Origin of the sequence: Ruegeria sp. HKCCA0235A (assembly GCF_013033235.1) — a bacterium.
GTDB lineage: Bacteria > Pseudomonadota > Alphaproteobacteria > Rhodobacterales > Rhodobacteraceae > Ruegeria.
Genome location: NZ_WQDQ01000010.1, coordinates 56829 through 172171, shown reverse-complemented (window position 1 = coordinate 172171; position 115343 = coordinate 56829). Strand labels below are relative to the sequence as shown.

The window sequence follows — 115343 nt, the reverse complement described above, 5'->3', positions numbered from 1 at the left end:
CGAGGTAATGACAATACCTTTGATCTCGTCGTCGCTCAGGGCCTGATCAATCAGTTGGCTGACTTCTTGAAAAGCCTCGCGGGTCAGCACGTTCATGGATTTTCCCTGGGCGTCCCAGGTCACAAAGGCGACGCCGTCCGCGTCTTTGGTCAGAGTGAAATCAGTCATTGTCATCTCCAATCTGGTCAGCCGTCAGCGGGCTGCCGTCTTTCCGGGTGAAAGAGAATCCGTTTTCATCATCCTTCACCATCATGTCTATGTCGCTGTAATAGCCGGTCTCGGTCGGGGTCCGTGTGCCCACCACCAGAAAGGTCGCGGGCGCATCGGTCTTGTTCACAAGGTGGTGGCCATTGGCCTCACCAGCGGGCCAAGCGGCGCAGTCACCGGGCAGCATCTCATGCTCACCATCGTCATCGATCAGCACGCATTTGCCGCTGAGCATGATGGCAAACTCGTCCTGCTCCATATGGTAGTGGCGCAGCGACGAGAGGCCCTGAGGCTCCAGCCGCACGATGTTGACCCCGTACTGGGTCAGCCCGCCCGCATCCCCGACGCGCTGCACGAAACGACCAGCGGTCGCCTCGGCCAGCTTGCCCGGATAGGACGAGCCCCCCTTGAACGGGATCTGAGAGAGATCCAGCTTGGGCATCAGACCCGCTCGATAATCGTTGCCGCACCCATGCCGGACGCAATGCAAAGCGTGGCCAGACCGGTTTCCTTGTCCTGACGCTCCAGTTCATCCAGCAAGGTGCCGATGATGATCGCACCGGTTGCGCCCAGCGGGTGACCCATCGCGATCGATCCGCCGTTGACGTTGACCAGCGCCGGATCGACGTCAAAGGCCTGCTGGAACCGCAGCACGACCGAAGCAAAGGCTTCGTTGACTTCGAACAGGTCCAGATCGCTGATCTTCATGCCGTTGTCGGCCAGGATCTTCTCGGTCACAGGAACCGGGCCGGTCAGCATGATGGTCGGGTCGGTACCGATCTTGGCGGTGGCCTTGATGCGGGCGCGGGGTTTCAGGCCGTATTTTTCACCAAATTCCTTGTTGCCGATCAGCACGGCCGCAGCCCCATCCACGATGCCCGAGCTGTTGCCCGCATGATGGATGTGATTGATCCGCTCAAGATGTGGGTATTTCAGCATCGCCACCTTGTCGAAACCGGGCATCTGCTCGCCCATCATCTGGAAGGACGGGTTCAACGCGCCAAGGCTTTGCATGTCGGTGCCCGGCCGCATGTACTCGTCGCGGTCCAGAATGGGCAGGCCGTTCTGGTCTTTGACCGTGATGATCGACTTTTCGAACCGGTTTTCCGCCCAGGCTTCCGCCGCGCGCTTTTGGGATTCAACTGCCAGAGCGTCCGCGTCATCGCGGCTGAACCCGTATTCCGTGGCAATGATGTCGGCCGAGATGCCCTGCGGCACAAAGTAGGTCTCCATCGCCAGAGAGGGGTCAACAGCAATCGCCGCCCCGTCGCTGCCCATGGGAACACGGCCCATCATCTCAACGCCACCTGCGATGTAAGCGTCGCCCGCGCCGCCCTTGACCTGGTTTGCGGCCAGGTTCACGGCTTCCATCCCGCTCGCGCAGAAGCGGTTGATCGCCAGGCCGGGGATCGACTGGTCCAGGTTCGAGGCCAGAACAGCCGAGCGCGCCAGACAGCCGCCTTGTTCCATCACCTGCGTGACGTTGCCCCAGATCACGTCTTCGACGGCGTGGCCTTCGAGGTTGTTGCGTTCTTTCATCGCGTTCAGGGTCAGGGCGGACAGGCGCACCGAGGTTACCTCGTGCAGGCTGCCATCCTTGCGGCCCTTGCCGCGCGGGGTGCGCAGAGCGTCATAAATATAAGCTTCGGTCATGGGTCTTCTCCTCAAGCTCGATCCGACGGGTTGCCGGGCATCAGGTCATATGGGTGTTTCCAGCCGGGCTGTTCGGACAGGCGAGTCAGCCAGGCGTCGATATGGGGCCAGTCGGCGCGGTCAAAGCCGAATGGTTCAGGGTAATACAGATAGCCGCAGCAGCTGAGATCGGCGTTGGTCACGCCGTCGCCGACGATCCAGTCGCGGCCTTCCAGATGCGCGTTCAGCACCTGATAGGCGGCCTTCAGGCGGCCCTGGTTGAAGGCGATCACATCCGGGTTGCGATGCTGTTCGGGCAGAAAGTTGATCAGGAACCGGGTCAGGCCCGCCATCGAGCTGAGCTTGTGATTGTCCCACAGCACCCAGCGCAGGATGTCATAGTTATCTTCCCGATTTTTGCCGCCGAACTTTCCTGATTTTTCAGTCACATAGGCCTGAATGGCACCGGATTGGGAGGTTTGGAAATCACCATCGACCATGAGGGGCGCTTCGCCCATCACGTTGATTTCCGAACGGAACTCGGGGCTTCGGGTGACGCCGTTGAAGAAATCGACAAAGACCGGTTCCCAATCGAGGCCAGACATTTCCAACGCCAGAGCGGCCTTGTAGGAATTGCCGCTTTCTCCGAAGCAGTGCAGTTTAATGGTCATGCAATCGCCCCTCCCGTGGCGTTTTGTGCGTCTTTTACCCTAGCTTGGCGGTTTTGGTGCCTAGCGCTTGCGCGCCTCCAACTCGGAATTGAAAAGACGCAATCGATGGGTAAGGTTGTCTTCATCAATGACGCTGTTGAAATTTTCGAACAGAAAAGACAGCGCTTCGCCTTCATCTAATCCTGCCTCACGGGCAAAAGCCCTGAGCTTTCGATAGCCGTCCTCGGTCATGGCGACCGGGAATCGGCGGGTCAGGCGAAATCGTTTTGGCATTGTATCTCCTCCGAAAACCGGCTCCGGGGCGGGACCCCGGAACCGGAGAAAGATCAGAAGTTTGCAGCTTCCAGCGCCATGACGGTATCCGCGCCGGTTTGAATGCGCGACAGATGCAACGCCGTGGCCGGCAGACGGCGGGCCATGTAGAAGCGGCCGGTGTTGATCTTGGTCTCGTAGAACTCTTTGTCCGACGTGCCACTGTCCAGCGCTTCTTGTGCGGCCTTGGCCATACGCGCCCACATCAGGCCCAGGCAGACATGACCGAACATGTGCATGAAATCGTAGGAACCGGACAGCGCGTTGTTCGGATTTTTCATGCCTTCCTGCATGAAATACATACCAGCCGCCTGCAAATCCTTGGACGCAGCCTTCAGCGGTTCGATGAAGGCTTTGTCATAAGCCTCGTTCTGGCCTGCGTTTTCCTTGCAGAAGGTTTTGACCATATCGAAGAAGGCCATGACGTGCTTACCGCCATCCTGCGCCAGTTTGCGGCCAACAAGGTCCAACGCCTGAACGCCGTTGGCGCCTTCATAGATCATGGCGATCCGGGCATCGCGGGTGTATTGCGACATGCCCCATTCTTCGATGTAGCCGTGCCCACCATAGACCTGCTGCGCCTGAACGGTCATGTCGTAACCTTCATCCGTCAGGAAGCCCTTGATGACCGGGGTCAGAAGCGAGATCAGCCCGTCCGCGTCTTTGTCACCCGATCGGTGGGCTTTATCGATCATGGTCGCGCCCCAAAGGATGAACGCGCGTGCGCCTTCGGTGAAGCTTTTCTGATCCATCAGATTGCGACGGATGTCAGGGTGAACGATCAGCGGATCAGCCGGGCCATCGGGGTTCTTTACACCGGTTACATCGCGGCCCTGCAGCCGGTCTTTGGCGTATTCCAGAGCGTTCTGATACGCCGCTTCGGCCTGCGACAGGCCTTGCATGCCCACACCCAGACGCGCTTCGTTCATCATGGTGAACATCGCACGCATACCTTTGTGCTCTTCGCCCAGCAGCCAGCCGGTGGCCTCGTCATAGTTCATGACGCAGGTCGAGTTGCCGTGGATGCCCATCTTTTCTTCGATCTTGCCGACCGAGACGCCGTTGCGTTCGCCCAGCGAACCGTCCTCGTTCACGATGAACTTGGGCACGATGAACAGCGAAACGCCCTTGATGCCTTCGGGTCCGCCGGGGATTTTGGCCAGCACCAGGTGGATGATGTTGTCGGCCATGTCGTGATCGCCAGCCGAGATAAAGATCTTCTGGCCCGAGATTTTATAGCTGCCGTCGCCCTGCGGTTCCGCTTTGGTGCGCATCAGGCCCAGATCGGTGCCGCAATGCGGTTCGGTCAGGTTCATGGTACCGGTCCATTCACAGCTGACCATTTTGGGCAGGTACTTGTTCTTCTGCTCGTCCGTTCCGTGCGCCAGAATCGCCGAGGCCGCGCCGTGCGTCAGGCCCTGGTACATGGTGAAAGCCTGGTTTGAGCCCGAGAACATCTCACCCACAGCAGTGCCCAACACATAGGGCATGTTTTGGCCGCCATACTCTTCCGGCATGTCGAGGCCAGTCCAGCCGCCTTCCTTCATCTGCTCGAAGGCTTCCTTGAACCCGGTCGGGGTGTACACAATACCGTTTTCCAACCGGCATCCTTCGGTGTCGCCGACAACGTTCAGCGGATGCAGAACATTTGTGGCAACCTTGCCGGCTTCTTCCAGAACCGCGCCGGTAAACTCGGCTTCCAGTTCGTTATAGCCGGGTATGTCCGACTTTGAGACATTCAGCACGTCGTGCAGGATGAACTGCATGTCTTTGGTTGGCGCGTTGTAAACGGGCATGTGAAGCTCCCTTAATTCATATGTCCGGATGACAGGTCGAGGTTACTCGGCTGCCTTCTTTTCCTGTTTCATCGAGGCGATGACTTTCTCGCCCCAGCGCAACTGCTCTTTCAGATCGTCGATGGCCTGAGTCAGCTCTTCGCGGCGCGCTTCCATGTCCTCCAGACGCTCGCACGCGATTTCATAGGTCCGGGTCATCTGCGTGACCTGCTGGTCGCCTACATGGTACAAATCCAGCAGTTGTCGAATTTCTTCCAGGCTGAACCCAAATCGTTTGCCGCGCAGGATCAGTTTGAGCCGCGCCCGATCACGCTTGGTGAACAGACGTTTCTGGCCTTCACGGATCGGGAACAGAAGTTCCTTGGCCTCATAGAACCGCAAGGTGCGTGGCGTGACATCATAGGTCTCGCACATCTCACGGATGGTCATCACATCTTCGGTCATTCGTCATACTCTCGTCACTGGCGTCATGAGATATGAGTTGCGCAGTTGGTACGCGCTTTACAACACGAGAGTGACGTTTACGTAATCCAGACGCTGCGTCATTTCAAAGTTGACGTAACATCCGGTCACGTAAGCACGCTCTGACGCAATTTTCTTTCCGTAGCGTCATGCGGAATTTCCCGCCAAAGCTGTCGCAATTGCGGAAACACCGCGCATCTGTTTGCGCAGATTCAGGGTGATCAATTCGAATTTTCGGATTGGGGGGCGGCTATCCCAACGACTTGGCCGTCTGGTCGCGCAGACGCTTGAGTTCGTCCATGGCTTCGTCCAGTTGCTGGCGCTGCTGCTGAAGCTCGTTCATCTGGCGATCCGCCATCTCGACGAAGGTGGCCATTTGCGCCTCATTGCCCTGATCTTCGTAGATCAAAAGCCATTGGCGGATCTCTTCCAGGGGAAATCCGAACTTGCGGCCGCGCATGATCAGCTTCATCCGCGCGCATTCGCGGGGGCCGTAAAACCGGGACCGACCTTCACGGTCCGGTTGCAAAAGTTCGATGTATTCGTAATAGCGCAGAGTGCGCGGGGTCACGTCGAACTCGGCGCACATCTCTTTGAATGACAAACGGTTGTTGGACATTCCCGATCTCCTTGTCAGCAACCTAGGCGGTCCCGATCCCGAGCGCAACAGGTGGGCTTGCCCTTTGCGGAAACAGCGGCTCATAAAGGACGGGCAGAGAACAGGACGCAAACCTATGGTCGACAAGACAGTTTTAGCCCGCCAGTTTATCGAGGCGATCCCCCACGCGCGGGCATTGAACCTCAAGCTCACGCAGATCGGTGAGGGCGAGGCAGAGATCACGTTGCCCTACAATGAGGATCTGATCGGGGATCCGCGCACATGGGTGATTCACGGTGGGGCGATTTCCACAATTCTGGACACATGCTGCGGTGCTGCTGTGATGAGCCACCCCTCGGCCCCCGGCGGGACAGCCACGATCGATCTGCGCATTGACTACATGCGCGCAGCGACACCGGGTCAGACGGTGACAGCGCATGCCGTCTGCTATCACATCACGCGGAACGTGGCGTTTGTACGAGCCACGGCTATGGACCATGACAAAGACCTGCCGGTGGCCACGGCCTCGGGGTCCTTTACGGTTGAGGGGAAATAACATGGCAAGACCTCGTCCCGAACCAATGCAGGTGGTCAAGCAGCGACGCGACGCAGCGTTGCGTGCGCTGGTTGACGGTGTACCTTACATCCGATTTCTCAATATCAGCTTCGACCGGCGCGGGGATGAACTGACCGGCGTTCTGAACTTCGATGACAAGTTGATCGGCAACCCGTTCCTGCCTGCGATTCACGGCGGTGTAACCGCGGCATTCCTCGAAGTGACCGCTGTCATCACCCTTAGTTGGGAACATATGTTCCCGCGTATCGAAAGTGGCGAGATCGACGGAGAGGCCATTGTGACCGACCCGAATATTCGCTTTCCCAAGACCATCGACTTTACCGTCGACTATCTGCGCTCGGGCCTTCCACGGGACGCATATGCACGGGCCTTCATCAGCAGATCCGGGCGGCGGTACGCCTCGGTCCGGGTCGAAGCCTGGCAGGATAACCATGCGAAACTGTTTGCGCAGGCTTCCGGACATTTTCTGATGCCGCAACCTCCCAGAGACAAGAGCTGACCGTGCAGGACGCCTCGGCGCCCATCACGCACAGGCGGGTGCTGAAGATCGCGGTGCCCATAGTCCTGTCGAATGCCACCGTGCCGATACTGGGTGCGGTGGATACGGGCGTTGTCGGTCAGATGGGCGAGGCGGCCCCGATCGGGGCGGTCGGCATCGGGGCTGTGATCCTGTCCACAATCTATTGGATCTTCGGTTTCCTGCGGATGGGCACAACCGGGATGGCGGCGCAGGCACGCGGGGCAGGCGACACCGTTGAAACCCGGGCGCTGCTGATGCGCGGCCTGATCCTGGGAGGCGCGGCAGGACTGTTCTTTATCCTTGCGCAGGTGGCCGTGTTTGCGGGTGCATTCGCGCTTTCCCCGGCAAGCCCCGAAGTCGAAGCCCTGACCCGATCCTATCTGGAAATCCGCATCTGGGGGGCGCCTGCAACCATCGCGTTATATGCCGTTACCGGCTGGCTGATCGCCGTCGAGCGTACGCGCGGCGTGTTCATCCTTCAGGTCTGGATGAATGGGTTGAATATCGGTCTCGACCTGTGGTTCGTTCTGGGCCTTGGCTGGGGGGTCGAAGGGGTTGCCATTGCCACCCTGATCGCAGAATGGACCGGTTTGGCCTTGGGGGTGTGGCTTTGCCGGGATGGGTTCGCTGATGGAATCTGGCGCGATTGGGCTCGGGTTTTCGATGCCGCCCGGCTGCGGCGTATGTTGCAGGTCAACGGTGATATCATGCTGCGATCGGTTCTGTTGACCGGATCGTTCACGACATTCCTTTTTGTTGGTTCGGATCTGGGTGACGTGAATCTGGCGGCCAATCAAGTCTTGCTTCAGTTTCTTGAAATCACCGCCTTTGCGCTTGATGGGTTTGCCTTTTCCGCCGAAGCGCTGGTCGGAGGCGCAGTCGGTGCCAGAGACAGGTATCAGGTGCGTCGCGCCTCTGTCATGGCCTCGCAATGGGGTGTTGGGGGCGCGCTGTTGCTGGCTGCGGTTTTCTTTGTCGCCGGCCCGGCGCTGATCGACCTGATGTCAACTTCACCGCAAGTGCGTGAAGCCGGGCGCGAATACCTGTTCTGGGCCGCAATCGCCCCGGTGATCGGAGTGGCAAGCTGGATGTTCGACGGTATCTACATCGGTGCCACCTGGACCCGCGCCATGCGAAACGCGATGATTCAGTCGGTGGCGATCTATTTGGTCGCTTTGTTCATGCTGGTGCCTGTCTTCGGCAATCACGGCCTGTGGGCCGCGCTGATGGTTCTCAATATCGCACGTGGTGTGACAATGGGCTGGCGCTATCCCAAGCTTGAAGCCCAGGTGGCCTAGAGCAACGTCAACAGGTTTTCCGGCGGACGTCCGATGGCGGCTTTGTCTCCGGCAATTGCAAGAGGGCGCTCGATCAGGATCGGGTTTTCGGCCATGGCACGGATCAGGTCTTCGTCGGGCGAGGTTTTGGCCAGCCCCAGTTCCTTGAACCGTTTTTCTCCTGTGCGCATCATTTCGATGGGCGACAGCCCAAGCGCGGATTGCGCAGCGCGCAACTCGTCGATTGACGGCGCGTCTTCTAGGTACTTTCGAACGAAGACCTGCGCACCGTTTTCTTCCAAAAGCGCCAGACCGGCGCGGGATTTGGAACAGCGGGGGTTGTGCCAGTATTCGATCACAGCCAATCCTCTCGTTTGCTGCCGACGGCTTGCGATACGGTGTCAAAACCGTCACGCGCCAGCAAGTCATCCAGCCCTTTGGCGATGTCGGCAGCCAGGGAAATGCCGCCATACACCATTGCGGTATAGAACTGCACGGCCGATGCCCCGGCACAGATCTTGGCATAGGCTTGCTCGGCATTGCTGATGCCGCCCACGCCTATCAGGGGGATATCCCCGTCCGTCAGTTTGCTCAGCTGAGCCAGTACGCTGGTCGACTTTTCAAACAGCGGGGCGCCCGACAAACCACCACTTTCGTCTTTCTGCGCGCTGCGCAACCCGTCGCGGGACAAGGTGGTATTGGTGGCGATCACAGCGTCCACCCCGGTTTCGCGTGCGACCTCGGCGATGTCCTGCAATTCCGCCTCGGTGAGATCCGGAGCGATTTTCAGGAAGATCGGCAGCCGGCGCGGCAGCGCATCACGTGTCTCGATCACACCGCTCAACAACGCGGTGAGAGCGGCTTTGCCCTGCAAATCCCGCAGCTTCTCCGTATTCGGGGATGATACGTTGACGGTTGCAAAATCCAGGTGTTCGGCACAATGGGCCAGCACTTTGACAAAATCGCCCGCGCGGTCTTCGCTGTCCTTGTTGGCCCCCAGATTCAGGCCGATGACCGCGTCTTTGGGGCGGTCTGCCAGCCGTTTTGCCATCACCCCCATGCCTTCATTGTTGAAGCCAAAGCGGTTGATGGCTGCCTTGTCCTCGGTCAGGCGAAAAAGACGGGGTTTGGGGTTTCCCGGTTGCGGGCGCGGCGTGACCGCCCCGACTTCGACAAAACCGAACCCGGCGCGGGACAGCGGGGCCAAAACCTCACCATTCTTGTCGAACCCGGCAGCCAGCCCAATCGGGTTCGGCAGGGTCAACCCGGCAACGACCGTTTTCAGGCGCGGCGTCGTTACCGGCCCGGGTGCGGGTGCCAGCCCTGACTTCAACGCCCTGATCGACATCCCGTGGGCGGTCTCGGGGTCCATGCGGTGCAGAACGGCAAGGCCCAGTTTCTCTGTCAGTTTCATCCGAACGTCGCCCCGGCTACACCTGACCCGCATCGGATCAGGCGCGACGTTTCCACCGCCGCCTGACGGTGGATCACCGCCGCCCGATAGGCTGGGTCGGTGACCATTTCCAGAAATGCGTGTGCCGTCGGATAGCGGGCAATGAAAACGGAATCCCATGCCTCGTCCGCCGGTCCAATCAGGGTTGCTTCAAACACCCCACGCCAGAGGATGCGCGCCCCGATGCGTTCAATGATCGGAGCGGTTTCTGCCCCGTAGCTCCGATAGGCTTGCGCTCCGGTCAGCCCTGCATTCACCAGCTCATGCGCTGTTGGGTACTGCGCCTTGGCCCGAAATTTCACCAGGTTGAGCATTTCGATCGGCTTGTCCCGATCCAATGCCTTGAAGGCCTCGAACTGGTCGCGGTCCGGGTCAATATAGGATGTCATGACATGTCCTTTGGGAACTGGTGCGCGGTGCCGTCAAACGGCAGAGGGCGTGACCAGACAACATCGCTCATCCGGATCTGGCGATAGAGATGCGGGAACAGGGCACCGCCGCGCGAGACCTCCCATTTCAGGTCGTCGCCCATCGCATCTGCGTCACAGGCCAGCAAAACCAGACCATCGACACCGGCAAAATGTTTGGCTGCGGTTTCAGCTGCTTGTTCAGCGGTGGAAAAGTGGACAAACCCGTCAGCGACGTCGATCGGAGCACCGTTCGAGGCACCTTGGTCCTGCAAGGTGGCCCACTCTTCGGCTCGGAAAATCTTGTAAATCAGCATACGGACCTGATGCCCCGCGCCGAAGATGGAATCAAGTCGGATTTCTTCTTTGACTCTCTGCCGTCATGCGCGCACGATCACCACAAATAACAACTGGGAGTACCATGATGCAGACCCGAATTTTGACTTCAGTCGCGGTTCTGGGCCTGACCGCCGGAGTTGCGGCAGCCGACTACAAGTTGACAATATTGCACACCAACGATTTTCATTCTCGTTTCGAGCCGATCAACAAATACGACAGCGGATGCGATGCGGAAGACAATGCCGAAGGAAAGTGCTTTGGTGGATCGGCGCGCCTGGTCACGGCCGTGAAAGACGCACGTGATCGTGCCGACAATTCGATTCTGGTGGATGGCGGCGATCAGTTTCAGGGGTCTCTTTTCTACACGTATTACAAGGGCAAGGTCGCTGCCGAGTTCATGAACAAGCTGGGCTATGACGCCATGACCGTGGGCAACCACGAGTTTGACGACGGCCCGGAAGTGCTGCGTGGCTTTATCGACTCGGTCGATTTCCCGGTCCTGATGTCCAATGCCGATATTCGCGACGAAGAGCTTCTGACCGACCACATCAAGAAATCCACCGTGATCGAGGTGGGTGGCGAACAGATTGGCCTGATCGGGCTGACGCCGATCGATACGCATGAACTTGCGTCGCCCGGTCCCAACGTGACCTTTTCAGACCCGGTACCGGCGGTGCAGGCCGAGGTCGACAAGCTGACGGGCGAAGGCGTCAACAAGATCATCGTGCTCAGCCATTCGGGCTATGGCGTTGACCAGCGTGTCGCGGCAGAGACAAGCGGGGTCGACGTGATCGTTGGCGGGCATTCGAACACCTATCTTTCGAATGCATCGGACAAGGCCGTGGGCCCGTATCCCACGGTGGTCAACGGTGTGCAGATCGTTCAAGCCTATGCCTACGGCAAGTTTCTGGGCGAACTGAACGTCACGTTTGATGACGACGGCAATGTGGTCGAAGCCGTTGGTGAACCTTTGATCATGGACAACACCGTGACCGAGGATCAGGCCGCATTGGACCGGATCGCCGAACTTGCTCAGCCTCTGGATGAAATCCGAAACAAGGTTGTCGCCAGCGCGGCCGAGGCCATCGAGGGGGACCGCTCTGTATGTCGTGTACAGGAATGCCAGATGGGCAATCTTGTTGCCGATGCGATGCTGGCGCGGGTTGCCGATCAGGGTGTACAGATTGCCATCGCGAACTCGGGTGGTTTGCGGGCGTCTATCGACCCCGGAGACGTGACCATGGGCGAAGTGCTGACCGTGCTGCCGTTCCAGAACACGCTGTCCACTTTTGAGATCAACGGGCAGACCGTTATTGACGCGCTGGAAAATGGCGTCAGTCAGGTGGAAGACGTGAAGGGGCGTTTTCCTCAGGTTGCTGGCCTGCGCTTTACCTGGGATCCCAGTGTAGCGCCGAACGAAGGGCGTATCATTGATGTGATGGTCGCCGAGGGCGATGGGTTTGTTCCGATCGACCCGAACAAAACCTACCTGGTCGTAACCAACAATTACGTCCGCAATGGTGGCGATGGGTATTCGATGTTCGAGGGCGATGACAAGAACGCCTATGACTTCGGTCCGGATCTTGCGGATGTAACCGCGGAATATCTGGCCGCAAACGCGCCGTACCAGCCTTATGTCGACGGACGCATCCAGCAGAAGTGACCCTGTTTTTCGAAAAGGACAAAAGCCGCGTTGTTATGATGCGGCTTTTCCGCTTCTGCGGATTAACTGAAATCGTATTCCGGCCAAAGTTCCAGGTCAAAGCCGTCCAGCATCGGTTTGATCTGATCCGCGACCTCGCGCCAGCGCCCGATTGACTTGGTCGAGATCTTGTTGCGCACCTGATCCACGCTGGCCGTACGCACCTGTCTGGTGTTCTTTTCGGGGTGTACCATGGATTGGCACCACTCAATACCGCAAAACTCGGCAAAGCGCTGGCTATGGGTCAGGGGGTCCGCCACCAGATCTTCATAGGGCATTGTCAGAATGCAGTTTCCGAACAGCTTATCCCAATGAGACATGTAGCGGCGATACAGATTTGCGGAATGCGCGATCGATTCAAGGTTGGATGTGTCGTTCATGCCGTCTGCCAGGAACCGCTGGATCCATTTTGACAAACCGACATCGCGTGGATCCCGCAGCATGTTGATGATCCGGGCATTCGGGAAGGCTGCAAGAATGAAGCCGACATTTTGGTAGTTGTGCGGCATCTTGTCGACAAAGGCGATTGAATCCGTCGGAATCCCAGGCATCTGGTCCAGGTAGCTTTGGGCAATCGCCTTCGCGGCTTCTGAATCGAGCGACGTGCCGGACGTATAAAACTTGGCGGGAAGGTCGGTCATCAGCATCAGTTCACCGCAACCGGCGATACCGGGCGCAGAGCTCAGCATCATCTCCATCAAAGTGGTTCCGGATCGCGGCTGACCGATAATAAAAATTGGTACCGGCATACTGTTTTGCTCTGCACTGACCCGAGGCGACCCTTGAGGGAACAGGTCCAGAATATCGGATATTTTGTTCTCTTCGATTTCGGGGTCGTAGGGTAGAATACTCTGTTGGATTGCGTTTGCCTTTGCAAATTGCGGCAACGCCTTGGCCAAGCCTTCGCTTTTTTCGATCAGATGTGCTTTGGCAAACTCGAGCTCTTGTAAAGGTTGATCTGTCTGAGCGATGGCCTCGTTCAACGCAGGGATCATCTGCGGCACGTTTTCCGGTGCGGTCAATATTGAGGATTGCAACAGGGCATTCGGGTTGTGGGGATCGGTTTCCAGGATGTTTTGCAGAACTTTGATCGCTTGGGCTCTGTCACTGGTCTGATGCAGATTGATGGCCATTTGCAATGCAATAGTTGTGTTCTTTGTGCCAACTCGTACGCGCGTTGGATATCCCGCGTGCTTTCCTCGACAAAACCGATGCTTTGGAAGGCGCGGGCACGCTTTGAAAGCAATTCCGCGTTGTTCGGATCTGACGCCAGTTTGTGTGTGGTGAACTGGATGATGGATCGCCAGTTCTCCCCTTGGCGTTGTATTTCGTCGATGACTCTGGTGAGTTCCCTATTGTTGGGAAATCGTTCAATCTTTTTTTCTGCGTAGGTCAATGCCTGCAAAATTTGCCCTGTTTGCATCAAGGCGTTAGCCAGATTCTCGGCAAATTGCGGATCATCGGGCTTCATCCGCGAGGCTTCAATGAAATGCGGAATGGATTTCCTGTACTGCTTCATCTCGGTCAAAACGAAACCGGCGATGGCTTGGTAATCCGAGTCCTTCGGGAATTTCTTGATGCCCAATTGGGCCTTTTTCAGCGCCTGTGGAAGCTTGCCCGCATCCAAAAGGGCCATCGCTTTACTCTTGAGGGATTGCGTTTTTGGGTTTTCCGTGTGATCCCGTGAGATCCTGTGCCAGTATCAAGACTGTATCGTCGGTTGATTACCTATGTGCGGACGGTTTGCAATAACTCTTCCCAATGACGCGATGGCGCAGCTGTTCTCCGCGCGTCCGGCAAACGCGTTGCCGACCGTACCGAATTTCAATGTTTGTCCGACAAATCAGGTGCATGTGGTTCGGGGTGGTGACTCAGGTCGGCGTCTGGATGCGCTGCGTTGGGGGTTCTTGCCACATTGGTACAAGACGCAAACCGCCGGGCCTTTGCTGATCAACGCCCGCGCCGAGACTTTGGCGGAAAAGCCTGCCTTTCGCGATGCCTGCCGGTCGCGTCGCTGTCTGATTGCCGCAACGGGGTTCTACGAATGGACCAAGACGGACGAGGGAACGCGCTTGCCATGGTACATCCATCGTAGGGACGGCGCCCCCATTGCCTTTGCCGGGATCTGGCAGGATTGGGGGGTGGATGAAAACCGTCAGGGCACCTGTGCCATCGTGACGACGGCGGCCAACGAAAACCTTGGTACCATCCATCATCGGATGCCCCTGATCCTCGAACCCGAACATTGGTCATTGTGGCTGGGAGAAGCGGGAAAGGGCGCTGCTCGTTTGATGCAGCCGGGGGCAGAGGATGTGCTGACGTTTCATCGCGTTGATCCAGTCGTGAACTCGAACCGGGCCAGCGGACCTGATCTGATCACGCCTTTGCACGAGTGACGGCGTGCGGCCTTTTCTTTGCAGACGCGGCAAGCTAGACCATCGGCATGGCCCTGAATTTTTCTGATCTGACACAGCTTTATGCGCATGGTTTTGACACGGTCATCGATGTGCGCAGTCCGGCAGAGTTCGCTGAAGATCATCTGCCAGGCGCGATCAACCTGCCGGTTCTGAACAACGAGGAACGCGCCCGTGTCGGGACCATGTATGTACAGGAGAGTCCGTTTCTGGCGCGTAAACTCGGGGCCGCTTTGGTGTTCCGCAATGCGGCCAACCACATCGAGCAACATCTAAGTCACCACGAAGGCAGATGGCGCCCTCTGATCTATTGCTGGCGTGGCGGACAGCGTTCCGGGTCGTTCACATGGATGCTGCAACAAATCGGCTGGCGAGCGGATGTGATCGAGGGCGGCTATCGCACCTACCGCAGGCTGGTGAATGCGTATTTGTACGATGATCCGTTGCCGCATCGGTTGGTGGCGCTGGATGGCTATACCGGAACGGCCAAGACAGAATTGCTGGCACTTTTGCAGGCACGCGGGGTGCAAGTTCTTGACCTCGAAGCACTGGCCAATCACCGAGGATCTCTGCTGGGGGAAAGACCGGGCGGCCAGCCCAGCCAGAAAGCTTTTGAATCGGCCCTGGCAGGGGTGCTTTGTGCGATGAATACGGTGCGCCCAGTTGTCATCGAAGCGGAATCGTCCAAGATCGGCAGCCTGATATTGCCGCCCAGCCTGTGGAACGCTTTGTGCGCAGCCCCTCGGGTGAACATCACGGCTCCGCTCGAGGCGCGCGCCGCCTATCTCGTTCAGGCCTATGACGACATCCTGTCTGACGGCGACCGTTTGCGGGACCGGTTGTCGCCGCTGCGCTTTCATCGCGGGCACGAGGTCGTGGATGGTTGGATGCAGCTGATCGAAGCAGGTCAAAAACAGGTGCTGACCCAGGCCCTGATGGAGCAGCATTACGACCCGGCATACGCAAAGTCGCGGCGGTCCCGTTCCGTCAAGGTTCTGGCCGATATTGAGATCGCCGTTCTGAACGATGCCGGCCTGAGCAAGGCGGCCACCCGGATCGAAACCCTGCTGGATCAGTCCTGAAGGCGCAGTCCCGGTGCATCGGTGAGCTCGCCGATTGCCATGGCCGGATATCCGGCGTTCCTGAGGTCTTTCAAGACGGTTTCGGCACCCTTTGCCGCCACTGCGGCCAGCAGGCCGCCTGCTGTCTGCGGGTCGAATATCAGGGCGGCTTTGCCCGCGGCAGGCAGGGCAGGTGATATTGCCCGGTTGTCTGCAAAAAGGGTTGATCGAACACCCCGGTCCGTCAGTTCCTGCGCACCATCCATCAACTCCGCGGCATCCAAATCCATAATGGCCCCGCATCCGGAAGCGTCGCAGATACCTTGCAGATGTCCGGCCAGACCAAACCCGGTCACGTCGGTCATCGCATGGGCCCCGGCCAATATGCGGGCCGCCTTACCCTGCGGCTGCGCCATATGCCGGTAGGCTGCGGCGACCCAGGCACCGTTGGCCTGGCCTGCCATCTCGGCCGCCATGAGAACGCCGCTTCCTATGGGTTTGGTCAGGATCAGACAGTCGCCCGGTTGCCCGCCGGCCAGCGTAATCGGGTCGGCGTCGCACAGGCCGGTCAGTGTGAAACCGATTGTCATCTCGTCACCCATGGAACTGTGCCCGCCCACGATATCGGCACCGGCGTCCCGCATGACGTCTCCTGCGATCGACATGATTTCCGACATGGTACGGCGTTGCAGGGCAGCAGACATGCGCGGAAGGATGATCGTTGCCGTGGCAGCCTGAGGCGTGGCCCCCATGGCCCACACATCCCCCAGGGCATGTACAGCGGCGATGCGCGCCATAAGTGCGGGATCATTGGTAAAAGCCCGTAGGTGATCTGATGTCATGACCTGCCGAACCCCGCCCGTCTGAAGCAGAGCCGCGTCGTCGCCGGGCAGGGGGATGATATCCGGGCGAACGGGATCGGGCTGCGATTTCAGCGCCACCTGCAATGCTCCGCGCCCGACCTTGGCACCGCATCCGCCACACATCGGTTTTTCACCCAGCACCTCGACAAGCCCGGCGGCATGCGCGCGCGGCAGCGCGGGGGGCTTCATCTGCGGCAGGTCCCGGAACTTGTTCATGAAAGTCTGGTCGATGTGGTTCTTCCATTTCCACATCATCGCTCCGCTGTGGGACAACCCCAACCGCTCGCCCAGCGCTGATTTGCCGCCTAGCGAAATCAGCTTCAGGTAATCTTTCTGCGGGACGTACTTGCGCATCCGTCCAGCCCCCAGCGCCGCGCGCAGATTGTCGAACAGAACCGGTGCTTCGCGCACTGCATATACACCGGCTTTGGGTCTGGGATTGTCCGTCAGATGGGCGCAATCACCGGCGGCAAAAACCACGGGATCGCTGGATTGCAGGTAGCTGTTTACCCGGATGAAGCCATCCTCAAGGTCCAGCCCGGTCTTTTCGATCCAGCCATACGGGCGGGCTCCGGCCGCACCTGTCACGAAACCGGCCGGGATTTTGCGCCCGTCCTGCAAAGCGACGTGATCCGAAGCGATCCGGTTGATCGCGGCGTTTTCGATCACCTCTACACCAAGATCCTGCATCGCACGGCGGATCGTCTCTGCTGCTTTGGGCCTGGTGGCCGTCAAGGCAATGGCATTGTCGATCAGCGTAACCTGCGCTGACCGACCCTTGGCCCTGAGCGCATGAGCCATCGCCATGGCCAGTTCAACCCCGGCGACCCCACCGCCGATTACGACGACCGAGGCAGGGCAGCTGCCTTCCAGATAAGCAGCCCACTTTGCCGCGAATGGCCCCAGTGGTTTGGCTGGTACCGCAAGTTCCGCAAAGCCGGGCATTGCGGGCATGTCCGAAGTGATCCCAACATTGACCGACGCCACATCGAAACCTACCGGAGGACGCCCGGGAACATGGATTTCCTGACGATCGGTATCGATTCCATCGACCGCGCCCAGAATGACGCGCGCGCCTGCGAAGCGGGCCAGTCTGACCAGATCGATGTCCAGCTCCGACCGGTCATAATGCCCGGCGACATAGCCTGGCAGCATCCCGGAATACGGGGCCGTCGGGCCGGGGTTTATCACGGTCACACGCGCCCCCGGCAACGGGTCCATCCCCCATTTGCGCAGCAGCAGCGCGTGGGTGTGACCTCCGCCAACAAGAACCAGATCGCGGGTCAGGGGCAGCGGAGGAATATGCATCGGTTTCAATTCGCGCTATGATCCGGAACGTCTTCGACCTGCTCGACGGCGTGGGTGGCCCAAAGTTCATCCTCGCCGGCATCCGGCAGGTCTTCGGGTTTTTCATGCCGGTGTATGTGCCACTTTGCAATGAACAGGGCCGTGATCGGAGCGGTCAGGAACAGGAACAGAGTGATCAGCAGCTCGTGCAGGGACAGCTTTCCTTCCAGAAGAACAGAATGCACTATCGAAGCCAGAAGCACGCCGCCCACCCCCAAGGTCGTTGCCTTGGTCGGGGCGTGCAGGCGGGACATCGGGTCTTTCAGCTTGATCATGCCAAAAGACCCGACAAAGCCGAAGATACCCGAGACGATCAGGAAAAAGGCGATCAGCAGTTCCACGATGAATGTCATCCCGCCCTCATTCGATAATGTTGCCGCGCAACATGAAGCGCGCATAGGCCACGGTGGAAACAAAACCGAGCATGGCAATGATCATGGCGGCCTCGAAAAAAATCTCGGTCCCCTGATCCAACCCATATAGGATCATCAGGGCGATGGTGTTGATTACCATAGTGTCCAAGGCCAGAACCCGGGTGCCGACCCCGTCAGCGGTTATGATACGCCACAGACACATCATGATCGCCGCACCGAAACAGGCAAATGCAAAATAAATCGCGTAGTCGATCATTCGAAAATCTCCTTCAGGCGACGTTCATAGCGCTGTTTGATCTGGTCCCGCACGGCCTCGGGGTCGGGGGCATCAAGACAGTGCACCAGCAGATTATGCCCCTGAGCTGACAAATCACAACTGACGGTGCCCGGAGTCATCGTGATGGTGCCCGCAAGAACCGTGATCGCTTCGGGTGTGCGCAGTTCAAGCGGGACGCAGATCCAGTTGGGCTGGCGGTTATCATTGCGTTTGAACAGGATGATCCGGGCCACTGTCACGTTCGCAACCACGATATCCCAAAGCACCACCAGCATGTATTCCACAACCATTGGCCAGTTGCGAAGCTTGGGACGATCCGGCCAGTAGGGTTGCGTGACGAACGGAATGATGATCCCGAGGATCAGACCAAAGATCAAAGAGTTCAGCGAAGGCTTGTTCGCCAGCAGAATCCAGACAAGCGTCAGCAAAATCGTCAGGTGAGGGTGCGGGAAAATTCGGCGCAGCAGTTTCATCACTCTTCCCTTCCCAAGACGGCAGAGATGTAGTTTTCAGGCGTAAACAACTGCTCTGCGGTTTTGCTCGTGTACTCAAGGGCCGGACCTGCGAACAGGGTCAGCAGGACCAGACCTGCCACGGCCCCGAACACAGCCGTAAAAGCAAGGCCAGGTTGCGGTTCGGGGGCGGCGGGTGCAGACGCATTTTCGCCTTCGGCGGTTTCATCGGTTGTGACAACCTCAGCGTCGTAGCTTTTCCAGAAAATCAGCGTCCCGGCACGGGCCAGCCCGACGATGGTGACGAATGATCCAATCAGGATAACGGCCCAGACCGAGGTGGCATCGGATGCATCACGCGAAGCGTCCAGAACCAAAAGCTTGCCAACAAAGCCGGACAACGGCGGCATTCCAGCCATCGCGATGGCGCCGACAAAGAACAGGGCAGCAATCAACCCGCTTTGCGGCATCGGCGGCTTGGGGGCTATGGCCCCTCCCTGCCGTTCCATGATCAGGTCAGCAATGAGAAACAGCAACGCGGTCGCAAGTGTCGAATGGAACACGTAATAAAGGGCGGCTGCCGTCGCGCCGGGCGTGAACTGCGAAATCGCGATCAGCAAAGTCCCCATGGACGCAATGGCGCAAAAGGCAACCATGCGGGCAATATGCTGCGATCCCAGAATGCCGACGGCCCCGACGGCAAGCGTCAGCAGCGCCGCAGGTTGCAACCAATCGCCAACCAGACCCTGCGTGACTTCGACGTCGGGACCGAAGGCCAGAGTGTACATTCGCAGGATCGAATAGGCCCCTACCTTGGTCATGATTGCAAACAGGGCCGCAACAGGCAGCGGGGCGTTGGCATAGCTGGCGGGCAGCCAGAAGTGCAGCGGCAGAACGGCAGCCTTGATGCAGAAGACCAGCAGCAACAGCACCGCACCAACCCGCAGCAATGCGGTATCTTCAGCCGGAATCTCCGCAACGCGCAGGGCGATGTCCGCCATGTTCAGCGTACCGGTCACGCCATAGATCGTGCCAAGGGCAAACAGAAACAGGGTCGACCCCAACAGGTTATACGCCACATACTGCACACCCGCTTTCAACCGTACCGCGCCACCGCCATGTGTCATAAGGCCGTAAGACGCGATCAGCAGCACCTCGAAAAACACGAAAAGGTTGAAGGCGTCGCCGGTCAGGAAGGCGCCACAGACGCCCATGAGCTGGAAATGAAACAGCGCGTGGAAATGCTTGCCCCGGTCATCCCAGCCCGAGGCGATGGCATAAAGCACGATCGGCAGGGCCAGCAGGGCGGTCAGCAGAACCATCATTGCGGACATGCGATCCAGCACCATGACGATGCCAAAGGGGGCGGGCCAGTCGCCAAGCTCGTACACCTGAATGACCCCGCCCGAGGCCTGAGCCGTGATTGTCAGCGCAATCCCAAGCAAAGCCACGACGCCCGCGACCGAGAAGATGCGTTGCAGGTCCAGATGGTATCGCAGGACCATGATGATGAATGGGGCCAGAATCGCGGGCAGGACGATCGGCGCAACGATCCAGTGGTTCATGCGTCATCTCCCGGCGCGTCAACACTGTCCTGGGCGGTCATGTCGATATGGTCATTCTTGGCGGACAGGTATGCGCTGAGCGAGATCATCACGATCACGGCTGTCATCCCGAACGAGATCACGATGGCCGTCAGGACCAGCGCCTGTGGCAGTGGGTCGGTATAGGGGACGTCCTCGTACTTGTTCAGAACCGCTGGTGCGTTCAGCGCCAGTCGTCCGGTCGCGAACAGGAAGACGTTCACCGCGTATGTGATCAGAGACAGGCCCAGAATGACCGGAAACGTCCGGCGGCGCAGGATCAGGAAGATCCCGGCAGCGGTCATGATACCGACGGCAGAGGCTACGAGCGCTTCCATCAGGCCTGCTCCTTCTCTTGTTGTTCTTCCGGAGGGTTGTCTCGCAGGGGGTTGATATCCATCGGGAATTCCTGTGCCATCCCCGGTTGCCACGCAAAGCGGGACAGGCTGTCCAATGCCAGCATGACCGCACCCAGAACCGCCAGGAATACGCCTGTATCAAACAGCATGGCGGTGGCCCATTCGAATTCCTCAAGCGGAGGCCAGTTGATGTAGCCGAAATCGCTGGTCAGGAATGGGCGTTCATTGAACCAAGCACCCAACCCGGTTGCTGCGGCGATCAGAACGCCCCAGCCGATGGTACCGTGGTAATAGAACCTCTGCCGCTCGATGGCCCAGGTATAGCCGCTGGCCATGTATTGCATCAGATACGCGATGGCGACGATCAGGCCGGCGATAAAGCCGCCGCCGGGCTGGTTGTGCCCGCGGAAAAAGATGTAAGCCCCGACCATCAGTGCGATCGGCATCATGACACGGGTGACCACAACCATCATCAGCGGATGCGAATCCCCGGATTGCGGCCAATGCGGTTTGCGGTTCAGCAGATAGCTGCGGACATTTGTACCGAGAACGGATTCCGTCAGCGCAAAGATGATCAGCGCGGCGATGCCCAGAACGATGATCTCGCCAAAGGTATCAAAACCCCGGAAGTCGACAAGGATCACGTTGACCACATTGGTGCCGCCGCCGCCTTTGTAGGAATTGGCCAGATGGAACTCTGAAATCGTCGGGAACGCGAAATCGCGCATCATCATCGCGTAGATCAACGCACCGGTGCCAAGGCCCGCGACCACGGAAATCGCCGCGTCCCGCCAGCGCCGTGCCGCCGAACTGTCCCAGGGCGTTTCGGTCGGCAGGAAGTTCAGCGACAGCAACAAAAGGATCATTGTCACCACTTCGACCGAGATCTGCGTCAAGGCAAGATCGGGGGCCGAGAGATAGTTGAAGGCAACCGAAACGATCAGGCCGACGACGCCGATCAATACCAGTGACAAAAGACGATTCCGATGGAACCACATAATGCCCAGCGTCGCACCCACAAGACAGATCCAGCCAAGTATAGGAATGATCTGAGCCGGCAGCGGAACGCGGGTTTCAATGCCGATGGTTCCGGTCGAATACGCGTAATAACCCAGGCCAACGGTAAAGGCGACGAAGATGATCGCATAGCGGCTAAGGACCCCGTTGTGCATCTCATCCGTGATCCATCGGCTCAACCTGGTCAGCGCTTCTATGATTGCTTCAAAGATCTGCTTGGCTTCGGGGCGGGGCAGAGCGTTCCAGATCTGCTCACCTCGTCTGTGCAACGCCAGCAGGAATAGACCACCCAGCGTGGCCACGACCGACATGTAAAGGGCCGGTGTGAAGCCATGCCAGAGTTTCAGCGAGTAATACGGAAGCTTCTCGCCGCCAATCACCGCGCTGGACACCACTGCGACCAATGGGCCGACAATGGCCGCGGAATAGAGGCCGATCAGGATGACAAGTACGACCAGGAACGCGGGCGCAATCCACAACCCAACGGGCGGATCATGCGGATGTGCCGGATAATCTTCCCGCTGTGGTCCAAGAAAGACGTGGCTGACGAAGCGGAAGGAATAAGCGGCCGAGAACAACGCAGCCAAAAGCGCCAGCCCCGGCACCAGGTAATGAGAGTGCAGCCATGTGGTGTGCACGGTTTCTTCAAGCATCATCTCTTTGGACAGGAAACCGTTCAGAGGCGGCAGCCCGGCCATCGAGAGGGCGGCAATCGTGCCGATTGTGAAGGTGATCGGCATCAGGTGGCGCAAGCCACCCAGCCTTTTGATATCGCGCGTGCCTGTTTCGTGATCCACGATCCCGGCGGTCATGAACAAGGCGGCTTTGAACGTTGCGTGGTTGATGATGTGGAACACGGCAGCGACGGCGGCAATTTTTGTGCCAAAGCCCAGCAGCATGGTGATGAGGCCAAGATGCGAAACGGTCGAAAACGCCAGCAGCGCCTTAAGGTCGTCCTTGAACAACGCGATAGACGCGCCAATCAGCATGGTGATCAGCCCCGTCGTGGCGACGATGTAGAACCACGCATCCGTGCCGGCCAGAACCGGCCACATCCGTGCCATCAGAAACAGGCCCGCTTTCACCATTGTGGCAGAGTGCAGATAGGCCGAAACCGGTGTTGGCGCGGCCATGGCGTGCGGTAGCCAGAAATGAAACGGGAACTGCGCCGACTTGGTGAAACAGCCCAGCAGGATCAGGATCAGCGCCGGCATGTAGTAGGGTGAGGCCTGGATCAGTTCTTTGTTCTGCAAAATGACGCTGAGGTCGTAAGACCCCACGATATTGCCGAGGATCAGCATCCCGGCAATCATCGCCAACCCGCCAGAACCAGTGACGGCCAAGGCCATGCGCGCGCCCTGACGACCTTCGGGAAGGTGCTTCCAATAGCCGATCAGCAGGAATGAGCTGAGCGATGTAAGCTCCCAGAATATAAGCAGAAGCAGGATGTTGTCGGACAGGACGATCCCGACCATCGCGCCCTGAAACAGCAAAAGATAGGTAAAGAACTGCCCCATCGGATCTTCGCGCGACAGATAGAACCTTGCATAAAGGATGATCAGCAGCCCTATGCCCAGGATCAGCAACGCGAACAAAAATCCCAGGCCGTCCAGCATGAAATTCGCGTTCAGCCCCAGCCCCGGTATCCAGTCGAACCGGGCGGTCACGACGTCTCCGCGCATCACCGCAGGGATATGGATCAACAGGCCCATCAGGGCCAGGAATGTGGTCAACCCGGCGGCGGATGCGGCTGCGTTCCGGCCTGCCCGGATCAGCAGGGCAGGAAAAACAGCGCCGAGAAAGGGAAGGGCCGCGATGAGGAATAGGGACAAGTGCGATACTCCGGTCTGGGCGGTCAGTGTGAAGCCAATTTTGTAAGGATATTTTCCCGACTGTCCAGATATTGTAACTTTTTTACAGAGTCCTATAGGCCGCATCAAAAACTCTGCAAGGATTCGAAAAAATGACGTGATCTTGATGCGGGTCGGGTTTTTCGACGCCCCGGTTTCAGACCATCTGTGATAGAACACATGTCAGCGAACAGGAGGCTGAATCTTGGCCGAGAAAGTGAACCGAGCCCGAAGATGGATGTTGATCGGCGCATGCGCGGCGATTGCAGGCGGGTTTGCGATCAGGGAATACCGTTTGATCCCCGAAGACCACGGCGGCGGCCGGATAACGGTTGCCGAGGCCCATGAGCAGGCCTCGAAGGGAAACGTTCTGTTGATCGATATCCGCACGCCGCGTGAATGGCGCGCATCGGGCATTGGCGAAGGTGCCGTGCCGCTGGACATGCGGCGCGAGGATTTTGTCAAAGCACTGACGGAATTGGCTGGCGGCGATCCGGCGACCCCGGTGGCCTTGATTTGCGCGCGCGGCGTGCGCTCGGCGCGCCTGAGCAACCGCCTGATCGAAGCTGGATTCACCAATGTGATCGACGTGCCCGAGGGTATGTTGGGTTCGGCCGCAGGGCCGGGATGGGTTCGGGCCGGATTGCCGGTGCGCAAATATGATGAGGATGCAGGATGATCCGGGAATTCAGTCTGGCGTTGGCCTTGGCAGTGACCGGGCAAATCGCTTTCGCGGGGTGTGCCGGACAAGAGGATACCTGTGAGATTCCCATGGGCGCCTATCACATCGAACTGCCCGACGCGGACAATGCGCCCATGGTGGTGTTCCTGCATGGGTATGGCGGCAGCGGGTCGGGCACGATGCGCAATCGCGGGATGGTCGAGCCGCTGCTGGAGCGCGGCTATGCGGTGATGGCCCCTGAGGGGTTGGAAAGGCCCGACCGGGGCGGCACCAAAAGCTGGAATTTCTATCCCGGTTTTGGTGAGCGGGACGAAACCGCCTTTCTGACCGAAGCGGTGCAAGACGCGGCACGGCGGTTTGGCATCGACACTGACCGTGTCCTGCTGGGCGGGTTTTCCGCCGGAGCCTTCATGGTCAACTATCTGGCGTGCGAGAGCCCCGATACGTTTTCGGCCTATGTCCCGGTGTCCGGTGGTTTCTGGCGCCCGCACCCTGAAACCTGCAATGGTCCGATCCGTATGTTCCATACGCATGGCTGGACCGACAATGTGGTGCCGCTGGAAGGGCGTTTGCTGGGCGGAGGACGCTTTCAGCAGGGAGATATCTATGCGGGTCTCGAAATCTGGCGCGATGCGAACGGTTGTGTCGATCACAAACCGACCGGGTTCAGCACGACGGGGGATTTCATGCGCCGCCGCTGGACCACATGTGCCGAAGGCAGCGCGCTGGAATTTGCTCTCTTTCCCGGAGGGCACACCGTTCCCGCGGGCTGGGCCGATATGATAGTCGATTGGTACGAAGGGCTTCCCGGCAGTTGATCACTCGGCCGGGGTCATGTTGCCTTTGCCTTCGACCAGTCGCTTCAGTTCATCGCGATAGCGGCGTGCTGACCGGGTAATGGCGGGTTCGCTGAAGTCTTCCCGCATTCCGACCATCTTGCGCGCGGCACCTGCCGAGACACCGCTGAGCGCTGACAACGGGATAGCCAGCGCCAGACTGATTGCGATCGGGGCCAGCCAGATCGACACCAGACCGGACAGGATACCGACACTCAGCGCCACTCCAATGACGGTTTCAAGCGCATGGCACAGGATCAGCGTTCGCAGACCATAGGTGCCACCGTCGCGCGCCTGAGGCGACCAGCCGCGCTGAATGCCGAAAGCCGTACGGAATACAGCGATCATCTGTTGCACCATCAGGATTGGAGCGTAAAGGATCGACAACAGAACCTCGGCCAGGAAAGAGGCAAGGAATTTGCGCCCGCCACCGAAATCCGCGTAGCGTACACCGCTCAGCGGCAGGGCCAGAACGCCCAGAACCTTGGGGGCCAACAGCATCGCGTACATGACCAGAATGATCAGCACGTGGCGGGTTTCCGACATCTCGGGCCATTGCGGGAACAGAGGATTGTCGGGGCTGAAATAATGCAGGACAGAGGCATCCTGACCCTGACCGATCAGCGCCCACATCAACAATAGCGCAAACCACAACGGGGACATCAGATAGCCGACCGCGCCGTGGAACATGTGGAATCGCGATACGGCACGGAATCCGGAAGAACCCAGCAATTTCAGGTGTTGCAGGTTGCCCTGACACCAGCGGCGGTCCCGCATGGCGTGATCGATGAGGGTCGGCGGTGTTTCTTCATATGACCCGCGAATACGCGGCAGAAATCGCACGGCCCATCCGGCGCGGCGCAGCAGGCCGGCCTCGACGAAATCGTGGCTCATGATCAGCTTGTCCTGACCGCTGAACGAACGCAGCTTGGGCAGGCCGGCGCTGGTGGCAAAGGCCTTGGTGCGGATAATCGCGTTATGGCCCCAATAGTTGCCCTCTTGCCCGCACCAACGGGCCAGACCTTCGGCAAAGGCGATGCCATAGACGCCATTTGCAAACTGCTGCATCCGGGCAAAGACCGACTGTGCGCCGATCAACTGCGGATAGCTTTGAATCAAGCCCGCACCCGGATCGCATGCCAGTGCATCGGTCAGGCGATGGATCGCGCGCCCGGTCATCAGGCTGTCGGCATCCAGCACCAGCATGGCATCCCAGTCCGCGCCCCAGCGGCTGACCCAGTCGGCGATGTTGCCGACTTTGCGGTCGGTATTCTGTTCGCGGCGGCGATAATACAGCTCGAGCCCGGGTGCCAGGGTGGTGCGCAGCGCCTCGACGCTGGCCTGTTCCTGAGCCGCAATCTCGGGATCGCGCGTGTCCGACAGAATGAACATGGCATAGTGGTGTTTGCCGCCGCGCGCCTGAAGATCCTCCAGCATGGTGCGGGCATTGCCCAACACGTTCCAGGGGACTTCATTGTACACCGGGGTCAGCAGGGCCACCCGCAGGGGTTGCGCCGCGGTCCGGCGCTCGGGCCGTTCCTGTTTCGCCAGCGACACCATGCCCAGCAAAACGGTGCCGACGGTGAAGGAAATCCAGAAGAAGTTGAACGAAATCAAAGCCAAAAGGATGGCTTCGACCACGTTTATGCCTTCCGCGCCGAACCAGTCGCACATGACCCACAGCAATGCCAGAGTGGCGGCCATAGCAGGCGAAAAAACCAGCGCGCGCCAGAATCCGGCAGAGGATTTGTGCTGACCGGAAGGCGCATCGGCATCCCGGAACCGTGCGCTGAAGTTCTGCGCCGGCATCGCCAGAGGCGCCTCGGGCGGCATGATATGCAGATCGCGGCTCATGCGGTCCATCGGTACAGCCAGACTTCCGAGGCAGGCTGTTTGTCTTTCAACAATTGCGCGCGCAACTCGACATGGTTGCGTTCGCCGGGCTGGAATGAAAACGCCAGGCGTGGACCACCGGTATCCGGGTTGCGCTGCAAGACGCCTTCCGAAGTTTCCGCATGTGGCGAACCCACAAAGACCGTGATTGCGCCCAGGTCCTCGAATAGTTCGCTGTCTTCAAAATCGACGACGGCCAGCCGGCCTTCGCCAAAGGTGTTCTCGCCCATCGCGGTGTTGATCACGCGCGGCATCGGTGTGCGCTGGGGTTCTTCCCCCCAGATCAGGCGATAGGACAGATCAACCTGACTGCCTGCCGCATAGGGCTCAGCGGGCCTCCAATAGGCGACGATGTTGTCATAGATTTCCTGATCTGCCGGGATCTCGACCAGCGTGACCGAGCCTTTGCCCCAGTCTTCCCGGGGCTCGACCCACAGGCCCGGGCGCTTGTGGTAATTGGCCTCGAGATCGGCATAGTCCGAAAACTGTCGTTTGCGCTGCATCAGACCAAACCCGCGCGGGTTTGTGTCGACGAAGGATGAGACCTGCAATCGGGTCGGATTGGCCAACGGACGCCACAGGACCTCGCCCGCGCCATTGCGGATTATCAACCCGTCGCTGTCGTGCACAGCAGGGCGGAAATCGTCGAACCGGCTGTGGTTGGTCTGGTCGAACAGGAACATCGAAGTTCCCGGAGCGATACCCACATGGGGCAGGTCTTCGCGCGGGAACAGCGTTGCCTCGATATCCATGATGCAATCCGCGCCCGCCGTGACGTTGAAACGATAGGCGCCGGTCACGCTGGGGCTGTCCAACAATGCGTGCACGACCATGTTGCGTTGGCCCGGTTCGGGACGTTCCAGCCAGAAACGGATGAATTCGGGAAATTCCTCGCCATCCGGGTCGCCGGTTTTCAACGCCAGACCCCGCGCGGACAGTCCGTAAACCTCGTGCAGGCCAATGGCGCGGAAATAGCTGGCCCCCTGCCAGACGCAGAATTCATCTGTCTTGCCGGGGCGGTGCATTTCAGTGCGCAGACGCAGGCCCGAGAAGCCCAGCGTGTCATCGATTGGCAGTTGCGGCACGTCTTCGGACTTGTCGAACATTTCCAGATCGAAGGCGACCGGCTTGGTCATGCCGTTCTCGACCGTTTCCACCTTGACGGTGCGCGGGAAGTACAGGCCGGGGGTGAAGAAATCCACGTTGAAGGGCGTCTCGGTTTCATACCACAGCGCCCGGTCAAGCCGGAACCGGATGGAACGGTATTGCTGATAGGTCAGGTCCTGCCATTCCTGCGGTACCATCTCGCGTTCCACATAGGGGCGGCTGGCCAGATCGCGGGCCATTTCGATCACATAGTCGCGGTCAAAAGGCGTCTCACCGCCCGTCGCATAGGCGGATGGAGCGAAGGCCAAAGCAGTCGTCGAGACGAGGAATGCGCGACGGGTAAAATTCATTTCTTCGACTTCCAGGGTTGTGACTTGAACCAAGCTGCCAGATAGGCAACGCCGATGATCATCGCAAACCCAATCATGTTGGCGACAAAAACAGTGGCGACATCCCGCCCAGCCTGATCCAGCGCGACGCCGATCAGCCGGGCCGCGGCCATCGAAAACACAAAAACGGCAAGGGATTGCTGGCCGACCTTGGTGATAACGGCCAGCAGGAATTGCCAGATACGTGCGCCCACACCATGACCCGTCGCGATCAGGCGGTGGCCGTGTTCGCCCGCTGCAACCCATCCCAGATAGGCCAGCGACAGAAAGTGGACATATCGAAGAAGGCCGAACTCGGTTTTGCCACGCAGCTCTTCGGTCAGGGGCCAGCCCTTGCGGATCACTGCGCCAAGCTCGGGTGCAGCCGTGTTGATCCAGGTGAAGACTTTCCATGACCCGAACGGGGCTGACAAAACGACAAAGGCAATCGCCACCCAGATCAAGGATTTCGACACGGGCGGGGCCGGAATCCAACCGCGCATGAAGGCGAAGCCGGTGAAAAACAGCAATTGCCATCCGAAGGGGTTGAAGAACCACTGGCGCTCGGACCAGGGTTCGGCGGGAAGGGCAAGCGCGCCGGTTTGGGCGATGAACCAGATGGCCACGCAAACTGCCGCCATCAGCCAGAAACTGACGCGGTAGAGCGCCATGTAAAGCGGCATCAGCGCCAGTACGACCAGATACATCGGCAGGATATCGAAGTAGTTCGGCACATAGGTCAGTGTGAAAATCCCGACCAATTGCGGGGCCGGGTCATTGAAGAAATGCTGAAGGTTCAACGACGAGACATAGGTCTTCTCGAACGCGCCGGTCTGATCCAACGCGGCCATTGTCATTGCAACAAAGAAGAACAGGGCAATATGCGCCCAATAGACCTGCCAGATGCGGTCGGCCACTCGGGCGGTGCCCATCCACCATCCCTTGCGCAGAAATGCCCCGCCAAAGGCGATGGCCGAGGCCATGCCCGAACAGAACACGAAAATCTCGGTCGCGTCGGAATAGCCGAAGCGCGCGGGAATCCACTTTGCCCAGGGATCGTTGGGGATATGGGCGATCAGGATGATGAACATCGCGATGCCGCGATAGAAATCCAGACGCGGATCACGCGCACTGGCAGGGGCTGCGGCCGGGGCCGCAGCGGGTACAAAATCAGAAGCGGGCGATATGGTCGCCATACGTTTTCTGTCCTTCTTGGTCTTCTTGTTATTCGGCGGGGACGCTTTGGACGTCACCGCTGTCGCGGGCCGCGTCGATCAGGGCGCGACGCGCGATGGCATAATTGTCTTCGCCCCCGGCGCGCTTGGCGCGACGGTCATCCAGAATGCGTTCCACCGCGTCCAGGCGACCAGCGCGCAGGCCGGAATCAATGGTAATGCGTTCAAATACATCACGTTGCGCGTGGCTGCCACCGGCCAGTTGCATGGAATCGCGCGCCGCCAGCAGATGATCAAACGCCGTTCCATAATGGCCGTCACCAAAGGCCTCCAGGCCCATGGCCGCAGCGATACCTGGGTCTGCCATGCGGCGGGTGGCGTCGTCGTCGGCGCGGGCCGCATCCTTGTTCATGCGGTTCAGCATCTTGGCCGTGGCATCGGCGCGATTGTCACCGGTAAGCGCCAGCAGATAATGCAGATCCGCAAAGATCAGACAGCCATCTTCCGTTCGTGCGGCACTCAGATCAGCCAGCTCTTCCCAGCGATTTCCGACATTCACGCCCTCAAGTTCAAGCCGCATCAGCAGCGAAGTACCGTTCGAGATGTCGCGATAATCGTCGGTTTTGTCCTTGCGGATGTGATTGTCATACAGCTCGATCACCTGATCGACCTGACCCAGATCCAGATGCATCAGCGCCTTGTGCCACCACACGTGGTACCGGAAGTTGTTGCAGTGGGCCCAGGCCGCCTCGCGCCCGGCCAGCCAGTCTAGGCCCAGCTGCGCATTGCCCGTCATCTCATGGACATGGGCCACCGCGTGCAGGCCCCAGGCATCATCGGACACCATCCACAGCGCCTGACGGCCCGCGATTTCGGCTTTTTCATAAGCGCCTGTTTCTTCCAGCGCGAAGGAATGACAGCCCAGCAGATAGCCGCGCCCGGGGTGGTCCGGCTCATAAACGGGCATCACCCGCTCGATCGAGCGGCGCATTCCGTTTGCATCACCCAGAACGAAGCGGGTCGCATGGCTTAGTTTCATCGCCAGAGTGTCCTGCGGATGGTCACGCAGAATCGCTTCGAATTTCTGAACCGCCTGTGCCTGTTGTCCGGCCAGATACAGGGCCAGCGCATCCACGTAGAGACGTTCGCGTTCAGTTGCAGGTTGACGTTCCATCGCCGCGTTGGCAGCAGCCAGCGCTTCGACAGCAACCGCCATCATCTCGCGCCGCCCAAGCAGCGCCATGAACAGACCTTTGACCGCTTGACCCAGCGCGAAGTCGGGCTCGAGTTCCAGCACTTTGCCCAAGTGCTGCGGCGTGACAGCGGCATGAGCCATGAACCCAAGCAGAACACCATTCCACGCTTCGACTGCCGCCGGCTGGGTCAGGGTGTTCATCTGTCCGAAAACGTCTTGTTTCATACTTGGGTCCAATCTGATTGCGATATTTGACACTGTTCGATGTACCAGAGTGTGCGAGAGGGACGTAACAGTATCGACGCTGCTCTCGAATTGGTGAAATGACGTGTGCGAAAAAGATGAAAAAAACCGCCGATTCAAGGGCATGTTTCAGCGACTTGCCGCCTAAATGTGCAAGTATTTCAATCCTCGAACGGGTTTTCGGCGCTCAGAACAGCCTCAGTATCGGCCCCACAGACCGGCGGGGCGTTACGATATGTTACAGGTGTCCGAGACAGGTTCAGAGGATTCCCGATCAGGTTGACCTGACCCGGCTGGGCCTGCATGGCAATCTGCATCTGTCTTGCGGCCACTTGTTCCGTGTTGAACACCTGATCCAGCGTCTGCACCGGGCCGACGGGCACTTTGACAGCCTCCAGACCGGAAATGACGGTCTGGGTGTCCAGCGCCTTCACAGCGGGGCGAAGAATCGAATTCAGCGCGTCACGATGCTCCAATCGGGCCGGGTTGGTCGCGAATCTCGGATCGTCTGCCAGTTCAGGAGCATTGATGAAGTTGCAGAGTTTTCTGAACTGGCCGTCATTTCCAACCGCGAGAATCACGTGCCCATCGGCGGTTTCGTAGACGTCATAAGGGACGATGTTGGGGTGCCCGTTTCCGCGTCGTTGCGGAACATTGCCTGACGTCAGATAGTTGACACCTTCATTGATCAGCCAGGCGATCTGAGAATCCACCAGCGCCAGATCGATCTGCTGGCCCTCGCCGGTCAAGTCGCGGTGGCGCAGCGCGGCCAGGATACCCACGGTTGCATACATCCCGCACATCACGTCGGCGATGCCAACACCCACCTTCATGGGCGCGCCCTCGGGGTCGCCGGTCAGCGACATGATCCCGCCATAGCCCTGCGCCATCAGGTCATAGCCAGGCTTGCTGGCATTCGGGCCGGTTTGGCCGTAGCCCGAGATTGAACAGTATACGAGGCTTGGAAACTCTTGCGACAGGGTGGCATAGTCCAGCCCGTATTTGGCCAGCCCGCCCGGTTTGAAGTTCTCGATCAGGATGTCCGCATGTGACGCCAAGCGCCTGATTTCCGCCTGACCCTCGGCCGAGGAGATATCCAGCGCGACGGATTTCTTGTTGCGGTTGGCAGACATGAAATAGGCGCTCAGATCCGAGCGGTTGCCCTCGGCATCGCTCACGTAGGGCGGACCCCATTGCCGCGTGTCATCGCCCCCGGTCGCCGGGTTTTCGATCTTGATGACGCTTGCGCCCAGATCGCCCAGAAGCTGTGTGCATGTTGGGCCTGCCAGGATCCGGCTAAGGTCCAGAACCTTGACACCCTTCAATGGGCCTTCAGATGCGGCCATCATAGCCTCCACGCTCAACTTCAGCAGCAATTACCGTAAATGTCTCAGCCTTTACAGCAGCTTCCAGTGCGGCGCGCAACTCTGCCCTGTTGCGAACCGTATGGCCATTGCCGCCAAAGGCCCGGCCCATGGCGGCAAAATCATGATGGCCGAAATCCACGCCCGTGTTGCGCATCTGTCGCTGGCGTTGTTTCAGCTCGATCAGGGCAAGGCTGGCATCCACGAAGACCAGAAAAATCGGGTTGCCGCCCATTTCAGCCGCTGTCGACAACTCGCCCGCAACCATCAGGAATCCCGCATCCCCCGAGAAGCTGATCACCGGGCGGTCAGGTTCGGCCAGTTTCAGGCCAATGGCCATGGGTACGGCACATCCCATCGTGCACAAAGCCGAGGACTGGATCAGCCCGCGTTCTTCGTTGCACGCCCACATCTGGCTCAGCAGAATGCGGTGTGCGCCGCTGTCGGCCGTGGCCAGTGTTTCAAGCGGCAGGACAGCGCGGGTTTCGGCAATGACGGCAGCGGGCCCCCAGCTTTCATCGGTGTGGAAGTCCTTTGCCAGCGCGGCTTTGATCTGCTCGGGTTCGTTGCCCGGCCATGTTTCACGGGCCGGGTTGCCTTTGGCTATTGCCTCCAATGTCTCGCCCGTGTGGGCAACAAGGTTCAATCCAGCCTGATGCATGTAGTGGTCGTTGACCACGGCAGAGATATCGATGACGCGCTTTTCTTCCGGATTCCAGATCTCACGCCAGCCGGGGCGCATTTCGATCGGGTCATATCCCAGGCACAATACCAGATCCGATTGTTCGATCAGAGGCACAAGATGCTTGTCAGCCAGCGGCGACAGCCCCGCGCCGCCCAGACAAAGCGCGTGATCCTCGGGCACGACGCCTTTGGCCTTGTAGGTCGTCACGAAAGGAATGCCAAAATGCTCCAGGAACGCCTGTACCACACTGCGCGAGTCGTCATAAAGGACATCCAGGCCGATGATGGCAATGGGGCGTTCGGCCTCGGCCACCCAGCGGCGGGCCTTTTCCAGGCATTCGCCACCGGGGCTGACCGGCGCAACCTTGGCCAGCCGGCGGCATTTCACGCCGGTAACAGGCGTGTCGGCAACCGAGATCGGGACATCGATATGAACCGGGCCCGGTCGTGGCTGCATGGCCAATGACACCGCCTTGTCGGCTATGATATCTGCGCCTTTGGCTGTCAGTGTAAAAGTGCCTTTGGTGATCGAGCGATAAACCCGGCTGTGATCCATGACCTGATGGGTATAGGTCAACGCTTCGTCGGCATCGACGCATCCGGTCAGAACGACCATCGGCACACGATCCTGCAAAGCGTTCGCCACCACATTGATCCCGTTCATTGCACCCGGACCCAGGGTGGCCACCAGAATCGCAGGTGCTCCGTCGCGATGATGAACGGCCTCGGCCATGAACCCGGCAGAGTTTTCGTGCTTGGTCAGATGAAAGGTGATCCCAGCCTTTTCCAGTGCGTCGACCAGGGTCAGGACCTCGCCCCCCGGCATCCCAAAGGCGTGACGACAGCCCGCTTCATAAAGACGTTGGGCCAGAAGATCCGCAGCGCGGGGCGAGGGGTCCTGCATCAGTCATGCTCCGAGAAAACTGTTTCGAAGCAGATTGCGGAGGACGCCTCTGGACGCAAGGCGGTTCACGGCAGTGTGACTATTTGACTGCGCGTTCAGCGATCGATTGAAACGTCGTGTCAAGCTCGGCGGCAATATTCAGCAGGTCTTGCCCACCTTCCGGGGCGTAAGGCGCAAAGACAAAGCTGGGGGTCTTGTAAGACAGGGTCGCCGTCCCGTCCTGGTTCTCGGTTACGTAAAACCGGATCGGAGCCTCGATCATCGCGTGGACCGAGGTCTCCAGAACCCGCACGGCGTAGTCATTGTTGAAGGCCCCGATCACGCGATTTCCGGGAATCGAAATCCCACGTGCTGCCGCCGCTTTGGTCGGGCCCGCCTGTGTCACGACGATCAACCCGTTTTCCTTGATCGCGGCTTTGGTTGCGTCAACCAGTTCTGCATACGGTTTCTGGGTTGGGTATACGGCCCAGCCCTCGGGCGCATTCTGAGCCCACAGAGGTGAAGCGATCAGGCAGAGCAGGGGAATGAGAGCTTTCATCAACGCGTCTCCGGTATCTTGCTTTGACCTGTGTGCCAGACTTGAGGGTTCTGCGCAGTCACGAATCCGTGTTCACCGCGCGCTGCTGCCCCCCGCGTTTCTTCAGCAAGTAGATATCCATGATCCAGCCATGGTCGGCTCGGGCGCGGGCGCGTGTGTCAAGGATCCGCTGCGCGACCTGGTCCAAAGGGCCGCTGATCAGCAGTTCTTCTTTCATGCCCACATAGGCACCCCACCAGATGTCAAAATCCGCCATCTCAAGGGATTGGAATGAGCATTCCCCATCCAGCATGACAGCAACTTTTGAGGCCCCTTCAGGCCACCCTTCATCCCTGATACGTCGCCCGGTGGTCACGACATAGGGCGCGCCCAGATCGTTGATCGGGATTGCATGAGCCGCAGTCAGCGCCTGTAAGGCGGTGATGCCGGGGATCACCTTGGTATTGGGGCGAGGGTCCAGCCGTGCCGCGATGCGCAGTGAACTGTCATAAAGCGACGGGTCCCCCCAGATCAGCAATGCAACATGCTGCGCCTCAGGGTGAGTGTCCATCGCTTCCTGCCAACGCAGGGCAATGGCGTCGTGCCACTCGTCGACACCGCGCAGATAGCCATCATCCGCCCGGCGTTTGGGGATGTCGAAATAGGCGATCTGCGGCGGGGTTTCCGTGACCTGCGCAATGATATCTTCGCGCAGGCCCGCCAGATCAGCTTTGTTTTCACCCTTGCGCGGGATCAGGATCAGATCCGCAGCCCGGATTGCTTGCGCGCCTTGAAAGGTCACATGATCCGGGTTGCCGGTGCCGATGCCAATCAGGCTCAGGTCAATCATCTTCGCACTCCGCCAGTGGCCCGTAAAGGATCAGGGCCGGAGCTGTGCCGATCTCGGATTTCAGCTGTTCGGCCAGGGCACCGATGGTGGCGCGCGTCAGCTTCTGATCCGGGGTCGAAACCGATTCAGCCATCAGGGCGGGCGTATCCAAAGGCAGGCCGTGTGAATGCAGCGCTTCTGCCAGAAGCGGGAAAGTACGTTTACCCATGAATACGACAGTGGTGGCCTGAGAATCGGCCAAGGCTGTCAGGTTCAGGTCGTCCGGCAACGCGCCACTGGCGTCATGTCCCGTCACGAACTGCACCCGCCGTGCGGTCAGACGACGCGTCAGCGGGATGCCTGCAGCAGCTGCGGCAGCCACCGCAGACGGTACGCCGGGGATGATCTCGAATTCAATGCCCGCATCACGAAGGGCAACAAGCTCTTCTTCAAGCCGCCCGAACATGCCGCCATCGCCGGATTTCAGCCGCACGACATGTTGGCCGGTCCGGGCGTAGTCCACTAGCAACCGGCTGACATGGTCCTGTTTGGGCGAGGGGCGACCAGCCCGTTTGCCTACGCCCACAAGGTCGGCGTCTTCGCGCGCGTGGCTCAGAATCGGCCCGCTGCTGAGGTCATCGAACAAAATCGCATCGGCTTTTTTCATCCTGTCGACGGCCTTCAGCGTCAGCAGTTCCGGATCGCCGGGGCCCGAGCCGATGAAAGAGACAAATCCGCTCATTCAGATGCCTCCGCAATCAGGTGAAAGAACGTACCGGTGACATTGCCCCGAACAGAGCCGGTCTGAGGTCCTTCTGCGCCTTCGGCATCGAACACACGGGCCAGCGGCGCGTCAGGCTGATCCACGATCGAGGAATAGTGGAACTCGTGCCCGCGCAGCGCCGTATTCTGTGCAAATCCCGGCATCGGGGCCAAGAGTTCCGCTTTGCGATAGCCCAGGTTGAATTTGCGTTTTTGGTACGACGTCACCAGCCCCAGCAGGCCAGCCATTTCATGCTGCACGCCATCCTTGTCGATCAGCGCATGACCCAGCGCCATATACCCACCGCATTCGCCATGCACAGGCCTTGTTTCCGCGTGCTTGCGCAGACCAGCGAGGAACGTTTGGGCAGCAGCCAACGTCCCGGCATGCAGTTCCGGATAGCCGCCGGGCAGCCAGACCAGATCGGCATCCGCCGCCGGCGCTTCATCGGCCAGAGGCGAGAAGGGCAGGATCTCGGCCCCAGCTGCGCGCCAGCCTTCCAGCAAATGTGGATAGGTAAAGGAAAATGCCGCGTCCCGTGCCAGTGCAATCCGCTGGGCCGGAGGGCGCGGCAGCGCGTCTGACGATGGCCCAATGGGGCCTGAGGAAGCCGCCCGTTTGATCGCTTCCAAATCCACATGTTCGCGCAGAAATGTAGCATATCCCACAATGGCGCTTTCCAGATCCGGGTGTTCGACGGCCTGGATCAACCCCAGATGTCGCTCGGGGAGGGTCAGATCGCCTCGGCGCGGCAGCACGCCCAGAACCGGCAGGCCTGCACGTTCCATCCCCAGCCGGGTCAGGCGCTCGTGCCGGGGGCTGGCGCAGCGGTTCAGGATCACGCCGGCAAAGGGCAGATCGGGGTTGTATATCTTGAACCCCAGCGCTGTGGCTGCCGCAGATTGCGCCTGGCCGCCGACATCCAGCACTAGTACGACCGGCCAACCCATCCGTGCGGCAGTCTCGGCGCTTGACCCATGACCCAACTCGCCCGGCTTGGCCACGCCATCGAACAGGCCCATCGAGCCTTCGGCCACCACGATGTCAGCGCCTTCGGCCTGAGCTGAAATTGCGTTCAACAAAGGATCGCCCATTGCCCAACTGTCAAGATTGAACGAAGCCCGCCCAGCCGCTGCTCGGTGGAAGGCGGGGTCAATATAATCCGGTCCGCTCTTGAACGGTTGAACGGTCAGGCCATCCTCGGCCAGCGCTCGCAACAGGCCCAGCATGACCGTTGTCTTGCCCGTGCCCGAGGACGGTGCGGAGATCAGAAGGCCCGGAGGGTTAATCATCACCATGGCTCCAGCTCGACCAGGGGCTCTCGGCACTTTGTGGACGATAGCGGCGGTCGTAATCTTTCGAATAAAGGCAGCTTTCGTCAAAGCCTTCGCCCGCCAGGGCCGGACCGACCATGATCAACGCAGTCCGCGAGATGCTGTCATCCAGCGCCTCTTTGAGCGTTCCCAGCGTCGCGCGGATGATCCGTTCATCCGGCCAGCTTGCGCGATAGACCACGGCGACCGGACAGTCGGCCCCATAGGCCGGGGTCAGATCGGCAATGACCTTGTCCAGATTGCCGATGGACAGATGAATGGCAAGTGTCGCCCCTGTGCGTGCGAAATTCTCCAACGTCTCGCCTTCAGGCATGGAAGATGCACGGCCCGGCGTCCGCGTCAGAACCACGGATTGCGCCAGCCCGGGCAGAGTAAGCTCGGTTCCCAAAGCCGCCGCAGCCGCCGCAAAGGACGGAACGCCCGGAGTTACGCTGACCGGGATGCCCATTTCCTTGAGGCGGCGGATCTGTTCCCCCATCGCCGACCAGACCGACAGGTCGCCGGAATGCAGACGGGCCACGTCCTGGCCGGCCTGATGTGCGGCCTCGATCTCGGCCATGATCTGATCCAGATCCATTGGCGCGGTGTTCACGATCCTTGCGCCTTCGGGGCAGTGGCCGAGGATTTCTTCAGGAACCAGGGAACCCGCATAAAGGCAAACGGGGCAGGATGCGATGATGTCGCGCCCGCGCAGTGTCAACAGGTCGGCGGCGCCCGGTCCGGCGCCGATGAAATGAACGGTCATGTCTGTCCTCCGATGGCAATGGCGCAGGTCGCCAGCCGGTCGTCTGAAATCTGTCTGGGTGAAAGCAGCCGCGCGCCCGGGCCAAAAAGCTTTCCGGCGGCGGCCAATGCGGATGCTTCGGCCACGCTCCCGGTGCCATAGGTGGCGCGGCTGCGGGTCGAGCAGGTGAGAGTGCGTTGATCGGCCAGGTCGGCGGCGGCAACGAAATGCAGAGGAAGGGACAGTTCTTCGGCAAAGGTCGTCAGGGCGGAATGACCTTCCTTGTCGGCAACGGTTGCCAGGGCGGCGACATCGTGGTTTGCGGCCGCCGTGACAAATACGGCGCGCAAGCTGTCAACCGTGGCGGCGGACGAGAATCCCAAACCGGCAACGATCATAGCGTCACGCTCCACTGCACCACCGGATAGGCGGATTTCCAGCCGCGCCGCGGTCCAAGCGGCGCCGACTGCGCGAGTTCGATCCGCAGAAGCTCTCCGCCCAGTTTCTCATGCCACTGGGCCAATGTGGCCTCGCTTTCCAAAGTCACGGCATTGGCAACCAGGCGGGTTCCGGAAGGCAGGTTCTGGTGCAGCCAGTGCAGCAGGTCTGGATCAAGCCCCCCTCCGATGAACACCACGTCGGGCAGTTCCAACCCATCCAGTGCAGCGGGCGCGGTGCCATGGATGACGTTCAGCCGATCCTGACCCAGTGCATCGGCATTCCGACGAATGCGCTCAGCCCTGTCAGCACGGGGTTCAATGCTGGTTGCGGTCAGGGTCAAATCGCACATCAGCCATTCGATGCTGATCGAGCCGGTGCCCCCTCCGATATCCCACAGGTGCTCGCCCCTTTGCGGAGCAAGCGCCGAGAGTGTCAGCGCGCGGATCGGGCGTTTGGTGATCTGCCCGTCCGTCTCGAAGATGTGGTCCGGTTTGCCAGACGCCTTGGAAAGGGCAGGTCCTGCACCGGAAACCTCCAGACCGACGCAGACCGGATGGTCGAACGTACCCAACAGCGCCTCGGTCAGCGTGACTGTTCGGGTGTCTTCGAGCGGACCGCCAAGCGCCTGCATCACATGCAGGGCCGAGTCGGCAAAGCCTGTCTCGGTCAGATACCGTGCCAGTTCCGCCACGGACTTTCCGTCACGCAGCAACAAGATCGCGTGCGCTCCCGGCGCCAGATGAGGACGCAAACGGGTCAGCGGCGCGGCGTGCAGGCCGAAGGTCAATGTGCTTTCCAAAGGCCAGCCGAGCCGGGCAGCGGCCAGCGAGAAGGTGGATTGGCCGGGCAGGGCGGTCCATTCACCGGCATCGAAATTGCGCGCAATGACCGAACCCGCGCCAAACCAGAACGGATCGCCCGAGGCCAGAACAACCGTCTGCCGGCCACGCAATCCCTTCAGGATCGGCAGCCCTTCCGAGAACGGCACAGGCCACTCGACACGTTCCGCCCCTGTTTCGGGCAGCAATGACAGGTGGCGCGGCGGCCCCATGATCACTTCGGCCCGGTCCAGCACTTGACGGCTGGTTGGCGACAGGCCATCAAACCCATCTTCGCCCAGTCCCAGAACGGTCAGCCATGGAGATTCAGACATGACAACCCTCCTGATCCTTGGCGGCACGACCGAGGCCAACGCGCTGGCCAAAGCTGTTTCGCAACAAGGGATTGCGGCTGTGTATTCCTACGCTGGACGGGTGGAAAACCCGCGTCCGCAGCCCTTGCCGGTAAGGGTTGGCGGTTTCGGCGGTCCGGAAGGTCTGGCCGCCTATATCCATGAGAGCGCCATCACCCATGTCGTGGACGCGACCCATCCATTTGCGGCCCGGATGAGCCGGAACGCGACCGAGGCATGCGCCGCGACGCGGACGCCATTGGCCGCGTTGACTCGCGCGGCCTGGGTGTCGCAGCCCGGCGATGTCTGGCGTCACGTGCCCGACATGGCTGCCGCCGTGGACGCATTGTCCGGCGATGCTCAGCGTGTCTTCCTTGCCGTTGGCCGCATGCATCTTGAAGATTTTTCGACCCGACCTCAACACAGTTATCTGCTGCGCCTTGTGGATGAGCCCGACACTTTGCCCTTGCCGAATGCAGAGGTGGTCGTCGCCCGAGGGCCGTTTACCGAAGCCGACGACCGGGCGTTGATGCAGCGCCATGGGACGCAGCTGGTCGTGTCCAAGAACGCAGGCGGCACGGGCGCGCGCGCCAAGCTGGACGCGGCGCGGGCGCTGGGCCTTCCCGTCCTGATGATCGACCGCCCGGTTCTGCCGAAGCGGACCGAGTTTTCGCAGGTCGCACAGGTTCTGGACTGGCTGTCTCATCCCTGATCCTCATCAGGGGTGAAGCGAGGGGTGTAAACGATGGGTGCGCCATCGCGCTCGATGACGCGCGTTCGGGATGACCCCACGATCACCACGGTCTGCATATCCGCCATGTCGGGCGTGGCTTCGGCCAGTGTCGAAATGCGCATCTCTTCATCGGCCCGCGATACAGCGCGGGCGAACAGGATCAGACGTTCGGGCTCACATTCTTCGCGCAGGATTTCCAGCGTCTTTACAAAGCCTTCCGGGCGGGACTTCGAGCGCGGATTGTAAAAGGCCATCGAGAAATCCGCCTGTGCAGCAAGGCGCAGGCGTTTTTCGATCAATGACCATGGTTTGAGGTTGTCGCTGAGGTTGATGGCGCAGAAATCATGCCCCATCGGGGCGCCCGCGCGCGCGGATGCAGCCAACATCGCCGTGATCCCCGGCAGCACATCGATCTGAAGGCCACGCCATTCCGCAGGGCCGTTTTCCAGTGCTTCGAAAACGGCCGCCGCCATGGCAAACACGCCGGGATCGCCCGAGGATACAACGACCACCCGTTTGCCATCGGCAGCCATTTGCAGCGCATGTTGCGAGCGGTCGATTTCGACCCGGTTGTCACTGGCATGCAGTGTAAGGCCGGGGCGTTCGGCAATACGCGCCACATATGGGATGTAGCCCACAACATCGGTGGCTTCGGCCAGCGCGGCTGTTACTTCTGGTGTAACAAGCGCCTCGTCACCCGGCCCCAGACCGGCAATCTTGACCCAGCCGCTCATGGTCGCCGTCCCTGACCGTGCACGACGATGATCGAGAAATACGGGGTGATCTTCTCGCAGGCTTCGGACAGCTTTGTCACCGTCTGGTTCGGCATCTGCGCATATTCCACGATCCACGCCCGGTCATACAGGCCAGCGGTCTTCAGAGCGCGCTTCACCTTGTCGATGTTGCGTCCGATTTTCATCACGACCAACGCATCGGTCAGAGCCATGCGTTCCGCCAGCGTGTCCTCGGGCAGGGTGCCAACCAGCACGGTCAGCACATCATCACCCCAGGTGATCGGGTCTCCGGTCGCGGTCCAGGCTCCGGACATGCCGGTAATGGCGGGTACAACTTCAACCGGCGCGTCTTGGCGCAGTCGGCTGTAAAGATGCATGAACGAGCCATAGAAGAAGGGATCGCCCTCGCACAGAACAACCACGTCCTCACCCCGTTCTGACAGGGCCTTGAGATGCCTTGTGCAGTCTTCGTAGAATGCTGCCAGCAATTCGTTGTACCGCGGGTCTGTCACTGGGATCTCGGTGGTTACGGGATATTCCATCGGAAACTCGACCGCGCCTTCGGGGATCATCCCGTTAACGATCTTGCGCGCCTGACCACTGCGACCGGGTTTGCGGAAATACGCTACATGCTTTGCATTGCGCAGCAGGCGATCAGCCCGGACGCTCATCAAATCCGGATCGCCGGGGCCAAGGCCCACACCGTATATGGTGCCCATCTTCATTCTGCCCGGCTTGCGATGGCGTTGATGGCCGCCACCGTGATGGCGCTGCCGCCCAGACGACCTTTGACGATGCAGGATGGCACCGGTTGCGCCTGCCACAGCGCATCCTTGGATTCCACCGCGCCGACAAAGCCAACCGGGCAGCCGATGATCGCGGCAGGGCGCGGGCAATCCGGGTCTTCCAGCATGTTCAGCAAATGGAACAGTGCGGTGGGCGCATTGCCGATGGCGACCAGCGCACCCTCCAGATGCGGCCGCCACAGCTCCAGCGCAGCGGCGGAACGGGTGTTGCTCATCTCGGCGGCCAGCGGGCGTACGCGTTCATCATGCAGGGTACAGATCACTTGGTTGTCGGCGGGCAGGCGGAAACGGGTGACACCTTCGCTGACCATGCGCGCATCACACAGGATCGGTGCGCCATTTTCCAAAGCAGTGCGGGCCGTCTGCACGAAGCCGGGCGAGAAATGCACGAACTCTTCCAGCCCGACCATGCCCGCGGCGTGGATCATGCGAACGGCAACCTGCTCTTCATCGGCATCAAAACGGGCCAGATCAGCCTCGGACCGGATGGTGGCAAAGCTTTCCTTGTAGATCGCCGCGCCATCGGTTTCGTATGTATAGGGCATCAGGTGAAGTCCATAGTCATGAGTGTTTCCGGGTCGAGTCCGCGTTGGCTGGGCTCATCCCCTGCGCGGCCCTGTTTGACAAGATCAAATCGTCCGTTTGCGCCCACCAATGTGATGTCGGCAGGACCCATGCGAGCGCATCCCTTGCTACAGCCCGAAACATGGAGGCGTCCGGACACCCGCACAGCCAACGCCCGGGCGATGTCGCGCGTCTCGGCCTGCGCCTGCGGGCAGAACGGCGCGCCGGGGCAGGCGTCGGTGGTCATCAACGGATCGGTTCCATCGTCGACAAAGGCCGGGGCAGGTATCGCCGCCCCGCCTTCCAGCAGGATCAGCCGCCACGGGGTGACGCGCAGGGCGCAAGCGCCGCTGTCCTCGATCAGGTCATACAGCTTGCGCGCAGGCAGCGACCCAAAAGCCGCGCCGTACAGGGCACCCAGTTCACAGCGGCCCGGTTGAAGCTTTGCGCCAACAGAACCGGGCGCACATCCCTGCCATTCCTGCGGCAGGGCGTCGATGACACGCGCCATGCGGCGTGTTTCGGGCGTGTAGGTTTCGGCAAACCACATTGCCAGCGCGATCACGTGGTCAATGGCGTCGGTCTCGGTCACGCTCCGCCCGGTTTCGCAGCCATCGGCGCGCAGGATCAGGCCGCCTGCTCCGGTTTCCAGACGAATATCAGCCGAATCCGCCGCCAGCAGACGTTCGCGGCCGGTGTCGATTGCAAAGCCGAACTTTGCCGGCAGGGCCGGCAGCTCCGCAAGCCGATCAATCAGTTCATGGGTCAGTCGAGCAGTCAAATGGCCCGCCTGATAGAGCGGCGTAACCAGAATATTGCGGCGTATTTCGATACCGGGTTCCGCATCCAGCAGGTTCAGCGCGGCAAGCTCTTTGAGAAGAGGCTGATGGTCTTCCTCTTCCACGCCCCGCAATTGCAGATTGGCGCGATTGGTCAAATCGATCGAGCCGTTGCCAAAGCGGTCCGCCAGATCGCACAGTCCCAGTGCCTGATCGGCCTCCAGACGCGCCAGCCGGGGCCTGACCCTGACGACCAGACCGTCACCGGACATCATCGGACGATGGGCGCCCGGGCACCAGCCCTGAACAATTGGTGCACTCATCTCAATCCCTCCAGATCAGCCCGGATAGAGTTCCGGCGCGTGTTCCAAAGCCCGGCCTCAAGCAGCGCGCGGAACCGGTCCTGCATGGCCTGGCGCGCCTTGGGATTGGCCTCTTGCAGGAACGCGTCGACCTCTTCGTTGCCCAGAGTGGCATCGTGGTAGAGGTCAAAAAGATGTGGTGCGACCGTGCCAGACAGATGCGCGAAAGAAGCCATATGATCCAGCGTTGCCGCGATTTCAGCCGCCCCCCGGAAACCATGGCGTTGCATCCCGGCGATCCAGCCGGGGTTGGCGGCACGGGCGTGGACGACTCGGCTGATTTCTTCGCGCAAAGTACGGGCACGCGGATTTTCGGGGTTGGTATTGTCCAGATGGTAAAGCTGCGCGGTTCCGCCGGCGATCTTCTTGGCGGCGGCAAAACCCGCCTCGTGTGTGGCATAATCGTTGGCCAGAAGAAGATCGGTTTCGGTCAGGTCCTGCAAGTGGACAAAGCTGTCCGCATTTGCAACGCGTTGGGTGATGCCGTCCTTGTCCTGCGAGATGTGTTCGCCTTCCAATGCAAAAGAGCTGGCCTCAAGCCACGCTTCACCGGCCTGCGCACGGGCCTCGTCGGTATACACTTCGGAAAGTTCGGTCATATTGACGCCATAGCTTCCGGGCGCAGGTCCATAGACCCGCGCTGCCGGCTCCTGCCCGGCATAGGGGTTCCAATCCCTTGCCTCATCGCGCGCGGCCAATGCGCGAACCGCTTGGCCAAACAAGGCGGACAGCGTCGGGAAAACATCCCGGAACAGGCCCGAAACCCGCAGGGTCACGTCCAGGCGCGGGCGGCTCAGGTCGGTAATCGGCAGAACCTCGATGCCGGAAACCCTCTCGGACCCTTTGTCCCACACGGGTTTGACGCCCAGCAGGTGCAGGGCCATGGCGAATTCCTCGCCCGCCGTGCGCATGGTGGCTGACCCCCACAGATCGACGATCAGCCCCTTCGGGTAATCGCCTTCTTCCTGAAGATGGCGCCGCACCAGTTCTTCGGCCAGTTTCACACCCTGAGCATAGGCCGCACGGGTCGGAACCGACCGCGGATCGGTGGTGTAAAGGTTCCGCCCGGTGGGCAGAACATCTGACCGGCCACGATAGGGGGACCCTGAAGGCCCGGCATCAATCCGCTTGCCTTCGAGTGCTTTGATCAGCGCGTCGCGTTCGGCGTGGGCCGAAGGAGCCGGATCGAAACTGCCCGTCACTTCGGGCACACGCCCGAAGATGTGCAGCCCGTCGCCAAACTGGCTTTCCTTGATGTCACAGACAAAGCGGTCGATGCGGGTGATGGCCTCGGCGGTGCAGGTTGCCTGATCGAGGCCGAGATCGCTTTCCAGCCCTATCGCCTGCGCCTCATCTCGGATATCTTCCTGCAAGCGGTCGCGGCGTTTGGGGTCAAGCCCGTCGGCGTTGGAAAACTCATCCAGCAGCGATTCAAGCCGCACCATCCGATCCGGCGTGCCGCTTTCCTTCATCGGGGGCGGGATGTGGCCCAGCGTGACGGCTCCGATCCGGCGCTTGGCTTGCGCGGCCTCGCCCGGGTCGTTCACGATAAACGGGTAGATCACCGGCAGATCGCCGATCAGCGCCTCGGGCCAACAATCGGCAGACAAGGCGACCGATTTTCCGGGCAACCATTCCAGCGTTCCATGCGCGCCGATATGGATCAGCGCATCGGCACCCAACCCTTTGCGCAGCCACAGATAGAAGGCGACATAACCGTGGCGCGGGGTGCGCGAGAGGTCATGATAGTCGTCATCCCGCAACTCGGGCGTGCCGCGTTCGGGTTGCAGCGCGACCAGCGCCTTGCCGCGCCGAAGCGCGTTGAAATGGAAGGCCCCATTGGCACAGGCCGGATCATCTTCGGGCGCGCCCCAAACGGTGGGCAGATCAGCGCGCAGGGTCTCGGGCAATTCCGCAAGCGCATCCTGATAATCCCCGAGCGACCACGAAATCCGTGCGTCCAGAAGAGTGTCGGCAATCGGCTCGCCTGTCGCGATGTCATAGCCTTCTTCGTCAAGATCGGACAGCATCGCCTCGGCCGAGGCCAGCGCGTCGAGGCCAACCGCATGGGCCATCTGCCAGTCTTTGCCGGGATAGGTGGACAGGACCAACGCAGGAATCTGATCTGCCTTGGGTTTGTCGTTCAATGCAAGCCAGCCCGATACACGGTCGATGATCGCTTCGATCCGGTCCGGTTCGGGCCGATGTGCAAAGCGCGCGTATTCCAGATGCGGATCGCGTTTGCCGGGTTCCTTGAAAGACGCGATTCCCGCCGAGATCCGTCCATCCACCTCGGGCAGTACCACATGCATGGCAAGATCGGCCGGGGACAATCCGCGTTCCGCCTCGGCCCAGGCTTTGCGGCGGGAGGTGGCGAGAGCGACCTGAAACACCGGCACGCCTGCCGCGTCCAGAGGCGACGTTCCCGACGCGCCTTTTCCTGAAAACGAAGTGGCGTTGACAATGGCCGATGGGTTCAGCGCAACAACATGTTCCCGCAACCAGTCGGCGGCCACAGGCGCCTTGAGAGACGGGGCAAACAGGCCCACCGCCTGGAATCCACGGGCGCGCAGGCTGCGGATCAGGACGGCGATCGGGGCGGTGTCTGCCGAGGTCAGGTAAGCGCGGTAAAAGGTGACGAGGATTCGTTTGGCCTTGCTTTCGAATGCGGTTTCCACCGGGATTACGCCGCGATCCGGACACCACGTACCACATTCGGGCAAGGTCTTGGCGCCCATCACCGGACCGGCATAAAGCCCCGCCGCCAAAGCCATCTGTGCCAGCGCCGCCTGTGCCGCGACCTCGCCGCCGGTATCGCACAGATGCGCCAGACGTCGCAGGGTCGAGACCGGCAGGGTGGAATAGTCATCCAGCCGCGTATCCTCGCGCCCGTCAGCGGGCAGCACCGCCAGCGCGATGCCCTTGGCCTGCGCCAGCGCCAGAACCTGCTGCAACCCATAAGGCCAGTAGGGGACGCCGCCGATCAGCCGGATCAGAATGCCCTTGGCGCCCTCCAGCGTCTGCTCGACATAGGTATCGACCGACAACGGGTGTTTCAACGCCGTCAAATTCGCCAGCCGCAGGGTCGGCATTCGCCCTTCCGGTCCGCCGCCGCGATGCCAGCCAGCCGCGAAAGCCCCCAGATCGCTGTCCGAAAAGGACAGCACCACCAGATCCGCCGGGCTCTGGCCCAGATCGGTTGGGGTCTCGGTTTCCTCGAGCCCGTGGCTTTCGCGGAAGACGACGTGCATGTGTCTTACTCGGCAGCCTCACGCACACCCACGAGGATTTCGCGGATTTCCGCCTCTTTGATATCGTCATGCTCGGCGATGACGACCAGACGCGAACGACGGTCTTCACCGGGTTCCCACGGGCGGTCATACTGGTGACGCACGCGGGCACCTACCGCCTGAACCAGCAGGCGCATGGGTTTGCCCTGAACGGCGGCATACCCTTTGACGCGCAGGATGTTCAGTTCATTGGCGAGGCGTTCGATATTGGCGACCAGTTGGGTCGGATCGGTCTGCTCGGGCAGCTCGACGATGATGCTTTCGAAATCGTCATGCTCGTGATCGTGATGGCCGTCGTGATGCGAGGGGCGGGCGTCCATGTCATCCTCGGCGGCGGCTTCCAGACCCAGCACAACGCGCACGTCCACGGCACCTTCGGCCACTTCGACGACGGGCAGGGGGCGCGGCGCCTCGGCGGCGATGATCTCGCGCGCTTTGGCCACGCCTTCGGGGCCGGCGAGGTCGGGCTTGGTCAGCAGGATGATGTCGGCGCACGAGATCTGATCCTCGAACACCTCGGACAGGGGCGTTTCGTGGTCGATCGAGTCATCGGCCATGCGCTGGGCGTCCACCGCTTCGACATTGGGCGCGAAACGGCCTGCGGCCACAGCCTCGGCATCGGCCAAGGCGATCACGCCGTCGACGGTGATCTTCGAGCGGATGTCAGGCCAGTCGAATGCCTTGAGCAGCGGTTTCGGCAGGGCCAGACCGCTGGTTTCGATCAGGATATGATCCGGGCGCGGCTCCAACGCCATCAGGGCCTCGATGGTGGGAATGAAATCATCTGCCACGGTGCAGCAGATGCAGCCATTGGCCAGTTCCATGATGTTTTCCGCCGGGCAATCAGGAATGGCGCAGGATTTCAGGATGTCGCCATCGACGCCTACATCGCCGAACTCGTTGACCACGACAGCAAGGCGCTTGCCCTGTGGGTTCTGCATCAGGTGACGCACCAAAGTGGTCTTGCCCGAGCCCAGAAAGCCGGTGATCACTGTGACGGGGAGTTTTTCGAGGTTCGACATGTCAGGCTCCAATCGGGGGAATGCGCGAGGCACAGTTCTTGCGAAAATGTTCGGGGCGTTCGCGCCATTTCACCAAACCATCTTCCGTGGCCAGATACTTGGTCGCGCCGTCGACGATGACGTCGACATGATCTGTTTCGTTCAGGTTTTCATACACGAAGGTCCAGCGGCCCGGCCCGCGCAACACGATCGAACAGCCTTGATCACAGTTTGACAGGCATTCAACGGCTTTCAGGGTGACACCGTCGGGCAGGTCTGCCTGTTCCAGGGCCTTGTGCAACAAAGCGCCCGGGCGTTGCGCATCATCTTCGACAGGCAGGCCGCGACGGCAGGTGGTACAGACCAGCAACTCGACTGGTGCGGTCTCGGTCATGTCTCTCATCCCCCCAAATCCTCTTCGCGGGGGACGGGGTTTCATGCGGGCCACGATTGGTCATGGACCCGACACCGGAACACCCCGCCCGGTTTCAACTTCGGTTGTTGGCAGGTCTCCCGGCTTGCGGATGCCAGAGGCGGGCCTCTGTCGGATGTCCCGCCTTCCCGGCTTTCGGGCCAGTGGCATTGGGCATCCTCTCCGTTCACGGTCGCGGGGGCGGCTGCGTTTGGCGGCAAGACCGTTGACGCATTCCCTTTTCATCGGCTCTCACCGACACCAACGAAAGGGACATGCGGCACCGCTGGCCTGCTTGTCAAGCGAGTCGCGCGCAACAATGATGCAGAGGCATGGAAAGCGACCTGTGGGCGTCGATGGGCGGCATGGTGTGCCGGGCTCCAGCCCGAGATGGGCCGGGCGACGAACGGTATCTCAGCAAGGGGCGTAGACTATAGTGAACGGGTGCCTAGACTGAACCTTTCCAGATGATGGGAAAAGACCACCGAACACCCCGGACCCTCTTGCGCTAATAGATGACGTTTATCATGAGCAGCGAGACGACCAGAAACAGCGCTGTCATTATTCCGCCGGAGCGGACGAAATCCATCACCTTGTATCCGGCCGGACCCATGATCAACGCGTTTACCTGATGGGTTGGGATGATGAAGCTGTTCGAGGTCGATATGGCGACCGTCAGGGCAAAGACGGCCGGGTTTCCACCCGCCGCCACCGCAATCGATACCGCCAGAGGCACCAGCAGAACTGTGGCCCCCACATTGGACATGACCAAAGAAAAGGCCGTCGCCAGAATGGCGATGCCGGTTTGCAACGACCAGAGCGGCCAGCCGTCCAGAATTATCATGATCTGCTGGGCGATCCACGCGGCCGTGCCTGTGTTCTGCACGGCTTGTCCCAAAGGTATAAGGCAAGCGAGCAGGAATACGGTGTTCCATCCGACCGCGCGGTACGCCTCGTCCACGCTGAGCACACGGGTCAGCATCATGCCCACCGCGCCGGTAAGAAGACAGAGTGAAAGCCGGACGTCCGTGAACAGGATCAACGACAGCGAAATGGCGAAGAATGCCAGGGCCCAGCCGACTTTTTGCGGCCTCAACTCGTCCTGAGGAAAGTCCGTCGTCACAACGACGAAATCCGGATCTCGTTTGATCCGCATCAGGTTGTCCCATCTGGTATGCGCCACAAGCATGTCGCCCGCCTGAAACTTTTCGAGCCCGATCTGAGTGGATTCGTGATCCTCGGTCTCGACATGGCTCAGCGTCTCTTCGCCGCGGTGAATGGCCAGCAGCGACATCCCGTAGGTCTTGCGAAACAAAAGCTCGCGGGGGCATTTGCCGATCAGCTTGCTGTCGGGCGTGATGACCACCTCGGCCACGCCTGCATTGGTTGGGGCGAACTCTTCGACGAAAATGTCCAAATCCGGAAGAACGGTCAGCCCGTATTTCTCGGCGAACTTCTCGACCTCCCAACGGCGGCCGACGATGGCCAGCCGACACGGCGCTGCAATTTCCGCTGTCAAAACCTGAACCATCGAGGTTTTGCCGCGATAGAAGGTGGAAATGATGTACAGGTGGTTTTCGTGGTTGATGTCGGCCAGAATCTCGCCGACCAAAGGGCTGTCCTCGGGCACCACGACTTCGAACACATCGGCTTTGAGGCCATAGACCCTTTGCAGGTATTCCTGTGTCCCTTGTCCGGTACCCGTATTGTCAGGCCCTTCAGCCTCGGGCAAAACCCAACGTCCCAACAGCAGAAAGTAACCAATTCCCGTCAGGATCAGAACCGCACCGATCGGCGTGACCGAGAACAGGCCGAAGGGCTCCATTTTCTGAGAGGCCGGCAGACTGTCATTTGCCGTCAGGATCAGATCGTTCAGCAGGATAAGAGGAGACGACCCCACCATCGTCATGGTGCCGCCCAAAATGGCGCAGAATCCCATCGGCATGAGCAGGCGCGACAGTGGTATGCCCGACCGTGTGGAAATTCGGCTGACAACCGGCAGAAACAGAGCAGCGGCGCCGACATTCTGCATGAACGAGGATATGACGCCAACGGTGCCGGAAATGATTGGTACAACCCTGCCTTCGGATTTGCCGCCGTATTTGAGGATGACGGCAGCCACCTTGTTCATGATCCCCGTCTTGTCCAGACCGGCCCCGACGATCATGACCGCAATGATCGAGATGACGGCATTGGATGCGAAGCCGTCGAACAGAAGGGTGACATCCGCCAGATTTCCCAGCCCGGGCGCGTAGCTGAGCAAGCCTATGAGAACCAGAACCAATATGGCGGAAAGGTCGATCCTTATGATCTCGGAAACGAACAGAAAAACGGTGAAAGCCAGCAGGGTGCAAACGACCCCCATCTCGAAGGTAAAGGCAATGTGTTCCACAATACGTCCAGAACTTTTTCTTTGTTAGAGTCCTAGTTCATCCTTCCCGAGTTGTCATGAAGTTTCGTTTTTCGGCGATGGTGAGACATAATATTGCTCAAGGGCTGTTGTTTGAGCAATGCTTTCGGGAACCCCGTTTGACGAACACGTCAGAAAGAAGGATTGGACAAATTGCATGAGGCAGCCTGCACGTTTCGAGCGGGTGCGATGCCGTTCCAACCAAGTCGAAGCAGCACAGGTAATGGCAGGTCAATTCCAGCCATGGAAGACAGACAATCCGACAGCTTTGTTTGCGGCACCATTCTGCCGCTGCCTGAACCGCTTAAAGGGCCTGCTTGGCCGTCCCTGATCGCAATCTGACTACAAGAATGGTATACATCTGAAAGGGCCGGAACAATGGTTCAGGTCACCAATTCTGAACATTTCGAGATGAAGATGCCAAGGAAGTACGGCGAGGTGTTGCCTGAACGCAAGCTGGCGGCATATGCCAAGAATGCTCGCAGTCGGATGGAACAGAACCAGATCGCAACACGAAAAATCCAATAGTTGGTTGGATATTGAACCTCGAGGAGGGAAAAAGTACCGCAAGTCATTGGAGGTACTGGAGGCGAGTACCGGAATCGAACCGGTGTACACGGATTTGCAATCCGCCAGTGAGGTCTGTTTTTCAACGGTTTTACTGTAAACGGACCCCGTTTGTTCACGACGAGAAATCAACGACTTACAAGGAAACGGTAAACGGTTTCCGGGCGGATGCAACATGAAAAGGCTCCGTCCATTCAAAGATGTTCAGCTCCAGTGGTTACGGTTGTTGTTGCTCGATTCAGAGCTCAGTCCGCGCGCATTCCAGTTTGCGACTTATTTGGCGGTTTGGCGCTGCAACAAGGAAGCAGGACCGAACGAAGGGAAGGCTTGGCCGTCTCATTCGCAGGTATGCGAAGACCTTGGCCTAAAAAGCGAAAAGACCATCCAGCGCTTGATTAAAGAACTCGACGGCAAGTGGTTCGATATTAAGCGCGGGAATGGTCTCAGGCATTCGACAGAATACGTCCCTACCAAAGCAACGCATCTCGCAGCTCAAGAACTACGCGAACAAGAAGAGGAAAAAAAGCCGGACAATATTGTCCGCCTTCCAACCGCCAAAGGCGGACATTCTTGTCCGAAAACCCGGACAAATCTGACCTCAGAGCCCGGACAGAAATGTCCGCCAAAAAAAGAGCAAGAAAAAACAAAAGAAAAAGGCGCTTGCGCGCCGGATTTGCCTGATCAGGGGCAATCCGGCCCGCCGCGACAGTGCCCGGTACGCACGCTCGTTGTCGTCAGAGCTGACGATGCTGAGAAGACTGTGGCCTGGGATCAGTGGTTGAGCGACAACGGCTTTCCCCCGCTTCACGGTTTGTCGATCCACGGTAGTGATGGGAGTGATCACGGCTACCTAATGCCGCGCCGATGGGTGCCCACCAACAATGAAGATCAATCAATGGTCCGAGGATACATCCGGTGGTCGTTAGCGCACCAGTATGGGTGGCCAACGCCTGGTGATCCCGAGAGGCGGCGTGGTCAGCACAATCACAATTCTAGGCCGCAACTGATTCAGGGAGCCGGATTATGAACACCAATCAAATTAAGGGCTGTTCGTTCGCGTTTCCTGAAGGTTTGAAAGTCCCCGCAGCGGCCAAATCTCATCCAGAATTGGTAACGGAGTTGAACTTTGGCGAGGAACTGACAGAAAACAATTGGCTTTCTGAGCTATGGCAAGGAAAGACCGTAGCTGAACTGGGCTGCAGCTTGGGGCTTAGAGCCGCATATCTTGCGCCATGCACGCGTCAGATTTTCTGCACTGATCCAGATGCGAGGCGTTTGAGCCTAGCACGTGAGACGTTTCGGCTAAATCAACGCAGAAATGTGGTGGTGGTCGATGAAATCGCCAATGAAATCTCGACTGATGTGCTGTTCATTGACACCCGTCGCTGTAGCGACGGATCCCTGCCAGAATTCAAAGCACAAGCGCCACTCTTGATCGTTGCCGGGCCACTTCCTCGAAGCACTGCATCGAGAGTGTTGGAAGCAGGCTACGAACACCTCCCCCAATACCATCGAGCAGCGGTGTTTGAAGCACCACGGAGGCACCATGGAGTTCAGTGATCTCTTCAATCTTTCAGATAACGATTATGCGGTGGATCTTCTGACGCGTGTTTTTGGTGGCGTGGTGGAATTTGTGTCCGGTGAAGGTGGGTCTTTGACAGATGTAACGCTGCTCACAGACTTGATTTCGATCTTCAATACGGCGTGCCTTTTGCTTGCTCTGATCGTCGGCAGCTATACGACTTACGTGCTTGTCTTCGACACCGCCGCCGATGGCAAAACCTTCGGCAACCAGTCGGACACAAAGTACACTATCGTTCGCATTCTTGTGGGGGCAATCGCGTTCGTTCCCATCCAAGGCGGGCTGACAGTGGCGCAGCTCGCTCTGATCTGGCTGAGCGTTCAAGGATCGGCCCTGGGCGACGTGGCGTGGCGTACTGTTGCTGATGGTGCGCTGCGGGACGAGCCTGTCCTCGCTGCAAGTGCGCCGCTTTCGGAAACCGACTACCTGATCAACCAGCAGTTCGCGAATACGCTTTATGCGCTTGCCCACGGCGAACTTTGCCAACGCCAAATGGATCGTCTTGCGGTCCTTGCACAAAGGCCAGCAGGGACGACTCAGCGCGTTGTAGATGCTGGCAGTTATGGCGTTGCGCGGACAGGTTTTCTGGGCATAAACTCGACTGAATACACGCACTTGGAACGTCAGATCTATTACTCAGATGAGGGCGGGTCTTATGGCCGCGCCGACAATCTCTGCGCCAGCGTTTCGCACCAGGTCGAGTACATTGCAACTGCCGATGGCGAAAGCAGTGCCGACTTCGCAACGCGAGTTGGTTCAGGTGTTCTGCTCAATCGATACCAAGCAGCTGACGGTGCCATCACCGGCAATCTGCTGCCTGTGGCATCCCAGATCGCAGATTTGATTTTCGCCGGAGAGCGCGACCGAGACGCCATCCAAACCTTGATGGATGACGCAGTTTCGAACGCTTTTGCCAACTACATGGCCGGCATCACATCTGGAGGCTTGTCGAACACCGAGTACGAGGCGCTTCACGCCGATCTGCTAGATGAAGTGGACACTCTCGGCTGGCCGTTCGCGTTGAGCTGGCATCGCGGCATTACCATGGCTGCTTACACATCCACTGGAACCGCAGCCGAGCTTCAGATTTACACCAATTTCGACAATGGCATTAACGACTACTTTGGCGGGCTGTTGTCGCGAATGACAGGCTCCGTCGATGCCGCCATGTTCCAGAAGGTTAACGATGACTTCGGATACCTTGAGCAATTCGAAGGCTTCGTGACCGAGCTGGGCACCTATGAACCCGGTGCGACTGCAACAGTGATTGACGCTGGGAATAGCGAAACCAGCGGGTGGTTCTATCGTCTGTACCAAGTTTTACTTGAAGTCTTCACAGTCACAGATGGCGGCGACACCGCGACCTACCTTGATCCGATGGCGGACGTGATCACGGTAGGCAAACAGATCTCGGCCGTGGGCGGCACTATGATTGCCGCCGGTGCTGTTGCGGATGGTGTTTCGATGTTTGGGGGGCTTGCAAAGGGTCTCGGATATGTCGCCGAGTATCTGCTTTACCCAGTCGGGTGGGCGCTGCTGATCTTCGGTTTCGTCTTGATCGCGATCATTCCGGCGATCCCGCTCGTGTATTTCTTCGCCGCCGTTCTGTCCTGGCTGCTGACGGTCATTGAAATTCTGTTCGCAGCACCTCTGGCAGTTCTCGCATATTTTGCGCCCGCCCGAGACGGAACATTGATTGGCCCGGCGGCAGGCATTTTGACCTCGATCCTTGGAGCGGCTCTGAGACCACTGTTCATTATCCTGGGTTTCATTGCCAGCCTGATCATCATGCGGATCGGGATGGATTTCCTGTTCCTGCTGTTCTCGGGCTTCCTGGGTTTCATGACGGCGGGTGGGTCCTGGTTCACTGTGATCATTCTGGTGGGCCTGGTCTGTATGTACGTTCTGGTGACGCTCTACCTGGTCATTGTGGCGTCCAGCCTGATTACAGAGCTCGGTGATCGTGTGCTTTCCCTCGCCGGGATGCTCACAGAAAGAGCCAACACCATGAACCTTGAATCCAACGTGGTTGGTACCGCCGCACCCACACGGATCATCAGTAATCAAGCAGCTGCCGTGGGCCGCGTGACCAAGGCCGGAGGCGGCCAAGGTGCGCAGCGCCTCCTCAAAGGTCCAAAATCGAAAGGAAACCGACAATGATAAGGACGGTCATTATTATGTTGGCATTGTTGGCTCTGGCCGGATGCAAAGCTGACAGCCCAACTGCTGCAGATATTGAGCAAGGCTATTTGAACGGGATCGAGGCCGACAAAGCTGCCGCACTGGCTCAGTATGGGTCAATCGAAGACATGCCTACTGGCTTGCAGCTCTCGTTGAAGATGCGGGCCAGGAACGTGGAGCTGACTTCATGTGAGGAGCATCCAACCAATATTGGTTATTTGTGCATCTACAATTTCGACCTGCTCCGCGATGATGGCTTTGTGGTGCAGGCAGGCATCAAGGATATTCGCGGGCATGTCTTCAAAGGTGATGCCGGTTGGCTTGTCGAGGAGGTCGCGCAATGACCACGTTTCTCGATAACCTGCTGTTCGATATGGCAACCACGTTCTTTCGCCCGTTCACCACAATGAAGAGGGGATGGCTCGAGCGGCTTGGTCGGCGGTATCTCGGTGCAGCTTGGGCGCTCGTCCTGTCTTTGCTGACTTGGGGTTTTCTGCTGAGCTATGCCGTAGATGGTATTCTAGGCAGCAACGTTGGTATCGAATTCTATCTTGCTTCAACCATCATCATCCTTTGGTCCATCACAACCAGCTATGTGGCGCTGTTGGTCCTGGCGATGTTCGTTATTTCGGCGTTCCGTAGGCCCGCAAGCTGACGTTGAGGATGTTGGACTGGTTTGATGTCCTCAATACACGCCCTCAAGACAACGGCAAATTTCATTGGTCAACCATGGCAAAACTCATCTGGATATCGCCCACCATGAGGCAGGAGGAAGAAGGATTTTGCGCCGCCTTGTGGGCGGCTGGCAAAGATCGAAACGATCTGCGCAGGCGGAGCCGGAGTGGGTTCGAAGGGATACCCTCGACCGCTCTTTTTGAAGACGCCACAGGCGGGATGAAAAAAGGGTAAGCGGGTTACTCTTTTTTGAAAAAGAGTAACCGAAACGGAGCGATCATTATGGGGAAGTCGGGTGCGGCAAGAGTAAAGTCCGGTGATCTGGCATATGCGACCGCGATGCAAAGCCACGAAGAACGTCTGGATTATGCGGGAGCTAAACGGCGAGTGCGAGACGTGCCGCCGCTAATCTATTCTCCGTATGCCGCACTTGAGGCACCCGATCCGGACCGGGAAACTCGAGCAAACCGGTCTCGGAAAGATCGTCTCCTTTGCATTGATCGTTTCATTCGCCCGAGGCCAGCTGATACCAACTTCACCATTTGGGATGCGCTCCAATCCCACATAGCAGGAGCGCGCAAGAGCAAGGCCGCCAAGAAAGAGTTTCTTCACGCGTTTCTTCAATACCCAACTGACCTGGAGTTGGACGCAAAGTGGGAGCGAATAATGCTTCGACAAGCGGTGGAATTCATCAACCTGACCTACGGTGGGAATGCAGTGTTCCACGCGCGCCTTGATCGTGATGAAGTTGGTCGGCATGGCGTCGATGTCTTTTTCGCGCCACGCTATGAAAAACACACGAAAGCGGGTGTCACACAATGGGTCAGCTTGTCAAAGTTCAGCAAGGAGAATGCCCGGAGACGGTACCAAAAGCGAGAAAAACGCAAACGAGATAGCAAAACAGGCGATATGGTTACCGTGTTGGACAAGTCTGGCAAACCAGTGATGATCTGGAACGACAGCGGTAAGTTTCAAGGGCGCGCTTTGCAGGACGCCTGGCACGAACATCTTCAGGACAGCGCCCACATCAAGTGGGCTGAGCGAGGCAAAAGAAAGCGAGGCAATGACCCTGACTGCCTCTCGCCCGAGGAATACGCGGCACAGCAGGAAGCACAAAAACTCCGAGCTGAGGTTGATCGCCAACTTGATGATGAGAAATTAGACCAGTTCGGAGACACCACTCTTCAGAAAACAGCATCTAAGCTAATCGAGAAGGCAGGCGAACGTGCATCAAACGAGGCGATCTTGGCGTCTAAGCACATCGAAGAGGTTGCGCGGAGAGATGCCGAGGCGATGATGGATCGCGTTTTTGAAGGCGCGAAGGCGGATGCCGATGCCATAACCCACGCCTTGCTTTCCGATGACGCACGAAAATTTGTCGAGTTAAAAAAAGAGAATGAGAGTTTGAGGGCAGAGGTCATTCGGCAGAGCCAGATAATTCAATTGATTTCGAGAGTTCTGAGGTCTGTTTTGCCGCCTAAGTTTCGAAATTTAGTAAAAAGTGCTTATGAGGCTGGCCGATTGGAGCAGAAAAGGGTTAGTTCAGAAGTGCCTTTGTTTTCCGAAGACGGACCACCCATCTAGTCTGGGGATTCCAAAGGTGGATCAGGCCGCCGCTCCTTCGATCGCCCATTCATTCCCTGGCCGTGTCCAACAGGGAGAAGTTTAGCTGTAGATTGTTGCTAAGAGATCCGTCAATCTGGTCAAATATACTGCTTTTGTTCTTGAGCTAGGGGGATTTTAACCACATAGTGTCAAAAAAATACCCAGAGGTGACACGTGCAGGACTTTTCTCAGCTATTGACGAAGGCTGGCTACAGTGTAGCTGAAGCAGCCAAGCGACTTGGGTATTCTGAAGGACATATCTATCGATGGAAGCGCGGTGAAGAAACCCCGCGAGACAGCGTGATCCGTCTTCTTGAGCTTGAAATCGAAAACCGACAGGTGAACCTCGAGGGATCATTTGCTTTTATCGACCTGTTCGCTGGAATCGGCGGTCTTCGGAAGGCTATGGAGAGTGCAGGCGGCCGTTGCGTGTTTACCTCAGAATGGGATCGTTTCGCACAACAAACCTATCTGGCAAACTTTCCGGACAACCGGCCCGTTGTTGGAGACATTCAGGAAGTCAACGCAGAAGACATACCAGAGCACGACGTACTAGTTGCCGGGTTTCCCTGCCAACCGTTCTCTATCGCAGGTGTTTCCAAAAAGAATGCGCTAGGAAGAGCGCATGGTTTCGCAGATGAGACCCAAGGAACGTTGTTCTTCGATGTACTGCGGATACTGATGCATCACCGGCCGGCGGCTTTCATGCTGGAGAACGTGAAAAATCTAAAGAGCCATGACAAAGGCAGGACTTTCGATGTCATCAAAAGGAAGCTGACTGAAGAGCTTGGCTACACGCTCGATACTCGGATCATTGACGCTGGCCACTACGTTCCGCAGCACCGTGAACGAATTGTCATGGTTGGTTTTCGAGAGAAAACAGACTTTTCCTTCGATGATTTGTATTTGCCTGAATATGGGCGTCGACGCATGCGCGATATCTTGCACCCAGAAGATGGCACGGAGTCTGCTGAAGGACATTTTACTATCGGCATCGACGCAAAGGTGAACTCCAAATATACTCTTACTGATAAACTCTGGGCGTATTTGCAGGGATATGCGGCGAAACATAAGGCCAAAGGTAATGGTTTTGGTTTTGGCATGGTTGATGGGGATAGCATCTCCAGAACGCTGTCCGCTCGCTACTATAAAGACGGTTCAGAGATCCTCGTAAGTCGTGGAGAAGGTAACAACCCTCGCCGTTTAACGCCACGAGAGTGCGCACGTCTTATGGGATATCCCGAAGATTTCCGTATCCCAGTTTCTGATACTCAAGCATATAAGCAGTTCGGTAACTCGGTGGCAGTTCCAGTGTTTGCGGAGGTGGCAAATCTCATGGCACCTCATGTTTTTGACGTTATGAACCGTTCAGCATCGCTCAAGAAAGTTGGCTGATGTTCACGACAAAGCTACGCGCCGAAGGAACATGGCAGCTATCAAAAGCAGGGACACGAAGCCTGAGTTGGTGATACGAAAGGCGCTACATGCGCGAGGTTTTCGTTACAGGCTGCACTCCTCCTCCTTGCCCGGGAAACCTGATCTAGTCTTCAAGAAGCACAGGGCCGTAATTTTTGTGCATGGCTGTTTCTGGCATGGACACAACTGCCCTTTGTTTCGCTGGCCCGCTACTCGTCAAGAGTTCTGGCGGGCCAAGATTACTGGAAATCAAGAGCGTGACCGGCGTGTGGAGGCTGAGATACTGAACTTGGGCTGGAGGGTAGGTGTTGTGTGGGAGTGCGCGTTGAAAGGGCGCGAACACGTTCCCTTAATAAGGGTAATTGACTCCTTGTCGTTTTGGTTGTCCTCTGACGAAAAAACGACAGTAATTCCTAATGAATATTGATCGAAAACAACTAATTAACCTGTTGCTTCGCATGGACACGGATCTTCGTCTCCGAAGCTTGCTGTTTGAGCTGCATTTTGAAGAGTTTATCTGTCCTGCGATGATAGCGAGAAAGCCTTCCGCAGGCTTTACAACTGGCTGGATCACCGGCGAGCGCGACGGAAAACCAGTTGCTTTGAAAGATGTCAGAAATGGTCTGAATTCGGTTGATCAGAAATTTATTGAGCACGTCAGTAGCAAAGGTTGGAAAACAGGACTCTTTGAGTTTGATGGACGATCCTTTCGGGCAATGCATAACTCCGAGAATTGGCTGCAGGCTGGTTGCGAACGCGCGAATGTGAAGTTCAAAGACTATTGCTCCGAATCCGAAAGCAAAGTCGAAAATCGTGTGATGAAGTATCTTCACGTGATTGATGAGGCAGTGCTTGCCGGTGGCTTTGCCAGCCGAGCTGCGATGAACTGCTTGATGAAGGCTGAAATTGTTTCAAACATTCGCGATTTGGACGCAGTGTTCTACAGCGAAGACAATGGGTTAAGCATAGTGGAGTTTAAGCGGAAGTATCCTATGCGCAATTTCCGCCCTTGGCGGAGTGGCAAGGACTTAGAACCATTTCCGTTGGATGCTCTGAGCGATCCTGAGCCCTTCGCTAAGCCACGAAGCCGTCCCGGGCAACACTTTGGACTCGATACGAAGTCTCATGGGAAGACAGTTGTTGATGCTTTTGCTGCAGGTATTCGCTACCTGTACCTGGTTTTGGAATCGCGGATGACTTCACCAGACGAGTTCTTTGGAACCGATCTGCAAGCTCTCTATAGAAAGCCTTTACTCTTTGCAGAGGTCACGCCGGCTTCATTTCGAGGTATAGCAGAAACGAAGGGCGTTCACCGTGGTAGAGATGCGCCTCGACGAGCACAAAGCGGATCATTCAACTCTGGAAGACGATTACAGTTGACTGTTGATAGAGCCGATTTTCGGCTCTTCGATATTTTATCTCCTCAAAATGAAGTCGAATCCCTATGACGTGCCCACTGAGTAGTTTCATAGAAATGCTGAGTAGTTTCGGCGCGGTAAGATTTTACGCTAAACCGCTTGCTGCAAATGACAATTCAAAGAACCAAGTGTATCTCGGAGGAGGCTTTGGTGCCCTGAACATTATTCCTCATGGGAGCATCAAAGATGATGTAACTCATGTGGCAGGGTCCGTGCGTGATCGTGCAAAAGCACCAGTGAACTTTTTTTGGGTAACTTCTGGAAAACCAGAGTCGGCTCCAGATGCTCAGTTGATACTTTATCCTAAGTATCCAGAGGTTCGGATGTCCGGTTTCTTGCGCGGAACAAAAAACGGTCCCAACTTACTCATGACTAGTCGAGCAGAGGGCCGAGTGCTGATCTTGGGAATCTGCGACGACGGAAGAGTGTTGGGCGATGTCTTTGGTCGGGATCACCCTGCTGCAATTAGGCTAAGTGAGCTCGCGGGGGTACTCTCGACCAGTGGCGTATTCCTAGAACTGACACAACTAAGGTCTGGCGCGCAGGACACCCGAGCTGCCTTGTTGGCGGCTCTGAAGAACATTTATGATGAAGAGTGGATCGCATCGTGCAAAATTGGAAAATCCGGACAACCAGAACCTTATAGCGCCAGAAATGGCGGCGGTTACACGCTTGAAGCCAAATTGGGTATTTCTCCAAATGGTTACGCTGAACCAGATTTTTTGGGTTGGGAGCTCAAGCAATACGGTGTGAGAGATTTCGAGAGGTACATAGCTAAATCTCCCGTCACGCTGATGACGCCTGAGCCAACAGGAGGCTTCTACCGTGATGCCGGTGTTGAAGCATTCCTGCGGCGTTTTGGTTATCCCGACAAAAGCGGAAAAGAGGGGCGGATAAACTTCGGTGGGGTGTATACCAACACCAAGGAACATCACCCGGATACCGGTTTGGCGCTGAGACTTGAGGGGTTTGATGCCGCGAAAGGAAAAATTGAAGACTTAGACGGCTGTATCGTGCTCGTTGATAAATACGGAGAACTAGGCGCAACTTGGTCATTCAGGGACATCATGGCCCACTGGAACCGCAAGCATGCCAAAGCTGCGTATGTGCCATCAATTATGAAATCACCACCACCGTTCTATAAGTATGGTGGTGTGGTTCAGCTTTGCGAGGAAACAGATGTTCTTTTGTTGCTGAAAGCCATTGCGGCGGGCAGTGCCTACTACGACCCGGGCATCAAAATGGAGAAGGCTGACAGTAATAAACCGCTGTTAAAGCGAAGAAGCCAATTTCGGATCAAACACTCAGGCTTAAGCACTTTGTATCGCAATTTCGAAGAGGTCGCCTTGTGAATTCTTTGAGAGAGTATCAACGGATTCCCGTTTTCCTACCCGCACGTGGCGTCGATCTCATTTTTCACGACATTAATCCCTGCGATCTTTTCAGCCTTCGACCGGACGTGCATTTTCGTGATGGCCGCAGCGAATATTGCAGCCTCCTGCTCCGCGACATCCTTGATTGGCTGGGTTTCCCAGTAATGCACCGCGCTGTCGACACCGGCCTTTGCAGCCCCTGTCAGAAACTGACCTACTGGACCAAAGTATTTGCCCAAGATGCCAAGCATGAGGTCCGCAGCTTGATCTGAAAGGATGTTGTCCGGCGGATTGCCTGTGGCGATAGACGCGGCGACCTCGACCTTAAGGCCATTGCTGGAATCGATGACTTGCTGGAAGACTTTGAGCTGTGCTTCGCTGTAAGCGTCCTTCACCTCCTTTGGCAGTGAATTCGTGCTGAGGTTGCTGACTGCCTCAAGGAATAGCCATTTGCCGATGGTAAGCGCGATCCGTTTCTGCTGGTCAGCGTCAGCTGCCGCGTAAGCGGCCTCGGCCGCCGCGCGGTGTTGCTCAAAGAGCGCGATAGTGTTCTGGATGCGCTGTTCCACATCCGCGTCATAGTTGGCGAATTCGGCATCGAGCATTTCGACGAGCGGTCCGTCGCGGTACTTCCATGCAGCATCGCAATCAGCGAACACGCCATGTCCAGTTATCACCACTTGAGCAAAAGCCGACCCCGCTCCGAACAGGAGGGCAGCGGCCGTAACAGCTGTCGCAAACTTTTTCATAACTCCTTCCTTTCTATGTGTCTTTGTGAATTTAGCTGAATTCATCGGCCTAATGGGAGCGGTCGAAGACCCCAGCCGCATCCAGAACGTTCGCCGTTCCCGCGACGGCCCACGCTGTATGGCAGCTTTGAGCAAGCCGTCCGCATGCGAGATACCGAGATCAACATCTTCAAGTTGTAGCTGCTCATTCGCGCCAAGGTGGCCGGTTTGCGCGACGACGGGCACGACGAGGGCTGATCCAAGATACGCCCTACGCGTCTGTTCGCCTTTTTCGATCGACTCTGTCAGTATGGAAACGGTTTTAGCTGTCTTAGACCTCAACGATCATGCCCCCAAGAAATGAAATATCTAGCTCTTAAAAAAGTGGGATGACTTCAATTTACTCAATACTTTGGTTCTGATTAGTTCAGTGCAACACTCTCAACAAAATAGCAAAAACGGGCTGGCAGATTATTGTATCGGCGCATAAATCCCAATTAGTTATTCAAAAACATCAGGTCGTTTACATAGGCCCACGGGTGTAGAGTAATTGGCGATTTCGTTAAACCTGCTGCAGTCGCCACTTCCGACATCAATGACACGCAGTCATTCAGAAGAAGTTGGTACTCGCCAGCTTTCTCAAATTTCTGGGCAATTTCTTCAATAGCTTGGTGCTGGGCGGGATTTATCCAGACAAGTAGCGCCGAATCCGGTCTCTCATCCAATGGTCTTAAATCAATCCCTCCAGGCATTTTACCAAGACTGAATTTTTCGTCCTTGTCGGGATAAAGACCAAAAACACCGTCCGTAACGAATGACTCCGTGTCTTCTCGAAATGTCAAAAGAGCTACATAGGCGTGCCCGATAGATAAATCGGTGATACTTGTATCACGCGCGAAAAACACTGCCATTCGCCAAGCTTGGGGAGACAAGTCTTCTCTACGATCAACCGTTTCCTTACTCTCGACCTGGGACAGGTCGATCACTGGTATGTCCTCCGCCCAAATCAAGGAAGCCGAAAAAATAGCCCAAGAATATGTTAAAAGGCCTAGACCAAGGCGCATCATTTTTTGAGTCCGCCTGACCCGATTGAAAACCATGTTTTCATAAAAAAAGCGCAGCATAGTTTCACCCCACACCTACGACGATAGGTCCAGAACACCTTTCAAATCAAGAAATTTGGACATTTTTAGTTCCAGCTATTTGCTTCTTCTTTGCGCTAGGATCAGGGCTCATAGCCAATAAACGACGAGCGCTGTGAGTGCGATTGCTGATGGGAAGACCGTTGGCCTCCCGGACTTTTGGAGATTTAGTTTTTTGATTGCTCCTCAAGTTGCCATACGATTTCTGTATACTTGAGAACGACTTTTGATTGATTGCAGCCCATTCACAAGATGCGTCAAATGTATCTTTGGAGGTTACGAAAAAGCGCCCGAGGGAAGCTGATATAAGGAAGAAATACTATAAAAATCATCCCAGCTCACCGCCAAAAACAAACAAAATTGACAGCTGCGGCAGTTGGCAACTACTCTCAAGCTATTTCCAGCATCAATTTTTGAGGTAGGCATTGTCTATTGGTGGAAGCGATGATTCGATTTCGGTAGTTGGCAAATTAGCAGATGCCAAACTAACGCGGCGAGGGTTTATTGGCGCTGCCATGTCCGTTCCAATCGCGGCTCAAGCTGAATTCTTATTCAACCAAGCCATGCTTGAGCCGGAGCACGTAGATCTCGGTATTTCCGATGCCGGAGGATTGCTCAAGGTTGCTATTCAGAGCGGGCTGTCGCGGGATCGTCGCGCATTCTGGTCGCGATTGGGTGTAAGTGCAGTACGGCGATCGCGCGCTGTTATTGATAAGAACGGCAATGAAACGCTTGACGATGAGCAGATAAGCGGGCCGACCTGGAGTATCGAAACGGATCGATTTGGGCCCCTCACGAAAGTCCGGTTTCGCAATCAGGTCTTAAAGAGTGGTCGCCGACGCTATACCGTCTCGCTGCACGATGTTTCGTATGGACGGGTTTCCGATCGTACGGTCCGTTTCATCTTTGACGAGCATCTGGAACTGGATACCGAAGGACGTCAGCTCTTCGAGGATATGCAGCAGCATCCGGAACTGGTTGGAGAGGTCATTAAGACGCGGTTGAAGAAGCTTACCGTTGATGACGTGCCAATGCGAAGGGTTTACACCATCCGCGTGGCAACAGACATCTGGTCGTTGCGAAGCGCGCCCACCTCAAAGCGCTGGTTCGAGTTGGAACCGGCGGAAGGGTATGACGCCACCGCAAAGGTAGGAGAGTTTCTGCGGCTCGACCGCTGGATCGATCAAGCCCCGACGCGCAGGACCAAAGAGGAAACGCCTCTTGGTTTTGAGTTGCTCGTCGATGCGGGCCGGATCACATCTACCCTCAAGCTCGTCTTCAACGGACAGGTCGGTTACGAAGACAGGGACGCAGGCCGCAATGTTTTGTTGTCCTTCGACCAGTTCGGAACATGGCGTGTCGCCCGAGACGGCGTTTTTCTCAACGCTTTGGCGCCCGAACTTCAGCTTTCGAATTTCCTTATGCGGTGGCTGCCGGTTGGCGGCGAACCCCTTGAGGACCCTCCTGCGCAACCGGAAAACCCGGCTGAAGATGATGGACCTGATGTGCAGGAGCGTGCGGGTCCTTCGGCCGCGAATGAAGCATTCGAACTTGTAGGCTGGTCCGACGTCGCGCCGGGCGATGCGCCGTTGGCCTTTAAGGGCAGGGGGGAAGCACCGGGGCTGACACTCTATATCGATCCTGACGCCCGCCGCACCAGCAAGGTGCGGTTTCGCATCTTGGAACCCACGCAAATAGAGGCAGGTAAGATCAAACCCGGTCAATTGCGCGCCGAAGCTTCGCTTCTGACCGATTGGGCGCGGGTTCAGGTTGTCGGCTCGGCAAAAGCGGCCGCCGGGCCCTTCAACAAGCTTCGTGGGCGGTTGATGGAACGGGTGGACGCACCCGCCCGCATGAACGATTTCGATTATGCCGAATGTGTCGGTAATATTGGATTTGGTGCCGACTTCACCGGCCCTGCGAGTAAACACTGGCGGGTCGAGTGCGCCATCGGTCCGATCGGATTTCGTGGGCCAGCACCGGAAGACACCGTCTTGAACGGAGATGCTGAAGCTGCGGCAGATGATCCGTTTCGCCAACGCCACGGCGACCAGGTTCAGGCGGTCTTTTCCTGGGGCCGGCGCAAAAATGGACCATTCGTCCCACGGCGGCGCCCACGGACCGACTGGATCGAAATCAATGGCGTGTTGCGCGAAGCTGCCGTCACACTACCGGGCGCCGATTTCAACCGGCTGACCTTTGCGCCTACTTCGCTTACATTGCTTTTTGCTCCGGGCGAACTGCCGCCGCCGCAAACCAGCTATATCCGCCTTGCAGCACCGAAAGACGCTGCGGAGATCGCGCAATTCGATTTGTCAGACGCCGCGCTTGTCGCCGCGAAATCGGATAACCTGCTTGGCTTGACCTTCCGCTTTGGGGACCTCGCCCTTTCGATGCAACGCGATCGCACCGAACTGGTGCGCCGCAATGCCTCCTGCCGGATCACGACTGACCGTGAACTTGATGGCAGCCACGACGTTCGTGACAGTCGCCCGGTTCTGGTTGTCGAGTTTCCCGGCCAGCATTTGTTCGAGGAGGCATTTTTTCGACCTAATCTTCAGGAACTGCCCGATGTGATCTTCGAGGCACCCTCAGGGAGCGACGAAAAGCACGCGATCATGACAGTCGCGCGAAACGGGACGACGGAGGGGGTCAAATTCACTACAGAACGGGTCTTTCTGACAGCGGAAGAGCAGGGCAATGGATGGGTGCTTGATCCCAATGACCGGCAACAGGTCGTCGATCTTCTGGGCATCTTCAAACTGGATGATCCGCGCGAGAAATTTCGGACTGCGTTGAATTCAGCAAAAATCGCGGCCGAGGAATCCACCGCTTTGGCGAAGGACAAGGGAAAACCGGCCGGAGGAAAAATGACCCCGCGCCCTTTCGCAGCTCTGACCGCAAGCTTCGCCGCCGGATTGGCAAACTTGCCGGGTGCACCAGCGGATCAGCATGTCTACATCGGACCCTACGCGCTTGACCCTGACGTGATGCGCGTTGCGCGGAAAGCCTGGCGTCAATCCTTCCGGGATCAGCTCGAGGATCAGGCAAATCGGCTCCTCGAAGGGGTGCGGGACGCGGCGAAAGCGCTCCATGTAGAAGCCAATGCACTCCAACATGCCGCACTGACGCATGAGATGCGACGTATAAAGCAAGCGCATCAGACTTTCGAAGGCGCACTTGCGCTAGAGCAGCGCCTCGAAACGTTGTACCCGAGCTACCAACTGTTCCGCACCGTTTATCGCGACATGGTTCTGGATCGTACCCTGAAAGGCGCGGGCCAGAATATTGCAGATCTGGCGCCGCAGCGGATTGAAATCGTAAGCGTCGATGCGCTAGGTATTACGGACGGCCAAAACGATTTCCCGCGCTGGATGAGCCAGATTGGACTGACCGTTGAGTCGCTCCAAAAAGATCGCGATGCCGCAAGGACGAGGTTTATTGAAGCGCTCAAGGGCAAAGAACCCGTCGATATACCCGCCCGTGGCCGCATCTCGAACCCCTCGCGTTTAGCGTTCCGCGTTCGGTGCCGGGATGGAATCTCGGTCGCACGCAACAGGGTCGAAACGCTCGATGTCCCAACAGACGCGTTGGCCGAGGAGGTAAGGGAACGGCTAGACTTCACCCTGGAGGGTCTGACGCGGTTTTCCGACTTTGAGCTCTCGGTCGTTCGCCGTGCCCAGGCCGTGTATCGCCCAAGCGAAGCGGGACGGATGGACCTTGCTTCCCGCCGCCGCCTCGACCTGTCGCAGGGCGCACGTTTAGACCTTCTTGAGTTCAGCTCAGGTCCGTTCGTTACCTCTGGCACGCGCTTGGGAGAAGTCGCCAGATCTCTGAAAGACCCTCCGCACTTGCGAGAAACGGCCATCGAAATCCCCGCGCGATTGACGTTGTCGCCAGATCAGAACGCCGTGGTTATCACGCGGACCGGCAAAATCCCCGATGGTATATATTGCTCCGTTAAAGACGATAGCAAGGTGAACAAAAACTCGGGGTGCCGCCCGCTTTCGACCTTCGGTCACCAACCATACGTGCCGCTATGGTCGGCGGATTTCCTGGTGGACGAAGTGGACCCAAATCTACGTGCCGTGCACTCACCCGACTTGCGCCCCGACGTGTTTGCGGCGCGGGTCCAGCGCAAGAACTTCCAATCCGATGCAAACGCTGGCCAAGTCTATCCTGCGAGCGCCGAGGGGGGACGCTTTCCTGGTGCAAGCGCACCGCCGCGTGGGCCCGTCGCCCCGTGGCATCTTGGAGCGCATGAGACCCAGACCCGTGCCCTCGGTACGCAGAACCTAGAAAACCCGCTGCCCACGCAGCCTGCGATTTCTAGGCTCTATGCCTACCTATCGGGGGAAAAAGCACGCCTCGCCGCCATCAAAGCGCGCGATATGAAGTTTCGCGGTGCCATTGATGCTTATGCGCGCCACGAACTGGTCCTTCTCAGTTCTGTATGGGGCCTTCCCGTTTTGGGGCGTCGCAAGCCCAACGGCCAGCTTATCGCCGATGCGGGGCAATCCGAACCCGAACAGCGCTATCGCCTTGCCGACGTGGAACACGGCAGCGCGCTTTACGAGCCACGCACGCTTCAGACCATCGAATTGTCGCTGACGCCCATTGGCGGCACTCTCCGCCACGCCAGCAGTTTCGAGCCTTTTGCCGCTGCCTTTGACAGTCATGGCGAGGCCTTATTCGACGCCGCGTCGGTCGAGAGTTGGCAGCAATGGACAAACCTCGGGCGAGACGTGCATTGCGAGATCGTCTACAAAGGGTTCCTTTGGCCCATCGGTCAACGTGCCTCGCTGGTGCAGGTCACTGAACGCGAGTTCTTTATCGACATCACCGGTGCGATCCGTGCCGCCCTGCGTCAGCGGCTCTTTATCCGTGTCGGGAAAGCCGAGAAACTGTTCCCGGCATTGAAGCAACCCGCCCAGGGCCGCCGTTTCCCGGTCGAAAGGCTGAAAAACCTGACGACCCAAACACCCGATATCGTCGATCCGTCGGACGATCCTATCCGAGATACCAACGGTGCGATTACCCTGCCGGGCGGGCGTATTCAGATGGCGCAAGGCGCAAAGGGGCTCGTCTTCTGGCCGAGGACAGCGAAGCTACCCGACGCCAATATCCGTTTCGAACTCGACCTCGACGGTACTTTGACAGACATGCCGCTGATCTTCGTCGACAACGTTGCGGCCAACGACCGCCAGACATTGGAGCTGCTGGCAGCCTACTACAATGATTTACCAACACCCGACCCGCTGTCGGCAAGCGATAACCAAAAGGACTTCGACCCGATCACTCATGTCCGTACGCTTGATATGGGTGGAGGCAAAAGGCGCTATGCTGCGGAAAAAGAGGCGGGGAGTGCGAGCGCCGAAACACAGCTTTGGACACTTTGTGCAACCGGCTTGTCAGGGACCGTGTCGCAGCCCGAAGATACAGTGACTGCCCGTGTCTGGTCCCGGCAGGAAACGATCTTCCGAAGCGACCCGGTTCTGCAAGGCGCTGATCAACCGCCATTCTACCCCGCACTCGAATGCTGCCGAATCCGCGTCCGCCAGGCCGAGCGCTTGATCGGAAGGCCGCTGTCGGGTGCGCGTGCCGGGCAGGTTAAGGACAACCGGTTCCTGCGCGCCATGCCGGATGCGCATTTCGTCGAATTCGGTCTTCCGGCCTCCACCAACGCAAACGGGCCGGTTCAGTATGCTGTCGAAGGCAATGTTGCTGAAACCTATCTCGCCTTAGTTGACCAGCTCAAGCTGACCATGGGCGACAAGGGTGACAACGCGGGTGGTATCTATCGCCCCTCTGGACATGTGGTCGGGTTGTCGCGCAGCCGGGGTGTTCTGACATGGTCAGATCGGCTTGATCCGACCATTCCTCTCGCCTGCGACCGGCTGTTGTCCGTCGCAAAGGCGTTTGATATCGGCGAAAAACTGGTGCCAGCAACGCCCGAGAACGGGCAGGCACCAAAGGCCGAGAATTTGCCGTCGCTCTGCACCAAGGCGACGCCGGTGCTTATCGATCCGAATATCGAGCAGACGATCAAGGACGCCCAGAAACTCTACAGCGATATTGTCGATGGCAACGCCAAGATCCTTGGCCTCGTCAGCATAAAGCAACTTTTTGAGTTCATCGAGAAACTTGACCCACCATCAAGCGGCATGCCCGAGCTCGCCGAGAACGCCAAATACGGTGCAAAGGAAGTGCAATCAGCCATCGGACAGGTTGACGATGCGGTTGGCGATGCGCTTTCGGCCTTGGATGAGACGGTCGATCTGGTTCGCACAACGGTGATCGTTCCGCTTGCCGAGGCGGTACACGACATTCGCGAAGGCTGGAATAAACTGGACCGCGACATCGCGAGTTTCGCCGGCAAAGTGCCTGCAAAGTTTCTGGGCGATATTTCGTTCGCAAAGATTTTTCCGGACCTCCATTGCACGCTTGTCGCCTTTGACGCCGCGCTCGCCCGCGCTATCGGCGCCGCCGACGCCATCGCATTCACGCTCGCGGTCAGCGAGGTTTTCGCAGCCGGTCGCCGCTTCCTTGATGCACTGTTCCGGGCCGCGTCCGACCCCGGCCATCGCATCGAAGCGGGGCTGCGCGGCGGGATCGAAGGCATCCTTGAACTCATCAATGTTTTGCAGGAACGTCGCGCCGAACTGGTTCTAGAACTGGCAAGCAGCTTTTTGGACGACAAAGACGTCATAGCACCATTCGCCAAGATTGCGCTTTACGTCTCAGGTCAAACTGACACACTTCCCCCAGAGGTCGAAGGTTTCGCACAAAAGCTTGTAACAACTTTGATCCCGGAAACCGGTGGCCCCGAGTTCCTCGCGATCATCGCGGTGCCGCCAAAACCCGCAGGTGTGGATCAAGACCTGTGGAACGATCTTTATCCGACTGCGGACAAAGCACGCGACGTTTTGCGACTGATGATAATCTTGCTCATCAAGGATCGTGGGCAATCCTCTCTTGAAGACTTGCTAGATCAGACTAGGGCGGATTTCATCCGAACGCTCGACGACAGGTTGCGGAATGCACTGGAGAGTGTCAGGGGCTGGCTCGGCGATGATCTGACGATGGCACAGCAGATCCGGTCACTGGCAATTGAACGGGTCAACAGTACGGCGTTCCAAAGCGCGATTGCGGCACTACCCGAACCGGCCCAAGGGCAAGCAAAGACTGCATTGGACGAGTATCGCAATCTTCTTGCCGGATTCGAGGGCGATAACGAGGCTGAGGTGCGAAACGCTCTGAAGCGTTGGATAAAAACAGGCTTCAGCGACGAGTGGAACCTCTTCAAAAACACCGAACGCTATGTGCGTCAGGCCGTCGCCGGCATTGAGGCAGGCGACTTTGACAGGACTTTCGACGCCCTCGTCAGGCTTGCTGAACTGCACTTCGGACCGATGACCGGCTTCGAGCGGCTCTGCAAGGAAACGCTGGAACCATTCAAGGAAGTGGCCGCGGCGATTTATCCCGGAGAGGACGGCATACACGCGCAATTATCAACCCAGATTGATAGCTATCAGGCGCGGGTCAGCGCTCTTCTCGTCGAAGTCAAGAACGCAAATGACGAGATCGCTAGCGTCCAAACGCAATTGAATCCCGGCGGGCCGATCCATACCAAAGTTGCCGATCTTGGATCGGAAGCCGCTCTGAATACGCTGGCATCGGCACGGGAAACCGTTGCCGGACATGCAGGTAATGTCGATGCGGCATTCAATGATCTCAACAGCATAGCTCAATCCCTGGCAGCGATCGTCGCGGATGTCAAAGCCGACGCCGCACGAACCGCTCGGTTTGCCGGCCAATTCGACAAACTTGCGAATTTTGATTGCAAACCGGAGAATATCGGCGAGCTCGCCGGTCTGGATGATCTTCACCGCGATTTCCGCTTGATGATCGATGAACGACGCACGCTCATGATGCGTTTGATAGAACGCGCCAACGACATCTTCGCAGCTGTTGAAAGCCTGGTGAACAACCCGACGGTCCAAACCGCGTCTGTTGTCGGTGCGGCGGCTGCCGTCGCGGAGGACTCGGCAAATGCCTACCTGTCGGTCATCAATCTCGCCGATTTCGGCAGCGACATTGAGAATGCGGCGAATACGCAAATCCAAAGCCTGAAGGCTCTGCAAACCAGGCTTACAGAACAAGCCAACGCTTACACCGGTCAGGTCGTCACGCTTCTTCTGACGTATACAGACGAACTCGCGCGGTTGCTGGAAAGTGCAAGGGCCATGCTGCGGCGGGGTGCCGATCAGGCAAGGCCCGCGCTCATTGTGCAACTCGAAGCCCTTTTGGGTGCTGACATCAATGGCGCTGTCACCGAGATTCTTGGATTGCTCGACGAATACATTGAGTGGCTCGGCGCCGTACGCACAGCCCTCGAACAAGTGCAGACCGCCGATGACAAGGGCAAGGCACTGGCGGAAGTGAAGATCGAACCGGTTGGAAGACCAACAACCGACCTTCTCAAGTTTTTTCAATCACCCACGGAACAGGGCCTTGCGAATATCAATGTCCTGAACGCAATCGAAGATCGCCTGACAGAGGCATTGGACGACCTCGCCGACCATGGCGCTGCCTTGTTTACGAAGGTCAGCAGCGATGTCGTGACGCTCGCGAACGACGCCATCACGACCATCTTGACCACCGAAATCCCTATTCCGTTTCCAGAACTTGCGCCTATCGGCGGCAAATTCACTGGCGAGCAAGGGCGAAACAGCCTTGTTGGAATTTATCAACAGCTCCTGGAGTTCCGAAACAGAATTGCAGAGGACGAGACACTGACTGCACTGGGCGCCGACAACATACTGTTCGTGCCGCCTGACGGCCGATTGCTGCGCGATGATCCACCGAAATTCGAACCTTACCAGCCAGGTGGGGATAAAGAACTTGATGGCGGCAATGATCGGTTAGCGGGCGACGTCGCTTGGCTGACGTTTCTTGGGACGGAAGGTGCGCCGAGGCTCACCATCAACAAAGAGGACCCGGTTTATACCTTCCTTCAGGCATTTCTCAAGGAGTGGAAAGTCCTACGCCCAACGCCGGTGGAAATCGCAAGCAATATCGAGAACATCGTCGCCGAGTTCCTCAAAGGCGATCTTTTTGCGGCCATCGATTTCAATGATCTGCGCGGTCAGGTCGAAGATTACATACTCAGCCTTGTGCCCACGCAAATTGACATGAGCTATGGCTACGGCGTCGAGCTTGGGGACAAGGTCCGACAGGCGACCGCTGGGATATTCGCGCCGGGTTCCGGCTCGAAACTGTCCATCGAGGCAGGCATTAAAATCGATCTCGGATTTGACAAGGCATCCGTTCACGCCCGCACCGTTGGCCGGCTCGACGCCTTTGATGTCAAGCTCGTCGGCGACGCTTTCGACGCGCTGACGTTGAAGTTTAATGGTGCCACGTTCACAGCTGAAACCGGTAAAAAGATGAATTTCGATATCTCGTATTCCGATTACGAGATCGGACCGATGTTGGAGTTCGTTCAGCAATTCCAGAGCTTCCTCAGCCCGAAAGGCAATTCGGGTTTCTTCCTCGAGCCACAGTTCTCGCCGCTTGGGGTCGAGGCAGGCTACATCCTCAACCTCGGTGATTTCTCTGTCGGCGCGATGGCGATTTCCAATGTCGGGCTTGCGACCTCGGCGATTCTTCCATTTGAAGACAAGGACGCGCGGTTTAAAGCATCGCTTTCAACCCGCATGAGCCCCTTCACCATCACCTACACGCCTTACGGTGGATCCGGATTTTTCGCGATCGAGGCCAATGCCAATGGTATCCTGGGATTTGAGGCATCCTTCGAGTTCGGCGGCTCGGCGGTCTTTGCATTTGGACCGTTGACCGGACAGGGGCGATTGATGGCCGGGTTCTACATCCGCCAGTCGATTGCCGACAACGGTCAGAAACTCACCGAGCTCAGCGCCACTTTCTTTGTTGGCGGTACCGCGCAGATTTGGATCTTTTCCTTCGCAGCGGCGCTTTCGGTGCGGCTGGGCATGGTGAACGGCAACATGAGCGGAGAGGCGATTTTTTCGTTCTCCTTCTCGATGGGGCTGGCCGATTTCGAATACTCAGTGGTGATGTTCAAACGCGAGGCCAAAGGCTTCAATGGCCAGCAAGGGGCAAGCCTGCGCAACATGCCTTTTGGACGCGCCGGTATCCGCGTCGCTGATCTAAACTTCAACACAGGCACGCTTCAGAAACTCAGCAATCAGGTGCCGCGTGTCGACACCCGCACCGCGTGCCAGGCTCGCGACTGGCGGGGTTATGCCAAATACTTCACCGACGAACCGGCAGGGAACCTGTTCTAATGCGATCTGACCCAAAGACCGAAAAATCAAACGCAGCCGCGATGCCACGCGTCCGCATCCACGCACGCATCGTGCCGAACGGAGTTGCGCGCCGACCTTCCAGCGAAACCGGCTGCGCGCTTGAGCAATGTGATGATAGCAAACTGCGCGCGACGCTTCTTCTTACCCCTCAGATCCTGTCGTCGAATACCAAAACCGAGGGCGTGCGCCTCGACCAGTGGCCTGCGAAAGTGCACGAGCTTTTGAAAGGCGGTGTCGAGGGTTTGATCGTTACTGTTCCGTCTGGCCACGGCTCGGGCAAGGTCTGTGATGGGGACGTCAGGGCGCTGAAATTCACTGCGCCAAGTATTGCAAATATCTCGTCAGAGCGCGACCTGCAGGCGCTTTGCGACATCTGGGTCGGTTCTCTTTGGAAATACGATATCGCCGACGAAAACGGTGCCCGCGACAATGTCGTCATCGGCGCCGACAGGTGGAAGTTACTCGGCGAAAGTATCGCCCGAACGCTTGGAAGTAACTCCGTAACGTCCAACGGGATGGGGGAAGACAACGCAGTCGAAACAGCGAACAAGGTGCCTGACGCATCCCTTTACGGGGCCGACGGTCAGGTCGCGCCGTCTGAAGCGGCCGGTCAGGCAAAGACGATGAATGTTGTGGCGGCCCTCGACATCCGTCATGCGGACCTCGCCGTTTCCTTGGAAGGTCAACGCGCAGTCGCGCTTGCAGAGTCTCTGAAGGCGGCCTGCAAGGAGGCCGTTGAGCGCGCACCTAATCCGTTGAAGCGCCGGTCATCTGAGCGATCTGTCAAAGTGCTGAAAGACGCTGATATCAAGAACAACATCGACGAAGAGTATCAGGAACTTGCCAATGAGATAATCAAACAACCGCCGCGCGAAGTAAATGAGACGTTTGCCACCTACTGCAAGCGTCTTTCCGATGGGCTTCCGATCCTTCCGAATCTGGACCCCGAGAACTTTCCCGGCGGACGTCGCCTCTTTCTGCCGAAAGATGTCGAACGCATCCTTCTTACCAACGAAGGTCTGATCGCCGAGTTGCGCCGTCGACGCCGTATCGCCGAGCGCACCGCCTTGTTCGAAGATCTCAAGACCGACCGGGAAGGCTCTGTGACTCTTTACAACAAAGCCAAGAACGTCGTGATTTCAGATCAATGCGTCACCGCTAATGGTCCGGAATGGGCCGGTACGATGGTCACGCCCGCCACCGTCGCTAATGGCGAAGACGATTTCGACGACAATACTGCCGCCGCCCGCTATGCCAACTGGCAGCAATATCGAACCAAGATCGATGAAGACAAGCAGACGCAAGGTGAAAAAGTCGACAAGAGCCTAGAAGCTGCTCAACGCAGCTTTTTCACGCTACAATCCACTCCGACGCTGGCGCGCGCAACCATGCTTGCAATCGACCTCGAACTCGATCTCAACGACGAGCACAAGGCAACGTTGGATGAGATGGGAGAATATGCTCATCTCTCCGTAAATCTCAATGCTAACACGCTTGGGAATGAAGTTGAGTCCGTCCTGCCGCGCCCCTGGACGTTGCTTCGCGTAACCGAACCCGAGCGCGAGAATTGCTATCACTTCTGGCCCGCTTCGCGTGAAGAGGCGGACTGTCGATCTGCTGGCCAAGGTGCACCTGCCCAGAACACCGCACGCCAATATGGGGGATTGATGGTCATGGGCTTTGGCTCTGGTAGTGCCGCAGATACCAACACGCCACGGTTCGATATCACCAGCCTCGACATTCGGACGGCCATGGAGCTGGAACTCCAGCGTCGCAGCATCGAACAGTCAAATGTCGAGACAGAACAGGAAGTCGGCCAGCAATCGGCTACAGAGAACCGTGCAGAAACTCCCGGGGCATCCGCCACTGAAACCAAGGCGCTACCACCTGGCGTAAACGAAGCCAGCGATCCGACCGATCTGGTGGACGAAGGTGACCGCCAGGATGTCGGACTGACTCTGCTGGACCGCGGTCTTTGTACCCAGGCAATTCGGAAAATGGCCGCGCGCGACGCCAAGTTCGATACTGACGACCCGGAGGCTGCATGTGTCGTCGAGGATAGGCTTGCCATCGTACTCGACGCCGAGGATTTAACGATGGGTTACCGCCTATATGTCGGAACACCTGGCAATGATTGCACGAAATGGCATCCGATGATGTCGCGTGCGATCAAGTTTGGCACCACTGGCCCCGATTGGAGAGAAACTAGACGTATCGAAGACATCCTGTCGGACTTGGTCGGCCGCTTCGGCTCGCCCGAGCGGGTGGCGCTTGAGAGTGCTTCCTTTAACGTGCCCGGTCGTATGCTGCCGAAATCCGAGGCACCGAATGGCGGCGGCAAGCTTGACACCGAAGCAGTGTTCGAGCAGGCCGTTTCAGTCTGGGATGGTGGCCCCATGGGGGTGGAATGCTCTGTCCAGCCAGGCACCGAGATGACTACGCCAGACACATTGATCTTTGGGCGGGAACTGAGCATCCCCGAAGGCAACGCCTATCGGCTTCCCCGGTTGCGTTATGGCCGCCCCTATCGGTTTGCGTTGGCTGCCGTTTATTCCGGCGGACGTTCGATCGATGAGGTTGAATTCCCGGATGACACAGGGCAGCATGATACGCGCGCCGATCTTTACTATCCCTCCGAGCGAATGAAGTCGACTGTTCAGACCTGCGCAACCAATAGCGAAGATTGCACCTCGCCGACGGTGCAACCTTTCGTCCGGGCTCTGCGGCAAGCAAAAATCGGGGCCCCGCAGGTGCTGATGCCGGAAGGACATGCGCGACGTCTGAACGGCCCAATGGGGCCGGATCAACTTGGCATGATGCTTGTTCGAAGCGTCGATACGGACGAGAAGAACCCCAAGGATAAACGTTTCACGTCGCGCGGGCAGCCCGCAACCGCCCGCCGCGTAATCCTGATCCCGTCGATCCCGCTTGCACGTGCCGCGGCACATATGGGTAGTCCTGACAACACCGCTGGAACGACCAGCCGCCCGGAAGATCCAACTCGTGGCGTGTTCGACAATCTCCGGCAAACGCCAACTTCAACCGGTGGCCTTACTTTCGTCCGCCAACAAAAAAACGGTGGGGGATTCCCGGCGATAAAGACCAGCTATTTAAAAGGTCTGAATGGCACCCAGCATTTCTCGAAACGTGAGATCGAAGATGCCCCCGCGGATACCGCTTTGGCAGAGGGGCAGGACCTTGATGGCGCAATCTTTGCCGCCGGATCGTCTCCCAAAAGCGCTTATTATCCTGACCCCGCTGCCGAATCCCTTGTCGTGCGTGTGCGTTTGCAGGGCGGATCGGGTGATTGGCTCACGATGGTCGAAACCGCTAAACCCGACACGAAAGAGATAGCGCCCATCGATCTGATCAGCGGCAATACCTATCCTGACCGCCGTCGCGTGCTATTAACCGTGAACCGCAGAAATGATCGCGAGCAGATTCCGACTGCTCTTGAAGACATTATGACATACCGTGGGCGCAGGTCCTTCAATCCATCACATTCGGACGGCACCAATTCCTCAGGTCGGTTTACCGCCCGCGAACTGATCCTCACACTTGCCCCGCACGAGTGGGTCGATGTCGAGATGTGGCTTTTACCAAGCGCAAAACGACTTGCACGTGATTTCTCGGTCATCCAGACCCTTGGCACCCATCTCGCGCAGCGTGGCGAGAATGCTGTAGCGTCCAGCCTGAAAGCCATGTGCACAGGTGCAAATCTTTGCCTGCCCGAAGACATTTTGGACGACCTTATCGCCGATTTGCAAAGAGTTCGCGCAGGGCAAGTTTTCTTTGGTCCCGGTGGCATCGGTGCGCCGACAATGCCCGCGCTTCTGGAACTCGCAAATGCCGTGCGGCGTTGCATGATCCGCCATCCGATAGCCGAGATTTCCGGGGTGTCCTGCCTGCGCGCGATCCATGCGAATAACCGCGCAACGGTTGCCCCCGTAATCGTCCCGGCAGAAAACACAGATCACTTCAAGCGCGCCACGTATTCAAACGCAGCCTCACTGCAATACGGCCCCGAAAAGCCCCTCCGAGCGTTCCGCCCTGCCGAGCTTGCCGCCGGTCCGCGCTCGTTCGACGAACTTGTGAACGAGAGGAAGAGGGTTGAGAGGGAGAATAGAGCGTTCGGAAAGGACCAACCGTTTGAGCCTATCTCAGAGATTCCGCATGCAGTCTGCATCGATGACGGCGCGCCAATCACTGTGGCGGCGAAGGGATCGACCAACCTGATCCTTGACGGCGACGTGGCCCTCGATTTGAACCAAATCGACACGATCGAAGTGCGCGCGCGGATGGCTTTCCCCGGATCGACAACTTTCGATGATCGACTCCGTGGTCGATCGTTGGCACTCCGACGCGCCGGATGGTGGCCGCTGGTCGACAAACCGACCGGCGTTCCTGCAGATCACGAAGGGGAAGCTTTTCGTGACGCTCAAAGCCTGTTCGGATTCCACGTCTATCCCAGCGGTCAAATTGCCTTTGATCGCGCCGAAGTCACGCTTTTGCGCGCCGAGAACCTACCGCGTCCCAGTAGCAATTCCTGCCGCCGGAAGCTCAGTCTTCGCAGGCTTTTCGAAGAAGGCGATATCGGCGATGTCCGCATCACGGAACGCCACCTGTTTCCTGATGGCAAGGCGCGCCGAATGTCGGTCTGGGTCAACGGTTTGCCGCGCGCCGGGCAATTCATGCGCACTGCAGATCGCCAATTGCGGGCGGGGGACCCCTGGGTGGCCTCCGAAGGCCTGCATCACGATGTCGGTGAGCTTGTCGCCGGAGAAGACCTCCGGGCGGAGGCTCAGTGCCGGCTCAGCGAAGAGATCGAAGTCATTCTCCCAGCCACCAAGCGTCCTGCCAAACCGGACGCCCGCGCACCGCTTCCGGCATTCCGCCATGATCTGCCTAAGGAGGCCGACAAGACCCGCACCAAGCTGATGCACCACCGCCGCTCGATCATCCGCATTCCGCTCGGTCGAGAGTGGTTTTCGTCAGGCGAAGAAGAACGCCTTGGCATCGTGCTCTGGCCGCCGCAGATTTCAACAGAAGACAACCGACTGATCGAACAGAACAAAGTTGTTCTTCGCGATCCAAAAACCGGCAAAGAGGTTCGCCGGATAGACCTCGACGATCTTAGCCACTACCGCCTGACGAAACGCAAGCTTATCGACATTATCTGTCCTGCAGTAGACGGAGCAGATGATCCGATGCCGTTCGAGGACAGCCATCTTGGTCCCGGTGGCCGCTTTGTTTCGCGGCGGGGTGCCGACCCGGTGCGTGAAGGAAATCACCACAAGCAAATCCTGTTTGCACCGGGCGATTTCCCCGATCTCGATCTCGAAGACGGAGACCCTCAGAAGGCAGAGCTTGTCACCATGGTAGAGATGCCTCTGTCGGATGACGAGGCACCCGAAAGCAACGCCGGAGACCGAGCGCCCCCGATGATGGTGTCGCTCCTGACATATCAGCCAAGGTTCGACCCTGAAAAGGAGACATGGTACGTCGACGTAACGCTTGAAGACAGCGAGGCTGCCGAGACCTTCGTGCGTTTTGGTCTCGTCCGCTATCAGCCCCACACGCGACCCGAACTCCGATGCTCGCGGCCGGTCCGGCAGTTCGTCCAACCCCTACCGGAGCGTATAGCCGATATCAGCCGAATTGCGCCCGAGGAAGGCAATGGCATTCGCGTGCGGCTCTGCGGTCCGACATTCTATCGCCGCCGGATCAGCGATGCGCTTCAGGCGGAGTTGGGTTTGAAAGACCAACCAGAAAACCTAGACTCTTGGTTCGCGGATGTAGGGTGCAACCCTCCAGACGACCCGAGAATTGCGCATATGGCCGACGCATCCGACATGGTACATGGGGCTGAAGCCGCGCCGCGTATGAAGGTTACCGTCTTCCGCGAAGGGACGGACCCCCATGGGCGCGCTTTCCGCGAGACTGTACCACTTCCCGTATCCGCCGTCGGACGGGACAGCCACCTGCTATTGCCGCTTGATGCCGACACCGGTGTCATAGGCCCGAGTGATTTCGCCCCGATCACTAGAGAGAACCCCGAGGCCCGAAAGCGTTTCTTCAGGTTAAAGGAAGACGACAAGTTCAGAGCTGGGAGTGTCGTCGTCAAAGCCGCGTTCGTAGCGCGCGGCGATGGGACCTGGCTGTTGAATATTCCCAAAGAGATTCTCGGCGATTTCAACGGCCTAAAAATACAGGTCGAAGAAGTCGAAGCCTTCGAGCCGGCCGATCCTGACACACTCGAAGAACAAGCCCGCAAGTTGGTGCCGAGTATTGTTGAGAATGAAATGGTGGCGGCGGAGGAGGAGAATGACGAAACAACAAGCACGGCTGGTCCACCAAACGTTCGTACGGTTGGCTATCACCACAGCGGTGCACGGATGCGCGCGGTTTTTGATCTGTCGGGCTGGTCATAGGATCGAACCATGCAAATAGTTGCTGTGATAGCGAACGTAAGTATTGCGAATTCGCTTCCTAGGATTACTGATCGGAACATTCGTTTTGTGGCGAGGATGTCGCGGTCGATACTCAATCAAAGTAAATCAGCTATTTGGAGGTGAAAACGGCAAACCTGACATTTGATTTAAGCAAGCAAGGGGATCCAACTACGTTCGCGATACTCAAGTTAGCCGAAGGAAAAGACGTCGAACGACAGTCTGGGCTCGTCATCAATTCTGTTCGAACGCGGGGTATCGTACATGATGACCAACTTAGTTAGGTTCACAGCATGGGTGCCTCGGGTATAAGATCGGAACATCTCAGAACCCCCTCGCATTGTGCTCGACGTCCTGCCAGTGTTTGTTCGCTGGCAGCGATTTGGCGCGTCGTGCGATATCCTCAAACCGAACGGGCATGTAATCCCAGACATCGACGCCTGCATTGACGCTGTTGCTGGACCCTTTCCAGTTCTTATGCACATGGCCGAAGATCTGGAGCGCACCGCGTCGGGCGCGGTTCCACGTGATCATGGGATAGTGGCACAGGGTGTGCATCTGTTTGTCAGGGCCATCCTTAACTTCCGCCATGTGAGAGGTACTGTTCCAGGGCAATGCCAGTGTCTGCTCCAGGTCATGGTTGCCAACAATCAGATGCTTTTCCGCGCCGGGCAATTTGGAGAACAGTTTGGTCAGCCATTCGCGGTCCTTCGCCTTCTGCCCAAAGGCGAAGTCACCAACGATCCACAGCGCATCGTTGGGGCCGACCATGGCCCAGAGGTTCTGCATCAGAACTGCATCCATGTGGTTTACTGAGCGAAACGGGCGGTCGCAGAACTTGATGATATTCTCGTGCCCGAAATGGGGGTCTGCTGTATACCAATTGATCATGTCTTTAACTCCGTAATGCCTACCTTTCATGTCTGGTGGCGGCGTCAGAGACAGTGCGGGGATGGGGGATCATCGCGTGGCGAACAGCTCGAAGCCGCCCGCCATTCTGCGGGCGCTAGAATAGGGTGATATCTGCGCGTGCTGTGATCATGCAGCGTTCATAGCGGCTTTGCGTCCGCCTGACTATCCGGGAAATCACAGATCCATGTCCGAGGCTTCAACCTCCTCACCGGTCAGCGCGTCGACAATCTGGCGATCCAGCTCTTCGGTGTGCATCCGGCCGAGCTCATAATCTTCCAGAGAGAAGGTGATGGAGGTCATGCCGGGTTCACCACGATAGCTGACTTTGAACGTTGCGATGCAGCCCGGTTTGATCAGCTTGTCGCGCGGGCGTTCAAAGCGGTACTCGACGGAATTGCGGTAGTGCTGAGCCGAGCCGCATAACTCATATTCAGTGATGAGCTTGCCACCGGAACGGGTCGTTTCCTCGTGCCTGATTGGCCCCAGCGCATCGAGGTCGTGAATAAAACCATCTGAACTCCAAGCATAGGTCAGCACCATATCGCGTCCGTTGATCTCAACACGCGAGGGCGACCCGTAGGTCTCTTCGATCTGGGCTTTCAGCTCCAGCGGTTCAGGCAATTCATCGCTCGGCTGGCGAATGCTGCGATAGATTGCCATGGGACGCTGTTCCATCACATCTGAGGACAAGCGGGCTGTTACCTGATCTTGTGCGGCTTTGACCAAGCGTCCATTGATGCCGACATCTCCAATGCGGGAATATAGCTGATAGGTGAACTCAAACACTGCGCCATCAGGGGATTGAATCCTCAGAACTTCGCTCTCGCTTGTGGGGTCAGCGTCGCTGCGTTCCGCGTAGACGCCCAGAACATCATCAAGCGGATCGCCGGGCTGAAGGCCGAGGATCTCATAGGGGTATGGGCGCTCTGCAGGCGCGGGCACAGCGGTCAAGGTATCTTCCGCGAACCCAGCGGAGGCAAACGAGAGGCAAAAAGCAAGCGCAAATGCAAAACGGATCATGCAACGGACTTTCTGATGTAGGAAAAGGGAGAGGTGTCACCTTCGAAAGCTTCAAGGCGCAGGCCTCGCAGGGCCCACTGAAGTTCGATGGTCAGTGCAATTACTTCGGACCAGGCTGCCTGCGCCTCGCGATATCGGGCATATCCCGGTTGGCCGGATTTACAGGACAGCATGGAGGTAAAATGAGCAACGTCGCCATGCAGGATCTGTTCAGCCAGCGCTTCGGAGCCAGGGAGCTCTGAGTGGAATACGGGAAGCGTACCAAACGCCGAGCGGATCTCAGCAGCTTCGGCTGCGCCATGGCGATGGCCGGTGATCAGGCCAATGATGTGTTCGGGGCAGTCAAATCGTTCATTGATGCTCTGTGATGAGAAGCGTGCCTCTATCGGGCCTGTAGCGGGCACAACAATCAAATCAGCTTTCGCAAGTGCCATCGACACGGCGTCTTCAGGATAGACCTGTGTGTCGATCAGGACGATGTCAAAGCCGCGCATGGTGGCGGCAGCTAAGGCATCTTCCACACTTTCGTCTGTTGGGCATTCAATCAATTCCAGTTGAGGCGACCGTAACCGACAGGCCTCCATCGCAGTCAGCCATGTCTGTAATGTGGAAGGGTCCTTACAATTTGAGCCCCTGGAGGTCTGACTGGTGCAATCCATCACCATCACACGCTTGTCCAAAGCCAGAAATCCCGACGCCAACGCCATAACTGCCGTCGTCCGCCCGGACCCGCCCTTTGCTGCATGAATGGTGATGGTGTGCATACTGCATGTCCTTGTTAACCAAATACATATTATAGTTGATAACATTAAAGTATGTAATCCACAATCGTCCAGCGCATGGATATGCGCAAATTAGTTGGACAAAACTTCGCCCGATTGCGAAGGGAAAAAGGCCTGACACAGGAGGACATCGAAGCTCGCTCCGGGTTTAGTCAGCAATACTTAAGCGGATTGGAGCGAGGCCGAAGGAATCCTACGATCATCACTTTGTATGAACTTTCGCAGGCTCTTGAAGTTAGCCATGTCGAGCTGGTTGAGCCCAGAGATCAAAACTGAAGGCGGCTGGCTATTTGGAAAGGGAACGCGTAAGTACTTGTGGAAAAGGGTGTTTCGCCCAAAAGGGAATATTAGAGACCCATGCAAGCCAAAATTGATAGGCACTTTCGGCCACGTGCTCGACTGCTTCAACATCTTGGTGATCAATTAATTGGTACACCCCGCCTAGCCGTATTCGAACTAGTTAAAAATGCATATGATGCCGATGCTTCAGAAGTCGTAGTCGAAATTGCTGGAATTGGTAGCGGGCATCCATCTATTCGGGTTTCGGATGATGGCACTGGAATGTCACCAGAAACAGTCAAAGATATTTGGCTCGTAATCGCTCACGATCACAAAGAAAAACAGCTGGCTAAGAAAGAGCGAACCGCAAAGGGCCGATTGCCTCTCGGATCCAAGGGTTTAGGTCGACTGTCGGTGCATAAGCTTGGGAACAAAATACGCATGGTAACCCGCGCTGCGGGCGAACAAGAAGTCGTGGTCGATATTGACTGGAATAAGATGATCGAGCACGAGTTTCTTTCTGATGCTGAAGTCGACATCGAGTTGCGCGAACCTGAGGTTTTCACGGGCGAGAAGACCGGCACCGAGCTACAAATATTGGAGCTGCGTGAAAAACGATGGACTAGAGGTGAGATACGCCGTCTGTATCGTCAAGTCACATCCATTTCATCGCCATTCGGCCAAGTCGGAAGAGACGACTTCAAAGCAATTCTTCAGGTGCCAGATGTTCCACAATGGATAGAGCGGCTGCCTGATCCAGTAGAATTGCTAAAACGAGCGCCCTGGAAATACACCTTCAAGTTTGATGGTGAGAACTTCGAGTACCACTACTTGTTCAGAGGAATTCCGGGGATCCAGCGTCAAGCACGCGAAGTCGAAGAAGAAGAGGTTTCACTACTTGTGCCACCTCATGAAGCCGATGACGACGATCCGCTTTTCAGTGGTAAAGCGCAATCCACCACCCTGCGAAAGGTGATTGCTGATCTAACGACAATCGAAGGTATTGGGCCGGTCTCTGGGGAGTTTTACGTTTTTGATCTGTCACCCCGCATTGCAAAACAGATGGGAGAGACAAAGCTAATCAAAGACTTCTTGGACGAAAACGGAGGTATCCGTGTCTACCGAGATGGAATACGTGTTTACGACTATGGTGAACGAAGCAATGATTGGCTGGGCTTGGATTTGAAGCGGGTTAACAATCCAACAAGAGGGCTTAGTCGCAATATCGTGGTAGGGCACGTTTCGATAGATCAGGATGGAAGTCCTGGTCTAGTTGAGAAATCTAATCGTGAAGGCTTCATTGAAAATGATGCTTACGAACGGTTTAAGCAAGTAGTGTTGGGAGCGATCGACCCGCTTCAACGAGAACGCGAAGTTGACCGTAAAGCTATAAGAGAGCTCTTAGGCGACGTCCAAGACCCCGAGGTCCGCAGTATTATGGAGCCGGTCTCAAAGATTCGGGTTATCGCCAGCAAAAACAACCTTTCAGGCAAGATTGATCCACTGCTGGATCGCATAGAGCATGAATACGTTGAAATGAAGAACCGACTTTTGGCTACTGGTATCTCAGGGACCAGCTTAGCCGTGGTTTTTCACGAGATCGAACAAGGAGTTAGGTCTCTGTACAAAAACATGGAAAACCATCCTGAGATGGAAAATGTCGCATCTCAAGTCGAAGAGATGATGAAGCTTCTCGACGGGTTCTCCGACCTGTTACGCAAGAAGGATCGCAAGCCCGTGGATTTGAGGAAACTCATCCGACGCGCGCGAGACTTGAACCAAATTCGTTTCAGGCATCATAACGTACGTCTGAATTGCCCAGCTGTCGAAGATGACGCCCCCGAAGTTACAGTGTCTTGTTCTTATGGCTTAACCTTGGGTGCGATTACGAACATCATCGACAATGCGATCTATTGGATGCGGGCCAAGTGGCCGAACGAGGACGATACTGGACGCGCACTATACATAGGCATTGACGAGGATTTCGAAGGCGGTCCAGCTGTCATCATCGCTGATACTGGACCGGGGTTCCGGGACGCGCCCTCTGAACTAGTACGCCCATTCTATACAAGAAGGCCTGAAGGTATGGGCATGGGGCTCTACTACGCAAATATGGTTATGGAATTAAACGATGGGGCGCTTGTGTTTCCTGACTTTTCAGAAGCGGATGTGCCTGATGAATTTGAGGGGGCGATTATTGCGCTCCAATTTGCTGATTTGAAGGACTAATTGATGTTTCTGCATTCCAAGTTTGTCGTCGTGGACGACAAAGAGCATCATTTGAGAGGTATCAAGGAAACACTGGATTCGCTTCGAATAGACTGTCACTCAAAACTATACGAAGACGAGGCCGTGGGTGAGTGGACTGCGTTGCCCGGTACAAGAATCCTTTTTCTAGATCAGAACCTTGTTACAGGGGCGACTTTCGGAACCGCGGACAACAAGGTTGCCGTTACTGCGATACAGGATGTCATCACCAAAGTTATCTGCCCCGATAGCGGCCCGTATGGTCTAATCTTGTGGGCTGAAGAGCCAGATTTGGAGACCTTAAAAGCCAGTCTTTTCGAGCGCTTTACAGGTGATGAAGCCCGTTACTTACCAGTGTTTTTTGCTGCGCTTCAGAAGGGTGAGTACATTGACACAAACGATGGAAGGGTCAAAAATCCTGTTAAACTTCAAGAAGATATAGTAAGTCGGCTTTCCCAGAACCCACAAATGAAAGCACTTCTGAGTTGGGAGACTGACGTCGCTGTTGCCGCTGGCGCTGTTCTAAGGTCAATCGTGAACTTAGTGCCGATGAGCAAGCGTTCTTCCGATGATTTCAGCAAGGAGCTGGGAAATGTGCTCTATCGGCTGTCCCAGGCGGGAGCAGGTATTGATCGGGCCGAAGAAAACCCAAGAGAGGCAATCAACCACGTTTTGGTTCCTATTCTGGCGGATAGGATTACCGAACATGATCCACAAGGTGATGCGGGAGACGCTTGGAAAAGCGCTATTGTGTCCCACCCTGATAAATTTGCGTCTATTCCAGTGCAAGCCGCAATCAATACAGCCATCCATGTGTCTCGAGCCACTTCGCCCAATAGCGCGCCAATACTACCCACTGACTTAGGCGCGGTTATCGAATTTCCATTTGAGAATGAGCAAAATACTTTGAGCGATTTGTTCGATCTCTCGGTCGAAAAATTCCGCCAAGACACCTTCTTCGGAATGCACGAACAGGATTGGGAAAAGTGTGCTTTGCGGCTCGTCCAGATTGGGGCTTCATGCGACCATGCACAGCCTAAGGATGGTCCTTTGCTTTACCTTTTAGCTTTGGAATGGCCATACCAAAACGCTGATGGCTCTAGAGTCGATAGCGCCAAACTCCATGCCAAGAAGAGCAGCAAATCTGGACTGGAGTGGAAGACACCCAGTATTTTGGTTGGCGACGACTTGGTGCCGGGCAAGCTGTCTGTCTTCCTAAATTGTACTTTCAGCGCGAAACGGGGAGATGTTACAAACTGGAATGCGGTCTATCGGCTGAGGGAGGAATTGGCTTCAAAGTTGACACAAGAATTTGCTCGCCACATTTCAAGACCCGGTATTCTCACCATGAGTCCCGACGACTGAGTTAGGTTGTTCGCCGATGACCAGAAGTTTACTGTATCCCAAAGTATTCGAGTTAGAAGCACGCGGCACAAGTTAACAGCAGTGTTAGAGAGAAAAACTCCGATGTGGATGGGCGAGTTTGGGCTTCCGGCAGTAGGCTGATACGGAAATCAGATTTGCTGTTGTCGGTGGCGCCACGGCGACGTTTTGGCTAGTTGGATCAAATGTTGGCTTCACTGTTTTGTACTGTGTGATTGTCATCAGAGTGTAGCTCCAAATACTCCTGATCCAAGAGATCTAAGATTTTTGTGGCAGCCTTTTCAATGTTTTGTGACGACATTCTCGTGGACTTCGGCCACCAACCAACTGGGTGCTTAACCGCAGAAAACAGATCATTCAAATCGGCGTTGGGGTGTTGTCTGAGGCAAGCGGCTAACAGATTAACCGTCAGTTCCGCAATCTGAAGTCGATCCCGAATTGGCACTGGCTCCGGAGCTAAATCAAATACACTGTGTAGATCGATGCGTTCATCTGATAGCAGTTTTTCAAGAATATCACTGCCGACGGGCCTCGTTCCGTTTTCGTAGTTCACCAATGCACGTCTTGATATCCCCAAAAACTCAGCAAATTCGGTCTGACTTTGTTTCCGCATCTTTCGGCACTTGGTAAGGCCTTCTGAAACGCAGATGCGATTGCGATTTGCCTTGCGTCGATTTGCATCCTCTTTCTGAAGATATGGAAAGGAATCCGAAGACCCGCTCTTTCGGTGTTGGTTAAGTTTTCGGGTTCGACGTTTCTTCTCGGCTACAATTTTTGCCTTAAATTGGGTTTTGAAGTCGCGATCCATTGGAGAAGTCCTACCCTTGGTTGCGCACACTTGTGCTCAAATAGAGCTTAACTTCAACAGCGGGTATTTTACCACTGGTATCGCACAAAAACTTGTAGAAACTTGCGGTTAGACGCAGTTTGGAGGATGCAGCTTTGATTGCAATCGATGATATGGCAACACCTGAAGAGTGGTGTAAAAGACTGCAGAAATCCGGCGCTTCTGTTTCTGCGCGAGCTCTTCGAAGCCTGGCTCGTGAGCATGGGCAGTTTTACTCACTTGGTCGAGCTATGATGCTCACCTCCAGTCACATCGAGGCGCTCATGTGCATTGAAGCTTCAGCCTCTGCAAGTCAGACAAGAGGCTAGTTTTTCCGTGTCGAGCAGCTCTCAAGATATAAGGCTAGTATCATCTAACGATCTTGCAGCCGCGCTTGGATTTGCTGCTCCGAACGATGCATTCCGCAACTTCTGTCGGTCTCTGGACATCATCCCGTTGAGGCGGAACCCGAATTTTTTTGATCCCAAACTCGTTCGTCTAAGATTGGATCAAGCACAGGGTCTGCAAAGCGTCGATGAGATGCAAAGTGATAAAGTTGATCTTGTTGCGCAAAGGAGGGCAAGACGTGCCGCGCAGTAGCTTGCCAAAGGGTGTGCATCGTGTTCGCCGCGATACCGTGGAAGGCGTGAAATTTCATTTTTACGCTTGGCGTGGCGGAGGCCCGAAATTCTGGGAGTCTTCCGTTAAGGAGCCTCGCGAACCTGAGTTTCTTATAGCTTTTGCCGAGAAAGCAAAGTTCAGGTTTGCCGCAGAATACATGACGCCCGAGATGGTGGACGGTTTTCTCGATAGTACTGCAATGCCGAAGGGCGAACGCACACAAGCGGATTATCGAAAATGGGCTCTGCGCTTTGCAGCGGAGTTCGCTGATGATCCCGCGAAACTTTGGGAAAACCCAAAGTCTAGGGGTGAACTCAACGAGTGGAGGGCGAAGTGGAAAGACTCGCCAAAGCAGCATGACTACGCCGGCACAGTCGCGGTGCGCATCCTCAATTGGGCGAGGGATGAAGGAAAGATTGCGGCGCACTTCTGCGATCGCCTCCACCGCATCTATACAGTAGACCGGGCAGAGATAGTTTGGACGGACGCCGACCAAAGGTATTTCAAAGAAGCCGCACCGCCTTGGGTGCAACGCGTGATGACGCTCGCATGCGAAACCGGGCTTAGGCCTGCAGATCTTGTGCGATTGACGCGGGGCAACCTTGAAAGCTTCGATGGAATCGATCGTTTTCTGGTTCGTACGCAGAAGAGGGGGCGTGTGGCACATATTCCTGTGACGCCTGAACTTCGGCAACTGATCGATGAAACACCGGCGGATCAGCTTGTTTTGTTGGTCAATGATCGAAACAAACCGCTCAAGCCCACGTCTGCAAGTCGAGCTATCGCACGCTACCGGGCTCGCATTACCGACAGGCTGAGCGATCCGACGCTCAGGCTCCAAGATACGCGCGGAACGGCTGCAACGCGACTCTTGCGTGCAGGCCTGGGCCTTAACCAAATCGCAAATCACATGGGCTGGTCGCTTCGCTACGCCGCCGCTGTGATCGAACATTATGCCGCCGTTTCACCTGCTGAGAGTGCGGAAGTCCTCGATTTACTGGAGCGCGAAAAGCAGCGCCGTGAGGACAAAACTGTAAACGCTATTGTAAACGGCCCCAATGGGGCAAACAGAGGAGAGGGCTAAGTGACTGAAAGTAAATGGAGGCGAGTACCGGAATCGAACCGGTGTACACGGATTTGCAATCCGCTGCGTCACCACTCCGCCAACTCGCCTTTACAAGTAAAATCAAATACTTGCCGTGGTGTGCGTGGGGTTTTAGCAGCTTTCCCAAGGGGCGTCCAGAGGATTGCGCGCAATTTTGTCGACGAGATTGAAATTTGCCGAAGCCCGCAACCGCAAACGCATGGGCGTAGGGGGGTTGCGTCAACAGGGCCGTTGCTGGGCGTTTCAGGATGTGGCAAAAGCCGGGTAACTTTGGGAATGACTCGAGAGATCCTATGACAGATTTCGCTGCCCGGCGCCGCACTATGGTTGATACGCAAATCCGGCCTTCGGATGTTACAAAGTTCCCGATAATTGAGGCGATGTTGAACGTCCCGCGCGAAAACTTCGTGCCTGACGCACAGCGTGAGGCCGCCTATGCCGACAGTGTGATCGATCTGGGCAACGGGCGCTGTATGCTCGAGCCGAGAACGCTTGCTAAAATGCTGGATGCGCTCAACATTTCGAACGACGAGATGATTCTCGATATCGCTCCGGCGACGGGGTATTCCACTGCGGTTGCCGCGCGTATGGCCCAGTTGGTTGTTGGTGTGGAAAGCGACGACTCGCTGGCGTCCGAGGCGCAAAGCCTGTTGGCTGAGGCCGATGTGGACAATGCCATTATCCACGCCGGTCCTTTGGATCAGGGTGCGGCTGAGCACGGTCCTTACGATGCGATCATGGTGCAGGGCGGTGTTGAACGGATTCCCGACGCGCTGTTGGATCAGCTCAAGGAACATGGCCGGATTGCATGCCTGTTTGTTGAAGGCAATCTTGGAACTGTGCGGATCGGTCGAAAGACCGGAGGCCGGGTCAGCTGGCGGGATGCGTTCAACGCCAGTGCACCGATACTAGAGAGCTTTTCGGCGGAGTGTGCATTTTCGCTATAGTTCGCCGATAGATTCTGCTGGCGCCTTGATTAGTTGAAAAGAAGACCGCAAACTGCCTTCAGGGCAGTGTAATTTCGTTTGAGAGGATTTCGGTATGCGTGGTTCAGCGACAGGCAAGCTGGTCAGGGCATTCGCAGTGACCGCAGGACTTGCCATCAGCGTTATGCCAGGGCGTCCGGTGTGGGCTGACAACATAACAGACGCCTTCATCGGCGCGTATAATACAAGCGGCTTGCTGGAGCAGAACCGGGCGCTGCTGCGCGCGGCAGATGAAGACGTGGCAATCGCGCTTTCTGCATTGCGGCCAATCATCAACTGGACTGTACAGGTCAGCCAGGATTATACCCGGTCTCGGACCAACAATGTGGTCACAACGACCGAGCCGTCCCGGTTTTTCACCGGTCTGGGGCTAACTCAGCTTCTGTATGATGGTGGCGCTTCGGTTCTGGGCAAGCAATCGGCGCAGGAGACGGTTCTGTCGACCCGGCAAACCTTAATCGACATTGAGCAACAGGTGCTTATCCGCGCTGCAAATGCTTACCTGGGCGTGCTGCTACAGGAAGAAACAGTCGCAATTCGCCAGAACAACGTGGATGTTTCGGCGGAAGAGCTTCGCGCATCAAATGATCGCTTCGAGGTTGGCGAAGTAACGCGCACGGACGTGGCGCTTTCAGAGGCGCAGTTGGCAAGTTCTCAAGCTGATCTGGCGGTCGCTCGTGGTGAACTGAGCATTGCGCAGGCTGAATATGTCAATGCGGTCGGCAAGGCGCCGGGGCGGACGGCCGGTCAACCCAGCCTGCCCAATCTGCCACGGAGTGAGGCAGAAGCGATCAGCCTCGCGCAACGCAACCACCCGGCGATTCTGTCGGCGCAGCATCAGGTCCGCGCTTTTGACCTGATTGTACAGCAGCAGCGGGCCAACCTTGGGCCGAATGTCAGTTTGAATGCTGATGCGGGTGTGCGTGAAAGCTATGACAACAACGACTATGTGAACGACGCGACCGTGTCGCTGGACTTTACACAGCCGATTTACGCCGGTGGCCGGTTGGCCGCGAATGTGCGGCGCGCTATGGCAAATCGGGATGCGTCTCGTGCGAATCTTCTGAACGTACAAAAGAATATCACACAGGGCGTTACGGACCGGTATGCAGCGTTCCAGGCAGCCAGTGCCAGCCTCAGGGCATCGACGGAACGGGTTCGCGCATCGCAGGTGGCATTTGATGGCATCAGGGAAGAAGCGACCTTGGGTGCCCGGACCACTTTGGACGTTCTGAATGCTCAGCAGGATTTGCTGGACGCGCAGCTGGCCGAAGTGGCGTCGCGAACGGAACGATCCCGCGCAGCGTATCAGCTGTTGCAGGCGCAGGGCCTTTTGACGGCAGAACGTCTTGGCCTGGCGGTTCAGATCTATGACCCGACTTTGTACTATAATCTGGTCAAGAAAGCCCCCGCGCGTGTCAGCAAACAGAGCAAGGATCTGGATCGAGTCCTCAAAGCGTTGCGTCGGGACTGACCGGCAATACTATTTGTTGTAGGGCTCGGATTGTTTGGCTACACTCGATCCAACGATAGAGCGGTAGAGAACAATGTCTGATAATGTCGTGAAAGCAGGGATCGAAGACGTTCTGTCTTCGGTCAAACGTCTGGTCAGTGAAGACAGTCGCGGTAAATCCTCCTCGGATCAACAGGGTGCAACGCGCAAGCCGGGGCGTTTGGTGCTGACGGACGCGCTGCGCATCAGCAAACCCGCTCAGTCCGAGATCATGCCCGCCAAGCCGTCTCCTGATGTTGCCGACTCGGCCAAGCCGATGCTGCTGCGTGCCTGCGACATCGTCAGGGCAGGTGATCCTGCCAACACTGCGGATGACGCGACCGAGGGGCATTCCGCGGAAACCGGCTCAACCGATGATCCCGCGATCAGCCTGAGTGCCAAGATCGAAGCGCTGGAAGCGGCGATTGCGCAAACCGAGGATCAATGGGAGCCGGATGGCGACAGCGCAGACGCCTATTCCGGCACACCGACGCATTCCCTGCCGTGGAACGTCGAAGAGGAGTTTGCGGCCGCAAGGACCGTCGTTCTGACTGATCAGGAAGATACGGACGATCCTCAACCCGAGTCCGCTTCGATACAAAACGCAGAGTTCATCCGGGCGGGACGACCGGCTGAATCCGATCGTGCCACTGAAGTCGTTGAAGACGTTTCGACAACGGATTTGGATGAAGAAACATTGCGTGAGCTGATCGCGGAAGTTGTCCGCCAGGAGTTGCAAGGCGCGATGGGCGAGCGGATCACGCGAAACGTGCGCAAAATGGTTCGGCGGGAAATCGCGCGCGCGCTCGCCGCGAAAGATCTGGGATAAGACTCAGCCGCGCTGTGGTGGCTGTGCCAGGCTCAGCATCAGGTCAAGATTCATGTGGCGCTCCAGATGATCGGCCAGATCATCCAGCGCCTGCTCTACCCCGTCTTCGTAGGCAATGTCCGACGTCACGCCCAGCGTTGACAAATAGCGGGCACGAAATGCGTCTGACGAGAAAATTCCGTGCAGATAGCTGCCCTTGACCCGGCCGTTGCTGCTGGCGGCGCCTTCTGGTCTGCCTTCGACCTCAAGCCATGCGCGGGCGCGGTCCGGGCCGTCGGTATGGCCCATGTGGATTTCGTATCCGCTGACCGGTTCTCGGTCTGGTAGGGCATGGGCGGAACGTAGGATGACCTGTTTCTGCCCGCCCATTACGGTATCGACGTTCAGCAACCCCAATCCATCAACTTTGCCCGGCCGGCCGTCCACGCCATCAGGATCGGAAATGGTCTTGCCCAGCATCTGATAGCCGCCGCACAACCCCAGGACATGTCCACCGCGGCGAACATGTGCATACAGGTCGATATCCCAGCCCTGTGCACGAAAATAGCTCAGATCTCCGATCGTGGACTTGCTGCCGGGAAGCAGAACCAGATCCGCATCGCCGGGCAGGGGACGTCCGCCTGGAATGACCTCGACGCTCACGCCGGGCTCGGCAGACAACGGATCGAGATCGTCGAAATTGGCCATACGCTCCAGTTGGGGCACAACGACCTTGCACGCGCCGCCTGTATGGGAACGGATGTCCATCATGTCTTCGGCCGGCAGTTTCCAGGCGTCGTGAAACCAGGGCACAACCCCAAGGCAGGGCCAGCCTGTTCGGGCCGAGATGTCATCACGGCCTTCGTCAAACAGGGACACGTCGCCCTTGAAACGGTTGATGGCAAAACCCCTGATCTGCGCCACGTCGCCTTCGTCCAGAACGGCCTGAGTCCCAACGATCTGCGCAATCACCCCGCCACGATGGATGTCCCCGACCAGAACAACAGGAATGTCCGCTGCACGGGCAAATCCCATATTGGCGATGTCACCTTTGCGCAGGTTGGTCTCAGCCGGGCTGCCAGCGCCCTCGATCAGAACCAGATCAGCGTCGGCGCAGAGCCTGTCAAAGCTTTCCAGTGCTGCGCCCAGTAGCTTGGATTTGTCCTTGCGATAGTCACCGGCCTTCATCGTGCCAGCGCGCTGCCCCTGAACGATAATCTGCGCGCCGGTATCCGTCTCGGGTTTGAGCAGAATAGGGTTCATGTCCGTGTGTGTTGCCCGCTTTGCCGCGCGGGCCTGAAGGGCTTGTGCGCGGCCAATTTCGCCACCGTTTTCGGTGACGGCTGCATTGTTCGACATGTTTTGTGGTTTGAACGGCGCGACCCGAAGGCCCCGGCGCGTGTAGGCGCGCGCCAGCCCCGCCACCAGAACCGATTTTCCGACATTGCTGCCGGTCCCTTGAATCATGATGGCGCGAACCATGCCTTGTCTCCTATAAGTCTGGGCGCAGATGATCTGATTTGAGCCGAAAGGGAAAGCCCCGGATGAATACGCCTGCGCATCTTTTGATCGGGGCTGCCGTGTTCGCCCGGCCGCCGCAAGGGCCTGTCCTCTGGGCTGCGCTGCTGGGAGCGTTATTGCCGGATCTGTCCCTATACGTGATGGCGGGCGTATCCCTGTTTGTTCTGGGCATCCCCGAGCAGGTGGTCTTCGGGCAGCTTTACTTTTCCCCGGCGTGGCAGACCGTATTCGCCATAGACAATTCCTTTATCCTATGGGGGCTGGCATTCCTGCTGGCAGTCTGGAGAGGTTGGCATGTTCTGGCTGTCGGTGCAGCGGCGGGTCTGTTGCATCTTGCGACAGATTTCCTGCTTCATGCGGGCGACGGACGGCCACAGTTCTGGCCCATCAGCGACTGGGTGTTCCAAAGCCCTGTCAGCTATTGGGACAGCGACCATCATGCTTTGTGGGTGGCACCGGTGTCAGCCTTTGTCTGTCTGGCTGCATATGTTCTGCTGTGGCAGCGTGGATTGCCGGTTTGGGGCAAAGCCCTGTTCGCAACCATGCTGGCGGCTGAATTCTGGGTGGTGCGTCAATGGTTGTTGTTCTTTTGAGCCATTGGCTTCATACCTGACGATCAGGTATAGAAAAACGCGCTCTGACAGGCAGAGCGCGTTTGTTCAATCCAAATCTACCTTGGTTCAGGCAGCTTCGGCCTGCTGTGCAGCGTTGCGGCGTTCGCTTTCTTCCCGCGACAGGGCGACCGAGGTACGGACGCCGCGTCCAACGAATTCCATCAATCCGCTTACAACCCGTTCGTTCGGGTCAATTCCTGCGCAGGACAGAACTTCGCGCCCATCGCGCGAACGCGCCCAGCGGGCGATTTGTTCGGGGCCATTGCCGTATTTCTTGTCATCGGCGATAGCATCATCAAGCGCAGCCAGGACAACGGCCGCGAAAAGTTTGCGCGCACGATTGCCTTGCTCATTGTTAAAGGCAGTGCCGTCAACGAAATCTCTCATCTCGTCTTCCTTGTTGTTCTTGCTCTTGCATTTTCGGCGTGAGGGTCCTTATGACCGATTAGGTGCGATTCGGATACAGCTAAAATGCATAGTTGCGTTGCGTCACTTGCATGGCTCGCTGCACCTGCAGCACTAGGTGTCGTTGTCTTGTCAGGTGTGATCCCGCCAGATATAGGGACCGCAACTGATGCATCAACCGTTTGTGAAGGATTTATGTAATGCCCAAGATAAATGGGAACGAAATTCGCCCCGGCAATGTGCTTGAGCATAACGGTGGCCTGTGGGCAGCGGTCAAGGTCGACCATGTTAAGCCGGGCAAAGGCGGGGCTTTTGCACAGGTAGAACTGCGCAACCTGCGCAATGGCTCGAAATTGAACGAACGCTTCCGCTCGGCGGACAAGGTCGAACGCGTGCGTCTGGAGCAAAAGGATCAGCAATTCCTGTATGAATCCGACGGAATGCTGGTGTTCATGGATTCAGAAACCTACGAACAGATTGAATTACCAGCAGAATTACTGGGTGACCGCCGTCCGTTTCTGCAAGATGGCATGACCATTGTTGTCGAATTCTACGAAAGCGAGGCGCTGAACGCGACGTTGCCGCAGAAAGTGACCTGCAAGATCGTCGAGACCGAACCGGTGGTAAAAGGTCAAACGGCGGCGAACTCTTTCAAGCCCGCGGTGCTGGACAATGGCGTGAAAGTCATGGTTCCCCCCTTCATCGGCCAGGACGAAATGATCGTCGTGAACACGGAAACGATGGAATATTCCGAACGCGCGTGACGTTTCGTCACGTTACGCATCAGACCGCGCAGGCGCCCGCCGCGCGGTCTTTTCTTATGCGTTGGGTCGATAGCGATAGCGGGTTGGATCCGGGCCGAACAATTCCAGCATCAATTCGTATTTGATACGATTGGCGCTGACCTGACGATAGAATGCGATCAGAAAGGCAGTGGGTCCCTGAATGCGGCTGAGCCCACTGGTGGCGGCCACCACGGTGCCCACATCCGTTTTGCCGTGCAAGACCAGATATCCCCCCAGCATCAGGATGCCGACGGTGCCGGCCCCGTTGATCACGCTCAGCAGGAACTTTGCCGAAAGTTTCCACAGGAACATCCGCCGCCGCGTGTCGTAAATGTCATCGAACATGATGTTGATATCCCGCTCAACGGCTTCGATATCCTCGGTCGTCAGTCGGTCGGTGGCACCGCGCAGAATGCGAACCCGTTCCGCCACGAAAGTGTTCACTTTGCGCTGCGAGACCAGAACGATGATGATTTGCGGCACGATCATTGACAACGCAATCAGCCCCAGACCTGGTTGCGTGGACGAGATATAACCGATGACGCTGATCAGCGTTCCAATCTGAACGACCGGATCCGAAAAGGCTCCACCGGCAAACTTGCCCAACTCTTCGGCTTCGGCCGAAATGGCGGTGGTCATGGTGCCTTTGCGCAGGCCTTCGTCTGAATCCTTCAGGTCGGTCGAACGCCAAAGCAGGCGTTGGCGGATCAGCCGGATCATGTCTTCGCCCAAGGTTCCGGCGCGATAGCCCAGTACCCATTTCAGGGCGAGGCTCAGCAGGATGACGGCCATCATGCCGATGCCTAGTTGGATCAGTTTTTCAGTCCCGACATCGTCGGATGTCAGGTGATTGACGATGTCGCGCTGAAACTCTAGCGGCACGGCGGCAAGGCCCGCAATTGCGACGGACAGCATGATGAGGATGATCTGTCGCCCCGCACTGGCGCGCCAGATCGCAGAATAAAGTCGAAACATGCGGGTATCCGGTTTGTCCTGTTTGCCTGCACTGTGGCAGTGCAGGACAACGGGTTCAAACTTTTCGATACAAGCTGATGCGCGGGTCGTGCCGATTTGGCAACAAGGTGGGCTCAGTCCTCCAGGCGCACCGTGGCGTCTCCGGCCTGCATCTCAGGGCCTGCGCGATCAAATCGCAGATACGCGATCCCGTTTCCGCCGGCCTGTGTGTACAATGTTCCGACAGGTTTGCCATTTGCACTGATCTCGGTCCCCACCGGGGTCGAGCCCTGGACAACGACGCGTCGCAGACCTTTGCGCAATTCGGTCTTGTGCTTCATGCGCGCGGTCACTTCCTGCCCGACATAACATCCTTTTTTGAAATCCACGCCATTCAGCGCTTCGAACCCTGATTCCAGGATGTAACTGTCCGGGGTCAGTTCAATGCCTGACTCGGGAATGCAGTGCCGGACGCGCAGTGCATCCCAGTCGGTTCCATCATCACCTTCGGGTTCGGGGGAGTAGTTGCGCCAGCCCATGTCCGGGTGGCGGGGATCGGGCAGGACGGTTTCCGGCGCGGCTCCGGTGCCACGTTGCAGGTTCAGATCGGTTCCCTCGATCGTCACATCCGCACGCAGCTTGTACATCGTCAGACGTTTGACCAGATCATCCGCAAGGTGTTCGGCCACATCCAGAAGAACTCCGTCGCCATCTCGTTTCAGGAAGAAATCCGCCAGGTACTTTCCCTGCGGAGTAAGCAGAGCGGTGTAGACCAACCCGTTGTCCAACCCCTTAATGTCGTTGGTAATCAGATCCTGCAAAAAGCTTTCGGTATCCGAGCCGGACAGGCGCAGAATGCGGCGGGTGGGCATGGCTTGGTCCTCGTCATTTCCTCAGGCCTCGTGATATAGGAAGTTCCGATGCCAAGACCAGAGGTTATCAGACGTGCCCGCGCCTATTACCGTCGTAATCCCGACCCTCAACGCCGCCGATGCTTTGCCCGAATGTCTTGGGGCTTTGATGGAAGGGGTGCATGCCGGGTTGATTCGGGAATTGATCATCAGCGATGCCTGCTCAACCGATCACACGCCGGATATTGCGGAAGAGGCCGGTGCGACGGTCGTGACCGGCCCACCATCCCGAGGCGGCCAGCTGCGCCGAGGGTGCGCGCAGGCCAAAGGGGATTGGCTGCTGATTCTTCATGCGGATACAGTGCTGCAACAGGGGTGGAGCGAGACCGTCAGCGCCCACCTGCCTTCAGCCAAACCTGCCGCGTTTCAGCTGGCGTTCCGCGCGCGCGGGATTGCGCCGGCCTGGGTGGCTGGCTGGGCCAATCTGCGCAGCAGGATGCTGGGATTGCCCTACGGAGATCAGGGAGTGCTGGTTCCGCGTCACACCTATCAAGCGGCAGGCGGGTTTCCCGACCAGCCGTTGATGGAAGATGTGGCTTTGGTGCGCGCGTTGCCAAAGGTAACTGTTCTGAACACACGCGCCTTTACGAGTGCGGAGCGGTATGAGCGGGCGGGGTGGATTCGGCGCGGTGCTCGGAACCTGTGGACTCTTCTGCGTTACTTTCTTGGGGCTGACCCGCAAGCTTTGGCGCAGACGTATCGTCGCTGAGCGTGGTGCGCAACTCGACCACGGATTTCCCTAGCCGAAACGGTGCCGCAAAACTGACAAGGCATAGGGCCACGATTTGCAGGACAAGAATATGAGCATTGTCCTGTAGGTATTCCCATTCTTCTTTCAGCTTCCCGACCTGCGCGATCAGGTCGTCGTAGCTCTGCGCAAGTATCAGGTAGTCGCCAGCAATCGCGGGAACCTTGCGACGCATGTTGTCAATGGCGGTCTGTGTGTTTTCGTCCAGTGAAGTGAAGACAAGGAACTGGTCGATGTCAAAGGCATCGGCCTTGGCGGCCATGTCACGTATTTCGTCCTTTTCGTCCTTGGACTGACCCCCAACCAGGAAGTGAAGTCCCTGTAGGGGGGCCACTTCGTTCGTGACCGCGATGAACAGGGGCAGTTCCGAGTTGCTGGCGGTCGAAGCTGAAAGGAATTCAACCTTTTCGCATAAAACGGCGGTATCCGGATCAAAGGCCGGATCACAGAACCGCAGGCGGAACCGGGCCGCATCCCTGTCAAATGCCAGCGTCGCGGCATAGGCCACGTCGATCTGTCGGTCCAGTCGCGAGCTGTCCGAGGTGTAAAGCCCGGCCAAAACAGCCACCAATGCCCCGATGCCACCCAGCACAACCCATACCAGATCAGCCAGTTTCCACGCCCGGTGCCCTGCCGGTTTGCGAAACAGAAAGGCAGTGCCGATTGAGCCGATGACAAAGAAAAGGATCAGCAGCGGCAATTGATTGTCGGTCACAAAACTCATGCGTCCAATCTTAGGACCTGTGACCCGTCCTGCAACAGGGATCACGGGCAGTTGTAACGTCTTACCATATCCCCATACTGTAGGCAGCGCAGGGGGGACTTCGATGACCAAAGAAATCGTTCTTATCCACGGAGCATTTGCCGGACCTTGGTGCATGCAGGATTACGCGGCCTTCTTTCGGGACCGAGGTTGGACGGTTCACGTTCCTGCCTTGCGTTACCATGACGGTGATCCGAAAGCGGACCCCGACCCGGGTCTGACTGATGCCAGTGTCATGGACTACACCAATGACATCGCCGATTTTGTTCAGGGACTGGACCGCAAACCTGTCATTTTGGGGCATGCCATTGCTGGGGTGGTGGCGCAACAAGTGGCGTCTCGTGGTTTGGCCAGTGCCATCGTTCTGATCAATCCCAATGCGCCTTGGGGCACTTTGCCCGAAACCGATGATGAACGGGCTGTACCGCGCACCTTGATGGAAGGCGGCCCATTCTGGAAGCAGCCGATGCGGGTCGGGTTCGATTTGATGGCCCCATTCGCCTTGAACAAGATGGATGAGGCGCAGCAGCACGCTGTATTCGATCAATTGGGCGCGGAAAGCGGGCGCGTGATGTTTGAAATGTTCTTTTGGATGTTCGATGACCATCACGCGATCAAGGTTGATTTCGACAAGGTTGACTGCCCGGTTCTGGTGGTCTCGGGTGCCGAAGACAGGGCTGTTAACCCCGATACCTGCCGCGCACTGGCAACGCGCTATGGGGATCGCGGAACCTTTTTGCTGGTCAAAGATCATGCGCATTTCCTGTTCATGGAGCCGGGTTGGGAAGGGCCGGCCTCGAAGATCGAGAAATGGCTGACAACCCAGGTGATCTGAAACGGGCTTGACAACGATCCACCCTTTGCAGACATGGCGCCAATTGAATGGGGCAGTTGACCCTTTTGGCGCGAAATCTCTGCGGGAAAGGTCCGGACATGACCCTGTTCGTTGTCCTTATTATTCTTTCGGCTGCTTTGCTGCACGCGGTGTGGAATGCAATCGTGAAGACAGCGGCGGATCGAACCACCATGCTGGGTTTGGTCGCTTTGGGTCAAGTGCTGCCTGGGGCACTCATGGTGATGCTGCTGCCACTGCCAAACCCTGAGAGCTTTGTTTACATCCTGCTCTCGACCGTTGTGCATTTCGGCTATTACTTCATGCTGGGAAAAGCCTATCAGCATGGTGATCTGAGTGTGGTCTACCCCATCGCCCGTGGAATTGTCCCGGCGCTGGTTTCGCTTTGGGCAATGGCCTTGGTCGGAGAAGTGCTGCCTTTTCAGGCCTGGACCGGTATCGCCCTGATTGCCCTGGGTATCCAGCTGAGCAGTTGGAAAGCTCTGCGCTCGGGCGTTGGACGCACCGCACTGATGTTTGCGCTGGGCACCGGGTTCTGCATTTCGATCTATTCGGTCGTTGACGGGATCGGTGTTCGGCTGTCGGGTAACACGCTCAGCTATTGGGCGTGGGGTGCGTTTCTGCACCTGTTCATTGCCGGATTTGTCGGGGTGCGGAAACGTGCGACCCTGAAAGACCTGCCAGCCAAAGTGTGGATGATCGGCATTCTTGGCGGGCTGGTATCGATGACAGCTTATGGTCTGGTGCTGTACGCCAAGAACTTCGCACCGCTGGGCGCGGTTTCGGCGCTGCGGGAAACTTCGGTCATCTTTGCCGCACTGATCGGGTTCGTATTCCTCAAGGAAGGCAACTGGGCGCGACGGTTGGGTGCCGCGGTGCTCATGGCCGTGGGTGTCGCCCTGATCGGATTGGCGGTCTGATCCGGCTGAAAAGCCCAGGGCGACAGTGATATTTCTGGCTTAGCGGCCGACCTGAAACGTGCTTTGTGGCTTCCAGTGCATGGTGCCCTTGTCGCTGCTTACACATCGCAGCAGGCGTTCCTCGCGCGTGTTGATCGTGTCAGTCACGGTGTTGTCGCCAAAGATCACGATGAAGGAATCCGGGGAATAAGCCAGCCCCTTGTAATAGCAAAACCGTGTTTCCGCCCCGTCCGGGATCGGAGATGCCAGGCTAAGCGTCTGTTGCGCCGGGGCCTGGGTTGCCAGCATGGCAAAGGCCAGCCCATAGGTCAGTGTTTTCATGTCGTCCTCTCGTCCTGCAAATCTGTTGTCGATCAAAAAGGGTTTGGACGCCCGGACCTCAATCATGGTTTCTTGTTTCAGCAAGTTTGAACGAGATCAACGGGTTAGGCAACGAAAATCCTACACGCGCAGCGACAAGCCAAGGGGGCGATTTTTACGGTCGGTCACTTCTGTGGTAACATGGCCGCATTGTTTAAGGAGAATTGAGAGATGTTCAGACCCTCTGTGCAAGCGATTATGGACGTCATGTCCCAAAAAGGTTTTGTGGTTTTCGACACCCCCACTGTCGATTGGAACCTGAACATAGTGGGCATTCGCGCCCACCCGGTTTCACCCAAGAAATTCGATGATGTCATGACGGTGTTCCACCGGTTTCTTGGCGTTTGGGATATAGCGTATTACCCGATGACGGCCGATCCCAGCGATCACTACCTGAAGAACCCGATAAACCCGGATGGGACGGCCATTCTGGCGCCGGGGCAATATCGGTCCTGCTACAAGATCGATATTCATAAACGAGGCCGGCCCGGAGGCCATAAGGCGCTGTGTCAAAGGCTGGGAACCGTTACCGTGTTTCGGGACAACAACAGGGATGGAAACCTGAACCTTGTTAATCCTCAAAGCGGGATGTTCGGCATAAATCTGCACAAGGGGCCAAACAACGGTGACGATGACACTGCGAATACGATCTATTCCGCCGGGTGTCAGGTATTCGCCGATCAGCGTCACTTTGCCGAGTTTCTGCTGAAATGCGAAGCCGGGCGCGACGCGTTTGGCAACAAGTTCACCTATACGCTGCTGGATCAGGCAGATTTCGAATAAGGCGATGCTTTGCGAAGGTTCTGCAAGCGCCGGGGCAGGACAGGGGCTGGGGGCGTGCCCGGATTCTAAACCGGGCCTTGGCCCTAGGTCTCGCCTTCGGCCTGAAGATCGCGGAAATACCGGATGGTTGCGTGCAACCCTTCTTTCAGTTGCACTTTGGGCTCCCAGCCCAGCAGGGTCCGCGCCAGTGTGATATCGGGCTGGCGCTGCTTCGGGTCATCCTCTGGCAACTCCTTGAAACTGACAGGGGTCTCGGCCCCCACAAGGGCCTGCACTTCGCGGGCCAGCTCGTTCATCGAGAATTCGTTGGGGTTGCCCAGATTGACAGGGCCGGTCACGTCCGCGCCGGTCTCCATTAGGCGGATGAACCCTTCGATCAGATCATCCACGTAACAGAAAGACCGGGTCTGCGTACCGTCGCCAAAGATCGTGATCGGATCACCCGTCAGGGCCTGCATGATGAAGTTCGACACGACGCGCCCATCTGCCGGGTGCATTCTGGGCCCGTAGGTGTTGAAGATGCGGGCGACCTTGATCTCCAACCCCATCTGCCGGTGATAGTCGAAGAACAAGGTCTCGGCGCAGCGCTTGCCCTCATCATAGCAGGATCGCGGGCCAACCGGGTTGACGTTGCCCCAATAATCTTCGGTCTGCGGATGGATGGTCGGGTCGCCATAAACCTCGGAGGTTGAGGCCTGAAAGATCTTGCATTTCAGCCGCTTCGCCAGACCCAGCATGTTGATCGCACCGTGAACGCTGGTCTTGGTCGTCTGCACCGGGTCGTGCTGATAATGCACGGGCGAGGCAGGACAGGCGAGGTTATAGATCTCGTCGACCTCCACAAACAGAGGGAAGGTCACATCATGGCGCATGAACTCGAACCGCGGGTTGTTGTGCAGATGGTCAATGTTGCGCTTGGTGCCGGTGAACAGGTTGTCGACGCACAAAACCTCATGCCCCTGATCCAGAAGCCTGTCGCACAGATGCGAGCCCAGAAACCCGGCCCCACCGGTTACGAGAACACGTTTTCGACTGTCATAAAGGCGGGCCATTGCAAATCCTTAATCGTTAAATCCAAGCCAGCATGTCACGGGGAAGCCGGGTCTTGGTTTGATTTGTAAACCGAAGGCGTTTGAATTGCAGTAGGTTTTGGTTTTTTGAGGGCGCGTGTGGTGTTGGTGCGTCTTCCTATCCGGCCAAGCTTGATGCAAGGCATCAAGCACGCGCCTAACCCGCCCCCCAAGGCGGGCGCGAGGTTAGTTTTGAGGTAGAAGGGATGTTCACTCATTTCGTTACAGTTGACGTGATAGCACACGCGCCAATTTTACGATTGTCAACTTCCGCCAAATTTCTCGAAGTCCTGAAGCAATGCTTCCGCTAAGCCTGAGTTCAAGAATTTTTCTGGGTCTTTAAAGATTTGTCTGCCAACAAGTTGTTTTTGTTTTTCCGACATAGCACTCAAGATTTTTTGCGCCGATGACGCTCTATCTTTAAACAGACTCCATGTCGCAGAGTTCAACAAGGTGTCAGGAAGCGGAAACTCGCCCTCTGAACAGCGCACGAAGCTTTTCCCCAAAATCTGCTTGTCGTCGCGTATTTTGCCGAAGAAGATGATTGGACCTAGCTTAACGTAAGTGGCAAGAAAACTGCCACTTGGAGTGTAAATTGTGTCCCTTTCAACGGACCGTTTTACCCAAGTATTCCAGTTTGACGGCAAAGATGGGTCATTAAAGCCATCAAAATACCCAAGGTGGAGAAAGTATTGGCTATACTCTCCGGGATGCTTGGACGAGCCGGTAAGAAATTGTTTCCAGCTTCTCTCGGCTTTAAACAAAAGATCCAGCGAAGATGGATCATATTTGTTTTCGATTCCTCGATACAACTGAGATTGTACAGTTCGTAGGGCTAGAGAGCAGGCAAAGCGAGAAAGCCAAGAGCCATACTTTGCCGGTATTTCACCACTTCCAGTAGCAGCGTCAAACAGTCGCTTTTTAGCTTTTTGCTCCCACGTTGAAAGTGTTGTTTCGCATTCTGAGCAATACAGGTAGTGCCTATCGCCATCCTGCACCCTTTTATTTGGGTTAGCTCCGGCCCGTAAAAATGGAGTTCCACCGGTATTGATTAACCAACGAAAAACAAACTTGGGGATAACGTGGCTGCTATGAAGGTTCGCCTTCTGTCCACAAAGCCAACACGTTCCTACCCTCAAACATCCAACTCCTCCACGAACCGCGCGTTCTCCTGAATATACTGGAACCGCAGTTCGGGCTTCTTACCCATCAGACGTTCGACCAGATCGCCGGTCTCGCCGGGTTCGTCCTCGTCGATGGTGACCCGGATCAATTTCCGGGACGCGGGGTCCATCGTGGTCTCTTTCAGGTCCTTGGCGTCCATCTCACCAAGACCCTTGAAGCGGGACACGTCGATCTTGCCCTTGCCGCCCAGACCTTTCTCAAGCCACTCATCCCGCTCGGCCTCGTCCAGACAGTAAACCCGTTTGGCCCCTTGGGTCAGACGATACAGAGGCGGGCAGGCCAAATAAAGGTGGCCTGCGTCAATCATGGGCCGCATCTGGGTGAAGAAGAACGTCATCAGCAAGGACGCGATATGCGCCCCGTCCACATCCGCGTCGGTCATGATGATGACCTTGTCATAGCGCAGGTCGTCGAGGTTGAACTTGCTGCCCAGCCCCACGCCCAGCGCCTGCGTCAGGTCGTTGATCTCGGCATTGGTGCCCAGTTTCGAACTGGCCGCGCCCAGCACGTTGAGGATCTTGCCGCGCAAGGGCAGTAGGGCCTGCGTTTTGCGGTCGCGCCCCATTTTGGCCGAGCCGCCGGCCGAGTCGCCCTCGACGATGAATAGTTCGGTGCCTTCGCGTGTTGAACTGGAACAGTCCACCAGCTTGCCGGGAAGACGAAGTTTTTTAGTGGCGGACTTGCGTTGTGTTTCCTTCTCGGCCCGTCGGCGCAGGCGTTCTTCGGCCCGCAGGATCAGGAAGTCGAGGATCGCGCCGGCGGATTTCGTGTCGGCGGCCAGCCAGTTGTCGAAGTGGTCGCGGACCGCGTTTTCCACCAGCCGCTGCGCCTCGACCGTGGCAAGGCGGTCTTTGGTCTGGCCGACGAATTCCGGCTCGCGGATGAAGCAGGACACCAGTGCGCAGCCCCCGGCAATCAGGTCTTCCCGCGTGATCTGGGCGGCTTTCTTGTTGTTGATCAACTCGCCATAAGCCTTGATCCCCTTGAGGATCGCGGCCCAGAACCCGGCCACATGGGTGCCCCCTTCGGGCGTGGGGACGGTGTTGCAGTAGGATTGGATGAACCCGTCGCGCGAGGGCGTCCAGTTGATCGCCCATTCGACCTTGCCGGGGGTTCCGAATTTCTCCTGAAAATCCACGGTTCCGGCAAAGGGTTGGTCGGCATAGGTCGATGAGCCATTCATCGTCTCTTTCAGGTAGTCCGACAGCCCGCCCGGGAAGTGGAAGGTGGCCTCGGTGGGCGTCTCGCCGTCATCGATGGCGGATTTCCAGCGAATCTCGACGCCCGAAAACAGGTAGGCCTTGGACCGGATGGATTTGAACAGGCGGGCGGGTTTGAACCGGTGGTGGCCAAAGATCTGGTCGTCAGCGTGGAAGGTGACTGTGGTACCGCGCCGGTTGGGGGCGGCGCCGACCTTTTCCACTGGGCCCAAGGGGACACCGCGCGAGAAACGTTGTTCATAAAGTTGCTTGTCGCGGGCCACCTGAACGACCATCGAATCCGAAAGCGCATTCACCACCGAGGCGCCCACGCCGTGCAGACCACCCGAGGTCTGATACGCTTTGCCCGAGAATTTGCCACCCGCGTGCAGGGTGCACAGGATCACCTCGAGTGCGGATTTGTCGGGGAACTTGGGGTGCGGATCGATCGGAATGCCGCGCCCGTTGTCGCGCACGGTCAGGGCGTAATCGGCGTGAAGTTCCACCTCGATCCGGTTGGCATGGCCTGCCACTGCCTCGTCCATCGAGTTGTCGAGGATCTCGGCCACCATATGGTGCAGAGCGCGTTCATCCGTGCCGCCGATATACATACCAGGTCGCTTGCGGACCGGTTCCAAACCTTCGAGCACCTCGATCGAGGAGGCGTCATAAGTTGTGGTCGCTTCTGGCGTCAACAGATCGTCGGGCATGGGTGCTGCTCTTGTTTTTGAGTTTCCCCCATTATGGCAGGTGATGTGGTCCGGGGGAAGAGGGGCGCGAGGTGTTGTGGACGGATTGAAGGCGTGGGGCCGCGGGATGCTCGCACAGTGTGGCGGCGTCCCGATTGGCGGTTTTGCTTGAAACCACCACCCCTGGCCGTGGCGCGGGAAGGTCCCGCACTGCCATTGTCGATAGATGGTCAGGGCCTGTATTCCGGGCCGCATATTTCACGACAAACCCGTCCGACAAAACCAGCGACGCGACAAATACCGTTACGCGATCGGGTTGAAGTCAGCCTTGCTGCGTCTCCGGCTCATTGACGGAATCGCTTTAAAAATATATCGTGAAGGAAGAATCCCAAAGTATCTATCTATCAGTTCCAAGCGTTCAAGAGTTACGTTTATTTCGTAATTGGAAGGCTGCTATGGCTACGTTTCAGGACGTTCAAGCAGCAGTGCATGATATTGCTGCCCGTTTGAATGTCACCCCAGAGCTTGCTCGTGCTGCGCTGATTAACCCCGTGTTGGCGCTTGAGGAGCTTGGGTTCGAATTGGACCTGTCTGGCCGACTTGAGCTGGAGGACAGAGCGCGGTTCTCCAAGAAACAGATCGTTGAACGCAAAAGCTTGCGGAAGAAGATTTTCGCCGCGTCCGGGCATGAATTTGATCCCGGGCAGGAACACGATCTTGCTGTGGTACTTTTCGACGAGTTGAAGCTGGTCGATGAGGCTTCGAAACGCCCTGACCTGTCTCCCTTGTCCTTGCCGATGCGAAAAGTGCGCTATTCCACCTCCAAAGTGAAGGTGGCCAGGGTCAAGGCATCGGAAATCGCGCGTCGATTTCCTGGGAAAGCCAAAGGCAAATCCGTCGCCGGGATCGATCCAAGTTTGATCGAGCCCGTGAAGATTCCCGACCCGCTGGAAGCACTGGGCAAGGCGCACAAAATCATCGCTCCGTTACTTGCCTACCGGCAACTTGATGCATCGACACCGCGTTTTGCGACCGAGGCGCTGTATCGTGCCGTGCGAACCGGGAAACGTAGGCTGGTCAATATCACGCCCCGCGCCGTTGTCACCGGCACTGCTTGAAGACACCCGGGCGCGATTCCCTCGCGCCGTCACACCGAGGACGTCAGGATGGCAAATACAAGAGGATATCAAGTTGTCGTCGAAGCCTCGGAAGAGGTCCTGCGAAAGGTCATTCGGGGGGCGTGGAAGTCCGCGGAATGCGACGATGATCCCGGCGATGAAGGCCGCATTCCCGAATTCATGGATGTTCCCGCAGGTGAAACCTTTGGCGGTTTTGTCGTAGCTGACGGGTCGGTTCAGATTCCCGAAGACCAGTTGGACGCCAGCTTGCGCCCGGACATCACCGGTGCCGAAATTCAACTTGGTGTCCTGATCCAGATCGAAATCGAAAACCCCCCGGTTCCATCGGCGCAAATGCTGACGATGACGGCCGATCTTGCTGCGGCTGCGCCGATTGGTCTAATTCCCGGGCGTCAGGATGTGGGATGGCTGTTGGATGGCCTGCCTCGCAACCAGGTGTCCGCCACGCTGACCAGCGGCGATCCGATTGCGTCCAATATCGAGTTGTTCGCAAGCGAATTCGTGGACAAAGCTTATGAGAACGGCGGCCCCGGCGGACCGATCGATCCGGCCTTTCCCTCCATCCCCCATGTCATCGATGAAACCGAGCTGCAATTTGCCTTGGGAGCGTTGACGACGGATGTCCATGCGGAAATCTTCAACGACGCCTCGGATGCGGCGCACGATATTGAAACCACCGTGTCAGGCGGTGACATAACAATTTCGCTGCCGGTTTATCTGCGGATGTTCAACATTGTCGTTGGGCCGACGGTACAGCTTTTTTTCAATCCGCAGGACCCCATGGGGATCGAAACGCGGATCAACATCACGGCACCTTTCAGTCGGGTCGGTTCGGAATTCCGCACGGATTTGAACGCTGCCACCGTTACCGTGGACGCGATCAACCCTGCCGGTCCGGAATATGGGCCAGAGGGTGACAATTACATCGACAACCGTGATCAACTGGCGGCGATCCCGTTGGTCGCGATTGACCTTGACGCCCAGATATCCAGCGAACTGGTGTCGCGGGGGCAGGAATTGGCCAGTGGGCTGGGCGAGATTACAATTGCGGCCCCGACAGTAGCCGAGATCGAAGAATTCATCGGCGACTTTTTTCATCAGGATCTTGAGGCCCGCGATTTCGTTTACATCTGGGGACCAGAGGCAACGGACGAAGAGTTTGAAGTCGACAGCATCACCGTTGGTGTGACAAACGAGTTTCTGGCGATCGCCTTGAACGATGATGGCGGCGGTGACGTAGGCGGGCTTGCCAATTTCATTCCTGCTGACAGGGATTTTGCAATTGCCATCAGCGCGGCCCAGGTCGAAGCATCGATTGAAACGGCGCGCATCGAAGCCGAATTGTCGGATGATGACCTTCCGAAGACCTTTACACCTGACGGGCGCGAAGTCCGGCTGACCGATCTGGACGTGAGCCTCAGGACTGGGGCGATCAGAATATCGGGCAAGGTGACGGTCGTAGACGCGATCCTGGGCAGTATTGATGTGGATGCCGACTTTTTCAATGATGTCGGATTGCGCTGGCAGCCGAACGGTTCGTTGGGCCCAACCGGTGGACAGCAAATGGATCACTTTGAAATCGACAGCGATGTCGATCCCGAAGAATCCGTGCTGCTTTGGGTGCTGACGGCAATCGCCGCGATATTGTCATTCGGCGCTTTCGGAATTCTGGGCGCATTGGTCGTTGTGATCGTGGCCCTTGTCGTCCGGGGAATTGCCGAAAGCATGGGCAGTGAAATCCTGTCAGACGAAGTTACGAATACGGTCACGGGTATCACCGGCTGGCCGGAGAACCTTGCCAGGATCGGGCGGGTCGAAGCGGTTTTCTCTGACCCGATCGTGATTGATACCGACGGTCTTGAAATTGCCGGAGATTTCACGGTTATAAGCAGTTGCGAAGCCACGGATGTCGTCCCGGCGGATTCGGGCGGGGCACGGTCGGGTGCGGCCGCATCGTCCATGTCGCTTGCGGCTGCGAATGAACATCCTGACGCGGGGTACGAGTGGTTGCCGGGTGACGGAACACCGGCCGCGGTCTTGCCCTCGATTCAGCATGTCTATGCTGCAAGTGGTGTCTACACCGCAAAACATGCGCTGACGATCAACCAGCCGGGTGGCGCGCGCAGTCGCAGTTTCTCGCTTGTTACCGTCGAAAATGTGCCGCCGACAGTGGATGCCGGCCCTGATCTGACGGTGCAGGAGGGTGAAGAGGTCACTCTGGTCGCACGGTTCCGAGATGTCGAATACCCCGACACCCACGAATCCATGTGGTATTTCGGTGATCACCACGCGCCCAAACCCGGCGTGATTTCTGAAACCAATGCTCCTCCTGCGGCGACAGGCACGTCGACCGTGACCCATGCCTGGTGCGACAATGGCGAATACACCGTCACAGTGCGTATTCGAGACGTCAACGGGGGCGAGGCCATCGACACCTTGCGTGTCACCGTTACCAATGTTCCGCCCAAAGTCGAAGCTGGCCCGGACCTTTATGCATATGTCTGCACACCGATTACGCTTGTCGCAGATTTCCGGGATCCCGGCTGGTGCGACACGCATACGGCCAAGTGGGATTTCGGCGATTGCAGCGAACCCCGCACCGCCCTGATCGAGGAAACGAACGAACCACCGGCAGCCGAAGGCACGGCGACCGCCTCGCATATCTATGAAAACTGTGGTGACTTCTGGGCCATCTGTACCGTCATGGATGACGATGGTGCCTTTGGTCAGGACGACCTGACCGTCCGGGTCGTGCATTTGCTGAACCCCGGTTTCGAAGATGGTTTCCGTTCGCTTCCAGCGGGCAATGTCGGTCGGTTCTGGACACCCTATGCATGGCTGACCGACTTGGCAGCCTTTCACGCCGGAAAGGGAAATCCCGTTCCGCAATTGGCCCCGATCCCCGCCGATGCCTTTGACTGCGAAGGTTGCATCGTCCGGACCGGGGACAGGTCCCAACGGGTCATCGCGCAGCGCGGCCTTCGCGTCGGTCTCTTGCAATCACTAGGCGCAAACCCGGGGTGGGACTATGAGTTCTCATGTTGGTTCACAACAGAAGCCCGCAGTGCAGGCGGCTATGCTTTGGGGTTGGATCCGCGCGGTGGTGATGATCCGCGGGCGCCCTGGGTGGAATGGTGGACCGGCGATCTGGACGGTGCCTGGCGGCAATTGCGGGGCCGCGTGACGGCGGAAGCCGAAGCCGTGACGGTATTTCTGGAGTTCAGTGGAGATGATCCGCGCAACGATGCGCTTGGCTATATTGATGATTGCGCTTTCATTGCGATTCAGCCGCATTGTCCGGAGCAGCCGAAGCCCGATCCGGAAATTCCCCCGCGTGAACGTTGCATTGATTTTCGCGGCCAGAAACTGCCTTCCCGCCATCCGGTATTGAACGTCGGCGGTGTGCGGTTCCTGCCGACCAAGGGCAGCCTTCTTCAGATCATTGGCGGGTTCCAGCCGCAAGGCACACCCAAATTGTTGCTTTCCATCGCCGGTGTCTTTGCCCATCTGCCGGTCGTTGCTGACTGGGCCCGCCTCAAGCTGAGCTTTGCTGGCGGAAAGCCCATAACGATCATCGCACTTGATGCGGCGGGCAATGTCCTGACGACCCAGACAGGAACGCAGCAGCAGGGGGTACAGATCATCGAGATTCAGGCGAGCGGTATGATGACCCTCGCGATGCGTGCGCAGGAAGCTGCGTTGATCGAGCTGTGTTTCCGGCCGGAACACCCGCGCAGTACGCCCTCGGCAGAGCCTGAACCGGGGCCCGGCATTGTCGTGAATCCGCGCTTCGACCGTGCGGTCGCACCGGCCATGTTCAGTGCAGAGACGACCACGGAGGACAGAACCTTGACCGAAACCAACAGCCCCCATCCGTTCGGCCTGTCCGAGGCGGCTTGGGGCAAGCTGGACACGCAGCTGCAATCGGAATTGGCGAAGGCCGCAACAGACGGCGATGATGGGAACTCGGTGCAGGTCATATTGCGCTTGGCGCCAGACACCCAAGGCAATGCGCCCTCTTTCCGGCGCGCCGAAACGAAGGCACGCGAAGATTATTTCCGCCGACGCACACGGCCCCTGGTCGGTACCCTGGAAAACCTGGGCGGTGACGGGATTGCCGAACTGTGGCTGATAGACAGTGTTGCCGTTGAACTTTCGCCCGGGGCCATCGCGACAATGGCCAACGATTCTTCCGTGGTGATGATCACCCATTCCACCAAACGTCAGGCCATTCCTGAAAACCCCATAAGACCATGATCTAAAGGAGCACGAAATGTCCGAGTTAAGCCGGGAACACGTTGATCGCTTCGAAAGAGCGGAACGTCGTGAAATCGAGAAGCTTCGTGCCGAGTTTGGCAGCGAGTCCATCTCGAAGATGGACAGCATTATCTTGCGCGACCTCTTGGCCAACCGAAAAGAGGCGCGCCTGAACGCTCTGCTTGGCCAAACCGAAACCGCCCAGCTTCCTCGGCATCGCGTGCTGGTCTCGCTGCGCAGCGGCAGGGCATCGCCGGATCGCCCGCCCCGTGCGTTCGACCGGCGCCAGCGCCGCCGTTCGATCATGCAACACCGACGCCATGGCGAAGACGTGGTGGGCAAAATTGCCCGAAGCTTTGAAGAGCGGGGGATTGAAGTCGAGCGGTCGTTTTGGCTGACTCACAGTCTGGTCGTCCTTGCCGATGATCAGCGCATTACGGATATCGCAGGGCGCGCCGATGTCCTGAAGATGGTTCATTGCAAAAACCAGATCCTGATCGACCTGGACAACAGCCGTCCGCTGATCAATGCCGATGTCGTGGAAGCCAGCGGGATCAACGGTGCCGAAGTGGATGTTGCCGTTCTGGATACGGGCGTGGACCAGACACATCCCGAACTTGCCGGGAATTTCGGCACCCAACAGGATTTCACCGGCGAGGGATTGGGCGATCTGAACGGGCACGGTACACATTGCGCGGGTGTTGTCGCCAGCAATGGCGCGACGTTCCGTGGTGTCGCCACGGGGGCGGTCATCCACGACTACAAGCTGCTGGATCAGTTTGGCAGCGGGAACGCTCCCAACTGCGTTGCGGCAATCCAACAGGCCGTGGCGGACGGGATGGATGTTCTTTCCAATTCCTGGGGCTTTTCGCACAGAAACGGCAATTGGGTCGATCCGGACGGAACATGCGTTTTATGTGTCGCCGCTGATGCGGCTTCGACCGCCGGGGTGACCTTTGTGGTGGCCGCGGGCAACGAGGGAAATGACAGTTGCGGCACCTATGACACACGCATTCGCTGTCCGGGTATTGCGCAGAGCGTGATCACCGTCGGCGCAAGCGATGACAGCGACAACATGGCCGGGTTCTCCAGTCCCGGACCAACGCCGGATGGGCGCGACAAACCGGATGTCACCGCCCCCGGCGTGGATATCGTGGCATCGCGATCGGCGACCGGCAATGACATGAATGGCGGCGCGGCGGTGATAGATCCGCTTCATCTCGAGGCCAGCGGCACCTCGATGGCCTGCCCCCATGTCGCAGGGGTCGCGGCGCTGATGTTGCAGCGAAACCCGACACTGCTGCCGGCTGACATCAAGGCAGTTCTCATGGCCACCGCCGTCGATATCGGCGCACCGACCACGCAGCAGGGCGCCGGGCGTGTGGATGCTCGGGCGGCGGTCGGCTCGGTCTGATTTGGATATTTTTGAACGGAGGATACGAACGTGGCAGACTATGAACAGCGGATGCAGCCGGAAGAGGGTGCAAAGGCAGTCGAAAAACTGGCCGAAGATGCTTTGGCGGGTTTCAAGGCGGACGCCAAGAAGGAATATGCTGAACTGGTCAAGCAGTACGAGGGCGCCAGTGCAACGGTTGGTGTTTTTGGTATGGGGTCGGTCGAAGTTTCGGTGATGAGCGGTGAAGTTCTCATCAACCCGAGCCAAAAGCGCAAAGGGAAAGGCCGGGGCGTCGGCGCGATTTCACCGGAAGCACTTGTGGCCATATCCGAAGGCAGGATGACCGTAATGGACGCTTTCCACCGTGGTGAGATTGTCGTTCGCGCCGAGTCCGCAGCATTGCACGAGGGCTACGACAGTTTCATCAGGAACTCCGAAGCGGCGCTCAGGTCGAAGCGTTTGCAGAAGACGCTGGCGCAGTTCCGCAAGATTGCGGATGTCTGACTGGTTGCAAGACGAACAGGTCCGGGCCACGATACCCCAGGTTGAAGCATCCATGTTGGATGCCGTCGCCTCGGACCAGCCGGGATTCGAAGAGATAGCCCACTGGCTTATCGGGGCTGGCGGGAAACGGTTGCGGCCAATTCTTCTGCTGCTTACCGCCCGAAGCCTCACCGACACAGAAGGCCGCAAGCGCGCAATTCAGGCGGCGGCGGCTGTCGAAATGATCCATGTGGCGTCGCTCTATCATGACGACGTCATGGACCGGGCCGAACTTCGGCGTGGAGCGGAAAGCGTGAACCGTCGCTGGTCTTCGCCCATCGCCAGCTTCGCCGGAACATTCATTCTGGCCCGTGCAATAAACCTGTTGGAGTCCATCAGCCCAAAGGCCTCTGAGCTGGCTGGCAAACACTGCGCTGCGCTGTGTCTGGGGCAGTTGCGCGAAGCCGAAAACGCCTACAACGCCGATTGGACCATTGAAGAGCATCTTGAAATGCTCGAGGGCAAGACGGCCGAGCTGTTTGTTCTCGCCGCATCGTTGGGGGCGATGTTGGCGGACGTAAGTGATCAGGATCGAGACGCACTGATCACCTATTCAAAGTGCCTCGGCCTTGCATTTCAGCTGCGCGACGATGTTCTGGACTACATTGCAAGCAGCGTGGAGCTTGGAAAAGGGTCCGCCTCTGATCTGCGCGAAGGGGCCTATACGATGCCGGTGCTCCTGTGCCTGGGTCAGAACGGACAGGCCGCCGATGAATTGCGGGCCAGGTTGAGGCTGGCCGACATGCAAGATGCGGATATTTCGCGTGCTGTAGAGATCATTCGCAATTCGGGCGCGGTCGAAGCTACGGAACAGTTGGCGCGGCACAAATCTGAAGCGGCCGTCAAGGTCATTGCCGGGCTTGACGATCATGTGCTGCGCGACTCGCTGGCAAACCTCGCCCGGCTTTCTGTCGAAAGGCGGGCCTGACATGGACGGCTACGGCCCTTTTGCCGACGATCTGCCGCTTGCGACGCCCAAGGAGGCCGCGGCCGAGACTTGGGACGCCATCATTGTCGGTGCGGGGCCCGGCGGCAGCGCTGCCGCCATCGAACTGGCACGCAGAGGTCGAAAGGTCATTCTGGTCGACCGTGAGGATTTCCCTCGGGACAAAAGCTGTGGAGACGGAATCACCCGGTCCGGCATCTCTCAGTTGAAACGCCTTGGCATTCTGTCTGCGCTTACAGATCAGCAGGAGGTCGAAGGTGTGCGTGTCCATATGCGCAAAAGGGGCCACCGGGATTTTAGATACGAAGGCGAAGACGACTATGGGCTGGTTGTACCCCGTTTGATACTGGATGATTGTCTTTTGCGTCAGGCCCGCGCGGAAGGTGCAGCTTTCTTGCCGAAATGCCGCGCCGACGATCTGGTAACGGATGAAAGCGGGACTGTCACAGGTGTCACCGCTCGGATGCAGGATGGCACGACAGCGG

General features: G+C 57.6%; 96 protein-coding genes, 1 tRNA gene, 1 pseudogene and 1 riboswitch (2 of these 99 cut by a window edge). Of the genes and pseudogenes, 40 read left to right on the top strand and 58 right to left on the bottom strand.

Features of this window, described 5'->3' with window-relative positions:
* The 8 genes from GOW56_RS17170 to GOW56_RS17135 all read right to left on the bottom strand — a co-directional run.
* Positions 1–168 carry the 5' portion of a 3-hydroxyacyl-CoA dehydrogenase NAD-binding domain-containing protein gene (locus GOW56_RS17170; protein ID WP_171206631.1) on the bottom strand. Its footprint begins 2034 nt before the window's first position, so only the first 168 of its 2202 coding nucleotides appear in the window; its start codon is at positions 166–168; the stop codon falls past the left edge of the window.
* Positions 161–649, bottom strand: coding sequence for a cupin domain-containing protein (locus GOW56_RS17165; RefSeq protein ID WP_152457419.1), 489 nt, complete (start codon positions 647–649; stop codon positions 161–163). Before GOW56_RS17165 ends, GOW56_RS17170 begins: the two co-directional genes overlap by 8 nt.
* Positions 649–1860, bottom strand: a complete 1212-nt coding sequence (locus GOW56_RS17160) for an acetyl-CoA C-acetyltransferase (RefSeq protein ID WP_171206630.1) — start codon at positions 1858–1860, stop codon at positions 649–651. The genes GOW56_RS17165 and GOW56_RS17160 overlap by 1 nt, the downstream gene beginning before the upstream one ends.
* Positions 1861–1871: 11 nt before the next feature.
* The gene (locus GOW56_RS17155) at positions 1872–2510 is read right to left on the bottom strand and encodes a glutathione S-transferase family protein (protein WP_171206629.1); all 639 of its coding nucleotides are present in this window, start codon (positions 2508–2510) and stop codon (positions 1872–1874) included.
* 60 nt (positions 2511–2570) lie between these two features.
* On the bottom strand, positions 2571–2783 hold the full coding sequence (locus GOW56_RS17150; RefSeq protein WP_152457422.1) for a hypothetical protein: 213 nt from the start codon (positions 2781–2783) through the stop codon (positions 2571–2573).
* Between the two features lie 53 nt (positions 2784–2836).
* Positions 2837–4618: an acyl-CoA dehydrogenase C-terminal domain-containing protein gene (locus GOW56_RS17145; RefSeq protein ID WP_171170348.1), complete on the bottom strand. Its 1782-nt coding sequence runs from the start codon at positions 4616–4618 to the stop codon at positions 2837–2839.
* 42 nt (positions 4619–4660) lie between these two features.
* The gene (locus tag GOW56_RS17140; RefSeq protein WP_152457424.1) at positions 4661–5062 is read right to left on the bottom strand and encodes a MerR family DNA-binding transcriptional regulator; all 402 of its coding nucleotides are present in this window, start codon (positions 5060–5062) and stop codon (positions 4661–4663) included.
* Positions 5063–5330: 268 nt separating this feature from the next.
* Positions 5331–5699 (bottom strand): MerR family DNA-binding transcriptional regulator, encoded by a 369-nt coding sequence (locus GOW56_RS17135; RefSeq protein WP_152457425.1) that lies wholly within the window; start codon positions 5697–5699, stop codon positions 5331–5333.
* Between the two features lie 115 nt (positions 5700–5814).
* Between GOW56_RS17135 and GOW56_RS17130 the strand changes: the two genes are divergently transcribed.
* The 3 genes from GOW56_RS17130 to GOW56_RS17120 are packed head-to-tail and all read left to right on the top strand — an operon-like array spanning position 5815 to position 8073.
* The gene (locus GOW56_RS17130) at positions 5815–6234 is read left to right on the top strand and encodes a PaaI family thioesterase (protein ID WP_171206628.1); all 420 of its coding nucleotides are present in this window, start codon (positions 5815–5817) and stop codon (positions 6232–6234) included.
* A 1-nt stretch (position 6235) separates the two neighbouring features.
* Positions 6236–6754, top strand: coding sequence for a PaaI family thioesterase (locus GOW56_RS17125; protein ID WP_152457427.1), 519 nt, complete (start codon positions 6236–6238; stop codon positions 6752–6754).
* Between the two features lie 2 nt (positions 6755–6756).
* The gene (locus tag GOW56_RS17120; protein ID WP_171206627.1) at positions 6757–8073 is read left to right on the top strand and encodes an MATE family efflux transporter; all 1317 of its coding nucleotides are present in this window, start codon (positions 6757–6759) and stop codon (positions 8071–8073) included.
* Here the strand turns inward: GOW56_RS17120 and arsC are convergent.
* Genes arsC through GOW56_RS17100 form a run of 4 tightly spaced genes read right to left on the bottom strand, consistent with a single transcriptional unit; the run spans position 8070 to position 10229 of the window.
* The gene (gene arsC / locus GOW56_RS17115; protein ID WP_171206642.1) at positions 8070–8411 is read right to left on the bottom strand and encodes an arsenate reductase (glutaredoxin); all 342 of its coding nucleotides are present in this window, start codon (positions 8409–8411) and stop codon (positions 8070–8072) included. The two genes, GOW56_RS17120 and arsC, sit on opposite strands and share 4 nt — an antisense overlap.
* On the bottom strand, positions 8408–9466 hold the full coding sequence (locus GOW56_RS17110; RefSeq protein ID WP_171206626.1) for a quinone-dependent dihydroorotate dehydrogenase: 1059 nt from the start codon (positions 9464–9466) through the stop codon (positions 8408–8410). The genes arsC and GOW56_RS17110 overlap by 4 nt, the downstream gene beginning before the upstream one ends.
* A complete protein-coding gene (locus GOW56_RS17105; RefSeq protein WP_171206625.1) occupies positions 9463–9894 on the bottom strand; it encodes a DUF1330 domain-containing protein in 432 nt (143 codons plus the stop codon). The genes GOW56_RS17110 and GOW56_RS17105 overlap by 4 nt, the downstream gene beginning before the upstream one ends.
* A complete protein-coding gene (locus tag GOW56_RS17100; RefSeq protein WP_152457432.1) occupies positions 9891–10229 on the bottom strand; it encodes a DUF952 domain-containing protein in 339 nt (112 codons plus the stop codon). The genes GOW56_RS17105 and GOW56_RS17100 overlap by 4 nt, the downstream gene beginning before the upstream one ends.
* Positions 10230–10336: 107 nt before the next feature.
* Between GOW56_RS17100 and GOW56_RS17095 the strand changes: the two genes are divergently transcribed.
* Positions 10337–11914, top strand: a complete 1578-nt coding sequence (locus tag GOW56_RS17095) for a bifunctional UDP-sugar hydrolase/5'-nucleotidase (protein ID WP_171206624.1) — start codon at positions 10337–10339, stop codon at positions 11912–11914.
* A 62-nt stretch (positions 11915–11976) separates the two neighbouring features.
* On the opposite strand, the gene GOW56_RS21870 is transcribed toward GOW56_RS17095, so the two are convergent.
* Both GOW56_RS21870 and GOW56_RS21865 read right to left on the bottom strand, forming a co-directional pair.
* Positions 11977–12990: a sulfotransferase gene (locus GOW56_RS21870; RefSeq protein WP_254447248.1), complete on the bottom strand. Its 1014-nt coding sequence runs from the start codon at positions 12988–12990 to the stop codon at positions 11977–11979.
* The gene (locus GOW56_RS21865; RefSeq protein ID WP_253282458.1) at positions 12972–13589 is read right to left on the bottom strand and encodes a tetratricopeptide repeat protein; all 618 of its coding nucleotides are present in this window, start codon (positions 13587–13589) and stop codon (positions 12972–12974) included. Before GOW56_RS21865 ends, GOW56_RS21870 begins: the two co-directional genes overlap by 19 nt.
* Before the next feature lie 94 nt (positions 13590–13683).
* Here GOW56_RS21865 and GOW56_RS17085 point away from each other — a divergent pair, with 94 nt between their 5' ends.
* Together GOW56_RS17085 and mnmH are read left to right on the top strand one after the other, a co-directional pair.
* On the top strand, positions 13684–14349 hold the full coding sequence (locus GOW56_RS17085; protein WP_171119432.1) for an SOS response-associated peptidase: 666 nt from the start codon (positions 13684–13686) through the stop codon (positions 14347–14349).
* A 47-nt stretch (positions 14350–14396) separates the two neighbouring features.
* A complete protein-coding gene (gene mnmH, locus GOW56_RS17080) occupies positions 14397–15449 on the top strand; it encodes a tRNA 2-selenouridine(34) synthase MnmH (protein ID WP_171206623.1) in 1053 nt (350 codons plus the stop codon).
* Here the strand turns inward: mnmH and selD are convergent.
* The 7 genes from selD to GOW56_RS17045 are packed head-to-tail and all read right to left on the bottom strand — an operon-like array spanning position 15440 to position 23532.
* Positions 15440–17599: a selenide, water dikinase SelD gene (gene selD, locus GOW56_RS17075; protein WP_171206622.1), complete on the bottom strand. Its 2160-nt coding sequence runs from the start codon at positions 17597–17599 to the stop codon at positions 15440–15442. The genes mnmH and selD overlap by 10 nt on opposite strands.
* A gap of 5 nt (positions 17600–17604) precedes the next feature.
* Positions 17605–17991, bottom strand: coding sequence for a Na+/H+ antiporter subunit G (locus tag GOW56_RS17070; protein ID WP_152457438.1), 387 nt, complete (start codon positions 17989–17991; stop codon positions 17605–17607).
* A 7-nt stretch (positions 17992–17998) separates the two neighbouring features.
* Positions 17999–18268: a K+/H+ antiporter subunit F gene (locus GOW56_RS17065; RefSeq protein ID WP_152457439.1), complete on the bottom strand. Its 270-nt coding sequence runs from the start codon at positions 18266–18268 to the stop codon at positions 17999–18001.
* On the bottom strand, positions 18265–18762 hold the full coding sequence (locus GOW56_RS17060) for a Na+/H+ antiporter subunit E (protein ID WP_171119435.1): 498 nt from the start codon (positions 18760–18762) through the stop codon (positions 18265–18267). Before GOW56_RS17060 ends, GOW56_RS17065 begins: the two co-directional genes overlap by 4 nt.
* A complete protein-coding gene (locus GOW56_RS17055) occupies positions 18762–20306 on the bottom strand; it encodes a monovalent cation/H+ antiporter subunit D (RefSeq protein ID WP_171170363.1) in 1545 nt (514 codons plus the stop codon). The genes GOW56_RS17060 and GOW56_RS17055 overlap by 1 nt, the downstream gene beginning before the upstream one ends.
* A complete protein-coding gene (locus GOW56_RS17050; RefSeq protein WP_152457442.1) occupies positions 20303–20662 on the bottom strand; it encodes a Na+/H+ antiporter subunit C in 360 nt (119 codons plus the stop codon). Before GOW56_RS17050 ends, GOW56_RS17055 begins: the two co-directional genes overlap by 4 nt.
* Positions 20662–23532 carry a monovalent cation/H+ antiporter subunit A gene (locus GOW56_RS17045; RefSeq protein WP_171119437.1) on the bottom strand — a complete coding sequence of 957 codons (2871 nt, stop codon included), beginning with the start codon at positions 23530–23532 and terminating at the stop codon, positions 20662–20664. The genes GOW56_RS17050 and GOW56_RS17045 overlap by 1 nt, the downstream gene beginning before the upstream one ends.
* Before the next feature lie 256 nt (positions 23533–23788).
* Between GOW56_RS17045 and GOW56_RS17040 the strand changes: the two genes are divergently transcribed.
* Both GOW56_RS17040 and GOW56_RS17035 read left to right on the top strand, forming a co-directional pair.
* Positions 23789–24229, top strand: coding sequence for a rhodanese-like domain-containing protein (locus GOW56_RS17040; RefSeq protein ID WP_171119614.1), 441 nt, complete (start codon positions 23789–23791; stop codon positions 24227–24229).
* Complete coding sequence (locus GOW56_RS17035) at positions 24226–25050, top strand: PHB depolymerase family esterase (RefSeq protein ID WP_171206621.1); 825 nt, start codon at positions 24226–24228, stop codon at positions 25048–25050. The genes GOW56_RS17040 and GOW56_RS17035 overlap by 4 nt, the downstream gene beginning before the upstream one ends.
* On the opposite strand, the gene mdoH is transcribed toward GOW56_RS17035, so the two are convergent.
* The 13 genes from mdoH to cbiE form a co-directional block, all read right to left on the bottom strand.
* Positions 25051–26922 (bottom strand): glucans biosynthesis glucosyltransferase MdoH, encoded by a 1872-nt coding sequence (gene mdoH / locus GOW56_RS17030; RefSeq protein ID WP_171206620.1) that lies wholly within the window; start codon positions 26920–26922, stop codon positions 25051–25053.
* The gene (locus GOW56_RS17025; RefSeq protein WP_171206619.1) at positions 26919–28418 is read right to left on the bottom strand and encodes a glucan biosynthesis protein; all 1500 of its coding nucleotides are present in this window, start codon (positions 28416–28418) and stop codon (positions 26919–26921) included. Before GOW56_RS17025 ends, mdoH begins: the two co-directional genes overlap by 4 nt.
* Positions 28415–29632 (bottom strand): OpgC family protein, encoded by a 1218-nt coding sequence (locus GOW56_RS17020; RefSeq protein WP_171206618.1) that lies wholly within the window; start codon positions 29630–29632, stop codon positions 28415–28417. The genes GOW56_RS17025 and GOW56_RS17020 overlap by 4 nt, the downstream gene beginning before the upstream one ends.
* Before the next feature lie 28 nt (positions 29633–29660).
* Positions 29661–31031: a tetratricopeptide repeat protein gene (locus GOW56_RS17015; RefSeq protein WP_171170373.1), complete on the bottom strand. Its 1371-nt coding sequence runs from the start codon at positions 31029–31031 to the stop codon at positions 29661–29663.
* Positions 31032–31210: 179 nt separating this feature from the next.
* Positions 31211–32395: a CaiB/BaiF CoA-transferase family protein gene (locus GOW56_RS17010; RefSeq protein WP_171170375.1), complete on the bottom strand. Its 1185-nt coding sequence runs from the start codon at positions 32393–32395 to the stop codon at positions 31211–31213.
* Entirely contained in the window at positions 32382–34001 is a 1620-nt protein-coding gene (locus GOW56_RS17005; RefSeq protein ID WP_171206617.1) for a thiamine pyrophosphate-binding protein, read from the bottom strand. The genes GOW56_RS17010 and GOW56_RS17005 overlap by 14 nt, the downstream gene beginning before the upstream one ends.
* 79 nt (positions 34002–34080) lie before the next feature.
* A complete protein-coding gene (locus GOW56_RS17000) occupies positions 34081–34539 on the bottom strand; it encodes a DUF302 domain-containing protein (RefSeq protein WP_171206616.1) in 459 nt (152 codons plus the stop codon).
* A gap of 58 nt (positions 34540–34597) precedes the next feature.
* Complete coding sequence (gene cobF / locus GOW56_RS16995; RefSeq protein ID WP_171206615.1) at positions 34598–35368, bottom strand: precorrin-6A synthase (deacetylating); 771 nt, start codon at positions 35366–35368, stop codon at positions 34598–34600.
* Positions 35361–36089 carry a uroporphyrinogen-III C-methyltransferase gene (gene cobA, locus GOW56_RS16990; RefSeq protein ID WP_171206614.1) on the bottom strand — a complete coding sequence of 243 codons (729 nt, stop codon included), beginning with the start codon at positions 36087–36089 and terminating at the stop codon, positions 35361–35363. The genes cobF and cobA overlap by 8 nt, the downstream gene beginning before the upstream one ends.
* A complete protein-coding gene (locus GOW56_RS16985) occupies positions 36086–37408 on the bottom strand; it encodes a cobyrinate a,c-diamide synthase (RefSeq protein ID WP_171206613.1) in 1323 nt (440 codons plus the stop codon). The genes cobA and GOW56_RS16985 overlap by 4 nt, the downstream gene beginning before the upstream one ends.
* Positions 37395–38189 (bottom strand): precorrin-4 C(11)-methyltransferase, encoded by a 795-nt coding sequence (gene cobM, locus GOW56_RS16980; RefSeq protein WP_171206612.1) that lies wholly within the window; start codon positions 38187–38189, stop codon positions 37395–37397. Before cobM ends, GOW56_RS16985 begins: the two co-directional genes overlap by 14 nt.
* Positions 38186–38566 (bottom strand): cobalamin biosynthesis protein, encoded by a 381-nt coding sequence (locus GOW56_RS16975; protein WP_171206641.1) that lies wholly within the window; start codon positions 38564–38566, stop codon positions 38186–38188. Before GOW56_RS16975 ends, cobM begins: the two co-directional genes overlap by 4 nt.
* Positions 38563–39762, bottom strand: a complete 1200-nt coding sequence (gene cbiE / locus GOW56_RS16970) for a precorrin-6y C5,15-methyltransferase (decarboxylating) subunit CbiE (RefSeq protein WP_171206611.1) — start codon at positions 39760–39762, stop codon at positions 38563–38565. Before cbiE ends, GOW56_RS16975 begins: the two co-directional genes overlap by 4 nt.
* Here cbiE and GOW56_RS16965 point away from each other — a divergent pair.
* Entirely contained in the window at positions 39761–40492 is a 732-nt protein-coding gene (locus GOW56_RS16965; RefSeq protein WP_171206610.1) for a cobalt-precorrin-6A reductase, read from the top strand. The two genes, cbiE and GOW56_RS16965, sit on opposite strands and share 2 nt — an antisense overlap.
* On the opposite strand, the gene cobJ is transcribed toward GOW56_RS16965, so the two are convergent.
* The 8 genes from cobJ to GOW56_RS16925 all read right to left on the bottom strand — a co-directional run bounded on the left by cobJ (position 40483) and on the right by GOW56_RS16925 (position 50826).
* Positions 40483–41247 (bottom strand): precorrin-3B C(17)-methyltransferase, encoded by a 765-nt coding sequence (gene cobJ / locus GOW56_RS16960; RefSeq protein ID WP_152457458.1) that lies wholly within the window; start codon positions 41245–41247, stop codon positions 40483–40485. The two genes, GOW56_RS16965 and cobJ, sit on opposite strands and share 10 nt — an antisense overlap.
* Positions 41244–41972, bottom strand: a complete 729-nt coding sequence (locus GOW56_RS16955) for a precorrin-2 C(20)-methyltransferase (RefSeq protein ID WP_171206609.1) — start codon at positions 41970–41972, stop codon at positions 41244–41246. Before GOW56_RS16955 ends, cobJ begins: the two co-directional genes overlap by 4 nt.
* On the bottom strand, positions 41969–42598 hold the full coding sequence (locus tag GOW56_RS16950; protein ID WP_152457460.1) for a precorrin-8X methylmutase: 630 nt from the start codon (positions 42596–42598) through the stop codon (positions 41969–41971). The genes GOW56_RS16955 and GOW56_RS16950 overlap by 4 nt, the downstream gene beginning before the upstream one ends.
* The gene (locus tag GOW56_RS16945; RefSeq protein WP_171206608.1) at positions 42598–43719 is read right to left on the bottom strand and encodes a cobalamin biosynthesis protein CobG; all 1122 of its coding nucleotides are present in this window, start codon (positions 43717–43719) and stop codon (positions 42598–42600) included. Before GOW56_RS16945 ends, GOW56_RS16950 begins: the two co-directional genes overlap by 1 nt.
* Positions 43716–47009: a cobaltochelatase subunit CobN gene (gene cobN / locus GOW56_RS16940; protein ID WP_171206607.1), complete on the bottom strand. Its 3294-nt coding sequence runs from the start codon at positions 47007–47009 to the stop codon at positions 43716–43718. The genes GOW56_RS16945 and cobN overlap by 4 nt, the downstream gene beginning before the upstream one ends.
* Before the next feature lie 5 nt (positions 47010–47014).
* Positions 47015–48070, bottom strand: a complete 1056-nt coding sequence (gene cobW, locus GOW56_RS16935) for a cobalamin biosynthesis protein CobW (protein WP_171206606.1) — start codon at positions 48068–48070, stop codon at positions 47015–47017.
* Position 48071: 1 nt separating this feature from the next.
* Positions 48072–48443 carry a DUF1636 domain-containing protein gene (locus tag GOW56_RS16930; RefSeq protein WP_152457464.1) on the bottom strand — a complete coding sequence of 124 codons (372 nt, stop codon included), beginning with the start codon at positions 48441–48443 and terminating at the stop codon, positions 48072–48074.
* Positions 48444–48534: 91 nt separating this feature from the next.
* A riboswitch (cobalamin riboswitch) is annotated at positions 48535–48742 on the bottom strand.
* A gap of 227 nt (positions 48743–48969) precedes the next feature.
* A complete protein-coding gene (locus GOW56_RS16925; protein WP_171170677.1) occupies positions 48970–50826 on the bottom strand; it encodes an SLC13 family permease in 1857 nt (618 codons plus the stop codon).
* A gap of 787 nt (positions 50827–51613) precedes the next feature.
* On the opposite strand from GOW56_RS16925, the gene GOW56_RS16920 reads away from it, so the two are divergent.
* The 10 genes from GOW56_RS16920 to GOW56_RS16880 all read left to right on the top strand — a co-directional run bounded on the left by GOW56_RS16920 (position 51614) and on the right by GOW56_RS16880 (position 61667).
* A complete protein-coding gene (locus GOW56_RS16920; protein ID WP_171206605.1) occupies positions 51614–52465 on the top strand; it encodes a helix-turn-helix domain-containing protein in 852 nt (283 codons plus the stop codon).
* Positions 52462–52998: a hypothetical protein gene (locus GOW56_RS21860; protein ID WP_254447247.1), complete on the top strand. Its 537-nt coding sequence runs from the start codon at positions 52462–52464 to the stop codon at positions 52996–52998. Before GOW56_RS16920 ends, GOW56_RS21860 begins: the two co-directional genes overlap by 4 nt.
* On the top strand, positions 52985–55180 hold the full coding sequence (locus GOW56_RS16915) for a DotA/TraY family protein (protein WP_254447250.1): 2196 nt from the start codon (positions 52985–52987) through the stop codon (positions 55178–55180). The genes GOW56_RS21860 and GOW56_RS16915 overlap by 14 nt, the downstream gene beginning before the upstream one ends.
* Entirely contained in the window at positions 55177–55545 is a 369-nt protein-coding gene (locus GOW56_RS16910) for a hypothetical protein (protein ID WP_171206603.1), read from the top strand. The genes GOW56_RS16915 and GOW56_RS16910 overlap by 4 nt, the downstream gene beginning before the upstream one ends.
* Entirely contained in the window at positions 55542–55856 is a 315-nt protein-coding gene (locus tag GOW56_RS16905; protein WP_171206602.1) for a hypothetical protein, read from the top strand. Before GOW56_RS16910 ends, GOW56_RS16905 begins: the two co-directional genes overlap by 4 nt.
* Before the next feature lie 302 nt (positions 55857–56158).
* Entirely contained in the window at positions 56159–57460 is a 1302-nt protein-coding gene (locus tag GOW56_RS16900) for a hypothetical protein (RefSeq protein ID WP_171206601.1), read from the top strand.
* 195 nt (positions 57461–57655) lie between these two features.
* Positions 57656–58876 (top strand): DNA (cytosine-5-)-methyltransferase, encoded by a 1221-nt coding sequence (dcm, locus tag GOW56_RS16895; protein WP_171206600.1) that lies wholly within the window; start codon positions 57656–57658, stop codon positions 58874–58876.
* A gap of 31 nt (positions 58877–58907) precedes the next feature.
* Complete coding sequence (locus GOW56_RS16890; RefSeq protein WP_254447246.1) at positions 58908–59324, top strand: very short patch repair endonuclease; 417 nt, start codon at positions 58908–58910, stop codon at positions 59322–59324.
* The gene (locus tag GOW56_RS16885; protein ID WP_217358830.1) at positions 59314–60345 is read left to right on the top strand and encodes a hypothetical protein; all 1032 of its coding nucleotides are present in this window, start codon (positions 59314–59316) and stop codon (positions 60343–60345) included. Before GOW56_RS16890 ends, GOW56_RS16885 begins: the two co-directional genes overlap by 11 nt.
* Positions 60346–60371: 26 nt before the next feature.
* Positions 60372–61667 carry an MvaI/BcnI family restriction endonuclease gene (locus GOW56_RS16880; protein WP_217358829.1) on the top strand — a complete coding sequence of 432 codons (1296 nt, stop codon included), beginning with the start codon at positions 60372–60374 and terminating at the stop codon, positions 61665–61667.
* A 35-nt stretch (positions 61668–61702) separates the two neighbouring features.
* On the opposite strand, the gene GOW56_RS16875 is transcribed toward GOW56_RS16880, so the two are convergent.
* Positions 61703–62437, bottom strand: coding sequence for a hypothetical protein (locus tag GOW56_RS16875; protein ID WP_171206596.1), 735 nt, complete (start codon positions 62435–62437; stop codon positions 61703–61705).
* Positions 62438–62913: 476 nt separating this feature from the next.
* The gene (locus GOW56_RS16870) at positions 62914–63540 is read right to left on the bottom strand and encodes a hypothetical protein (protein ID WP_171206595.1); all 627 of its coding nucleotides are present in this window, start codon (positions 63538–63540) and stop codon (positions 62914–62916) included.
* Positions 63541–64121: 581 nt separating this feature from the next.
* Between GOW56_RS16870 and GOW56_RS16865 the strand changes: the two genes are divergently transcribed.
* Positions 64122–73886 (top strand): hypothetical protein, encoded by a 9765-nt coding sequence (locus tag GOW56_RS16865; protein ID WP_171206594.1) that lies wholly within the window; start codon positions 64122–64124, stop codon positions 73884–73886.
* Complete coding sequence (locus GOW56_RS16860; protein WP_217358828.1) at positions 73886–80338, top strand: hypothetical protein; 6453 nt, start codon at positions 73886–73888, stop codon at positions 80336–80338. Before GOW56_RS16865 ends, GOW56_RS16860 begins: the two co-directional genes overlap by 1 nt.
* A gap of 342 nt (positions 80339–80680) precedes the next feature.
* Here the strand turns inward: GOW56_RS16860 and GOW56_RS16855 are convergent, their stop codons facing one another.
* From GOW56_RS16855 to GOW56_RS16845, 3 genes are all read right to left on the bottom strand, one after another.
* Complete coding sequence (locus GOW56_RS16855) at positions 80681–81247, bottom strand: metallophosphoesterase (RefSeq protein ID WP_171206592.1); 567 nt, start codon at positions 81245–81247, stop codon at positions 80681–80683.
* Positions 81248–81442: 195 nt separating this feature from the next.
* Complete coding sequence (locus GOW56_RS16850) at positions 81443–82219, bottom strand: hypothetical protein (RefSeq protein WP_217358827.1); 777 nt, start codon at positions 82217–82219, stop codon at positions 81443–81445.
* Positions 82220–82284: 65 nt separating this feature from the next.
* A complete protein-coding gene (locus GOW56_RS16845; RefSeq protein WP_171206590.1) occupies positions 82285–83052 on the bottom strand; it encodes a ParA family protein in 768 nt (255 codons plus the stop codon).
* A gap of 75 nt (positions 83053–83127) precedes the next feature.
* Between GOW56_RS16845 and GOW56_RS16840 the strand changes: the two genes are divergently transcribed.
* The 3 genes from GOW56_RS16840 (at position 83128) to GOW56_RS16830 (ending at position 86961) form a co-directional block, all read left to right on the top strand.
* Positions 83128–83346, top strand: a complete 219-nt coding sequence (locus GOW56_RS16840) for a helix-turn-helix domain-containing protein (RefSeq protein ID WP_171206589.1) — start codon at positions 83128–83130, stop codon at positions 83344–83346.
* Between the two features lie 81 nt (positions 83347–83427).
* Complete coding sequence (locus GOW56_RS16835; RefSeq protein WP_171206588.1) at positions 83428–85578, top strand: ATP-binding protein; 2151 nt, start codon at positions 83428–83430, stop codon at positions 85576–85578.
* Positions 85579–85581: 3 nt separating this feature from the next.
* On the top strand, positions 85582–86961 hold the full coding sequence (locus GOW56_RS16830) for a hypothetical protein (protein ID WP_171206587.1): 1380 nt from the start codon (positions 85582–85584) through the stop codon (positions 86959–86961).
* Between the two features lie 199 nt (positions 86962–87160).
* On the opposite strand, the gene GOW56_RS16825 is transcribed toward GOW56_RS16830, so the two are convergent.
* On the bottom strand, positions 87161–87787 hold the full coding sequence (locus GOW56_RS16825) for a helix-turn-helix transcriptional regulator (RefSeq protein ID WP_171206586.1): 627 nt from the start codon (positions 87785–87787) through the stop codon (positions 87161–87163).
* A gap of 565 nt (positions 87788–88352) precedes the next feature.
* Between GOW56_RS16825 and GOW56_RS16820 the strand changes: the two genes are divergently transcribed.
* Positions 88353–89510 (top strand): tyrosine-type recombinase/integrase, encoded by a 1158-nt coding sequence (locus tag GOW56_RS16820; RefSeq protein WP_371807918.1) that lies wholly within the window; start codon positions 88353–88355, stop codon positions 89508–89510.
* Between the two features lie 15 nt (positions 89511–89525).
* Here GOW56_RS16820 and GOW56_RS16815 read toward each other — a convergent pair.
* A tRNA-Cys gene (locus GOW56_RS16815) sits at positions 89526–89599 on the bottom strand.
* A 225-nt stretch (positions 89600–89824) separates the two neighbouring features.
* On the opposite strand from GOW56_RS16815, the gene GOW56_RS16810 reads away from it, so the two are divergent.
* The 3 genes from GOW56_RS16810 to GOW56_RS16800 all read left to right on the top strand — a co-directional run bounded on the left by GOW56_RS16810 (position 89825) and on the right by GOW56_RS16800 (position 92838).
* Complete coding sequence (locus GOW56_RS16810) at positions 89825–90478, top strand: protein-L-isoaspartate O-methyltransferase (protein WP_171170415.1); 654 nt, start codon at positions 89825–89827, stop codon at positions 90476–90478.
* Positions 90479–90572: 94 nt separating this feature from the next.
* A complete protein-coding gene (locus GOW56_RS16805) occupies positions 90573–91991 on the top strand; it encodes a TolC family outer membrane protein (RefSeq protein ID WP_171170416.1) in 1419 nt (472 codons plus the stop codon).
* A gap of 73 nt (positions 91992–92064) precedes the next feature.
* The gene (locus tag GOW56_RS16800; RefSeq protein ID WP_171206585.1) at positions 92065–92838 is read left to right on the top strand and encodes a hypothetical protein; all 774 of its coding nucleotides are present in this window, start codon (positions 92065–92067) and stop codon (positions 92836–92838) included.
* Positions 92839–92841: 3 nt separating this feature from the next.
* On the opposite strand, the gene GOW56_RS16795 is transcribed toward GOW56_RS16800, so the two are convergent.
* Positions 92842–94299: a cobyric acid synthase gene (locus tag GOW56_RS16795; RefSeq protein WP_171206584.1), complete on the bottom strand. Its 1458-nt coding sequence runs from the start codon at positions 94297–94299 to the stop codon at positions 92842–92844.
* A gap of 62 nt (positions 94300–94361) precedes the next feature.
* Here GOW56_RS16795 and GOW56_RS16790 point away from each other — a divergent pair, with 62 nt between their 5' ends.
* Entirely contained in the window at positions 94362–94931 is a 570-nt protein-coding gene (locus GOW56_RS16790; protein WP_171119461.1) for a cobalamin biosynthesis protein CobQ, read from the top strand.
* Positions 94932–95018: 87 nt separating this feature from the next.
* Here the strand turns inward: GOW56_RS16790 and GOW56_RS16785 are convergent, their stop codons facing one another.
* Positions 95019–95339 carry a DUF6280 family protein gene (locus tag GOW56_RS16785; protein WP_037310273.1) on the bottom strand — a complete coding sequence of 107 codons (321 nt, stop codon included), beginning with the start codon at positions 95337–95339 and terminating at the stop codon, positions 95019–95021.
* A gap of 218 nt (positions 95340–95557) precedes the next feature.
* Here GOW56_RS16785 and efp point away from each other — a divergent pair, with 218 nt between their 5' ends.
* A complete protein-coding gene (gene efp / locus GOW56_RS16780) occupies positions 95558–96121 on the top strand; it encodes an elongation factor P (RefSeq protein WP_152457470.1) in 564 nt (187 codons plus the stop codon).
* Positions 96122–96175: 54 nt separating this feature from the next.
* On the opposite strand, the gene GOW56_RS16775 is transcribed toward efp, so the two are convergent.
* Complete coding sequence (locus GOW56_RS16775) at positions 96176–97117, bottom strand: ABC transporter transmembrane domain-containing protein (protein ID WP_171119462.1); 942 nt, start codon at positions 97115–97117, stop codon at positions 96176–96178.
* Positions 97118–97230: 113 nt separating this feature from the next.
* Entirely contained in the window at positions 97231–97968 is a 738-nt protein-coding gene (locus GOW56_RS16770) for a folate-binding protein YgfZ (RefSeq protein WP_171170419.1), read from the bottom strand.
* A 73-nt stretch (positions 97969–98041) separates the two neighbouring features.
* Between GOW56_RS16770 and GOW56_RS16765 the strand changes: the two genes are divergently transcribed.
* A complete protein-coding gene (locus GOW56_RS16765) occupies positions 98042–98716 on the top strand; it encodes a TIGR04283 family arsenosugar biosynthesis glycosyltransferase (RefSeq protein ID WP_171206583.1) in 675 nt (224 codons plus the stop codon).
* Between the two features lie 7 nt (positions 98717–98723).
* On the opposite strand, the pseudogene GOW56_RS16760 reads toward GOW56_RS16765, so the two are convergent.
* Positions 98724–99479: pseudogene (locus tag GOW56_RS16760) on the bottom strand (hypothetical protein); the annotation flags it as partial.
* Positions 99480–99582: 103 nt separating this feature from the next.
* On the opposite strand from GOW56_RS16760, the gene GOW56_RS16755 reads away from it, so the two are divergent.
* The gene (locus GOW56_RS16755; protein WP_171206582.1) at positions 99583–100353 is read left to right on the top strand and encodes an alpha/beta hydrolase; all 771 of its coding nucleotides are present in this window, start codon (positions 99583–99585) and stop codon (positions 100351–100353) included.
* Between the two features lie 98 nt (positions 100354–100451).
* Entirely contained in the window at positions 100452–101291 is an 840-nt protein-coding gene (locus GOW56_RS16750) for a DMT family transporter (RefSeq protein ID WP_171206581.1), read from the top strand.
* A 39-nt stretch (positions 101292–101330) separates the two neighbouring features.
* Here GOW56_RS16750 and GOW56_RS16745 read toward each other — a convergent pair whose 3' ends face one another.
* On the bottom strand, positions 101331–101612 hold the full coding sequence (locus tag GOW56_RS16745) for a hypothetical protein (protein ID WP_152457476.1): 282 nt from the start codon (positions 101610–101612) through the stop codon (positions 101331–101333).
* A 210-nt stretch (positions 101613–101822) separates the two neighbouring features.
* Here GOW56_RS16745 and GOW56_RS16740 point away from each other — a divergent pair, with 210 nt between their 5' ends.
* Positions 101823–102434: a hypothetical protein gene (locus GOW56_RS16740; protein WP_171206580.1), complete on the top strand. Its 612-nt coding sequence runs from the start codon at positions 101823–101825 to the stop codon at positions 102432–102434.
* A gap of 83 nt (positions 102435–102517) precedes the next feature.
* Here the strand turns inward: GOW56_RS16740 and GOW56_RS16735 are convergent, their stop codons facing one another.
* The 3 genes from GOW56_RS16735 to parE all read right to left on the bottom strand — a co-directional run bounded on the left by GOW56_RS16735 (position 102518) and on the right by parE (position 106598).
* Positions 102518–103486: a UDP-glucuronic acid decarboxylase family protein gene (locus tag GOW56_RS16735; RefSeq protein ID WP_171206579.1), complete on the bottom strand. Its 969-nt coding sequence runs from the start codon at positions 103484–103486 to the stop codon at positions 102518–102520.
* 281 nt (positions 103487–103767) lie between these two features.
* Positions 103768–104643 carry a hypothetical protein gene (locus GOW56_RS16730; RefSeq protein WP_171206578.1) on the bottom strand — a complete coding sequence of 292 codons (876 nt, stop codon included), beginning with the start codon at positions 104641–104643 and terminating at the stop codon, positions 103768–103770.
* A complete protein-coding gene (gene parE, locus GOW56_RS16725) occupies positions 104640–106598 on the bottom strand; it encodes a DNA topoisomerase IV subunit B (RefSeq protein ID WP_171206577.1) in 1959 nt (652 codons plus the stop codon). The genes GOW56_RS16730 and parE overlap by 4 nt, the downstream gene beginning before the upstream one ends.
* A gap of 353 nt (positions 106599–106951) precedes the next feature.
* Here parE and GOW56_RS16720 point away from each other — a divergent pair, with 353 nt between their 5' ends.
* The 6 genes in view from GOW56_RS16720 to GOW56_RS16695 are tightly spaced (at most 48 nt apart) and all read left to right on the top strand, a layout consistent with a single transcriptional unit that may run on beyond the window.
* Entirely contained in the window at positions 106952–107695 is a 744-nt protein-coding gene (locus GOW56_RS16720; RefSeq protein ID WP_171170435.1) for a hypothetical protein, read from the top strand.
* 48 nt (positions 107696–107743) lie between these two features.
* Complete coding sequence (locus GOW56_RS16715) at positions 107744–111973, top strand: PKD domain-containing protein (protein WP_171206576.1); 4230 nt, start codon at positions 107744–107746, stop codon at positions 111971–111973.
* 16 nt (positions 111974–111989) lie between these two features.
* Positions 111990–113387 carry a S8 family serine peptidase gene (locus tag GOW56_RS16710; RefSeq protein ID WP_171206575.1) on the top strand — a complete coding sequence of 466 codons (1398 nt, stop codon included), beginning with the start codon at positions 111990–111992 and terminating at the stop codon, positions 113385–113387.
* Between the two features lie 30 nt (positions 113388–113417).
* Complete coding sequence (locus GOW56_RS16705; RefSeq protein ID WP_152457484.1) at positions 113418–113873, top strand: hypothetical protein; 456 nt, start codon at positions 113418–113420, stop codon at positions 113871–113873.
* Positions 113866–114840, top strand: coding sequence for a polyprenyl synthetase family protein (locus GOW56_RS16700; RefSeq protein WP_171206574.1), 975 nt, complete (start codon positions 113866–113868; stop codon positions 114838–114840). The genes GOW56_RS16705 and GOW56_RS16700 overlap by 8 nt, the downstream gene beginning before the upstream one ends.
* 1 nt (position 114841) lies before the next feature.
* A protein-coding gene (locus GOW56_RS16695; RefSeq protein WP_171206573.1) for a geranylgeranyl reductase family protein crosses the window boundary here: on the top strand, positions 114842–115343 show its 5' portion. 1721 nt of this gene lie beyond the right edge of the window; 502 of the gene's 2223 nt are visible here — the first part of the coding sequence; the start codon lies at positions 114842–114844; its stop codon lies beyond the right edge, outside the window.

What these genes read in the sequence shown, in the direction of transcription:
- GOW56_RS17110 (WP_171206626.1), bottom strand. Translation starts at nt 9,466, where the DNA reads ATGAAACTGACAGAGAAACTGGGCCTTGCCGTTCTGCACCGCATGGAC.
- GOW56_RS17105 (WP_171206625.1), bottom strand. Translation starts at nt 9,894, where the DNA reads ATGACATCCTATATTGACCCGGACCGCGACCAGTTCGAGGCCTTCAAG.
- GOW56_RS16715 (WP_171206576.1), top strand. Translation starts at nt 107,744, where the DNA reads ATGGCAAATACAAGAGGATATCAAGTTGTCGTCGAAGCCTCGGAAGAG.
- GOW56_RS16800 (WP_171206585.1), top strand. Translation starts at nt 92,065, where the DNA reads ATGTCTGATAATGTCGTGAAAGCAGGGATCGAAGACGTTCTGTCTTCG.
- GOW56_RS17015 (WP_171170373.1), bottom strand. Translation starts at nt 31,031, where the DNA reads ATGAAACAAGACGTTTTCGGACAGATGAACACCCTGACCCAGCCGGCG.
- GOW56_RS17040 (WP_171119614.1), top strand. Translation starts at nt 23,789, where the DNA reads ATGTTGATCGGCGCATGCGCGGCGATTGCAGGCGGGTTTGCGATCAGG.
- GOW56_RS21865 (WP_253282458.1), bottom strand. Translation starts at nt 13,589, where the DNA reads ATGGCCCTTTTGGATGCGGGCAAGCTTCCACAGGCGCTGAAAAAGGCC.
- GOW56_RS16910 (WP_171206603.1), top strand. Translation starts at nt 55,177, where the DNA reads ATGATAAGGACGGTCATTATTATGTTGGCATTGTTGGCTCTGGCCGGA.
- cobF (WP_171206615.1), bottom strand. Translation starts at nt 35,368, where the DNA reads ATGATTGACCTGAGCCTGATTGGCATCGGCACCGGCAACCCGGATCAT.
- GOW56_RS16810 (WP_171170415.1), top strand. Translation starts at nt 89,825, where the DNA reads ATGACAGATTTCGCTGCCCGGCGCCGCACTATGGTTGATACGCAAATC.
- cobW (WP_171206606.1), bottom strand. Translation starts at nt 48,070, where the DNA reads ATGTCGAACCTCGAAAAACTCCCCGTCACAGTGATCACCGGCTTTCTG.
- GOW56_RS17125 (WP_152457427.1), top strand. Translation starts at nt 6,236, where the DNA reads ATGGCAAGACCTCGTCCCGAACCAATGCAGGTGGTCAAGCAGCGACGC.
- GOW56_RS21860 (WP_254447247.1), top strand. Translation starts at nt 52,462, where the DNA reads ATGAACACCAATCAAATTAAGGGCTGTTCGTTCGCGTTTCCTGAAGGT.
- GOW56_RS16890 (WP_254447246.1), top strand. Translation starts at nt 58,908, where the DNA reads ATGGCAGCTATCAAAAGCAGGGACACGAAGCCTGAGTTGGTGATACGA.
- GOW56_RS16795 (WP_171206584.1), bottom strand. Translation starts at nt 94,299, where the DNA reads ATGGTTCGCGCCATCATGATTCAAGGGACCGGCAGCAATGTCGGAAAA.
- GOW56_RS17150 (WP_152457422.1), bottom strand. Translation starts at nt 2,783, where the DNA reads ATGCCAAAACGATTTCGCCTGACCCGCCGATTCCCGGTCGCCATGACC.
- GOW56_RS16740 (WP_171206580.1), top strand. Translation starts at nt 101,823, where the DNA reads ATGTTCAGACCCTCTGTGCAAGCGATTATGGACGTCATGTCCCAAAAA.
- GOW56_RS16905 (WP_171206602.1), top strand. Translation starts at nt 55,542, where the DNA reads ATGACCACGTTTCTCGATAACCTGCTGTTCGATATGGCAACCACGTTC.
- GOW56_RS16700 (WP_171206574.1), top strand. Translation starts at nt 113,866, where the DNA reads ATGTCTGACTGGTTGCAAGACGAACAGGTCCGGGCCACGATACCCCAG.
- GOW56_RS17165 (WP_152457419.1), bottom strand. Translation starts at nt 649, where the DNA reads ATGCCCAAGCTGGATCTCTCTCAGATCCCGTTCAAGGGGGGCTCGTCC.
- GOW56_RS16955 (WP_171206609.1), bottom strand. Translation starts at nt 41,972, where the DNA reads ATGAAGATGGGCACCATATACGGTGTGGGCCTTGGCCCCGGCGATCCG.
- GOW56_RS16870 (WP_171206595.1), bottom strand. Translation starts at nt 63,540, where the DNA reads ATGCTGCGCTTTTTTTATGAAAACATGGTTTTCAATCGGGTCAGGCGG.
- cbiE (WP_171206611.1), bottom strand. Translation starts at nt 39,762, where the DNA reads ATGTCTGAATCTCCATGGCTGACCGTTCTGGGACTGGGCGAAGATGGG.
- cobN (WP_171206607.1), bottom strand. Translation starts at nt 47,009, where the DNA reads ATGCACGTCGTCTTCCGCGAAAGCCACGGGCTCGAGGAAACCGAGACC.
- GOW56_RS16840 (WP_171206589.1), top strand. Translation starts at nt 83,128, where the DNA reads ATGGATATGCGCAAATTAGTTGGACAAAACTTCGCCCGATTGCGAAGG.
- GOW56_RS16785 (WP_037310273.1), bottom strand. Translation starts at nt 95,339, where the DNA reads ATGAGAGATTTCGTTGACGGCACTGCCTTTAACAATGAGCAAGGCAAT.
- parE (WP_171206577.1), bottom strand. Translation starts at nt 106,598, where the DNA reads ATGCCCGACGATCTGTTGACGCCAGAAGCGACCACAACTTATGACGCC.
- GOW56_RS16930 (WP_152457464.1), bottom strand. Translation starts at nt 48,443, where the DNA reads ATGACCGAGACCGCACCAGTCGAGTTGCTGGTCTGTACCACCTGCCGT.
- GOW56_RS17010 (WP_171170375.1), bottom strand. Translation starts at nt 32,395, where the DNA reads ATGGCCGCATCTGAAGGCCCATTGAAGGGTGTCAAGGTTCTGGACCTT.
- GOW56_RS17135 (WP_152457425.1), bottom strand. Translation starts at nt 5,699, where the DNA reads ATGTCCAACAACCGTTTGTCATTCAAAGAGATGTGCGCCGAGTTCGAC.
- GOW56_RS16950 (WP_152457460.1), bottom strand. Translation starts at nt 42,598, where the DNA reads ATGCCCTATACATACGAAACCGATGGCGCGGCGATCTACAAGGAAAGC.
- GOW56_RS16965 (WP_171206610.1), top strand. Translation starts at nt 39,761, where the DNA reads ATGACAACCCTCCTGATCCTTGGCGGCACGACCGAGGCCAACGCGCTG.
- GOW56_RS17070 (WP_152457438.1), bottom strand. Translation starts at nt 17,991, where the DNA reads ATGACATTCATCGTGGAACTGCTGATCGCCTTTTTCCTGATCGTCTCG.
- GOW56_RS16865 (WP_171206594.1), top strand. Translation starts at nt 64,122, where the DNA reads ATGCTTGAGCCGGAGCACGTAGATCTCGGTATTTCCGATGCCGGAGGA.
- GOW56_RS16920 (WP_171206605.1), top strand. Translation starts at nt 51,614, where the DNA reads ATGAAAAGGCTCCGTCCATTCAAAGATGTTCAGCTCCAGTGGTTACGG.
- GOW56_RS16915 (WP_254447250.1), top strand. Translation starts at nt 52,985, where the DNA reads ATGGAGTTCAGTGATCTCTTCAATCTTTCAGATAACGATTATGCGGTG.
- GOW56_RS17050 (WP_152457442.1), bottom strand. Translation starts at nt 20,662, where the DNA reads ATGGAAGCGCTCGTAGCCTCTGCCGTCGGTATCATGACCGCTGCCGGG.
- GOW56_RS17020 (WP_171206618.1), bottom strand. Translation starts at nt 29,632, where the DNA reads ATGGCGACCATATCGCCCGCTTCTGATTTTGTACCCGCTGCGGCCCCG.
- GOW56_RS16750 (WP_171206581.1), top strand. Translation starts at nt 100,452, where the DNA reads ATGACCCTGTTCGTTGTCCTTATTATTCTTTCGGCTGCTTTGCTGCAC.
- GOW56_RS17065 (WP_152457439.1), bottom strand. Translation starts at nt 18,268, where the DNA reads ATGATCGACTACGCGATTTATTTTGCATTTGCCTGTTTCGGTGCGGCG.
- GOW56_RS16835 (WP_171206588.1), top strand. Translation starts at nt 83,428, where the DNA reads ATGCAAGCCAAAATTGATAGGCACTTTCGGCCACGTGCTCGACTGCTT.
- GOW56_RS17140 (WP_152457424.1), bottom strand. Translation starts at nt 5,062, where the DNA reads ATGACCGAAGATGTGATGACCATCCGTGAGATGTGCGAGACCTATGAT.
- GOW56_RS16735 (WP_171206579.1), bottom strand. Translation starts at nt 103,486, where the DNA reads ATGGCCCGCCTTTATGACAGTCGAAAACGTGTTCTCGTAACCGGTGGG.
- GOW56_RS16945 (WP_171206608.1), bottom strand. Translation starts at nt 43,719, where the DNA reads ATGAGTGCACCAATTGTTCAGGGCTGGTGCCCGGGCGCCCATCGTCCG.
- GOW56_RS17160 (WP_171206630.1), bottom strand. Translation starts at nt 1,860, where the DNA reads ATGACCGAAGCTTATATTTATGACGCTCTGCGCACCCCGCGCGGCAAG.
- GOW56_RS17130 (WP_171206628.1), top strand. Translation starts at nt 5,815, where the DNA reads ATGGTCGACAAGACAGTTTTAGCCCGCCAGTTTATCGAGGCGATCCCC.
- efp (WP_152457470.1), top strand. Translation starts at nt 95,558, where the DNA reads ATGCCCAAGATAAATGGGAACGAAATTCGCCCCGGCAATGTGCTTGAG.
- GOW56_RS17085 (WP_171119432.1), top strand. Translation starts at nt 13,684, where the DNA reads ATGTGCGGACGGTTTGCAATAACTCTTCCCAATGACGCGATGGCGCAG.
- cobJ (WP_152457458.1), bottom strand. Translation starts at nt 41,247, where the DNA reads ATGAGCGGCTGGGTCAAGATTGCCGGTCTGGGGCCGGGTGACGAGGCG.
- GOW56_RS16805 (WP_171170416.1), top strand. Translation starts at nt 90,573, where the DNA reads ATGCGTGGTTCAGCGACAGGCAAGCTGGTCAGGGCATTCGCAGTGACC.
- cobM (WP_171206612.1), bottom strand. Translation starts at nt 38,189, where the DNA reads ATGACCGTTCATTTCATCGGCGCCGGACCGGGCGCCGCCGACCTGTTG.
- GOW56_RS16975 (WP_171206641.1), bottom strand. Translation starts at nt 38,566, where the DNA reads ATGATCGTTGCCGGTTTGGGATTCTCGTCCGCCGCCACGGTTGACAGC.
- GOW56_RS16830 (WP_171206587.1), top strand. Translation starts at nt 85,582, where the DNA reads ATGTTTCTGCATTCCAAGTTTGTCGTCGTGGACGACAAAGAGCATCAT.
- GOW56_RS16845 (WP_171206590.1), bottom strand. Translation starts at nt 83,052, where the DNA reads ATGCACACCATCACCATTCATGCAGCAAAGGGCGGGTCCGGGCGGACG.
- GOW56_RS17035 (WP_171206621.1), top strand. Translation starts at nt 24,226, where the DNA reads ATGATCCGGGAATTCAGTCTGGCGTTGGCCTTGGCAGTGACCGGGCAA.
- GOW56_RS16770 (WP_171170419.1), bottom strand. Translation starts at nt 97,968, where the DNA reads ATGCCCACCCGCCGCATTCTGCGCCTGTCCGGCTCGGATACCGAAAGC.
- GOW56_RS16790 (WP_171119461.1), top strand. Translation starts at nt 94,362, where the DNA reads ATGAATACGCCTGCGCATCTTTTGATCGGGGCTGCCGTGTTCGCCCGG.
- GOW56_RS17095 (WP_171206624.1), top strand. Translation starts at nt 10,337, where the DNA reads ATGCAGACCCGAATTTTGACTTCAGTCGCGGTTCTGGGCCTGACCGCC.
- GOW56_RS16885 (WP_217358830.1), top strand. Translation starts at nt 59,314, where the DNA reads ATGAATATTGATCGAAAACAACTAATTAACCTGTTGCTTCGCATGGAC.
- GOW56_RS17155 (WP_171206629.1), bottom strand. Translation starts at nt 2,510, where the DNA reads ATGACCATTAAACTGCACTGCTTCGGAGAAAGCGGCAATTCCTACAAG.
- selD (WP_171206622.1), bottom strand. Translation starts at nt 17,599, where the DNA reads ATGCATATTCCTCCGCTGCCCCTGACCCGCGATCTGGTTCTTGTTGGC.
- GOW56_RS17145 (WP_171170348.1), bottom strand. Translation starts at nt 4,618, where the DNA reads ATGCCCGTTTACAACGCGCCAACCAAAGACATGCAGTTCATCCTGCAC.
- GOW56_RS16745 (WP_152457476.1), bottom strand. Translation starts at nt 101,612, where the DNA reads ATGAAAACACTGACCTATGGGCTGGCCTTTGCCATGCTGGCAACCCAG.
- GOW56_RS16825 (WP_171206586.1), bottom strand. Translation starts at nt 87,787, where the DNA reads ATGGATCGCGACTTCAAAACCCAATTTAAGGCAAAAATTGTAGCCGAG.
- mnmH (WP_171206623.1), top strand. Translation starts at nt 14,397, where the DNA reads ATGGCCCTGAATTTTTCTGATCTGACACAGCTTTATGCGCATGGTTTT.
- cobA (WP_171206614.1), bottom strand. Translation starts at nt 36,089, where the DNA reads ATGAGCGGATTTGTCTCTTTCATCGGCTCGGGCCCCGGCGATCCGGAA.
- GOW56_RS17005 (WP_171206617.1), bottom strand. Translation starts at nt 34,001, where the DNA reads ATGCAGGACCCCTCGCCCCGCGCTGCGGATCTTCTGGCCCAACGTCTT.
- GOW56_RS16985 (WP_171206613.1), bottom strand. Translation starts at nt 37,408, where the DNA reads ATGGTGATGATTAACCCTCCGGGCCTTCTGATCTCCGCACCGTCCTCG.
- GOW56_RS16710 (WP_171206575.1), top strand. Translation starts at nt 111,990, where the DNA reads ATGTCCGAGTTAAGCCGGGAACACGTTGATCGCTTCGAAAGAGCGGAA.
- GOW56_RS16880 (WP_217358829.1), top strand. Translation starts at nt 60,372, where the DNA reads ATGCTGAGTAGTTTCGGCGCGGTAAGATTTTACGCTAAACCGCTTGCT.
- GOW56_RS17025 (WP_171206619.1), bottom strand. Translation starts at nt 28,418, where the DNA reads ATGAATTTTACCCGTCGCGCATTCCTCGTCTCGACGACTGCTTTGGCC.
- GOW56_RS16755 (WP_171206582.1), top strand. Translation starts at nt 99,583, where the DNA reads ATGACCAAAGAAATCGTTCTTATCCACGGAGCATTTGCCGGACCTTGG.
- GOW56_RS16900 (WP_171206601.1), top strand. Translation starts at nt 56,159, where the DNA reads ATGGGGAAGTCGGGTGCGGCAAGAGTAAAGTCCGGTGATCTGGCATAT.
- GOW56_RS17100 (WP_152457432.1), bottom strand. Translation starts at nt 10,229, where the DNA reads ATGCTGATTTACAAGATTTTCCGAGCCGAAGAGTGGGCCACCTTGCAG.
- GOW56_RS16875 (WP_171206596.1), bottom strand. Translation starts at nt 62,437, where the DNA reads ATGAAAAAGTTTGCGACAGCTGTTACGGCCGCTGCCCTCCTGTTCGGA.
- GOW56_RS17060 (WP_171119435.1), bottom strand. Translation starts at nt 18,762, where the DNA reads ATGAAACTGCTGCGCCGAATTTTCCCGCACCCTCACCTGACGATTTTG.
- GOW56_RS16860 (WP_217358828.1), top strand. Translation starts at nt 73,886, where the DNA reads ATGCGATCTGACCCAAAGACCGAAAAATCAAACGCAGCCGCGATGCCA.
- GOW56_RS17055 (WP_171170363.1), bottom strand. Translation starts at nt 20,306, where the DNA reads ATGAACCACTGGATCGTTGCGCCGATCGTCCTGCCCGCGATTCTGGCC.
- GOW56_RS16775 (WP_171119462.1), bottom strand. Translation starts at nt 97,117, where the DNA reads ATGTTTCGACTTTATTCTGCGATCTGGCGCGCCAGTGCGGGGCGACAG.
- mdoH (WP_171206620.1), bottom strand. Translation starts at nt 26,922, where the DNA reads ATGAGCCGCGATCTGCATATCATGCCGCCCGAGGCGCCTCTGGCGATG.
- GOW56_RS16925 (WP_171170677.1), bottom strand. Translation starts at nt 50,826, where the DNA reads ATGGGGGTCGTTTGCACCCTGCTGGCTTTCACCGTTTTTCTGTTCGTT.
- GOW56_RS16855 (WP_171206592.1), bottom strand. Translation starts at nt 81,247, where the DNA reads ATGATCAATTGGTATACAGCAGACCCCCATTTCGGGCACGAGAATATC.
- GOW56_RS17000 (WP_171206616.1), bottom strand. Translation starts at nt 34,539, where the DNA reads ATGAAAGCTCTCATTCCCCTGCTCTGCCTGATCGCTTCACCTCTGTGG.